The organism is Alkalimonas cellulosilytica (assembly GCF_036325985.1).
In the GTDB taxonomy this organism is placed as follows: domain Bacteria; phylum Pseudomonadota; class Gammaproteobacteria; order Enterobacterales; family Alteromonadaceae; genus Alkalimonas; species Alkalimonas cellulosilytica.
In genome coordinates, this window is record NZ_JAUHLI010000011.1 from 57,232 (window position 1) to 165,978 (window position 108,747).

Below are 108,747 nucleotides of genomic sequence, written 5' to 3' on the forward strand. Positions count from 1 at the left end.
GATGACGGTGGTGCTGAGCCAATGCACACCATCGAGCGAGCGCAGGATACGAAACTGGCCGTCAGGGGAGATATGGGCACTGCCTTCTCTGAACACGCACCAGAAGGTACGGTTAAAATGGATCAGATCGGTAAAGGCATTGTGTGCTGCCTGCTGCCAGATGCACTGAAGCTGGATGGCCATGATGTGCTCCGAAATAACCTGGATTGTTCTATGCTAGCAGCTTTTGCGGGCAGCTTCATCGCTGTAACTGCAAACAGCTCGTGTCAGAAGTGCCACTTCATCAACAGATTGATATTGTTTTCGTGGCTGCGCAGTGCCGGGCTGTCGGCAACGCCGAACTTATTGCGCCAGAACACATATTCAATGCCAAGCCAGAGCTGACTTTCCATGCCAAGATGCGGGCTGGCCAGCCATTTCAGCTGGGGTGTCAGGTTCAGGTTGGCCCGTTGATCGTCACTGCTGCTGGCCCAGTCCATAAAGCCATCCAGTAAAAACTGCTGGTTGCCGAGCGTAAACGGGTAGGCCCAAACCAGCGTCAGTTGCCAGTTATTGGCGACTTTGTCGTTGTTACGCCGGTAGACATTGGCCTGAAAAAAACGAAAGCCTGGCACGGCTAAATCCATTCCGGCACCATACAGGTAGTTGGTGGCAAAGCTACTCATCTCAATATGACCGGCCAGCAGTACATCCTTGACCGGACCAAACTGGTAGTTGCCACTGGTATTCTTACCTAGGCTAAAACGTGGCTGCAGTTCGGCATAGTTGGTGCGGGTGCCGTCTTTAAACCGCATATGGTCGAGGAAAAAGAAGTTATCGCCCCAACTGGTATTGGCAGCGTGTTCAATGGTCAACACATGGCGGCTGGGATCGCCTAGCCGGTAGTTTTCGCCATAAAGGTACGTCAGCCGAAAATCCTGCCACAACACCTTGGCCTGGGCAGGAAATAGAAACAAACTAAGGCAGATCAGTACGATGCGCATAAAAAGAACCCACAGAACGCAGATAGGTTGAGTTAAGACCTGGATCGGCGTTCTGGCAAGTTATTTTATGGCCGGGTGTTAGTCCGTTTGCAGCGCCGTGATTGGGTCCAGCTCGGCAGCGCGCATCGCCGGATAGACACCGAAACTGAGCCCTATCAAAGCACAGATGCTAAAAGAGAGCACGATAGCTGGCAGCGACCAGCTGACCGCCCAGCCTGAATAAAAGGCAATCAGCTCGGATAACACGATGCCAAATACAATGCCAAGCACACCGCCAGCGACCGCAATGGCGAAGCTTTCAGCGATGAACTGCACCTTGATGTCTTTGCGGGTGGCGCCTACTGCCCTAAGCAAGCCTATCTCTTTGGTACGTTCCAGCACCGTTGCCAGCATAATGTTCATAATGCCAATACCACCAACCAGCAACGAGATGCCCGCCACGCAGGACATAACAATATTAAAAATCTGCTGGGTTTGTTTTTGCTGCGCCAGCAAAGCTGCGGGGACGATCAGGGTGTAATCATCAATGCCATTGTGGCGGTATTGCAGCAGATGCTGCAACGCCCGGGCTGTAGCAGCGGTATCAGTCCCATCGGCCAGCTGCAGGCGAAAAGCATCCAACTCGGCGGCCAAATGGCCACTGCTAAAACGGCTTTGCGCGGTATTAAGGGGCATAAACAACTGGTTCTGCTCACCACCAAGCTCAACGCCCTGGAAATCCTGGCTGCCCTGATAAGGCTCGTCCAGCACACCAATCACCTGCAACCAGACATGATTCACTTTGACATAATTGCCAAGCGCATTACCGGCAGGGAACAGTTGCCGTGCCATGGCAGAGCCAAGTACGGCAACCGGAGCCGCTATGCGGTCCTGCTGTTCGGTAAAAGGCTCACCTTCCGTAAACGGCAGGCTGCTGAGCTCAAAGTGACTGGGGCTTACTCCCGATGCCTCGCCGTCACTTTTGCCAAAGTGACTGATAATGGCGTAACGCTCAATGCTGCGCTCGGCGCTAAAGGCGGTCACTCCCGGCAGCGTGGCCATGGCGGCGTGCACATCGCCCAGGGTTAACCCTAGTGAGTGTTTGCGGTGTTCCAGCAGGGTGGTTTCATCAAAGCTGCGGCCCTCGACAATCAGGTTACGCAGGCCCATGGTCTCGATGGTTTTCAGCGCTTCACGCTCGGCACCTTCGCCGATATTCAGCATGGCGATGACGGCACCAACGCCAAAAATCATGCCCAGTAGAGTTAAAAAGGTGCGTAATTTGTGCTGAGCCAGCTCGGCCAGAGTATCTCGAATCAAGATAGTGCCATTCATGGTGCTGCCTCCGGCTCAGTGAGTGCTATTTGATCACCTGCTTTCACACCTGAAACAATTTCTGCATGGGTCAGGCTTTTCTGGCCTATTTCCACGGGTTGTCGTACAAAGCGGTTGCCCTGACGTTGCCAGACATAGAGTTGATTCTCTTCACTAAACAGCGATTGCAGCGGTACCAGCAAAAGTGCATCGGCACTGGCCAGCTGAATCTGCCCCATGACACGACTGCCTGGCATAAACAGCGGAGATTGCTCGGTCGGGGCGACTTCGACTTCGATATAGCGCCTTGGATCGCGCCGTTGTCTGGATTGAGCTACCTGACCAACACGCACCACCTCACCGGAAAATTGTGTGGCAGGGTGAGCCGCCAGCGCAAACTGAACCGGTTGGCCAACGGCCAGGCCGGCGGCCTCGTGCTCGATCACATAGAGTTTCAGATGCTGCAAACTTAGATCCGGTAGGCTGCCAATGCGCCGGCCAGGAAACACCATGCTGCCAACTTCCGCTTTTTGACCACGCCAGTCACTATCCAATTGCAAAATACCGGCATGGGGTGCCCTTACTTCTAAGGCATTTAAACCGGTTTGTGCCGTTTCCAGTAAGGTCTGCTGTTGATTGAGCCGTAATTGTAGTAACTCCTGTTCGCCGGATGATTTAATGGTAAAACTGTCTTGCTGCCAGGTTAAAAACTGCTTTTTCTCTTCCAGGTAATCGCGATTCTGTAAGGAGTCCAGGATCTCCAGCCGGGAGCGAATTTGCACATCATCAATGCTGAAACGATCGGCAAAACCAAACTCCTGGCCAACTAACGCCTGGCTCAGTGCCAGGCTGGTCAGCTCGGACGCTTGTTGACTTTGTTGCTGGGTACGCTCGGTATCGATGGTAGCGATGCCATGCTGAGCATTACGCTCTTCGCGTTGCAGCTGGCGGGCATCGAAGCGCACAATCAGATCGCCCGGTTGCAGCTCGGTAAATTCGGCCTGAATTTCAGCAATCAGCCGCGGCCCCTGGGCCTGCGGTGCATTAATACTGGTGGAGTTGACGGCAAACAGTTCCCCTTCGGCCTGCACCTGATGGATAAAAGGCTGCGGTTTCAGCTGCAATGCCGGGGTGGGGTCAGTCTCGGTCTGGCAGGCGGTCAGGCCGAGCAGTACTGCGAGCAAGCCGATGGTTCTTGCTGTCATGATGCCTCCCTGCGACTGAGCTGAATGGTCAGGCGCGCTGTCATGCCTGGTCGCATAATGCTGGTATCCAGATCATCGAAGCTGATGGTGGCATCGACCACCCGGTTCAGTTGTTGATTGGACTTGTTGCGCACAGACGGTGACAGCTCTTCGACCAGGCCGGAGAAGCTGCGCTCCGGGTAGGCATCCAGCGTGATCTGTACCCGTAAGCCCGGACGAACAAAGCGGATATCGACCTCATCGAGTTCGGCACGTATTTTTAAGGTATCCAGTTGGCTGACTGCTGCCACCGGGTGCCCGAATTGCACGGTGTCACCGACGGCTGATTTTTCGCCCTGAAAATTGGGCAGGTAAATCACCATGCCATCAAAAGGCGCTTTCACCTGCATGCTGGCCAGCTCTTGCTGCAATTGGTTAATCTCCGATTGCAGTCGGCTGACACGGGATTGTAGTAACTGGGCTTCCACCTGGCGTTGTTGTTGATGAAACTCCAGCCGGGATTGGGCCAGAGTATGCTGATTAGCGGCGATGGTGTAATCAATACGCGCTTTTTCGCGCTCATTGGCTGAGCGGGAGTGATCAACAATTTCAGCCCGGCGCTGGAAACGCTGATAATCCATCAGGCGCTCGGCCAGCTCTAACTTCAGTTCTTCATGCCGCTCTTCATCTTGCTGCAACTGATTGCTTTGCTCCTGACGCAGGCTGCTCAGCTCCATTTGCTTGTTGCGCAACTGCTCCATCAATGTTTGGCCATCAAAAGCAACCACCATATCACCTGCCGAGACCAGGCTGGACTCCGGCGCCATCTGTTGAATGTTGTACTGCCACATCCGGCTGACACTTGGCGGGGAAATTTGCTGACTACCTGCGGCAAACAGCTGACCGGTGGCACGGATCGATTGGCGTTGTGTATCCGCATTGGCTGGTGCTTCGGACTGACAGGCTGGCAGCAGCAGGCAGATGGCTGCACTTACTAGGAAAACAAAAAGCTGTTTCATGGCATCACCTTAATAAGGAGGCCAAGACCCAGGCGGGCATCGGCGATTGGCAGCTGTTCGGCGTAAAACTCAGCACGAAAATAAAGGCCCTGTCCCAGCTGACGCCGACGTTCACCTTGCTGCGCCAGTGCTTGCAGTTTCACGTTAAATTCGGTATCGGGTGCGCTATCGAACAAAGCGGTGAATTGTCGGGCTTGCTGCAAGGCTTGCATGTCCGTTTCGTGTACCCAGGCTTCAATCAGCAATTGGTTTTCGGCATGTACCTGGGCAATTAGCCAGCCGGGTTGCGCCGTCATGCCGGAAAACACCGGGGTCCCATACCAAGGGTGCAGGCCGTAGCTGATTGCTCCATCCACCTCGGCGGTAACACTCATGTCGGATAACTGATGCTCTGCATCCTGCAACTCATCCAGTTGTTGTTCAATTTGCAATTTTTGTTTGGTCAGCTCGGTGTCACGGGCCACTTCTGCCAGTTGCAGCGCCTTCAAGGCTTGTTCCGTGGCTGTTTCTGCCCGGCGATAATCCAGCTGATAGAGTTCATAATCGTACTCACTCAGATTGGTGCGCGGCACTGCGGCATCAATACCGGCTTTTTGCTGCAGCAAGCTGCGACGTTGCCACTCGTAGCGTGCTTCCATCACGGTGAGATCGTGTTGTAACTGCAGTTTTTTTAATTGATCGCGGGCGGTATCGACCTGGGTTTTCAGTCGTTCAATGGTGCTTTGCAGGCTACCGGCATCGAACACTGCCACCAGATCACCAGCACGCACCGGTTCTTCTTCCGGCTTTAACCATTGCACCTGTACCCGCCAGTTCTCGCTCATTGGCGAGACCACATTTTGCCGCTCCGACGATTGCAGGGTGCCGGTCAGCAACACCGGTGCCGGTTGGCTGGTGGCGAGCAGTGACCAGAGCAGCAGGCTCATTGCTGACATGAACTATCCTCCAAAATAACGCCGTCCCGCATGCGAATGACACGTTTGGCCCAGGCTGCGATTTCATCTTCGTGCGTCACCATGACGATGGTATTGCCTTGCAGGTGCAGCTCTTTTAGCAGCTGCATAATTTCAATCGAGGTTTTGCTGTCCAGGTTGCCCGTGGGCTCATCGGCAAAAATGACTTTAGGATCATTGATCAGGGCTCGGGCGATAGCTACCCGTTGACGTTGCCCCCCAGACATTTCATGCGGTTTGTGGCTGACTCGATGGCCCAGACCAACGCGCTGCAAAAGCTTTGCTGCTTTGGCAAGGGCTTCATCTTCCGGGATAGCGCTATAGCGTAATGGCAGGGCAACATTTTGCTGAGCCGTTAAGCGTGGCAGCAAGTGAAAAGACTGGAAGATAAAGCCAATGGATTGATTGCGAATGGCGGATAGCGCTTCATCGGTTAGCTCGGCTACATTTTGGCCAGCCAACTGATAGCGGCCACCGCTTGGCGTATCCAGGCAACCAAGGATATTCATCAGGGTCGACTTGCCCGAACCAGAGGTGCCCATAACGGCAACGAATTCATTTTCTTCAATGCGCAAATCTATGTTTTGCAGAGCCACAACTTGATTATCGCCCTGGCCAAACACTTTTTGCAGCTGTTGTACTTCAATCATCCATGATGACTCGCCTAAAAACAGGAACCCAGATTCTGCCACAAAAAAGCCAGTACAGCTGCTGAGGGTTGCACTGGCGGGTTGTTAAATTGTAACAAAATATTGGTAGCTGACTCAGGCCGGTAGTGGCAGGTGCTGTACCAGAGTGTTCAACTGCTGGATAGTTGTCAACTCGTGGCGTTGTAAGATCAACTGCCGGCCCAGCGCCAGCGCAAAGCGCTCGCAACGGGCTTGTTGTGGCTCATTGCGGATTTGTTCTAAATCAGCCACATGGGCCAGACCTACCGTACGGCGAATGAGCTCACAGCCAGCATAGCCAATGCTGTCGGCCAGCACTTGTTGCAAGAAAAAGCTTTGATAACTGCTGCTGGCAAAGCTACTTTCTTTGGTCTGGGTTTGCATCAGCTGGCTAAATTCACTGGCAAATCCTTGCCAGAGCGTTGCAATTTGCTCAAGCAGATACGCTTGTTGCTGCTCACGGACAGAGGTGTCTTCCTGCAAACCAAACTGACCGGCATAACTGAGTAATAAATTACCCAGCAGGCTGCCAACATCAAAACCAATAGGGCCGTAAAAGCCAAACTCAGCATCGATCACTTTGCACTGTGTCGCACTGACAAAAATACTGCCGCTATGCACATCACCATGCAGCAATGCCTGTGGTTTGGATAAAAAGTCTGCTTTTAGTCGTGCAACCTCTGCCTGCAAGGCGTCATCGTGCCACAGCTCGCGTGCCTGCGGCAAAATGGCCTGATGAATGTTATTGCGCTCATGGTTGCAGTAGGGATCGGTAAAGAACAGATCTTCGGTGATCAGGCAAAGCTCCGGGTTTAAAAAACGGGCGACTTCAGCCTTTTTTTGCAAGCCATTTAAAACAAAGTCGCTGGTATGAAATAAGGTGTGGGCCAGGTACTGGGCCATCTGGCTGGCCAGTAAGGGGAACTGTTTGCCTGCAACCAAAGCACTACGTAGTATTTCCAGCTGGCCCAGGTCTTCCATCAGGATGGCAGCCAGAGCAGGATCGTAATGCAGCACCTGCACGGTATGCTCGGGGCAAAGCCGGCCATGGCGCAGCAGTACTTCCGCTTCTATCCGTGCCCGATCAATGGTTAATGGCCAGCTTTCGCCGACACAGCGGGCATAGGGCAGGGCTTGTTTCACAATCAGGCTGCGGCCATGCTGGTTTTTGACCCTGAATACCAAATTCAGATTGCCGTCACCAAATTCTTTTGCTTCCAGCTGATCGCTGTCACGAAAGGCATCAGCATGGCTGAGGGCAAAGTGTCTGGCACCGTCTGCGGTAAAGATGTGATAGTCGCTCATAATGGATCCGGACTTGTCAGGCCAATAGAAGAGCTGCATAATCGCAAACATTCTAGACGTCTGCAAGGCTAAATAAGGCATAACGCATGAAAAACATGATGGGTCTTAGCATTAAAACCGAACAAGGCCAGTTGTCTATTCTGGATCAGACGCTGTTGCCGCATCAGCAACGCTGGCTGCATTGCCAGCAGGTTGAGCAGATGGTGACGATGATTCAGCAATTGCAGGTACGCGGCGCTCCGGCGATTGGTATTGCAGCCTCCTTGTTGCTGGCTTACCGGGCTGAACAGGGTGATAGCCGTGCGCAGCTGCTGCACAGTGCTGAAGTACTCAGAGCGTCCCGGCCTACCGCGGTCAATCTGATGAATAATCTGGATGCGATGGTAGCCGCCTTACAGCAGTCCGATTATGTCAGCGCGGCGGTGGCCTGCGCCGAGCAGCTGTTTGCCGAAGACGTGCAGCTGTGCCTGCAGATGGCTGAACATGGCGCAGCTCTGGTGCAGCCGGGCGAGCGTTTGCTGACGCATTGCAATACCGGTGGTTTGGCAACGGCCGGGGTTGGCACTGCGCTTGGCGTAGTGCGGCTGGCGCATCAGCAGGGCAAGCAGATCCAGCTCTGGGTGGATGAAACCAGGCCCCTGCTGCAAGGCGGGCGGTTAACTGCCTGGGAGTGTCAGCAACTTGGCATTCCGTACCAGCTGATTTGCGACAATATGGCCGCTATGCTGATGGCTCGGGGCGAGGTCGACCGCATCTTTGTCGGCTCGGATCGGATTGCCGCCAATGGCGACTTCGCCAACAAAGTCGGTACTTACAATCTGGCCGTATTAGCGCATTATCATCAGATCCCGTTTTATGTGGTGGCCCCGCATACCACGGTCGATCCCAGCTGCAGCGACGGCAGCCAGATCCCGATTGAGCAGCGCCCAGCGGCGGAAGTGCGCGGCGTGAGGGGTAGTTTTGGCCAGGTTTGCTGGGCGCCGGAGCAAGCACCGGTGTTTAACCCGGCCTTTGATGTAACCCCGGCCAAGCTGGTCACTGGCTGGGTACTGGATAGTGGCGTGTTCGATCAGGTGGCTGTGGCAGCCGGTGCATTAACCCGGTTAGCCGTATCCGCATAAAAAATGCCCGGAGCAAGCTCCGGGCAAAAGACAAGGATAGACAGGGTGGAACCGCCTTTTCGGGGCGACAGGGATAGACTAAGTTGTTTCTGCTTTGCTGACAAAGGAGATAAATCCATGCGTCGGGTGAAAAAAACTCAGCTATGCACATACTTGCTCAATGCGTGCGTAGCAGTCCAAAAATTGGCTTTTTAAGCAACCCGATAATAGGTGCCAGAGCTGCCATCCATGCCATTAGCAGCAACAAGACCGCTGCAAAGACAAAAATCACCGGGTTAAATTGCAGTGCAAAAGCTGATAGCCAGCCGCTGGAGTGAAGCAGCCAGGCCAGCGCTGCCAGCGCCAGAGGCAGTGTGATCAGCAGTCCCAATAAGGGTTGGCTGGTCGCTCTGGCGAGTAATCGCCAGTCGTCTGCACCAAGGGCTAGTAGCACCCCGTATTCTTGCCGTTCTAACAAGATGCGGTTTCTTACTTGGTAGTACAGACTGAAAAAAACCGTGATCAGCACCAGCAAAATCATACCGCTGCTGAACTTTAGTAATTGACGACTCTCTCGATCTTGTTGCTGCAACAGTTCAGCAAGTGATTTTACTGGTAAAAACTGGGGGGTTGCCAGTTGTTGCTCAAGCCACCCCGTTAAAGCAGGCTTTAGTCGGGCCTGGTGCTCTGCAGGGAAATATAGCTCGAGGGTGCGGTTAAATTGCACCAACATGGCGGCAGACTGATGATGCAAGTAGGCTGCTGGTTGAGCACTCTGGCTAAAGCCCTGATGGGGAATATCTGCAACGATGGCGACTATCGGATGGCGTCCGGCAAAGCTGCCTAGATTCAGTTCACTTCCCAGTAGTGGGGTTTCACTGCCCGCCTGCAGCAAGCGAGCCAGTGTTTGATTGATCACCACTCCATGCTGCCAGTCGTTCTCTCCCTGCAGGATGGGTATCTGCAAGCGGGAAAAATAATTGCCACTTACGATGCGTTGTTGAATGGCGATGGGGGCCGCCAAGCGATCGTCTTTCAACTCATTGCTGCTTTGGCTGTCAAAGGAGCCAACTTCAAAGGCAACCTCTGCGGCCTGCACCTGAGGAACATTGTCTTGTACCAGAGCAGAAAAGTCGAACCCGGTGGCTTGTTGCTGCACCGGCAGAGCCATCAGCCCGGTATCCAGCGGATAACTGCGAAACTGCTGCCATTGCTGCCAGCTCAGGCCAAGCATAAAAGCCAGTGCCACCAGAGCAACCCATAGTTGGGCGGTTAAATTGAGTTGTGCCAGCCATTTCTGGCCGCGACTGCGACTTTGTCCGGTTTGCCGGCTGAAAAGCGCCTGCCGTGATAAACGCAGCACGGGCAAACAGGTGCAGCCAAGCAACAAGTTGGCGACCAAAGCCAGGGCGGCGAACCAACGCTGCCAGTCGAGCGACAGGCCGGCTTCGCCTACCACGCTCTGCAGCTGGTCGCTGTGCAGCAGTTGCAGCAAGCCAAGGCTTAGCAGTGCCGAGAACAGGGCTGTAGCAGCAATTAACATCGCCGCAACCAGCAAGGGACCGCGCAGCAGCTGCAGCATACTGGCGCCTAGTATTTGTTGAATGCGGTAATGTTCTTGCTGTTGGATCAGCCGGCTGGTAAAAACGGTGAAGGTATTGAAACTAAGCACCAGGCCAAAACCAAGCAGCAGTACCAGTCCCAGCTGCCATTGCTGCAGCAGTTTCAGCCGGGCTGGTGGGTCCAGGTTTAGGCCAGCATGCACAATCAGCTCCGAGCCATCGCCGCCCATGGTCATGCCCGGTACCGTTAAATCTTGCTGCTGCAAATGTTCAGTCAGCGCCTGGGGTGATAATGGTGTTGTAGCGGCTAAGATGCCGTAATAAAGAGGTGCGGCTTGCAGAAAACGATCCAGCATCAAGCCAGAATCGGCAGCAAAGGGGGTGAGGTAGCGGTACCAGTGGTCCGACAACCAAAGGTCAGGCTGAAAAGGGCCTATCCGGTTCAGGCTGGCCGGTAAGACGCCGGCAATGGGCAGAGCGATAGGAAACCGTGGATGACTAACCAGCTGGCCGATAGCATCTGGAGTGCTTTGCAACTGTTCGCGCCAAAAGCGCTCACTTAACCAGACCCCCGGGGTTTCGCTGGGCGATAGCTGCGAAATACCAAGCACCGTGGCAAAGCTATCGGAATAAAACAGGGCCTGCAGTGGCTGCTCTGGCTCTGCGGCCAATTGCAAGTGGGTGCTTTGCAGGCTAAACCAGGCTGCTGCCTGGACGCCTGGCGTTTCGGCAGCGGTATCAATGGCCTGGCGATGCAGCGGCGCCAGCCGGCCATCGGTATGCTGCCGGGCCAGAGTGTACAGGTAGTCTGTAGGTTTGCTCCAGGTTGGTGGTGCGACAAACAATTGATGGCCAAGTTGCAAAATCAATGTAAGCAAGGCACAAAGCAACGCAAAGCAAGCCATTATAAAAAGTAGCTTCAGGCGTTGCCCTTGCCAGTAACGCCACTCCATCGCCAGTTGAAAAGCCAGGTTACTAGTTTGCATGGCTAAGGCGTCCATCAACCAGGTGCACGGAGCGTTGACACTGGCTGGCTATGGTTGGATCATGGGTCACCATCACCAGGGCAGAGCCTTCGGTGGCCAGTTGCAGCAGCAAGTCCATAATGCTCTGGCCGGTGGCCGAGTCCAGGTTGCCGGTGGGCTCATCGGCTAATATGAGCCCGGGTTTGTTCACCAGGGCTCTGGCAATGGCTACCCGTTGCTGCTGGCCGCCAGAAAGCTTGGATGGCCTGGCGTGCAGTTTATCGGCCAGGCCCACCTGGGCCAACACCTCGGCGGCGCGTTGCCGGTAGGCACTGGTTGCCACCTCCGGGTTAAAGCGCAGCGGCAAGGCGACATTTTCCAGTGCCGTCATATCGGCAATCAGATTGAAGTTCTGGAAAATCCAGCCTATATGGCGGTTACGCACCTGGTTTTTTTGCTGCCGGCTTAGTTGGTTGACCGGCTGGTTACGCAGCAGGTACTGGCCTGCGGTTGCTGTATCCAATAAGCCAAGAATGGAGAGTAGCGTGGATTTGCCACTGCCTGAGGGGCCGGTAATGGCAACGCTTTCGCCATCTTGGATGCTCAGCGAAATGCCATGCAGCACTTGTTGCTTTAATTGGCCTTGGCCGAAGCTGTGTTGCAGTTCCTGCAGTTGTATCAGTTCAGCCACGCGTTAACTCCTTGGTTGAAATAATGGTTTGCTGTTGTAACCGGGCCGGTGGATCCAGCAGGATCTGGTCGCCGGGCTGCAAACCATCGACAATCTCCATGTAGTCCCGCCCTAAAATGCCCACATGCACCTGGCGCCGTACAAAATGATCGCCCTGGTGCACAAAAATACTGGTAGCGCTGTGGCCATCCCGCAGGCCAAGCACCGGCGGAACCCGAACAACGGCATCGGTTTGGGCGGTAATAATGCGGGCACTGATATCCAGGTTAGCGCGGGCGTTGTTGGGCAATTGGCCGGGCAGTGCTACCTCTACCCGGACCTGGTTGTGCTGCACGCTGGGATGCACCCGCAGCACGGTACCTTGCAGTTGATGCTGCCGCACCTGTACTTGAACACTCTGGCCAGGCAGCACCCTGCTGGCATCGGAGGCGGCAATTAAAATATCAGCATACAAAGAGCTTGGCTCGGTAATTTGCGCCACAATATCGCCGCGACGCATTGGCTTACCAACTTCAACATGCTCGCTTAGCTCGTTGAGCAGGCCATGGCTTTCGGCACGTATCACCAAATGCGCTAAATCTTGTTGGATCATCGCCAGATGCTCTTTTGCTTCCTGCAGGCGGTACTGGTGGGCTCGTTCATCGGCCTGGCGGGCCTGCTGAAACGCCTGCACATTGCGCTCACTTAAACTGTGGCGTAAACGCGATTGTTCCAGCTTGGTTTGGGCCCGCAAATAATCCAGCCGGGCTAGAATTTGTTGCTCCAGCAAGGTTTGTAAGGTGTCCATTTCCTGCTCGGCGAAGCGAATTTCTGCTTCCAGCATGGCCACTTCGTTTTCAAGCGCAATGCTTTCCCGCTCCAGCCGGGCGGTAGCGGCTTCTTGTGCGGCTTTGGCTTCCAAAACCGCGAGCCGGGCACGTTCTTCTTCCCGTTGCAGAAGTGGGTTGCGCATTCGTATCAGCACATCACCGGGCTGAACTTCGGTCCCCGGATACAGCTCAAGCGATTGGATCACCCCATCTACTTCGGCCATCACGCTATGGCTTTGGCGCGGTAATAACCGGCCCTGCCCCGTGACAACGGCCACCACTTCGCCGGTATCGACCTTGGCCAGGTTGAACGGCTGATCATTGCCCTGAGTCAACCGCTGCCACGATTGCAGCAGCAACCAGCCCAACAACAGAATAATCAGCACTAACAAGGCAGGCCAGCGCAAGCGCTGGCTTAACGTTGCTTTATCGGGGATATGCAAGGACACTTTATACTTCCAATACTGTTTTTGTGTTGTTAGTTGAGCCTGTATCCGGTCAAGAGGGTGGTCACTTTATACTGTGGAATATCCTCAAGCTGTTGCAGTAGTGCCATATGGTGCGAGTAGCGTTCAATATATCTATGGGAAAAAGTATCCGTTTCCATCATCCCTTGTAAGGGAGCGATATATAGCAATACGAGACCTTCTTGCTCTGGCAAGCTAATGTTAAAGGTTGCTGCCAGTTCTTCAGGTGAGCTTTGCACTGCGCAATCTTGGGTAAATAATTCGGCTATTTCAGGTAATGTCTGCCTAGCCTCACTAGAGCTGAGCCAATGTTCGGATTTGCTGTTGTAAAGATATCCTGTAAGAAAGATGAATTGACAGTCAGCTTGTACGAAAAAGTTTGCCACCGTTGGGAAGTCATGGGGAATGGCTTCTTGCTGTTGAGTCGGTGTTGCTGCATAAAGTGGTTGGCAGGTATCAAATACTGTAAACAGGGCTATACATGTTAACCACAACCTGGCGGCTATACTCATGGTTAGTACTCCTCAATTGTCATTTGAACTATGTTTTTGTTCACCTTCAATGCAGCGGCAATAATGCCGCTGCATTCGTGTTTATGTATAGCTGTATACTAATTGCAGTCCACGCTACAGGGGTTGCCAGGGAAACAGATTCTAGGACCTTCAGGTGTTTGTACGGCGCAAACAAGAGTTTCACCAACTAGAGCGCAGTCGCTAGACCCGCAAGAAGCCCAAACGCCAAAAGCAGTTGCTGTCAGTAAGATAGCAGCAGCGCTACCCGCAATTAGTTTATTCAATTTCATCCTAACCTTCCTTCCAAAAATAAACAAGTTATCGCCATGTCATTTGCATAGCGATGTCCTTTGTATCTTTTTTGATGCGGGGGGGGGGTAGATGAAAGCAATGATTTTCCTCTGATAATTTTATGATAAAAAAGCGATCTGGTGATGCATTGAGCAGATTGGTTGAATTTTGTGCGCTTCAATGGCTAGGTTGCTGTGATGACTTAGTTGTTGTGTTTTTCGGGGGAGGGTGTTTACTAGCCAAGCTAGGGTTGCGGATCTTCAGATTAGATTGGTTGTGCAGGCTTGGGCCACTTGGGGGAGCTGGCCCTATCGTCTGATTGCAGAGTTGTTACGCCAACAGTGGAAAACGCGAAGCAATATCGCTGCCGGTAAAGTTGGCGACCCAGCCTTCCGGGTTATTGAACAGCCGGATGGCGGTAAAATTGGGCTCGCTGCCCATATCAAACCAGTGCGGGGTATTCGCCGGTACACTGATTAAATCGTTTTGCTGGCACAGTACCTGGTAGATGTGTTCGCCCAAATGCAGGCAGAACAAGCCTTCACCTCGCACAAAGAAGCGCACTTCATCCTCGCTGTGGGTGTGTTCAGCCAGAAATTTTTGCCGCAGTGCCGCTTTGTCCGGGTGATCGCTGCTGAGCGAAATCACGTCCACCGTGACATAGCCGCCTTGTTGTTTTAAGCGGTCGATATCATCGCTGTAGGCTGCCAGGATGCTGGCGCTGTCGGTGCTGGCATCGATCGGCTGATTGGCCTGCCATTGTTCAAAGCGAATACCCAGCTGCTGCAGTTTGTCAGCAATGTCAGCTGCGCTCTGAGTCTGGTACAGCACTTTTTCAGGTGCTGAGCTGGAAAACACGGTTAATGCGGACATAGTGAAACCTCGAATAACTATAGGTTGACTTGGTAGAAGTCCTCTGCCGTTGGATGGCTGCCTGCCGGCTGGCCTTCACGGATCAACTGGCAGGTGGCAATACCTAACTGGTGGGCGGCATCCAGCTCGGCAACCACATCGGATAAAAATAACACCTGGCCAGGGGGGAGCTGCAAATGCTGCAGGATGGCCGCGTAGGAAGAGATTTCCTTTTTGGCACCGATGCGGGTATCGAAATAGCCACTGATCAGCGGGGTTAAGTCGCCAAAGTCACTGTGGCGAAACAACAGTTGCTGCGCCTCCACTGAGCCGGAGCTGTAAATAAACAACTGTACCCCTTTGGCCTGCCAGGCTTTCAGTTGTTCGGCAGCATCCGGATACAGGTGGCCGGTGAAATGGCCTTGCTGATAACCCAGTCGCCATACCATCCCCTGCAAAGCCTTCAACGGCGTGATTTTTTCATCAGCGGCAATCCAGGCCTGCAATTGCGTAATGATGGCATCCAGGCTGGCGTCTGGTTGTTTCATCAGCTGACGAATAGCTTTTAGTTGCAAGGCGACTTCGGCTTGCTCATGGCGCTGACGGATAAAATCCGGCAGCTGCTTAGCAGCATAGGGAAACAGCACTTCCGTAACGAAGCTGATGCGGGTGGTGGTGCCTTCAATATCGGTGACAAGGGCGCGGTAATTCATACAAGTCCTGTAAGTCGGATGCGTTCTAACTCACAGTGTATAAGAAATTCCCAGGCCTCTAAATGTCTTTTTGCTTCTTCCAGGCTCTGGCCCCACACATAAAGACCATGACCGCGCACCAATAAGGCCGAAGCCGTTTGCACCTGTTGCCAGCGTGTGGCGACCCCGGCAGCCAATGCCGGGATATCCTGGGTGTTGTCAAACACCGTCAGTGGGCAGTGGGTGTCATGGCTGAGCTGGCCGCGGATCGCCTTTTGCATTTCGTAGCCGTTGAACACGTGTTGTTCAGTCTGAATCAGCCGGGAAAAAACGGTGGCTTGCACCGAATGAGTATGCAGCACCGCTTTGATCGATTCATCCAGTTGGTAAAGACGAACATGCAGTGCGGTTTCAGCCGATGGTTTGCCTGGGCATAGCAGTTCTCCATCCGGCCAGCTTACCGGCAATAAGTCTTGCGGGCTCAGCTCGCCTTTGTCTTTGCCGGATGCGGTCACCAGGGCACTGTGCTGCCCGCTACGGATGGAGAAATTGCCACCTGTGGCCGGAACCCAGTGGCGGCTGGCAATCCAGCGGCCGGCGGCACACAAGGCAATGGCGTAGGGGTTGAGCTGATGCCCTTGCTGAGCAGCATGATTCATAAAATGGCACTCCTGAACGCCCTGACGTTTAGATGTCTATACATAAAAAGGTCTGAAATGATACCATGCCTGACCAATTTGGCAACTGCTCTGGCTTTCCATCTGACTATTGATGGTTGCAGAATGGTAGCAGCAGACGCTAAGGTAAAGATAGTTCATGTTCAGGGCCATTTATGCACAGCACTTTTCCATCCAAACTGCCTGAAATTGGCAGCTCGATTTTCAGCCAGATGTCGCAACTGGCCAGTGAGCAGCAGGCAATCAATTTGTCGCAAGGCTTTCCGGATTTTGGCTGCAATCCTTATTTGGTGCAGCAACTGGCGGCTTATAGTCAGCAAGGGCTGAACCAGTACGCGCCCATGGCTGGTGTATTGCCGCTGCGCCAGCAAATTGCTGCCTTGATTGCGCGTTGTTACCGCCAGACCGTGTGCCCGGAGCAGCAAATTACCGTCACCTCCGGTGCCACAGAAGCCTTATTTTGTGCCATTCAGGCCTTGGTTCGCCCCGGCGATGAGGTGATCGTATTTGATCCCGCTTATGACAGCTATGCCCCGGCGGTGCAATTGGCTGGTGGCACCGCGGTGCACCTGGCCCTGACGGCACCGGATTTTAACGTGGACTGGCAGCAGGTGGCGGACAGCATCAATTGCAACACCCGGCTGATTATTGTCAATAGCCCGCACAACCCGAGCAGTCAGATTTTTACGGCGGATGATTGGCAAGAGTTGCAACGCTTAGTGTGCCAGCATGGTTTGTACTGCCTGAGTGATGAAGTGTACGAGCACATGGTGTTTGATGAACGGCCGCAACTCAGTGCTTTGTGTTTTCCGGAGCTGGCAGCGCGCAGCCTGGTGGTGTCGTCTTTTGGCAAAACCTTTCATGTCACCGGCTGGAAGCTGGGCTATTGTGTGGCGCCTGCGGCACTGATGGCGGAGTTTCGTAAAGTACACCAGTACGTCACTTTCTCCAGCTTTACCCCGGCACAATTTGCCGTGGCCGCCATGCTGGAGCAGCATCCGGAGCAGGTCAGCGGATTAGCTGCTTTCTACCAGCAAAAGCGCGATTGCTTTGTGGCGGCGCTTGCAGCCAGTCGCTTTCAGTTATTGCCCTCACAGGGCACCTATTTTCAGCTGGCCGATTACAGTGCCATCAGCGATCAGCCGGATGTGGAGTTTTGCCGTTGGCTTACGATAGAGCACAAGGTCGCGGCCATTCCACTCAGTGTGTTTTACCGCCAACCGCCGGCGCAGCGGCTGATCCGGTTTTGTTTTGCCAAAGAAGAGTACACGTTGCAACAGGCTACGGAGGTGTTATGTCGGCTGTAAAGGTTGCTGTGGTCCAAACCGAACTGGACTGGCAGGCACCAGAGAAAAATCGCCAGCGCCTGGCGCAAACCATCGCGACTTTGCCGCAGCAGGACTTGATTGTGCTACCGGAAATGTTCACCACCGGCTTTTCGATGAACAGTGCCGCCGTTGCCGAGCCGGCCGGCGGTGAGAGCCTGGATTGGCTGAAGCAGCAGGCAGCGTTATCCGGCGCTGCGCTTTGTGGCTCGGTAGCCGTCAAAGAGCAAGGCCAGTACTACAACCGCTTGTACTTTGTGACCCCGGAGGGCGAGAGCTTTCAGTACGATAAGACGCACTTGTTCCGAATGGCCGGTGAACACCAGGCCTATCAGGCAGGCCGCGAGCGGGTCATCGTGCCCTGGCGCGGGCTGCGTTACTGCCTGCAAATTTGCTACGACCTGCGCTTTCCGGTGTTTAGCCGCAACCGCAATGATTACGATGTGCTGATTTACGTCGCCAACTGGCCGGCACCACGCCGCCTGGCCTGGCGCACCTTACTGGCTGCCAGAGCGATTGAAAATCAGGCCTATGTGATTGGCTGCAACCGTATTGGCCGCGACGGCAATGGCGTTGATTACAGTGGCGACAGTTTGGTGCTGGATTACCTGGGACAACCGCTGGCGGATGGTGCCGATCGGGCGGAGGTGCTGGTGGCGGAACTGGACGGAGCGGCTTTACAGCAGTTCAAAGATAAGTTCCCGGCCTATCTGGATGCCGATGATTTTACGCTGGGATCCTAACAACTTTTCAACCTTTCCCTTGATCTGAGTGCTGTTTGCCGTCATAACTGTCGATCCGGGCCTTTGTGGCCAGTTTGGATGAGAACAACCCATGACAGCACTTACTCCGGAGCTTGAGCCATTGTATCAGGCCGCCAAAGCGGCCGCTTCCCAGGCCTATGCGCCTTACAGCCAGTTCCCGGTCGGCGTCGCCGTGCGCGCCCTGGATGGCAGCATTTACACCGGCTGCAATGTGGAAAATGCATCTTATGGTGCCACTGTCTGCGCTGAGCGCAATGCCATTGCTGCTGGTGTGGTAGCAGGCAAACGTCAGTTTGATGCTTTAATGGTCTACACACCGCAAGCGCAGTTAACGCCGCCCTGCGGTTTATGCCGCCAGGTGATTGCTGAATTTTTCTTACCGGAAACCATCATTTATAGCAGCAATCATCAAGCGCAGTTGCAGGGTTGGACTGTACAGCAACTGCTACCAGATGCCTTCACCCCTTTGTATTTAGCCAATAGCACCAAAGTGTCAACGGAGTAAGCCATGCCTATCCCACAGGAAATCATCAAAATTAAGCGTAATGGCAACACCTTGAGCCAGGCCGATATTCAGCAATTCGCCAAAGGCTTAACCGATGGCAGTTTCAGTGACAGTCAGGCGGCTGCGCTGGCGATGGCGATTTATCTGAATGGCATGTCGGTGGATGAAAAAGTGGCGCTGACTCTGGCGATGCGTGACTCCGGCACCTGCCTGAACTGGCAGGGGCGGTTGAACGGGCCTGTGGTGGACAAACACAGCACCGGTGGCGTTGGCGACAAGGTGACCCTGATGCTGGCGCCGATGGTAGCCGCTTGCGGCGCCTTTATGCCCAGTATTGCTGGTCGTGGTTTAGGCCATACCGGCGGTACTGTCGATAAACTGGAAAGCATCCCGGGCTACAGCTGTAATCAGTCGCTGAGCCGAATTCGTCAATTGTTGCCGGAGCTGGGCTGCCTGATTGTCGGTCAGACCGATGAGCTGGCACCGGCCGATCGCCGTTTGTATGGTATCCGCGATGTGACGGCAACGGTGGAGTCCATTCCGCTGATTACCGCTTCTATTTTATCAAAAAAGCTATCCGAAGGACTGGATGCCCTGGTGATGGATGTCAAAGTGGGCAATGGTGCCATTATGGCCACCGCGGAAGATGCGCATGAACTGGCCTGCAGCATTGTCGATACTGCCTGTGGTGCTGGTGTGCCGACTGCAGCGCTGATTACCGATATGAATCAGATCCTGGGACTTACCGCCGGCAATGCGCTGGAAGTGCTGGAAACGCTGGATTATCTGACAGGTAAAAAGCGCGAACCACGTTTGCATCAGCTGACCCTGGCGCTGGGGGCTGAGATGCTGGTGCTATCCGGTGTCGCCAGGGATAAAGACAGCGCCATCAGCGCGCTGGAACATAGTCTGAGTAGCGGCAAAGCCGCCGAGTACTTTGCCAAAATGGTGGCTGCTCTGGGTGGGCCAACTGATTTGCTGGAAAAGCCGGCACAGTATTTAGCCCAGGCACCTGTGGTGCTGGATGTACCGGCACCGGCCAGTGGCTATCTGCAGATCGACGATACGGTAGCACTTGGCATGGCGGTAGTGCGCTTAGGTGGAGGCCGCTCGCATCCGGAGCAGAAGATCAATCCAGCGGTCGGTTTTAGTGGCATCTGCCCGGCGGGCAGTGCTATTAGTCAGAGCCAGCCGCTATTAACCGTGCATGCTGCCAATCAGCAAGATGCCGAGCATGCGGCGCAAGAAGTGCTGGCGGCCTGTGCGGTGGTGTCAGAGCCGGTTAGGCTTAGTCCTTTGGTGCATCAGCGTTTGACATAGCGGCAACAAAAAAGCCAGCCTGAACCGGCTGGCTTTATTAGAGCCCTTGGTGCAGATTTAACTGCGCTGACGCTTCATTGACTCGAAAAACTCATCATTGGTTTTGGTCATGCTGAGTTTGTCGATCAAAAACTCCATTGCATCGGACTCATCCATTGGATTGAGGATCTTACGTAAAATCCACATCTTCTGCAACTCTTCCTGCGATACCATCAGCTCTTCGCGGCGGGTACCGGAGCGGTTGAAATCAATGGCCGGGAAGATGCGTTTTTCGGCAATTTTGCGCGCCAAATGCAGCTCAAGGTTACCGGTGCCTTTAAATTCTTCGTAGATGACTTCGTCCATCTTCGAGCCGGTATCCACCAGGGCGGTAGCGATAATGGTTAAGCTGCCGCCTTCTTCCACATTCCGGGCTGCGCCAAAGAAACGCTTTGGTTTGTGCAACGCATTGGCATCGACACCACCGGTCAGTACCTTGCCGGAGCTTGGGATCACGGTGTTGTAAGCACGGGCTAAGCGGGTGATGGAGTCAAGCAGAATAATCACATCTTTTTTATGCTCCACCAGTCGTTTGGCTTTTTCAATCACCATTTCTGCCACCTGGACATGACGGCTGGCAGGCTCATCGAAGGTAGAGGCAATCACTTCGCCTTTGACCAGTCGCTGCATCTCGGTCACTTCTTCCGGCCGCTCGTCAATCAACAGCACCATCAGCACGCATTCCGGGTGGTTGGCCGCAATGGACTGAGCGATGTTTTGCAGCAACAGGGTTTTACCGGCTTTTGGTGGCGCCACAATCAAGCCGCGTTGGCCCCGGCCGATGGGGGAGGCCAAATCCAGTACCCGGGCAGTAATGTCTTCAGTACTGCCGTTGCCACGCTCCATCCGCAGGCGGTCATTGGCATGCAGCGGCGTTAAGTTTTCGAACAGGATCTTGTTGCGGGCGTGCTCTGGCTTGCCAAAGTTGACTTCGCTGACTTTCAGCAGCGCAAAGTAGCGCTCGCCTTCTTTTGGTGGCCGGATCAGACCATCGATGGTGTCACCGGTACGTAAGTTAAAACGACGGATCTGGCTGGGTGAGACGTAAATATCGTCCGGGCCGGCCAGGTAGGAGCTGTCGCCAGAGCGCAAGAAGCCGAAGCCATCCTGCAGAATCTCCAGTACGCCACCGCCATAAATCTCCTCACCTTTTTTGGCGTGAGACTTTAAAATGGCGAAGATGATGTCCTGCTTGCGCAGACGAGCCATGCTGTCTAAGCCCATGGACTCGGCTAATTCCACCAGTTCATTGATTGGCTTACTTTTTAATTCTGTTAAATGCATAATTGATGGGTTCTAGTTGATCAAAATAAGGGTTGTTAGCTTATCAGCGGGTTTGAAAAGGTTTGGAGTTGGTCTACTCGACAGACAAGCGTGGTCATGGGTGTTGTACTGCCAACAACAATAGCAGGTGATGGCGCAGTCGTCTATATGTGATCCATAAAAACTGTGTAAAAAGTCAGCAGCATGGCAGAGGCTGATGTCGTCTGCCATGCTGCTACTGTGATCAGATGTTGCTATCGAGGAACTCTTTCAGTTGTGTTTTGGACAAGGCACCTACTTTGGTAGCCGCAACCTGGCCATTTTTAAACAACAACAGGGTAGGAATACCACGAATGCCGTATTTAGGCGAGGTATTCGGGTTTTGATCGATATTCAGCTTGGCAATGGTGACTTTTCCTTGATATTCACCTGCTACATCGTCCAGAATGGGCGCGATCATTTTACAAGGGCCACACCATTCAGCCCAAAAATCGACTAAAACAGGTTGTTCAGCGTTCAGTACATCGGTTTCAAAACTATCGTCTGAAACATGTAAAATCAGGTCACTCATTGATTGTCTCCGTTATTGAACTGGGCAGATCGACTGCAAAAAATGTCATCAATTTAAACGCGGCTGTTTCCTAATGCAAGGCGAACAGTTATGCTAGGCTGGTATGAATAAAACACACTTAACATCGCACAAATTCGCTGATTTCGCATTGGCACCACAGATCCTGGACGCACTGAACAGTCTGGGTTTCAGTTATTGTACTCCAATCCAGGCGCAGTGTCTGCCCCTGGCGCTTAAGGGCAAAGACATTGCCGGCCAGGCACAGACCGGAACCGGTAAAACTCTGGCGTTTTTAACCGCGACCTTTCATTACTTATTGAACAACGAGCCCAGAGGCTCGGGCCAGCCGCGCGCTATCATTATGGCTCCTACGCGCGAACTGGCGGTTCAGATCCATCAGGATGCGGTGGCACTGGCAAAAAGCGCTGGTTTTCGCCTTGGCCTTATCTATGGGGGCGAAGGCTACGACTCTCAACGGCAGTTGCTGGAACAAGGCGTCGATATTTTGATCGGTACCACTGGCCGCTTGATTGATTATCAGAAGCAGGGCCTGTTTCAGCTGGATCAAATTCAGGTGGTGGTATTGGATGAAGCCGATCGGATGTTCGATTTGGGCTTTATCAAAGACATCCGCTTTTTATTCCGCCAGATGCCACCGGCCAATGAGCGCCTTAGTTTGTTATTCTCGGCGACCTTGTCATACAAGGTGCAGGAGCTGGCGTTTGAGCAAATGAACGAGCCGGTGCACATTCATATTGAACCAGATCAGATGACCGCCAGTCGTATCAGCGAAGAGCTGTTTTATCCGTCCGATCCGGACAAAATGAAACTGTTACTGACCTTGATGGAAGAAGAATGGCCGGATAAAGCCATTGTCTTTGCCAACACCAAGCACAGCTGTGAGAACGTCCATGCCTGGCTGGAGGCCGATGGTCACCGGGTAGGCTTGCTGACCGGCGATGTGGTGCAGAAAAAGCGCTTGAAAATTCTGGAAGATTTCACCAGTGGTAAACTGGATATTCTGGTGGCAACCGATGTAGCCGCCCGTGGCCTGCATATTCCGAAAGTGAGCCATGTGTTCAACTTTGACTTGCCAGACGATTGCGAAGATTATGTTCACCGCATAGGCCGTACCGGCCGGGCAGGTGAAAGCGGCAAAGCGATCAGTTTTGCCTGTGAGCGCTATGCCCTGAATCTGACGGCCATTGAAGACTACATCCGGCATCCGTTGCCTGTGACTCAGTACGATCCGGATGCGTTGTTAACTGACTTAACGACGCCAAAGCCACGAGCTCGTCGCCGTACTACCACAGCTCGCAGTGGCGGTGGTAACCGTGGTCGCAGCGGATCCAGTCCAAATGCCAGCCGACGTCCACGCAATCGCTGAGCCAGCTCGCTCAGAACAGCAGGATATTTACGCCGTCATTGACCTTGGCTCCAACAGCTTTCATATGCTGATGGTCAAGGTGGTTGGCGGCAGTGTGCAGGTGATAGGCCGGGTGAAGCGTAAAGTTCGGCTGGCCGCCGGTTTGAATGAAAACCTGGTGCTTAGTCGCCGCGCCATGAAACGGGGCTGGGAATGTCTGGCCCTTTTTGCCGAACGGCTACAGGATATCCCACCACAAAATGTGCGCATTGTCGGCACTGCTACCTTGCGTTTAGCGCGCAATGTTAAAACTTTTCTGCATGATGCCGAGCATATCTTAGGCCACCCCATCCGGGTGATCAGTGGCGAAGAAGAAGCGCGCATTATTTATCTGGGCGTGGCCCATACCTCCAATTGCGAACAAAACCGCCTGGTCATTGATATCGGCGGTGCCAGCACTGAAATTGTGATAGGCAAAGGGTTTGAACCTCTCAAACTAAGCAGCCTGCATATGGGCTGCGTGACCTTTTTGGATGCATATTTTGCCGATGGCCTGTTGACCGAAGACAACTTTAACGCTGCTATCGCTGCCGCAGAGCAGACCTTGGCACCCATTCTGCCAGCATATCAGGCTCTGGGCTGGCAGGTGGCTGTGGGGGCCTCCGGCACGGTGCAGGCGATGCAGGAAATCCTGATTGCTCAAGGCATGGATGAAACCATTACCCTGGAACGGCTGGAAGCCATTATGCAGCAGGCGATGGTTTGTGGCCGGCAGGATCAACTGACCCTGGTGGGCCTGGCACAAGAGCGTCGGCAGGTATTTCCATCCGGTTTGTCCATTCTGATTGCCTTGTTCCGGGCGCTGGGTATCAAAGGCATGACCTTATCGGGTGGGGCTTTGCGTGAAGGCGTGCTGTACAGCATGTTGCCTCAGCTGCAGGAAAGCGATGTGCGTCACCGCACCATTGCCAGCCTGATGGTGCGTTATCATATCGATCAGCAGCATGCTAACCGGGTGGCGGATATGGCTCAGTCGTTGGCACAGCAACTCAGCCCGCGCTGGTCACTCACCGCCTTCGATGGTCTCGGCTTATTGCACGGTGCGGCGCTGCTGCATGAGCTGGGCTTACTGATCGAATACAAAAACCACCATCACCATGGTGCTTACATCATCAGCCACTCCGATTTGCCCGGTTTTACCCGGGCCCAGCAGCAGCTGTTGATGGCACTGGTGCATAACCACAGAGCCGATATCAACCGGGAGCTGATTGCCAAGCAAACCATGACTTCGGTGCTGCTGACAGTACGACTGACCCGTATTTTGCGATTGGCCGTGGTGCTGTCGATGCGCCGTCGCCACGAAGCCCTGCCCAATGTTACTCTAAGTGGTAAAGGTGAGCAGTTGGTGTTGCAACTGCCGGCTGGCTGGCTCGATCAGCACCCGCTGATGCGGGCCGAGCTGGAGCAGGAAGTGCAATACCAACAAGCCGCAGGTTGGGAATTGGAGCTGCAGTGAGCATGCGCTACGCCATTGAGCACCAACCCGAGCTGCAGCGTTTTCGCATTGTGCAACAAGGCGAAGAAGCGTTGCTGGAATACCAACTGCTTGGCGATAGTGTCGATTTCTGGCGCACTTATGTACCGGATGCACTGCGTGGCCAGGGCATGGCTGAGCAGTTGGTACGGCATGGTCTTGCTTGGGCAGAACAACAGCAACTAGCCGTACAGGCCAGCTGCTGGTATGTGCAGAAGTTTTTGTGATCAGGTGGTTGTTTCGTTCAACCAAATCGCAACTTTTTTAGCAAAGTAGGTCAGGATGCCATCGGCGCCGGCGCGTTTGAAGGCCAGTAGCGATTCCATAATCACTGGTTTTTCTGCCAGCCAGCCGTTTTGAATGGCGGCCATGTGCATGGCGTACTCGCCGCTGACCTGATAGGCAAAGGTCGGGACGCCAAACTCATCTTTGACCCGCCGCACTATGTCTAAGTAAGGCATGCCGGGTTTGACCATCACCATATCGGCGCCTTCGGTTAAATCCAGCGCCACTTCGCGCAGTGCTTCGTCGCTATTGGCCGGATCCATCTGATAGGTTTTTTTATCGCCACCTTTAAGGTTGGCGGCGGAGCCGACCGCATCGCGAAAAGGGCCGTAGTAGCTGGAAGCGTATTTGGCGGAATAAGCCAGAATGCGGGTATGGACGAAACCGGCTTCTTCCAGCGCCTCACGAATCGCGCCAATGCGGCCATCCATCATATCCGATGGCGCTACCACATCGGCGCCGGCTTCGGCATGCGACAGGGCCTGTTTCACTAAAGCGGCGGTGGTGACATCATTCACCACATAGCCGCTGTCATCAATGATGCCGTCCTGGCCATGAGTGGTAAATGGATCCAGTGCCACGTCGGTAATGACCCCAAGCTCTGGCACAGCAGTTTTCAGTGCCCGCACTGCCCGCTGCGCCAGCCCATCCGGGTTCCAGGCTTCTTCCGCCTGCAGCGATTTCTTTTCTGCTGGTGTAACAGGGAAGAGCGCGATGGCAGGAATGCCCAGCGCAGCCAGCTGTTTGGCTTCTTCGACCAGCAGATCCACGCTCAGGCGTTCAATGCCCGGCATCGAAGCAATGGCTTCGCGCTGCTGCTCACCTTCCAGCACAAAGACTGGATAAATCAGGTCGTCGATTGTGAGCTTGTGCTCGGCCATCAGCCGGCGGCTAAAATCGGCCTGACGCATCCGGCGCATGCGGGTCCAGGGAAAGTCGTTAGGGTGTGACATGCTTGGACTCCTTTGTGTCGTCGTTTGGAAGCTTGCTCTGGTGCAGCGGTGGTTGCGTGAGCACCTGATTGCGACCAGAGCTCTTAGCCTGATAAAGCGCTTTATCGGCATGATAGACATAGAATTCAATGCTGCTCTCGGCATTGGCAACCGCTGCGTAACAACCGGCACTGATGGTGATGCTTAATTGGTGCTGCTGCACAGGTAACAGCTTTTCTGCCAGCAAACAGCGAATACGCTCAGCCACTTGATAAGCACCCAGGGTATCGGTATTGGGCAGGATCAGGGCAAATTCTTCACCGCCGTAGCGGCAGACCAGATCACTGCAGCGTTTCAGCTGGCTTTGGATAAAACCTGCTACCTGACGAATCACTTGATCACCGGCCAGGTGGCCGAAGTCGTCGTTCACCTGTTTAAATAAATCGATATCCAGCAGTACCAGGGCCAGTGGTCGTTGCTCGCGGCGGCTGCGATTAATTTCGGCAAGCATTTTGCGATCAAAATAAGCACGGTTTTTTACCCCAGATAGCGCATCGGTAGTACTTTGTGTTTCCAGCAGTTCATTTTTCTCAGCCAGCTCCTGCAGGGCAATTTGCAGCTCCAGCGTACGCTCTGAAATGGTGTTTTCCAGCTCGGCTTCCAGTTGCTGCAAGTGTTTGCGGTGCAACCAAAGCAACCAGGGGGTGAGCAGCAGGCAGCCAAGCAGAAAACCAGCACCAAGCGCCAGCAGCAATTCCGTATGTTGCCAGAGAGCAGCCATTAGCTGCTCACTCCTGCACGGTTCAGCAGCTGTTGGCTGTTGAGCCAGCATTGCTGTTGCACCTGTTGCAACGAAAGGTCTTTCAGTGCTGCCAGTTGCTCGGCAATAGCCAGTAGATAAGCCGGCTCATTGCGCCGGCTTTTGGGTTTGTGCGTCAGGTTACGGGGTAACAAGTAAGGCGAGTCGGTTTCCAGGCAAATGCGGTCCAGTGGTAAATACTGCAGGGCGGCAATCAGCTGCTGATTGCGCCGTTCGTCACAGAGCCAGCCGGTAAGGCCAATGTAGAGCCCTAAATCGAGATAGGCTTTGAGCTGCTCGCTGTTGCCGGTAAAGCAGTGGGCAATGCCATGCTGGATTTGGTGCTCTTGCAGCAAGGCATATTGCTGCTCGAAGGCATCGCGTTCATGCAGATATACCGGCAACTGCAGCTCTTTTGCCAGTGCTAATTGTTCTGAAAAAACAGCAAGTTGACCCATTTCGGAAGAAAAGTTACGGTTAAAATCGAGACCACATTCACCGATAGCAACAACGGTGTGATCTTTCACCAGCTGTCGTAACTGACGTTGCCAGCCTTCACTGACCTGATCGGCCTGATGGGGATGAACGCCAGCTGTACTGTAGCAGGCAGGATGTTGATGACACCAAGCGATGTTCTGCTCTGCTTCCTTCAGATCCGAGGCGATCAGCAGCCAGTGCCCAACCCCTGCAGTCTGAGCGCGCTCAAGCAGTTCAATCCGATCGTGATCAAACTGCTGGCTAAACAGATTAACGCCCAGATCAAACCATGCCATCGGCTACTCTATCCTGCGGACACGGGTCGAGCGGTTGCTGTTATCATTGCTTAGCACAAAGGAGCCCAGCATTGCTCTGCGGATATAGTGAGTCTGGCCTACCTCGATCGGGTAATACTCAGCCGAGCTTTGCCGCCAAACCTGGCCATTATCGAAATGCACAATAAGGTGCTGGCGGGCATCTTTGTCAACTCTGGTTACGGTCGCGTAAATACGATCCAGTTGCTCGGCTGGTCGCTCAGCGGCTTTGCCAAAACCGGCTTCAGCCGCGGCTGCTGGTTCAGGTTGGCGCTCGATACGGCGTTCGGAAGCCGGGGCAGGTTGCCGTTCAGCTTGCTGTTCCGTACCCCGTTGTCTGGCGGCAGCTGCTGGTGTGTATGAGGTGGCTAGCTGGTCATAACAATGCAGCCGCTCGGTTGTGTTTTGCTGTTGCAGGCATTGCTGCAAAGCGGCACGAAGCTGTGCCTCTGATGCCTGCAGTGGCAGGGTGGCCAGCAAAGGCAGCGCCAGGACCAGCCAGTAAAGTGATTTAACTTTCATCCTTGACCTCCGGGTTCGATTCAGTATTCGGTTGATCTTTGGGTTGATAAAAACGTCCCAGCAGTAAACCACATTCAAACAAAATCCACATAGGAATGGCCAGCAAGGTTTGCGAGATGACATCCGGTGGCGTCAGCAACATACCGGCAATAAAGGCACCCACCACAATATAAGGGCGTTTTGCTGCCAGCGCTTGTGGCGTGGTGGTCCCTGACCAGATAAGCAGCAAGATCACCACCGGGATTTCAAAAGCGATGCCAAAAGCAAAAAACAGCTTAAGGACAAAATTCAGATAACTGCTGATATCGGTGGCGATGGTGATGCTGTCGGAAGCGTAGCTGCTAAAAAAAGCAAAGACGATAGGGAACACCACATAATACGCAAAGGCAATACCGGCATAAAATAATAGGGTACTGGAAATTACCAGGGGTGCCACCAGGCGCCGTTCGCGCTGATACAAGGCCGGCGCGATAAACCGCCAAATCTGAAATAAAATGTAAGGAATAGCCAAGGCGATGGCCACCATAAAGGTCAGTTTAAAAGGCGCGAAAAAAGGCGAGGCGACATCGGTCGCAATCATGCTGCTGCCTTCTGGCATGGTGGCAATCAATGGCATGGCCAGCAGTTCATACAAGTCGTTGGCAAAGTAAGCCAGGCAGGCAAAAACCACCAAAACAGCAATAACGCAGCGTAGTAGCCGGTTACGCAGCTCGACCAGATGGCCTAACAAGCTGTCAGGTTCCGCTTGAATCGTCATGATGCTTGGTTGTGTTCTTCGTTGGGGCAGTACCGGCTTTATTGACATCTTCGGCGGCTTTTTTGAGTTCAGCCACAGCCGCTTTTTCCTCATCGGTCAAATCAAGAAAGCCTTTTTGTTCTGCTTGTTTTAGTTTTTGATGCAGTTCATGCACCCGCAGGTTGTCACTTAGTTCGGCCTGCATCTGCTGGCCAAACTGTTTGACCGAGTTGACGGTACGCATGACGGAACGAATAGCACCGGGCAGCCGCTCGGGGCCCAGTACCAGCAAACCAACCACTGCGATCACCAACAGTTCCCAGAAGCCCATTTACTGTTTTTCGCGCTCTTTACTGTGTTCAGTGTCTGTCTTTTCACGCTCAGACGGCTTACCTAGCTGTTCCTGCTCTTCTTTGCTACTTTCTTCGTCTTTTACCGAGTTACGAAAGCCTTTGATAGCCGAGCCTAAATCAGAACCTAAACCACGTAATTTTTTGGTACCAAACAGCAGTACGATGATTGCCAGTACAATCAATAATTGCCAGATACTAATGCCACCAAATCCCATATCAACGCCCTTTTACAGCAAGAATCAATTCAGGTTACGACCATACTGCTTTCGCAGCAAAAAATAAAGCGCCAGTTGCTGCCATTGCGGTAGTGAGCAGACCTCCGGTGCTTAGCAGTATACAGGTGGCTATTAGCAGTGAGCCAGCGGCTATGGTCGCCAGCAATCGGCTTTGTTGTTGCTGGCGTTGTTGCAGTTGCTGAACCAGTAATTCGGATATCGCCTGCTGCTGTTTAGGCAGTTGTTCCAAAGCGCGATGCAGCAGCGTTGGCATCTGGGGAAGCTTTTCGGCCCAGAAAGGGGCGTTCTCTTTCAGTTGCCGCCAAAGTGCAGGCAAGCCCATTTGCTGTTGTAGCCAGTTTTCCAGGAAAGGCTTGGCGGTTTTCCACAGATCAAGTTGCGGATAAAGCTGCCGGCCAAGCCCCTCGATGTACAGCAAGGTTTTTTGCAGCAGCACCAATTGCGGCTGCACCTGCATATTAAAGCGTCGGGCCGTGTTAAAAAGGTTCAGCAGCACATGCCCGAAAGAGATATCGGCCAATGGCTTTTGAAATATGGGTTCACAGACGGTGCGGATGGCACTCTCGAACTCTTCCACATTGGTATCTGCTGGCACCCAACCCGAGTCCAGGTGTAACTGGGCCACTTTACGGTAATCGCGGTTGAAGAAAGCGACGAAGTTTTCCGCCAGATAGCGCTTGTCTTCACTGTTGAGTGTGCCCACGATACCGCAGTCGATACCAATGTACTTGGGGTTTTGTGGATGCTCGCGCGAGACAAAAATATTGCCTGGGTGCATATCGGCATGAAAAAAGCTGTCACGAAATACCTGGGTAAAAAATACCTCAACACCCCGTTTGGCCAGTAGCTCCATATCGGTGCCCTGAGCTTCCAGGGCGGCAATATCGGAAACCGGAATGCCATAAATACGCTCCATCACCATCACGTTGTTGCGGCAATCGTCGCTGTAGACATAAGGAATATACAGTGAGTCGGAGTCCATAAAGTTACGGCGTAACTGAATGGCGTTGGCAGCTTCGCGCTGTAAGTCTAGCTCATCGAGAATGGTTTTGCGGTACTCGGCTACTACCTCGCGCGGTCGCAGGCGTTTACCATCCGGTAAAAAGCGGGCAGCGGCTTCAGCAGCAGTTTCCATCAGCGATAAATCGGCCAGAATTTGCTTGCGGATGCCCGGGCGGATCACTTTGACCACCACATCGGCATCCGGGCCATCGGTTTGCTTCATTTTTGCGGCATGCACCTGGGCAATGGAGGCGGAGGCGAGCGGTTGCAAGGAAAAATCACTGAACTTATCGTGAATGTGTTGCAATCCCATCGCCTGCTCAATCAGGGCCTGGGCTTGCTCACCGGGGAAGGGCGCGACTTTGTCCTGCAGTTTTGCCAGTTCATCGGCCCACTCTGCTGGCAACAGATCACGTCGGGTAGAGAGCATTTGACCAAGTTTAATCCACACCGGCCCCAGGCTTTGCAGTGCTAAGCGCAATCGTACCCCTTGTGGGGCGTGTGGATGTTGGTTGCGCAGCCAGAAAGCACTTTTGCGCAGCAGCCGCATGTACCAGGGGCGGTGCTTGATGGGGACCAGTTCATCCAGGCCGTATTGCAATAATGTTTTTTGGATCTGATAAAACCGACCGATACGCATCGGTTACTCCTGCCATGGTTTCAGTTGATGTTGCAGCCGTTCCAGCCGGGCATGCAACTGGCTCACTTCTGCACTGAATTGTTCAATTTCAAGCCGGTGCGGCGTCAGCTGTAGCTCATCTTGTGCCAGCTCCAGGCTCATCTGCTGGAGGGCTTGTTGTTTTGCACTGATCAGGGCGCTGAGCTGCTGCAGCACCCGGTTTAGCTTATGGGTCAGGCCATCACCAAGATACAAGGCAGCTTTGGCTTGCCAGTCGGGTTGCAGCTGCTGAAAAAAGCTGCTGAATTGTTGGGCTACCTGAATATCACCATCAATCTGCACCGCATCGCTTTTGATCAGGTGAGTCAGTTGGTTGGGATCGCGTAACTGTTTCAGGCTGGTCAGATCAGCCCGAATGGCACAATCCACTGCTTCCTGATGCAGATTCAACAGCAGGCTGTTTGTGGTCGCAGTCAGCACCAAGCGCCAGTCGAACTCAGTCAATTGAAACGCCAACTGCCGGCCAGCCAAACGTTGCAACCTGGCTGCAGCCGCCGGATCCATGGCAATAACCTCTGCCAATGCTTTTTCGGCCAGACCACAGAGCAATTGGGGAGCCAGCTGCAGCATCAGAATTTGTAACCCCGATGCAAAGCGACAATGCCGCCGGTCAGATTGTGATAACTCACCTCGGCAAAGCCTGCCTGCTCCATCATGTGTTGCAGGGTAGCCTGGTCCGGATGCATACGAATGGACTCGGCCAGATACTGGTAGCTTTCGGCATCACCAGCGACCAACTGGCCCATTTTGGGCAGTAGATTGAACGAATAAAAGTCGTAGGCTTTGGTCAGCAACTCGGATTGTGGTTTGGAAAACTCCAACACCAGCAAGCGGCCACCAGGTTTTAGCACCCGGAACATCGATGCAAGGGCTGCATCTTTGTTGGTAACATTGCGCAGGCCAAAGGCGATGGTAATAATGTCAAAGCTGTTATCAGCAAAGGGCAGTGCTTCGGCATTGGCCTGTACATACTCGATGTTATCCACCAGCCCCTGATCGCGCAATTTATCACGGCCTACTGCCAGCATGGAGGCATTGATATCCGCCAGTACTACCTTGCCAGAGGGGCCAACCCGCTTTGAAAATAAGGCGGTCAAATCACCGGTGCCGCCGGCCAGATCCAATACCTTTTGCCCAGGCCGGACCGCACTGCAGTCGATAGTAAAGCGTTTCCACAGCCGGTGGATACCGAACGACATCACATCGTTCATCACATCGTACTTGGCGGCTACTGAGTGAAATACATTGGCGACCAGCGAGACCTTGTCGTCTTCTGCCACGGTTTTGTAGCCAAAGTGGGTGGTTTTTTGGTTGCTGTCGGACATGTCAGAGCCTTGCAGATAAATTCAGTCGCTAGTGTAAAAGATCTGGCAGCAAGACGCCAACGGAACTGTATTTCTCAGCGGCCGCTACTGTATTACAGCATGGTTTCTGTTGCGACCTGGTTGCGGCCGCGGTGTTTGGCGATTTGCAGAATTTGACTGGTTCTGGCTAAAAATTGTTGCCAGTTTTCTTTCGCCTGATACAAGGAGACACCAAGCGAGATGGTCACTTTGGGCAGGGTCTTTTTACTGCGTGATGACACAAAGCGCAGTTTTTCTACTCCTTTCCGCACTTGCTCGGCAATTTCACCGGCAGTTCGCAAGTCAACATCCGGTAGCAGGATCAGAAACTCTTCGCCACCGGCCCGCACCGGCAGGCCACTGTCTTGCACATAGCTACGTACTTTACGGGCTACCTTGCTTAAAATAACGTCACCAATGGTATCGCCATAGTCTTGATTGAATTGGCGGAAGTGATCTAAATCTACCGCAATAGCTGCAATTTGTCGTTCTGGTTGCTCGGTAAGCCAGAGCTCCAGGTGCTCCTGCATCGCCAGCCGGTTATACAGGCCGGTCAGCGGATCCAACAGCCTTAGCTGCTTCACTTCCTTCAGCTCAGTACGCAGCTGGTGGCTTTGCTGATTGGCCAGCTCCAGTTGTTGATTCAGCTGTAAATGGCAGCGCCGGACTTTCTCAGTCGCTTCTATCAGCTGCATCATATTCAATTTTAATGCCGGGTCGCTGCTGCTGAGTTCAGGTAATTGATGATCCAATAACTCAAGATAATCATTGGTGGCTTCATGAGCCAGATCGGTACAACCAGATAAACGGGTGACCATGGTGCTAACCCGTTGCACCAGCTGTTCATTTTGTTGATGGGATTTTTCGATCCAGTGGCTGTATAGCTCTGCCATGATAAAGTCATCAAAAGGCAGCCTGGCGGCAACGCGCTGCTCTATGGCTTGACACAAGCCTGCATTTTGGCCACTACTGTATTCATAGCTGACGGTATAATTGACCGGGTGAGGCGCTAAATTGTGCCTTAACAGGAAAGCCGCCGCCTGAGACGATTTTTCTCGTGCCAGGGCAACCGGGTCATTATACATCATGACAAGGTAAACTCCGTTTGGATACTACATTAAACCTAGCGCAGTAATGATACATCGATGACTACGCGACTTGTTGTTTTGCTTGGCAAAGCAAACGTATCGCTTGTAATTTTCTATAACATAGCGACTTCCAGAGCGTTAGCCAAGTGTTTTTTAACATTTCGCCGCATTCTGACTGGCAAAGTGATTGTTGTACAGGAAAGCTCAGTGAAAATGCGTTTAACTGTCTGCTGTAAGCGTTGATAGAGACTGGATTTGAGTGGTGTTCACGGTAGAATTCATTTACAAACAAGAAACAGAGGGTACCCCATGCGAATAATGATTTTAGCTGCCTCCATGACCTTGCTGCTCGGTTGCGCCAGTCAGGCAACAGCTCCAGCGATGTCTGATCAGGCCTTTAGCAGCTTTGCAGCCGAGTTGTGGCAAGCCGAGCAAGAGCGAAGTCGCCCGCAGCCAGGCCAATTAGCGGATATATCAGCCGAGCGACTGGCTGAATTGGCTGCTGAGCGCCGCGACTGGTTGCAGCAGTTGGACGCTATGGATCTCTCTGGCCTCTCTAAGCAAAATCAGATCAACCATGCAATTTTGCGCTATCGCCTGGCGAACAGTTATGATCAGTACCGTTTTGGCGCACAGCGGATGCCGCTGACAGCAGAGTCTGGCTTTCACAACAGCCTGGCTTTTATGGCCCAACGGGGTGGCTTCAGACAAAAAAGTGATTTTGACAATTACCTCAGCCAGCTGGCTCAAATGCCCGCGTATTTCGAACAGCAGATGCAGTGGATGCGGCAGGGACTGGCCGATGGCATGACCCAGCCTCAGGCTGTGCTGACAGGCTTTGAAGAAAGCATCAGTGCTTATGTCACTGAGCAGCCGGAGCAGAATGTATTTTATACCCCCTTTCGAAGGCAGCCGGACAGCATCTCGGATGCCGACTGGCAGCAGTTGACGGCCCAGGCAAAGGCGCTGATTAACGAAGCGGTCAATCCGAGTTATCAGGCATTTTATGAGTTCTTTGTTGGCGAGTATTACCCCAATGCCCGTCAAAGCATTGGAGCCAGTGAGTTACCCGATGGCCGTGCTTACTACCAGAACCGGTTGGAGCACTACACCACGCTGCAGATGACACCGGCCGAAATTCATCAGATCGGCTTGGACGAAGTTGCCCGCATCCGGGCTGAAATGCAGCAGGTGATAGATTCATTGGGTTTTGAAGGCAGTTTTGCTGATTTTGTCGATTACTTACGAACCGATCCGAAGTTTTACGCCGAAACGCCGCAACAACTCATGCATTACGCGGCTTATCTGTCGAAAAAAGCTGACGCAGCCTTGCCTCGCTTTTTTCTGCGTGAAACGCTGCCAAGGACGCCTTATGGGGTAGCACCGGTACCGGATGAAATTGCCCCTAAATACACCACTGGTCGTTATTTAAGCGCCAATACGGATCGGGATGCCGGTTACTATTGGGTCAATACCTATGCGCTGAATCGCCGGCCTCTGTATGAAATGGAAGCTCTGACACTGCATGAAGCCGTGCCTGGTCATCATTTGCAAATTGCACTGTCGCAGGAGATGGAACAGCTGCCGGATTATCGCCGTAGCTTTTATACCTCGGCTTTTGGTGAAGGCTGGGGCTTGTATGCCGAGTACCTGGGCCTGGAGATGGGCTTTTACCAAAATCCATACGACAACTTCGGACGTCTGTCTTTTGAAATGTGGCGGGCGGTGCGTTTAGTGGTGGATACCGGACTGCATGCCAAAGGCTGGAGCCGGCAAGAGGCCATCGATTTCTTGGCCAGCAACAGCGCTTTGTCGATGCACAATGTGGTGACTGAAATCGATCGTTACATCAGCTGGCCCGGGCAGGCGCTCTCCTACAAGCTGGGTGAGTTAACGATACGTAGGCTGCGCCAGGAAGCCGAGCAAGCCCTGGGAGATGACTTTGATGTACGTGAGTTCCACCACCAGGTACTGAAGAACGGTAGTGTGCCTCTGCAGGTATTGGAACAACAGATCCGCCAGTACATTGCGGAAAAGAATACGCGCTGAGTATTGTTATTGATTTTACCAAAGCAAAACAGCAGCCTTGGCTGCTGTTTTTTAACTTGATTCAACGTTTAATGTCGAACGGTGATTTTAGGCTCTGTATCGATTTCACCATCTTGATCGATGGCTGCGACCCGATTCCCAGCCAGTAATACGGCCAGGTTGCCAGTGGTGGAATGTCTTACAAAAGCGAGTTCGTAGCCATAACGCTGTAATTCAGCTACCGAGAATTTTTGTGCCAGATTGAGCTCATCCCAGATTTGTTGCATCTCCCTGTTCGACTGGCGCCTTTCAATAAGTGCTGCTTGCATGTGTACACACCCTATTTTCAGTTGCGTCGAAAAAGATTCAGTCCTGATTGGACAATGCTGTCAGGCTGAGAATAGTACGCCATTCTTGCTCTGTCACGGGCATGACCGATAAGCGGTTGCCTTTCCTGACCAATGGCATCTGATCCAGTGTACCGATTTTTTTTAACTTGTCTAGCGTTAGAAACTGAGCAAATTTTTGTTCAAATTTAACATCGACTGCTACCCAGCGTGGTGTTTGTGGATTGGATTTGGCATCAAAGTACGGGCTATCGGGTTTGAACTGACTGGGATCCGGGTAGGCTGCCCGGCTGATGCTGGCAATGCCGGCAATACCCGGTGGTTTACAGCTGGAATGGTAGATAAATACTTGATCGCCCAGTTGGACCAGATCCCGTAAAAAGTTCCGTGCCTGATAGTTGCGCACGCCATCCCACAGAAAGCTGCGTTCAGGTTCTGCTGCCAGATCATCAATGCTGAGTTCATCCGGTTCGGTTTTAAACAACCAATAAGCCATGGTGTAGGTGCTACCCTGAATGGATTTGTTGTTATACTAGCGCTACCGTCGCAGTAGATAAAGTAAAAGCAGGGTGTATGAGTCAGGTATTGGATAAGTTGTTGTCGTTACTGAAACTGGAGCCAATAGAGCTTGGACTGTATCGTGGGCAAAGTCAGGACCTGGGCTTTAAAGCGGTGTTTGGCGGCCAGGTGATGGGGCAGGCGTTATCCGCCGCCAAAGCCACCATCGATGAAGATCGCAAGGTGCACTCGTTTCACTCCTATTTTTTACGGCCAGGCGATGCCAGTAAGCCCATAGTGTATGAGGTCGAAAGTATCCGTGATGGCAAAAGCTTCAGCACGCGCCGGGTTAGGGCCATTCAGTTTGGTAAGGCCATTTTTTACATGACGGCTTCGTTTCAGCGCGAAGAGGAAGGCTTTGAGCACCAGGATGCAATGCCAGAGGTGCCAGGGCCGGATGAACTGGTGTCGGATTTAGATTTTTACCAGCAGCATGCCGATAAGATCCCGGAAGCATTGCGCAGTAAGTTTATCTGCGAAAAACCGATTGAGATGCGGCCGGTTGATTTTCAGAACCCATTCGAGCCCAAGCAAAGCGCGCCCAAACGTTATGTCTGGTTTAAAGCCAATGGCACCATGCCGGATGATTTGCGGGTGCATAAATACTTGCTGGCGTATGCCTCGGATTTTAACTTTCTGCCTACTGCCTTGCAGCCGCATGGCCGTTCATTTTTAGCGCCTAATATGCAGGTGGCTACCATCGATCATGCCATGTGGTTTCATCAGGATTTCCGTTTTGATGACTGGCTGCTTTATGCCGTCGACAGCCCAAGTGCCTCCGGTGGCCGTGGTCTGGTTCGCGGTCAGTTTTATGATCGTGCCGGCCGTTTGGTAGCCTCCACCATGCAGGAAGGGGTAATCCGGCAATATCCGGTGGTGGCAAAGCCGGTTTAACCGGCTTGCTGACACTGGTCACAACTGAGTACCAAGCGTTGAATGCTTTGCAGCACATCGGAGTGCAGCATGGCATTCACGGTCTGCGTCAGTATACTTAACCTGGCGGTTGCATGCAGGCTGCCATCTTCGGCCACTTGCAGTTGCTGTTGCTGACGCAGTGCTTTGATTAAAGTGGCAAACAGCTGCTTATCCAGATACTCGGGTGCGGTAATGCCGTGCAGCGTCAGCAGCCGGCCAGCCAAAGCCTGGCTTTGTTGTTCCAGCTGCGCGCGCTGCCAGCCAGAGCCTTGTTGTAACAGGTTGAGCACGATGGCATAGCGCTGCAAGGTATCGGTAGCGATGCCCGCCAAAAGGCCCAACTGCCGATAACCGACATCTTGTTGCGGCACCGGCCGGGGGCCATGCTCTGCCTGTTCAATTAAGCCGGTTTCAGCCATAAAATCCAGCACCTGGCCGGATAAAGTACGGTGCTCCGTTTTCAGGTAAAGCTCGGTCGCCAGCAAGGGATAAAGCAGAGCTATGGTATCAGCCAGTTGTTGTCCACTTAGATCCCGTTGGCGTAACAACGCCGATGCCAGGATGGCCGGCAAAATAAACAAATGAATAATGTTGTTGCGAAAGTAACTGAGCAGAATGGCCTGCTCCGGCTCCAATGTGATGATGTGGCCAAAATGATCGCTGCTTTGCTGAATTTTGCCAAGGGCCAGGGCATGCTCAATCATCTCGGCCGGGCTTTGCTCCGGTAAGCTGATGCGGCTGTGGTACGGCAGGCATTGCTGCAAGCGGATATAGAGCTCTAACTGTTGTTCGAGCTCTGAGCGCGCTAATGCTTTATGCCGGGTGGCCAGCAACACCAAGGCAATCAGATTGACGGCATTCAAAGCCGCGGATTGGTTGATATGCACCATAATATCGCTTGCCAGCTCATCGACAACGCCCCCTAACCAGGCTGGTTTAGGCACCGTGCTGTATTCACGCAGGCGTTTCCAGTCTGGTACCCGTTCGGTCAGATAGCTATTGAGCGAAATTGGCTCAGCAAAGTTGATGTAACCAAAGCCGTAATTACGTAATTTACGAATGGCTTTAAAGACACCAAATACCGACTCTTTTTGTTTGGCTGAGCCTTTTAGTTCGCTCAGGTAGGTATTTACCTCCATCACATGCTCGTAACCCAGATACACCGGCACCAGCGTGATAGGCCGATCGGTACCCTGCAGCAGGGTTTGCACCGTCATCGCCAGCATGCCGGTTTTTGGGGTCAGTAGCCGCCCGGTTCTGCTGCGCCCACCCTCCGGGTAAAACTTCACGGCGTACCCTTTGTTAAATAGCTGGCTCAGGTACTCACGAAATACGGTGGAGTAGAGCTTATCGCCGCTAAAACTGCGGCGGATAAAAAAGGCGCCGCCGCGGCGAAAGATAGGACCGGCTGGCCAAAAGTTCAGATTTACGCCAGCCGCAATGTGTGGCGGCACCAAACCCTGATGATAAATGACATAGCTGAGCAGCAGGTAATCCATATGGCTGCGATGGCAAGGCACATACACAATTTCATGACCTTTTTGCGCCAGCTGCTGCAGCTGCTTGCCATGATTAATGTGCAGGCCATGGTAGAGCTTGTGCCATAACCAGCTCAGCACCCGATCGCCAACCCGAAGGGTCGACTCGCGATAATCGGCAGCAATTTCCTGCAGCAATTTGCGGGCCCTTTGCCGGATTTTATCAACGGAGACATGCTGGGATTTGGCTTCATCGGCAATCACCTTTTTAACGGCTGGCCGTGCCAGGATCGCATGCTGCAACTGGTTACGGCTCATCAGGCGTGGGCCGGTGGCGGCCAGTCGCTGCCGGTAAAAATGAATGCGTGACATTCGAAGCAGCTTACGGGCAACCACAGGGTTGGCACCAAATTGTGCCGCCATCTGCTGCAACTGCACTGCTGGACTAAAACGGATCAAGGTATGGCGACCGGATACCAGCACGATCAGCAGTTTTGCTAACCAGTTTGGCGAATGGGCTTCACCCAGCAGCCATTTAATACTGTTTTCCTTGCCGGGGGTGCGGCCCCATAAAATGGCTGCCGGGATCAACTGTGCCTGCAGTTCAGGCTGTTGTTGGTGGGCCTGCAGCAGAGCCAGACCTTGTTGCAGTGCTTTGGTTTTAGGCCGGCCCCCGATCAGGCGGTGTGGCTTTTCCAAAAACAAAATCCGATCGTGTTGCTCCTGGCCTAATCGCACTTTACTAAGCGGGTCGGGCAAACCCAGCTGCAGACAGACTCTACGTAAGCAGGCCAGATCACTGGCCGACTCAGTATGGCAGATATACAAAATCGGCCGATCAGTATCCAGTTGCAAATCAGCAACTGGATCGGCGGGCAGTAACTTAAAGCGCACCAGAGGGCGCAGGGGCCATTTTAACAAGGATGCGAACCACTTGAGTCGCAGCAACATAGCGCATATCCGTTAAAGCAAAACCGTAATTCTAGCATGGGCAGATGGATGGCGGCAGTCTCAGGCTGATTCGACTTGGCATTTTACCAAAGGCTGTATATACTGACAGTATTCACTGTATAGGTAACCAGCACTATGAGACCACTTACTGCACGTCAGGCCGAAATTTTACAGTTGCTGCGTGATTATCAGGCCGAAACCGGCATGCCACCGACCCGGGCGGAAATTGCCCGTCAACTTGGTTTTAAATCGGCCAATGCCGCCGAAGAGCATTTAAAAGCCCTGGCACGCAAAGGGGTGATTGAGATGTTGCCCGGTACCTCCCGCGGCCTGCGTATTATTGATGATGAAGAGGCGGCGCCAGAGCAACTGGGCTTGCCGTTAGTTGGCAAGGTTGCTGCGGGCCAGCCCATATTGGCGGCAGAAAATATTCAGGATCATTATCAACTGGATGCGCATTTGTTTAAGCCTCATGCTGATTTTTTGTTGCGGGTACAGGGCATGAGCATGCAGGATATCGGCATTCTGGATGGTGACTTGCTGGCGGTGCACAAGACCAATCGGGCGGAGCAGCGCCAGGTGGTGGTAGCTCGTGTTGGCGAGGAGGTCACTGTTAAGCGTTTCGAACGGCAGGGCAATACGGTGCTGCTGCATCCGGAGAATCAGGATTTCGACGTGATTCAGGTGGATCTCAGTCAGCAGGAGTTTCAGATTGAAGGCTTGGCAGTTGGCGTGATCCGAAATGGCAGTTGGCTGTAGGGAGTTGTGACAGCAACTTGCTAAGCTACTGACAGAAAAAATAGAAAGAGCGCTGGTACGACCACTTGGTTTTGCCGGCGCTTTTGCTATTTAGGGGTTTACACTGAGCGCGATTTGGATAATTCTTAGGCGAGAACTGGTGAAAAAATAAGTACCAAAAAAGGTATGGCTTCGGTTCCGTAAAACTTTGATAGTTGTCAAACCCAAGTTGGTTGTGTCAAAGCGTTGCGATAAATAATTACAATAAATTCAAATCAGCAATTGCGAAATGTCGGCATGGATTAGGGTAGTACCGTGTGCTTCGTTTCGGCAGTTTGCTTTTTGCAAAATGTCAGAGGAGAAGTAAACGTGGCGAAAACGAGAAGTTGGCGTTGGTCGCTACCGGCCTTGTTGTTGGCAGGCCAGGCTCATGCAACTGGATCTCAGTTTAACATGACCCCTGGAGTAACCGATATCAGTCAGCAGGTGTATGACCTGCATATGACGATTTTTTGGATCTGCTGCGCTATTGGTCTGGTGGTATTCACCGCGATGTTTGTGTCCATTATCCTGCATCGAAAATCCCGTGGCGTAACACCTGCCACTTTCCATGAAAGCACCAAAGTCGAGATCATCTGGACGGCGATTCCGGTGCTGATCCTGATTGTGATGGCGATTCCGGCAACCCGGGTGCTGATAGCGATGGAGGATACCAGTGACTCAGATGTAACTGTATTGATTACCGGCTCTCAGTGGCGCTGGCATTACGAGTATCTGGATTACGACATCGATTACTTCTCCATTTTGGCTACACCACGCGGTCAGATAGAAGGCCGTTTGCCAAAAGGGGAAAACTACCTGCTGGAAGTCGACCGTCCCTTGGTGATCCCAACCGGCAAGAAAATCCGTTTCCTGATGACCTCTGATGATGTGATTCACTCCTGGTGGGTGCCTGCTTTTGCCATCAAAAAAGATACCAACCCAGGCTTTATTAACGAAGCATGGACTCAGGTCAATGAGCCCGGTATTTACCGTGGTCAGTGTGCCGAGCTGTGTGGTATGGATCATGGCTTTATGCCGATTGTGGTGATTGCCAAAGAGCCAGACGACTTTGCCAAATGGGTCGAGCAGGAAGAAGCCCGTATTGCCGCCATTCGTGAAGAAGAGCAGCGCTTATTGGCGCTACGGATGAATATCGATGAGCAAATGGCGCTGGGTGAGCGGGTCTATCTGGCGCACTGCGCTGCCTGTCACCAACCAAATGGTACGGGTTTACCACCGATGTTCCCGGCATTAAAAGACAACCATGTTACCACGAAGGATCGTGCCGAGCACATCAAGGTGATGGTCGATGGCCGGCCTGGGACTTCGATGGCATCTTTTGCCCGTCAGCTTAGCTTGCGTGAGCTGACCTCAGTGATCACCTACACCCGTAACGCCTGGGGTAATGATACCGGCGATGTGGTGCAGGCGGTTGAAGTCTATGAGTACATGCAGGGCAAGGGGGAATAAGGCATGAGCACAGTAACCACTGCAGATCATCATGATGAGCATCATGATCACAAGCCAACCGGCATCAAACGATGGCTGTTTACCACCAATCACAAAGACATTGGCAGCCTGTATCTGATTTTTGCGCTGGCGATGTTTTTCTTAGGCGGTGCCATGGCCATGGTGATCCGGCTGGAGTTGTTCCAGCCCGGCTTGCAATTTGTCGACCCGCAATTCTTTAATCAAATGACCACCATGCATGGTTTGATCATGGTGTTCGGCGCTGTGATGCCAGCCTTTACCGGCCTGGCGAACTGGATGATCCCGATGATGATTGGGGCACCGGATATGGCGCTGCCACGGATGAACAATTGGAGTTTCTGGATCCTGCCATTTGCGTTTTTGATCCTGATTATCTCGATGTTTTTGCCGGGCGGCGGTCCTGATTTTGGCTGGACTTTCTATGCCCCGCTATCCACCACTTACAGCAATGACAGCACTGCATTGTTTGTGTTTGCGGTGCACATTATGGGGATTTCCTCCATCATGGGCGCCATCAACGTCATTGTGACCATCGTCAATATGCGGGCACCAGGCATGACCTGGATGAAGCTGCCACTCTTTGTCTGGACCTGGTTGATCACCGCTTTCCTGCTGATTATGGTGATGCCGGTACTGGCTGGTGTGGTGACCATGGTGTTGACTGATAAATACTTTGCCACCAGTTTCTTTGATGCGGCTGGTGGTGGTGATCCTGTGTTGTTCCAGCATATTTTCTGGTTCTTCGGTCACCCGGAAGTGTACATCATGATTTTGCCGGCCTTTGGTATTGTTTCAGCCATTGTCCCTACCTTTGCCCGCAAGAAACTGTTTGGTTATGCCTCCATGGTGTATGCAACTGCCAGTATCGCCATCTTGTCGTTTTTGGTCTGGGCGCACCATATGTTTACCACGGGTATGCCGGTGTTCGCGACGCTGTTCTTTATGTACACCACAATGTTGATAGCCGTGCCCACCGGGGTGAAGGTGTTCAACTGGGTGGCAACCATGTGGCGCGGTGCCATGACCTTTGAAGTGCCGATGATGTTTGCGCTGGCCTTTATCGTGCTCTTTACCATTGGTGGCTTGTCGGGCGTGATGCTGGCGATTACCCCGGCCGACTTCCAGTACCATGACACCTACTTTGTGGTGGCGCACTTCCATTACGTGCTGGTATCCGGTGCAGTCTTCTCCATCGTCGCAGCGGTCTATTACTGGCTGCCTAAATGGACTGGCCATATGTACGATGAGAAGCTTGGCCAACTGCATTTCTGGTGCTCGTTGATTTCGGTCAACCTGCTGTTCTTCCCGATGCACTTTGTCGGCCTGGCGGGTATGCCGCGCCGTATTCCGGACTATGCACTGCAATTTGCTGACTTCAATGCTTTTGTCAGCGTCGGTGGTTTCCTGTTTGGCTTGTCGCAATTGATCTTCCTTTGGGTGGTGATCAAGTGCGCGCGCGGTGGTGAGAAAGCCCCGGCTAAGCCATGGGAAGGGGCCGAAGGTCTGGAGTGGGAAGTACCGTCACCGGCACCTTACCATACCTTTGATACCCCACCTCAGGTGAAGTAGGAGACCGTTATGAATGCGAAGCACAGCACCCTGATTGGCAAGCTTAGCTTGTTGGTGGTCGCCATGTTTGCGTTCGGCTATGCCTTGGTGCCGTTGTACGACGTCTTTTGTGACATCACCGGCATCAATGGCAAAACGGCGTCCGAGCCGGTATCGGCTGAAGCGGCCATTATTGACACCAGCCGGGAGATCACCATTGAGTTTATCGCCCGGCCCAATCAACAGATGCCGTGGATCTTCAAGCCTGAAGTGCGCCGCATGCGAGTGCATCCGGGCGAGATCCACATTATGAACTATCTGGCAGAAAACCCGACCGGCCGTGCCATTGTTGGCCAGGCCGTTCCGTCAGTATCGCCGGGACAGGCAGCACTGTTCTTTCATAAAATTGAGTGCTTTTGCTTTACCCAGCAGTACCTGGCCGGTGGCAACGATATGCTGATGCCATTGCAGTTTTATGTCGATCCGGCACTGCCAGCACAGTTTAGTACCATTACGTTGTCTTATACCCTGTACGATGTCACCAACCAATGGCAGGACAGCGGTCAGGACACTGCAACAGAATTTGGGGAATAACAATGAATAACGAAGGCTACCAAAAGTATTATGTGCCCGATCAAAGCCCCTGGCCACTGGTGGGTGCCATTGCTTTGTTCTTTATTGCCTTAGGCGCTGGTTTCTTTGTCATTGATATGAGCAAAGATCAGAGCGGTTGGGGCGGTTATATGTTCCTGCTGGGTGTCGCGATTTTATTTGTGATGCTGTACGGCTGGTTTAAAAATGTGGTGGATGAGTCGATGGCTGGCTTGTACAGCCCACAGATGGATCGCTCCTTCAAGCAAGGCATGAGCTGGTTTATCGTGTCTGAGATCATGTTTTTTGCAGCGCTAATCGGGGCTTTGTTTTACGCCCGCTTTATCGCAGTACCCTGGTTGGGTGGCGCCAGCAATAACGAAATGACCGGTGCAATTTTGTGGCCGAATTTCGAAGCGGTCTGGCCCTTGCTTACTACGCCAGGCGGCACTGAAACTCAGGCGATGGGCTGGGGCTTACCACTGGTGAACACCATCATTCTGGTCACCTCATCGGTAACACTGCATTTTGCCCATACTGGTCTCGAGCAGAATAAACGCAAGCAACTGACCGGCATGCTGCTGCTTACCTTGATACTGGGGGTTATTTTCCTTGGCTTACAAGGTTATGAATACGTGCTTGCTTACCGGGATTTAGGGCTGCGTCTGGACTCAGGCATTTATGGCAATACCTTCTTTATCCTGACTGGTTTTCACGGCATGCACGTGTTCCTTGGTGCATTGATTCTGTTCTTTGTGCTGCTGCGTGTACTGAAAGGACACTTCACTCCAGAAAAGCATTTTGCTTTTCAGGCTGGCGCCTGGTACTGGCACTTTGTTGATGTGGTGTGGATCATCGTGTTTTGTTTGGTCTACGTGTTTTAACGGACCGGGGCAGCAGCCCCGGTGTACCCCTTACTTGTGAACGGAGTTTGGTGTTAATAAGGGCGGGGATTGGGTGTCAGGACACCTGTGGCGAGAGCCACCAGTATCAGCAGTAAAGCCAGTGCGGAAAACAACACCCGCTTTCCCAGAAACTGGCTCATGCGGACAGTGCCCTGTTCGCTACGTAACATGGTAAAGAGCGCACGGAACAAATTAAATACAATAAAGAGCAGTAGTGCGATGATGACAAGCTTTAACCACATAGTGTCTGATCTCCTGGATTGGTGCGATGCAATTTAGAGTAGCGGGTACATCCGTATCGGTGCATCCGGTCTGGTTCCTGATCACTTTGACGGTATTTGCCGTTTTAATCAAGCTTGGCTGGTGGCAACTGAGCCGCGCTAGCGAGAAAGCCAGTCAATTGCAACAATTGGCCAGCTGGCAGGCAGAAGGCCCACTCAACTGGCAACAATTGCGGCAGCTGCCATTGCCGGATGTCGATTTGGTGCAATTTGCCGACGAAGGCCGCTGGCTTGCCCCCATGGTCTGGCTGCAAGACAACAAGATGGTACAGGGACGCATCGGTTACGATGTGATTATTCCGGTGCAATTTAACCGTTTTGAGCCGCCGGTGCTGGTGAATCTGGGCTGGGTGGAAGCACCGCCAAACCGTACTGAGTTGCCTGAACTGACTATCCCAGAGCACTTGCCGATCCGTGGTGTGGTCAGAACCTCGTTTGGTAGTTTTCGTCTGGGGCAAAATCTGGAGGAAGGCGATAACTGGCCCATGCGTATTCAGCAAGTGGAACTGGATAGTGTCAACCCATACCTGCCAGAGCCGGCACTGGCTGCTGTGATTTACCAAATGGAAGCAAGCCCTTTTCTGCCCCATTATCAGCCGGTGGTGATGCCACCGGAAAAGCACCGGGGTTATGCCATCCAATGGTTCTTGCTGGCAGTTGCTGTGCTTGGCGTAGCCCTGGCTGCCAGTTTGCGTAAAGAGGACACCAATGAATAAAACGAAATTCCTGAGTATTTTCCTGCCACTCTGCTTGTTGCCTTTGCTACTGGCTAAGTTGGCACTGCATTTTGGTTGGTTTGAAGGCGGTACCGTCAGTAAAGGTGAGTGGATGCCGCAAGAGGTATTTGCACTGCCTGCTTTAGCAGCACACGAAAAGGTCTGGCGTTTAGCCGTAGTGCCGGCCGGTGAATGCGGGCAGCGCTGCGAGCTGGGGTTGCATACGGTGCAGCAACTCTTTATTGGGCTAGGTCGCAAGCAGGTGCAGGTACAGCCGGTGTTGCTGGCGGCGCTAGAAGACGAGGCAGTGTTGCAGCAGTACCCGGTATTCCAGCAACAAAACCCAATTCAGTCTGACACAGCTACCATTGAAAATTACATTGTAATTGTCGATGTGCAGGGGCTGGTGCTGCTGCGTTACCCACTGCCTGATGCGGAGCATGTACCGGCGGACATTGCCCGCGACATTCGCACCGATTTACTGAAACTGATGAACTACGATCGGATCCGGGTATGAACAAGACATTGCTGCAAAAACTGTCCACATGGACCATCCTGCTCACCATGGTGGTGATTATTCTGGGTGCTTATACCCGGCTAACCGATGCTGGCCTTGGCTGCCCGGACTGGCCCGGCTGTTATGGCTTTATCAAGGTACCAATGACAGAAAGCCGTATTGCTCAGGCTGAAATGGCCTTTCCTGAGCGGCCACTGGAGCCTTTTAAAGCCTGGAATGAGATGATTCACCGGTATTTTGCCGGTACTTTGGGCTTGATGATTGCTGCCATTTTCTTTATCAGCTGGTTTGGCAAACTCCGTGCTCCCCGGTTATTGCCCAGTGTGTTGGCGGTGTTGGTTATTTTTCAGGCTGCGCTGGGGGCCTGGACCGTTACGCTCAGCTTGCTGCCGATCGTGGTGATGGCGCATTTGATGGGGGGCTTCACGTTACTTTGTTTACTTGGTCTTTATTGGTTGCAGCTGCGCCCGGAGTTGTTGCAGGGCATGGAGCCGCAACTACAAAAATTAAAGCCGCTGGCAATACTGACGACCATAGTCGTGGCGCTGCAAATTGCTTTAGGCGGCTGGACCGCAGCCAACTATGCAGCGCTGGCCTGCCTGGAACTGCCGGTCTGCGAGCCGGGCTGGGCCAGCCGCTTGGCGCTGGGGGAGGCATTCAGCCTGCATCTTGGTTATGACGATTACGAATTTGGCGTGATGTCGCAGGACGCCAGACAAACCATTCATGCATTTCACCGCATTGGTGCTGGTATTACCTTGTTGATCACAGGGTTGTTCAGCTGGTTATTGTGGCAACAGGCGAAAACAGCCTTGATGAAAAAACTGGCGCTGGCGCTGGCGGCAATTTTACTGCTACAGTTTGTCTTGGGTGTATTGAACATTGTGCTGCACCTGCCCCTGCTGAATGCCGTGGCGCATAATTTTGTCGGAGCCAACTTATTGCTCTGTATGGTGGTGATTCTGTATCAACTCAGACACCGCACCAGGGAACAGGAGACTTGATCATGGCCATCGCCAAACAACTGAACCGGTATGCGCTTGGCAGCTGGCGTGATTATCTGGAGCTGACCAAGCCCAAGGTGGTGGCTTTACTGGTGCTGACGGCCTGGGTCGGCATGATGCTGGCAGTGCCTGGTCTGCCTGATTTGACCGTGATGCTGCTGGCAACACTGGGCATTGGGTTGCTGTCGGCTGCCGCTGCAGCCTTAAATCATGTTGTTGATCAGAAAATTGATGCCAAGATGGCGCGTACTCATAGCAGGCCGGTGGCCAAAGGCCGGATCAGCTCCAGTCAGGCCATTGCCTTTGCGCTGCTCTTGGCCAGCAGTGGCTTTGCCATGTTGTATCTGGGGGTTAATGCACTGACTGCCTGGTTGACCTTGCTTAGCCTGTTTGGTTATGCCGTGGTGTACACCATGTTTTTAAAGCGCGCCACACCACAGAATATCGTGATTGGAGGCCTGGCCGGTGCTATGCCGCCGCTGCTGGGCTGGACGGCAGTGACCGGGGAGTTGCATGGCTATGCACTCTTGCTGGTGATGATTATTTTCACCTGGACGCCGCCTCATTTCTGGGCGCTGGCGATTCACCGCCGCGATGATTACGCCAAGGTCAACATGCCGATGCTGCCGGTCACCCATGGCATCGAGTTCACCAAGAGCGCTATTTTACTGTACACCATCATGCTGTTTATTGTCTGCCTCCTGCCTTATGTGGTGGGCATGACCGGGCTGATTTATCTGGTTGGGGCCTGTTTGCTGAATCTTCGTTTTATGCAGCACGCCTGGCGCTTAAAGTTTGCTGATAGCACCGGCCAGGCGATGGCGATGTTCCGCTTTTCCATTGTTCATTTGATGGTACTTTTTCTGGTACTCTTACTGGACCACTATCTGAAAATAGCACCAATTTATGGCCAATAAAATCCTCTTTCCACTGATTGCAGTGCTGGCATTGGTTGCCGGCTTTGTCGGCTATCATTTCTTGCAGCCCAGTCATACACCGGAGCATACTTTGTTGTACCCGCAGCCTAGGGTGTTGGCTGATTTTCAGCTGACCAGCCATACCGGCTCTGCTGTCACCCGGGAGCAGCTCTATGGTCAGTGGACCCTGGCTTTTGTCGGCTATACCTATTGCCCGGATATCTGCCCGCTAACACTGGCGCAACTGGCTGGTTTGCATGATGAGCTGCAACAGCATGTACCGGAACCGCTGAACATCTGGTTTGTGTCGGTGGATCCTAATCGCGACACGCCACAGCAAATGGCCAGCTATGTGCAGTATTTTCAGCAAGCGGCCATTACCGGGGTAACGGCCGGCCATGATCAACTGTTTCCTTTTGTACGTCAGTTAGGGCTGATGTATGCCATGTCCAGCACCACGGATGAGCACTACCTGGTCGATCACAGTGCTTCCATTGTGCTGATCAATCCCAAAGGTCAGCTGGTGGCGATGTTCAAGCCAGAACTGGTGGAAGGGCGGGTACCGACAGTGCGCAGCGAGGACTTGCTGGCCGATTTCCCCTGGGTGATCCGCCAGCTGGCCCGCAGCTAATCGGATTGCTTTGCCGGGGCTCTAGGCTGTTCGGCTTCGCTGGCAAATAACACCAAATCAACCAAACGGGTGACTGGCCAGCGTGAGTCGATGCCACCCTTGATTTGTAAATGCAAAAGTACGGCAGCAAGTTCAGCGGGCTCCTCGCCGAATAGGTCAATAGCGACATAAGAATGCGCTTGCAAGCGCTCTGGTCTTTCTTCAGGGTAATGCACCCGAATAACTCCCTGCTCTGCAGCTGTCTGCTCAGGCAGCGCTATGCTAACCCAATTCAAGCGTGTAAGCCTGCGTAGCAACAAATCGATGAAACTTGCCTGCTGCTCAAGCGATTCCAGTTTGGTCAGTGCTTCCTGAAAGCGCACTGCTATGCCTTCAATGGCAAGTGGGCGCAGAAATAAAGCTTCAGCTGTTGGGGTATCATCCAGCATTAGACAGTAGTTTGGCGAAAACAAGGCTGGCGGCAGGGCGGGGTGCCCAGAGCGCGCAGACAAAGATTCCGCGCGTGTGCAGTGGAAGTAGGTTCGTTCAGCCTCCGCCGCTTTGGGCCCTGCTAAATCGGCATACAAGATGTGCTCGGCGCTTCGGATAATGTCTGGTTGGTAGCTGGGGCCAAAATCTCCTTGTTGCAGATAATTCCACCAGTCATCGTAAAGGGCCAGCTCCTGGTTCATAAAGAACCGAAGCCCATGAAAGGACAGTTGATTGTCTTGTCGTAAGCCGGGCGTGATAGAAGTCCATGCATTGTTTGCCGCAGGTGAAAGCCAAAAGCGACGGCTGGCACGATACAATACCGCATCGGCTAAAGCGACTTTGTCTGCATCAGGTGTGCGCTGCATGGTTCGCACTAATTGCCGCATCACACGAGCGCTTTGCTGGCTGTGCAGGATTAAACTGCCGGCATCAGGCTCGCGGTTTGCCATCAGACAATAGCGGGGATGGTAACGGACATCGTTCCCGGCGTCTTTAGCATGTACGGAAAACGCAGCGCGTTCAGTGCGCTGGCAATAAGGTGAGCTAGCATCCAAGGTGGGCGAGCTGAGTACAAGTAACAGCAGGTAGAGTGTCATTCACACGTCCTTGTGTGCGGCCATTAATCGCTGGAGCGACCAAATAACCAGGGCTGGGAATACCAGTAGAAATAACCGCGTTTGCTGATGGAAGGTACGGTGCAGTTGTAACGACTACGGCCGCGGTTCACCGGTTTACTGGCGGTGGCAATAAAGGTTTGGCCATCGTCCAGCCAATCCGGCTCGATCACTTCCATACCGGCATAACAGCGCAGCTGCGAGGGCCGGAAATCTTCTACCTGCAGGCGCAGCGACAGGGTCGGTGGGTTGTGTTCGCTGCTTACCATTGGATCGGCTTGCACATGCTCCAGGATGGTAAAGGGCAAGGTACGCAGTTTCTGCGCTAAATCCGACATTTCAGCAAAACGCCCGGCGGCTGGAAAACGCGGTACCCGGGTGAGTTTGGTGGTTGGGCCGACCGCGCCTGATTGCTGGCCAATGCCGATAAAACCCAGTTCTTTCACCAAAGCTTCCAGTTTCGGGCTGAATTCACCATAGGGATAGGCCAGAAACCGGTGGCTTTGGCCGGTTTCTTCTTTAATGCGCTGCTCCGCATCCAGAATGGTTTGCCGCATCCGCTTAAGCCAGTCGGCTTCGGACTCCCCCGGCTCTGGCTGGGCCATTTTCTCATGGTGCATCGCATGGTTGGCCACCAGCACACCATCGTCGCTCATGCGGCGGATTTGCTCCCAGCTCATTACCGGGCCAGTGCGGTTATCAATATCACCAGGGCTGATAAAGATGGTGTACGGCATGCCAAACTCCATCAAAATCGGGTGCGCTGCAGTGTAGTTGTTGGCATAACCATCATCAAAGGTAATGGCTACTGCATTGTGCGGCACAGGCTCACCGGACTGCAGTTTGCTGAGCAGCACATCGAGCCCTACCACGTCAAAACCATGCTCTTGCAAATGGGTCAGGTGCTGGCGCAGTTCGTCTTCGGTGGTACTACTGACTCTGGGGGTATCTTCAGCAATATGATGATAGATCAAAATCACCGCAGCCCTGGCAGGCAGCAGTACCGTCAGCCCAAGCAGCAAAAGGGCAAACAGAGTAGATCTCATGGCTACACCTCTGAAGCAAAGTTAGTAATAAGAATGCTCACCGCGTTGATGCTCAGTAATGTCTTTGACGCCGGTTAACTCGCCGGCAAATCGATTCAGCAGTTCCTTTTCGATGCCTTCTTTTAAGGTTAAGTCAACCTGAGCACAGCCATTGCAGCCACCGCCAAATTGCAACACAACAACACCTTCATCACTCAGCTCTACTACGCGGACGTTGCCGCCGTGATTGGCCAGTTGCGGGTTGATCTCGGCATCAATCATGTACTGCACCCGCTCACGCAGCGGCGCATTGTCATTCACCTTACGAACTTTGGCATTCGGCGCTTTTAGTGTCAGCTGTGAGCCCATCTGATCGGTAACAAAATCGATTTCAGCATCCACCAAAAAGGGCTGGCTTTCGGCATCTATCACAGCGGCAAAACCATTGAAAGGCAACTGCTGATCGCTTTCTTCCACTGAATCGGGTGGACAGTAAGACACACCGCATTCCGCGCTGGGCGTGCCCGGGTTGACCACGAAGACGCGAATATGAGTACCCGCTGGTTGCTTCTCCAGCAGTTTAACAAAGTGGCTTTGTGCACTTTCAGAAATGGAAATCATCGGTAGTACCTGACTAATTTACTAGGTTATAACCTATCATACTCTTCCTTGGCAGTGGTTTCCAGCCCGGCTTGAGTTTGCCGTGGCTTTATTGGACACTATAGACAGCCACTTTAGAGAGTTTGCCATGAAAAAAATTCTGCTTGTTCTGCTGCTTACCTGTAGTTTACCTGCACTTGCTGTCTGGCCGGATACTTCTTTTGATGCTGAGGTACCAAAGCCTGATCAGACAGCAGGCTTTGCGATGGGCGAGTGGCACTGGCGGCATGATCAGATCCAGCACTATTTTGAGCGTTTAGCGGCCCATTCACCGCTGGCTACTTTGCAGGTGATAGGCTACAGCCATGAACGCCGGCCTTTGCTGCAGTTGGTGGTTTCATCCGAACAAAACCTGGCTCGGTTGGATAGCATTCGCCAGCAAAATCTGGCGCAAAGTCAGGGTCAAACGCTGGCAGAAGATGCGCCCGTAGTCGTCTGGCTAGGCTATGGGGTACACGGTAATGAACCCAGTGCGGCCCATGCGGCTGTGGCGCTGGCGTATTACCTGACGGCGGCACAAAGCACTGAGGTGCAGCAGTGGCTGGATGAAGCGGTGATCATTATTCAGCCCAGTCTGAACCCGGACGGGCATGATCGCTTTTCGCATTGGGTCAATATGCATCGGGGTAAGACACCGGTAGCCGATCCGCAGCACCGCGAGCATGTCGAGCCCTGGCCCAATGGTCGCCCCAACCATTACTGGTTTGATTTAAACCGGGACTGGTTGCTGCTGCAACATCCGGAAAGTCAGGCCCGGATCAGCGAGTACCATCGCTGGTTACCACAGGTCTTGGGGGATTTTCATGAAATGGGCACCAACAGCACCTATTTTTTCCAGCCGGGGATCCCCAGTCGCAATTACCCGCTGACACCCGAGCGCAATTTTGAACTGACCCGCACCTTGGCAGAGTTCCATGCCGCAACTCTGGATCAGGCGAAAGAGCTGTATTACACCGAAGAAAGTTTTGATGACTTTTACATTGGCAAAGGCTCCACCTACCCGGATGTGACCGGTGGTATTGGTATTTTGTATGAGCAGGCCAGCAGCCGCGGCCATGTGCAGGAGTCCATCCATGGGCTCTTGACCTTTGAACGGACCATTCGTAATCAGTTGCTGACGTCGTTATCAACCATCCGCGGCGCGGTGGAATACCGGGTTGAGTTGCAGCGCTATCAGCAGGATTTTTTCCGCCTCGGTCAAACTGAAGCTCGGCAGGAAAATTTTCGTGGTTACATGCTAACCGAGGCGGAGGATAAAAGCCGGCTGCATGCACTGCTTCGGCTGTTGCGCCAGCATCAGATTGAGGTCTATCCACTGCAACGCGACTGGCAGGATGGTCAGTACAGCTACAAGGCGGGGGAAAGTTATTTTGTCCCCTTGCAACAAGCCCAGTATCGGCTGCTAAAAGGCGCTTTTAGTACCCGCAAAAATTTCCCGGACAATACCTTTTACGATGTATCCAGCTGGACTTTACCTTACGCCTACAACATCGAGTATCGTCAGGTACAGCGTGATCCGGCCAGAGCCCTGGCCAATGAGCCTTGGGTTGAAGTCGTTCAGTCTGTGCCGGCACCAGAGGCTGGTGCTTATGCCTATGCGTTTGGCTGGCAAGATCAGCAGGCCCCTTTATTGCTGCAGGCGCTGCTGGCTGAAGGCGTGGTGGCCAGAATGGCTCAGGCTGATTTTACAGCCATCAGCAGTGACGGTCCTCAGTCGTTTGTTGCTGGCTCAGTGCTGATCCCGGCGGGTTTACAGCAAGAGCCTGATTGGTTTGCCCGTTTGCAAGCAGCTCAGCAGCGCTTTGCGTTGCCGGTCTTTGCCATTCAAACGGGTTTAACGCCAGCAGGCAGTGATCTTGGTAGTTTCCGTTTTGTGCCGGTGCAGTTGCCTCAGGTGCTGCTGATTGCCGGGCCTGGTATTAATTCGACCGAAGCGGGTGAGCTTTGGTACAACCTGGAACGTTTGGCAGGGATCTCACCGAGTATGGTAGAACCTGAGCGTTTTAGTCGCATTGATTTAAGCCGTTACAGCCACATCATCTTGCCAGATGGCAGCTACCAACAATGGAACAGTGCTGAGCAAGAAGCACTCCGGCGCTGGTTGAATGACGGGGGGATTCTTTGGGGGCAAAAACGCGCGGTGAGCTGGCTGGTGCAGCATGAGTTGCTGCAGGCTCAGGTTTGGCAACCGGCGGAAATGAACCGGATGATTTCCCACCAGCAGCTCAGATACAGTGATCAGGAAGCGCTGGCTGCCCGACAACGCATTGCCGGAGCTATTTTTGAAGCAGAGCTGGATCGCAGCCATCCGCTTACCTTTGGCTTGCCGCGTGATCGCCTGCCCTTGTTTAAAAATAGCACCTTGCTGCTGCAACCCTCGCACGCTCCTTTTGTAAATGTCGCGCTGTACAGTGAGCAGCCACATCTGGCTGGCTATACAGCACCGGAGCTGGTACCGCGCATTGGCCAGGCCGCGGCCTTACTGGCACACAACCATGGCCGGGGGCGGGTGATTGCGATGACGGATAACCCGGTTTTCCGGGGCTACTTTAAAGGCTCCAGCCGATTGTTGGTCAATGCTATTTACCTGGGGCACAGCTTCAATACCCGGTTGCAAGCGGAAGAGGACGAATAAAGCAGGTGTGCCGTCAAAAGCGACAAGGATGGCGTTACAAGACGGCGACTAATGTTGTCGCCTGTCTTTGGCGGTAATGGCTAAGGTCCAGAGCTGAACCGGCGCGGCTCCCCCTTGCTGCAGGCAACGGCACGCCTGTTGCAAAGTACTGCCTGTGGTGATGACATCATCGACCAGCGCGATCTGGCCAAGTTGTGTCAGCTGTGTGCGAAAGGCCGGGTTTAATTGAAACAGTCGTTTGGTGTTGTGCTGGCGTTGCCAGCGTTTTAATTGCCGCTGATGCAGCCCACTGCGCTGACGTTGCAGCAGCGGCAACACCGGGATCTGCCAGGCTTTTGCTAACACCTCAGCTAACAGTTTTGCCTGATTGAAACCCCGGGCCAGATAACGCCGGGTTGGCATCGGGATGTAGCACAGGCAATCCGGTAGCGGAAAACCTGCTGCCTGATACTGCGTTGCCAACTGATGAAATTGCTGCTGCAGCCAGTGGCCGGCAGCCAGCTGCTGTTGGAGCTTCCATTGGCTGATGGCATAATCGTAAGGCGGTTGGTACCAGCTTAAGCTAAGCAAGCGCTCAGCATGCAGTTTAGGTAAGCCTTGTTGCACAGCGGGTAGCCACAGCAAATTACCTTGATAAAAGACGATATCAAAGCCAGGCAAGGCGTGTTGGCAGCAACTGCACATTTGTTGTCCGGCCTGATGCACCGGCAAGTCGCACCACAGACAGCGGTTCGGCATCAGCTGGTGCAGGATTTTTTGTAACATAAATGTTTATCTGGCGTTTATTTTGGAGTATGGAACAGGTGAGCGAGCAGAGCAAGCCGGACTTGGTATTACTGCATGGCTGGGGAATGAATCAGGCGGTTTGGCTGCAATGGTTAGCGCTTTTGCAGCGCGACTGGCAGGTAAATACGCTGGATTTGCCCGGTTTCGGGCTGAGCAAAAACTGCCCTGAACCCTATGCTTTGGCGGCACTGGCTGAGCAGTTGCAGCCACAACTGCCGGCCAAAGCTGTGCTGTGTGGCTGGTCATTGGGAGGCCTGGTTGCGATTGAGTTAGCCAAACGCTACCCGCAGCAGGTGCAGGCATTGGTATTGTTGGCCTCCACGCCTTGTTTTATGGCACAAGCCGACTGGCCCGGCATGTCGGCGCGCATCTTCAGCCAGTTTCAGCAGCAGCTCAGCCACAACATCCCGTTGACTATTCAGCGCTTTCTGGCGATTCAGGCGATGGGCAGCCCTAGTGCCAAAGACGATATCAAGCAGCTGCGACAGGCCATTTTGCAGCTGCCCGAACCGCAGCAAGTAGCTGTGGTGGGTGGCCTGGAACTGCTGCAATCCTGTGATCTGCGTGCGGAACTGGCACGGCTCCAGGTGCCGGTATTTGCTGGTTTTGGCCGGTTGGATACATTGGTCCCAATTGCAGTGCAGCCTGCCTTGCAACAGCTGATGCCCGCTGTTCAGACGCATTGTTTTCCCCATGCTTCGCACGCGCCTTTTATTTCGCACCCTGTCGAAAGTGCCGCCTGGTTACGGCAGATCCAGCAGCAATTACCGGCTTAATTGGCCCCACACACTTTATTTTTTACCCGAAATGGTTAATAATTAACCATTGCAGTCCGATAAAATGAGGTGCCTATGAACATCCAATCGGCTTTTGCTTCCGGCATGCAAGGCTTGCAGTCGGCCAGCGATGGTGTGACCCAGAGCACACTCAATATCAACCGGCAAACCCAGCGCCAGGCTGATCCTGCAGCCAATACTGAGGCCGCGCAAAATGCTCAGCAACCAGTTCAAGCGGCCTCAACTTCGTTGCCAAGCCTGGAAGCCAGCCTGGTGGATCTTACTGTGCAGCAACGATTGGCAGAAGCCAATGTCCGTTCCATTGAAACAGCCAGCAGTGTGCTCGGCACCTTGATTGATACCAAGGCTTAGTCGTTATGCTGATCACCTCGCACTATCCCAATGTTAGCCTGAATACCGCCAATCCAGCGACGGAAATGGCGCGTCGGGATAATCAGCGACGGGATCTGTTTGAACCGGTACAGGAAGCCGCCAAGAACTCGGCAGAAAAGCCGATTGCCAGCGACGACAAAGCGAAGCAACAGCAGCCTCCTGCTAGTAATAATTTGCAGCGTAACGAGCAAGCGGATACTGAAACTGGTGCTGCGGTTCGTGGTCGGGAGCAGGATGCAGAGCGGGATCAAGAAAGTCGTTCTAAGGATGAACAACAGCGTCAGCAAGAGCGTGCTGAGCAGCAGGAGCTGCGTGAGCTGCAGGCGCGCGATCGTGAAGTCCGTGCCCACGAACAAGCACATGCAGCGGTGGGCGGCCAATACGCCAGTGCGCCTACTTACACTTATGAGCGCGGCCCGGACGGCAATCAATACGCTGTAGGCGGTGAAGTACAAATTGATCTGTCTGAGATCCCCGGCGACCCGCAGGCTACCGTGCAAAAAATGCAGCAAGTACGCGCTGCGGCTTTGGCCCCAGTGGAGCCTTCAGCTGCCGATCGGCGTATTGCCGCAGACGCCAGCCGACGTATGCTGGCAGCCAGAGCCGAGATGGCCAAAGAAGCGATAAGCCGCAGTAATGAGCCCTCAACACCGCGCCGGGCGATGGCCGATACGTCTGCCGAAGAGCAGATCCGGGTGCCAGCAGCCAATACGGCTGCAGCGTCTGACAAAGAAACGCTGCAACGGCGTAATGACGTCATTGCCGGGTTTTACCAGCAAGCCACCAGGCCCTCGCTGACTAGTCTGCGTCAACAAGTCTAATCGACTGCTTTACCGGGCATTAGCCACTGCCCGGTTTTTATCGTTGTTACTTTTTCAGTTTCGCCAGTGCGTCGGCAAAGGCATTGCCCATGGCGGCGTTGGCTGGGGCTGCAGCCTTGGCCGGCTTGGCGGCACGGGGCTGCTGGTTTTTGCCTTTGCTGGCGGGGGCTTTCGCTGTTGAGGCCTGGCCTGGCTGCTCGTCCATCCGCATGGTGAGTGCAATGCGCTTGCGCTCTTTATCCACATCCAGCACTTTCACCTTAACGATATCCCCGGCTTTCACCACCTTGTGCGGATCACTGACAAAGGTATCGGACAAGGAGGAGATATGCACCAGGCCATCCTGATGCACGCCGATATCGACAAAGGCACCAAAGTTGGTGACGTTGGTGACCACGCCTTCCAGCAGCATGGCAGGTTTTAAGTCGTCGATGGTAGTGACGCCTTCTTTGAAGCTGGCCATTTTAAACTCTGGCCGGGGATCCCGGCCGGGTTTTTCCAGCTCAGCTAAAATGTCGCTGATGGTCGGAATGCCAAAGTGAGCATCGGCAAAGTCGTCCGGCTTCAGTTTGCTGATAAAGTCGCTGTTGCCGAGAATGTCCTGCACCGATTTTTGGTGCTGGGCCAGAATCTTTTCAACCACCGGGTAGGCTTCCGGGTGCACGCCGGAGGCATCCAGCGGATTATCACCGGCACTAATGCGCATAAAGCCGGCGGCTTGTTCAAAGGCTTTGGGCCCGAGCCGGGCTACTTTGAGCAACTCTTTGCGGTTGCTAAAACGGCCATGTTGCTCACGGTGCAGCACGATGTTTTGTGCCAGGGTTTTATTCAAGCCTGCCACCTTGCTCAGTAAAGGAACCGAGGCGGTATTCAAATCAACACCGACCGCGTTCACACAGTCTTCGACCACGGCCTCCAGCGATTTGCTGAGCAGGCTCTGGTTGACATCGTGCTGATACTGGCCCACCCCGATGGCTTTGGGTTCAATTTTCACCAGCTCTGCCAGCGGGTCTTGTAAGCGCCGGCCGATGGAAACCGCACCGCGGTAGGAGACATCCAGATCCGGAAATTCCTGGGCAGCAAACTCAGAGGCTGAATAGACCGAAGCGCCGGCTTCCGATACCATGATTTTGGTGAGTTTGAGTTCCGGATGTTTTTTCATCAGCTCGGCTACTAACTGGTCGGTTTCACGCGACGCGGTGCCATTACCAATCGCCACCAGCTCTGGTTTGAATTGCTGACACAGATTTTGCAATGTGCGCAGGGACTTGTCCCAGTGATTTTGCGGCGCGTGTGGGAAAATGGTCTGGCTGCTCAGCAGCTTGCCGGTTTCATCCAGCATCACCACTTTCACGCCGGTACGCAGGCCCGGATCCAGCGCCATGGTCGGGCGCAGGCCGGCCGGTGCGGCCATCAGCAAGTCTTTCATATTGCGGGCAAATACCTGAATGGCTTCAGCTTCAGCGCGCTCACGTAGCTCGCTCAGCAGATCATTTTCCAGGTGCAGGTGCAGTTTGACTTTCCAGGTCCATTGCGCGACGGTCTGCAAAAAAGCATCCGCTGGGCGACCTTCATTGCTCAGGTTAAAATGGCTGGCGACCAGTGCAATGCAGCGCTGGTGCGCTTCGGTTTCATCGCTGTCCGGCAGCAGTTGCAACTGCAGGAAACCTTCGTTGCGGCCGCGGAACATCGCCAGCGCCCGGTGTGAGGGCAGTTGCCGCCATAACTCACTGTGCTCAAAATAATCGCGGAATTTGGCACCTTCTTTTTCTTTACCGGCCACCACGCTGCTTTTGAGGACGCCATGCTGGCTGAGCTGCTGACGTAACCGGGCCAACAGGTTGGCATCTTCGGCAAAGCGTTCCATCAAAATGTACTTCACGCCATCCAGCACGGCTTTGCTGTCGCTGTAACCGGCTTCAGGGTTCAAAAAGCGGTCTGCTTCCTGCTCCGGATTCAGGTTCGGGTTGGCCAGCAACGCATCGGCCAAAGGTTCAAGGCCTGCTTCAATTGCCATCTGGCCTTTGGTGCGGCGCTTCGGCTTAAAGGGCAGGTACAAATCTTCCAGCCGGGTTTTGTTATCGGCCGCAAGAATATCTTGTTGCAGTTCAGGGGACAGTTTGCCCTGTTCGGCGATGGTTTTTAAAATCAGCTGACGCCGCTCTTCCAGTTCGCGCAAGTACGACAGCCGCTGTTCCAGCGTACGTAACTGGGTGTCATCCAGGCCACCAGTGACTTCTTTGCGGTAACGAGCGATAAAAGGCACGGTGGCGCCGTCGTCCAGCAATTGAATGGTGGCATGCACCTGTTCGGGGCGAGCGGCGATTTCAGCAGCGATTTGTTGTTCAAGCTTGATGGTCATGCATGTTTCCTATGGCCAGCTTTCAGAATCAAAACTGGCGGTCACAAAATAATTGGGATGAATTGTCCCTGTTCTTCAGAAAAAAATCCAATGGCAATTGCTCAGCTGCCGTCTTCTGCATCAACCCGGTACTCGATGCGATTGATAATCCAGTTTTTCCGGCCGGTCGGTGTCGGCACCTGCACCTCATCATCGATTTGCTTGCCGAGCAAGGCGCGGGCCATCGGTGCATCGATGGAGATGTAATCCCGCCGGCCATAGATTTCATCCGGGCCTACGATGCGAAAACAGCGTACTTCGCCGTCGTCGTTCTCCACCTCGACCCAGGCACCAAAAAACACCTTGCCCTCTTGCTCAGGTGCGTAATCCACCGCCTTGAGTACTTCCAACCGCTTCCGAATAAAACGGACCCGGCGGTCAATGTCACGCAGTTGCTTTTTGTTGTACTGGTAATCTGCATTCTCGCTACGATCACCAAGACTGGCCGCCCAACTGACTTTTTGTGTTACTTCGGGGCGTTTTACCCGCCACAGCTGGTCCAGCTCTTGTTGCAGCTTCAGGTAACCTTGCCGGCTGATTAAGTTGGTTCTCATGCGAAGCCCGGTTGTTGCCAATGAACAGATCCTGCTTCATGGGGGCATTACCACTCAATTTAAAGCCTTCGCTGGCGGTAAACCGGCATCTGGTCACAAAGTTTACTCCACAACATGGATTGTACAAAAAATAAACTATAATTAGAGTGAGATTGGGAGGTACCTGCAGATGAAAAAGACGATACTATCGATATGCTCTATAGCGTTGTTGAGTGCAAGTGGCTGTTCGTCAGTGACTCAGCCAGATTATGTCTGGGTGATGGATTACGAGCAAATGCGCCTGGTAGAAGCGGCCAATCGCAACAGCTCTTTGCCGAACCAGATGCACTGGGTGAATCCACCGATGAAGCGAATCCCCCGGGCTGAATACGAGCGAATGCGGCAGCAGTAAAGACGGACAGAAAAACTTTGTAACACTGTTTTCAAACCCGGGGCTCTTCCCCGGGTTTGTTTTGGTTTATAGTGGAAAAAAAGTGACAGGGTGCCTGGGCATGACCACGGAAACGACAAAAATTCTGGTAGTGGATGACGACGTGCGCTTGCGTGCATTGCTGGAGCGCTATTTGGTGGAGCAGGGCTTCCAGGTGCGGGCGGTGGCTGATTATGACCAGATGCAGCGGGTGATGGAGCGTGAACACTTTCATCTGATGGTGCTGGATCTGATGCTGCCTGGCGAAGATGGCTTAAGTATTTGCCGCAAGTTGCGCCAGCAGGAAAACCAAATCCCGATTATTATGTTAACGGCCAAAGGCGATGAAGTAGACCGTATTATTGGCCTCGAGATGGGGGCCGATGACTACCTGCCCAAACCCTTTAACCCACGCGAGTTACTGGCACGGATCCGGGCGGTTCTCAGGCGCAAAAGCAAAGAGCTGCCGGGTGCGCCATCGCAAGAGGAGACCATCGTCGCTTTTGGTCCCTTCCGCTTTAATCTGGCAACCCGTGAAATGCGTAAAAACGATGAGGTGCTGCCACTGACCAGTGGGGAGTTTGCCGTGCTCAAAGTGCTTGTCAGCCATCCGCGTGAGCCCTTGTCACGCGATAAATTGATGAATCAGGCGCGTGGCCGCGACTATTCCGCAATGGAACGGAGCATTGATGTGCAGGTGTCCCGGTTGCGGCGCATGCTGGAAGATGATCCGGCGCATCCGCGCTATATCCAGACGGTCTGGGGGTTGGGCTATGTGTTTGTACCGGATGGTGCGGTCAGTAAATGAGATTACTGCCCCGTAGCGCCTTTGGTCAGACCGTCTTACTGATTGGCCTCTTGTTGTTGATTAACCAACTGGTGTCCTATGTCACCGTGGCTTTTCATGTGATTAAACCCACGGCGCAGCAAATCAACCACCTGATTGCCAAGCAAATCAAAGTAGTTTTTATTGACCACGATCAAGCGGAACCGCTGCTGACAGAAGCCATGGCCAGACGCTTTCAGGATGCGACTGATATTGAGGTCTACCCCGATGCATTAGCACTGGAGCATGGCTTACAACAAGCCCGCTTTTATCAGTTTATGTCGACTGCGATGTCGGAAGAGCTGGGCGGGCCAGCGGAGGTCAGAATCGAGCAGGGCCAGCAGCTGGCCTTTTGGGTGCGGGCGCCACAGGCACCGGACTTTTGGATCCGCATTCCATTGTCCGGGCTGGATGAAAGCAGCTTTTCCTTACTGACGTTTTATTTGCTGATGATAGGGGTGCTCAGTGTGGCTGGCGGTTGGTGGTTTGCCCGCACTCTGAACCGGCCACTGAAAAGTCTGCAGCAGGCAGCGTTGCGTGTTGGCCGGGGGGAAATCCCCGAACCGCTGGCAGAAAAGGGCTCCAGTGAAATTCGCGCAGTGACCCGCGCTTTTAATCAAATGGCCACCGGCATTAAGCATCTGGAGCAGGACAGAGCCTTGCTGATGGCCGGGGTGTCGCACGACTTACGCACACCGCTGACCCGAATTCGGTTGGCCAGCGAAATGCTGCCAGAGCAGGATGCCTGGATCCGAGATGGCATTATCAATGATATCGAGGATATGAATGCCATCATCGATCAGTTTATGGACTACATTCGGCATCACAAGGATGAAGCTTTGCAATCCCTGTGTCTGAATGACTTGATTGATGAGCTGCTGGAGTCCGAACATTTGCAGCAGCGGCAGTTGTTGCATGAATTGGCAGCGGATTTACCAAAGGTCCCGCTCAGGCGCATTGCCATGAAGCGGGTATTGAACAATCTGCTGGAAAATGCCTTGCGTTACAGTACCGGTGATATTGAAATCAGCACCGGCTTTGAGCGGGGCCGGCGCATGGTTTACCTGCAGGTACGCGACCATGGCCCTGGTATTCCTGAAGCCAGTATGAAGGCTATGCTTGAACCCTTTACTCAGGGCGATATAGCCCGGGGCTCAGGTGGCTCCGGGCTTGGACTTGCCATCATCAAAAAGATTATCGACATGCACCATGGTGAGATCACCCTGCACAACCACGCTCATGGCGGCCTGGTGGTGCGGGTGTATTTGCCACTCAAAGCCAAAGCGGTGAACTAGTTCACCCTGACAGGCTCAGGATTCAATGGATTGCAACAAGTCCTGTAAATCGGCTGCATCAAACCGGTAGTTGGTCAGGCAATATTCGCATTGAATATTCAGCTGGCCCTCTGCCTGGTGTTCCCGGATGGCATCGGCGCCCAGATTGACAATAGCCGATGCACACTTTGCGCGGGAGCAGCCACACTCAAAGCGGACGGGTTGCAGCGGGAAAGCTTCTACCTGTTCCTGATGAAACAAGCGATGCACCACTTCAGCCGCTGGCAAATTCAGCAGCTCATCGGCGGTGATGGTATCGGCCAGGATCACCAGCTCGTCGAAGTCCTGGCGCGACTTTTCCTGCTCAACCGGTAACACCTGCAACAACATACCCGCCGCTTTGACTTGTTCGGATTGCACATCGGTAAATAAATACACCCGGGTTGGTAATTGCTCGGACTGGATAAAATAGGCTTCCAGCGTCTCTTTTAAGCTGTCGCCAGTCAGCGGAATAATGCCCTGATAGCGCTCCCCCTGCTTCGGGGTGATGGTGACCAGCAAATAGCCATCGCCAACCAGAGCTTTTAAGCCTTCGCCCTGAACTTCCGACTGCATTCGTACCACACCACGGAATACCTGTTGATCGCTGCCATTGACGGTGGCATAGCGGACAGGGCCATCGCCTTGCAATTGTACCGAAATATCCCCTTCAAACTTCAGGGTGGCGGTCAGCAGACTGGTAGCTGCCACCATTTCGGCCAACAGCTGTTTGACCGGGTAAGGGTAATCGTGGTTTTGCAGCATTTGCTGCAAGCTGGCAGCTAAATCGACGATTTCACCGCGCACATTGCGTTCTTGAAACAAAAAACGGAATAAAGTATCTGAACTCATCATCTTTCTCATTGCTGGGATTTAATCAGCAGCAATTGCCGCCGCATTTTCTTGTCGGGCTTGGTGTCCGGGTGCGGCGCAAATAAGCTGTTGGTTTTGCGCAGCTCAGCCCGCTCTTGCCGGATGGCCAGACTGTCGCTGGTTTCTTCGTACAGCGCCTGGGCCAAGGGGGCCGACAGTCGCTTTTCAGCCAGGCCTTTGACCAGCACGGTTTTCTCATCATAGCCCTGGGCCAGTTTAATGGTAGCACCAATCTCAACCAGCTTACTGGCTTTGCAGCGCTGGCCATTGTAATGCACTTTGCCGCCATCGATCATGTTTTTGGCCAGGGTTCGGGTTTTGTAAAAGCGGCAGGCCCACAGCCACTTGTCCAGCCGGACAGTTGGCAACTCCTGGCTTACTGGCTTGTTCATCATAATCCTCTGGTCGCTTGCGCTCATCTGTTATACAGTAGGCCAATCACGACAATTTCACAGTTAACAAGCTGTGAAACTTTGTCGAGCCCCTTGTTGTCTGAGTGACAACTCAGTAAGATGAGCCGTCACCTATTATAAGAATATGACCGATGAATTGGCAGTCCCTTTCCCAACAACTGAATCATTTCTCCCAGCGCCTGCCGCAAAAGCAGCTGAGCCGCTTGCTGGCGGTGTTGCTGATTCTGTTGCTGGGCTGGCTACTGGCCCGGTTAACCTGGCAATTGCTGCCGCAGCCAGCTGCTGACACCTGGCAGCCTGGCAGTGAACGCAGCGCTGTGTCCAGCCGCAGTGGCACCGATCTACAGCGGTTACTCAGTTTTTCTTTGTTTGGTAAAGCCAGCCAGCAAGCCGAAGTAAGGCCAGAGCCGGTCGTGACCGAAGCCCCGAAAACTCGTTTGAATGTGAAGCTGACCGGCCTGGTATCAGGCCAGGACCCGAATGTAGGCAGTGCCGTGATTGAAAGTCGTGGCTCGGAGCTCGCTTACAAAGTGGGCGAGCAAATTGAAGGTACCAATGCCAGCCTGTATCAGGTATTTAATGATCGGGTATTGCTGCAGGTAGCAGGCCGTTTTGAAACTCTGATGTTGGATGGTATTGAGTTTACCCGCATCGCTGAAGCCAATGTAGGCTTGGGCCGTGCCGATCAGGACGATGAGCCCCAGATGACCAGCCCGCAAGCTGAGGCGCCAAGCCTCGACCAAGCTGAATTTGCCGCCCAGCGGGAAGCCATTCTGGCTGAGCCGACCCGCTTTTTCGATTTTATCCGGGTTACACCCCATCAGCCTGACGGTCAGCTGCGAGGTTTTCGGCTGATGCCTGGCCGGGATCCTGGGTTATTTCAGCGGCTTGGCTTTCGGCCAAATGATCTGGCCGTAGAAATCAATGGTATTCCATTGACCGACCTGCAACAGGCCAATCAGGTACTTGGACAACTGCGCGAAGCAAGCGATGCTTCTGTGCGTATAGAACGGGATGGTGAGCTGATCGACATTCAGTTTAACCTGTCCCAATAACAACGATTCAGCAGATGGTGATAGTCAACATGCAGTCAGGGTCTTTTCTCACACGGCTTTGCCGTAAGTTTGCCGTTCTCAGCCTGGCGGCAGGACTGAGCTTTTCAGTGGTTAGCAATGAAGAAGTGATGTACTCGCCCAACTTCCGTGGCACCGACATCAATGAGTTTATCAACATTGTTGGCATGAATTTAGAGCGCACCATTATTGTGGAGCCGCAGGTGCGTGGCCGGGTCAATGTGCGCAGCCATGAGATGCTCAATGCCGAGCAGTACTACCAGTTCTTTTTAAATGTGCTGGAAGTCTATGGTTTTGCTGTGGTGGAAATGGAAAGCGGCATTTTAAAAGTGGTGCGGGCCAAAGACGCCAAAACCTCCAATATTCCAGTGGTCGGTGATGAGAACCCTGGCGTGGGCGATGAGATGGTGACCCGGGTGGTACAGGTGCGCAATGTCTCGGTGCGCGAGCTGGCGCCTTTGCTGCGCCAGTTCAGTAATCAGGCCGGCAGTGGTCATGTGGTCAATTACGATCCGTCCAATGTCATTATGATGACCGGGCCTGCCGCCGTGGTAAATCGCCTGGTGGACATTATTCAGCGGGTCGACCGGGCTGGTGATCAGGAAGTCGAGATCATCCGGCTGAATTATGGCTCGGCCAGTGAAATGGTGCGGGTGCTGGAAAGCATTTACCGCTCTCAGGGACGTGGTGAGCAACCGGATTTCCTGATCCCGCGCATTGTCGCCGATGAACGCACCAACAGTGTGGTGGTCAGCGGTGAGCCGCAGGCGCGGCAGCGGGTGGTGGAGCTGGTGCGCCGGCTCGATGCCGAGCTGGAAACCAGTGGCAATACCCGGGTGTTTTACCTGAAGTACGCCAAGGCCGAAGAACTGGTGCCGGTGCTGAAAAGTGTGGGTGAAAGCATTGCCAGCGAAGCCAGTGGCACTCAGCAGCAACAAGGTCAGCCTCGCCGTAGTACGCAGGGCCGCGGCGTTAGCATTGAATCCCATGCCGACAGCAATGCGGTGATTATCACCGCGCAACCGGATTTACTGCGTTCGCTGGAAGAAGTGATTCGACAGCTGGATATCCGCCGCGCTCAGGTGCTGGTCGAGGCCATTATTGTCGAAGTGTTTGATGGCTCCGGTACCGATTTGGGCGTGCAATGGATCAACGAGCATGGTGGCGGTACCAATTTCCGTTCGGGCAATGTGGTGCCGATTGTCGATGTGGCTGCAGGCGCGGCCGTCGCTTCGCAGATTACCCGGGGCACCATTACCAGAACACGCGATCCTGCTACCGGGGCAGTTATTGAAACAGAGACTCAAGACTCACCAAGGGATTACTCGGTGCTGGCTCAGGCGCTGCAGGGTCTAAACGGCGCCATGCTGGGTGTGTACCAAGGCAACTGGGCGGCCCTGTTGCAGGCGGTACGTACCAGCACCAACTCCAATATTCTGGCCACGCCCCATATTACCACCATGGACAATCAGGAAGCCTTTTTCCTGGTGGGGCAGGAGGTGCCGGTGATTACCGGTTCCACCGTTGGCTCCAACAACACCAACCCCTTCCAGCAAGTGAACCGGCAAGAAGTGGGTATCAAACTGAAAGTCACACCGCAAATCAACGAAGGCAATGCGGTGCAGCTGATGATTGAGCAGGAAGTCTCCAGCATAGGCGGCGCTACCGCAGTGGATATCACCATCAACAAACGGGAAATCCGTACCTCGGTGATGGCTGATGATGGCGCTGTGGTGGTGCTCGGTGGTTTGATTGATGAGGATGTGCAGGAAAGTGTGTCCAAGGTGCCATTGCTGGGTGATATTCCGGTGCTGGGGCACCTGTTTAAATCCACCAGTGTCAGCAAGCGCAAGCGCAATCTGATGGTGTTTATCCGGGCCTCCATCGTACGGGATGGTGCGACTATGTCGGAAATCAGCCAGCGCAAATACAACTACATTCGTGCCGAGCAAATGATCCGCGATGAGCGCGGTATTCCACTGATGCCACGCACACCGCAGGCGGTGTTGCCGGAGTGGGACGACAGCCTGATTTTGCCTCCGAGCTTTAACGAGTACCTGCAACAGCAGGAAGGGAAGCGCGACTGATGAGCGATCTGCTATCTACAGATGCAGAAGCCTTGCTGGATGACGAGCTGCTGGCGGAAGTACAGCCGGTCAGTACCCGCATTCGGCTGCCTTTTGCCTTTGCCAAGCGTCACTCGGTGTTATTGCAGCAACAGCCGGATGGTTTTGTGCTGTCGGTCCAGCCTGCCACCAAGCCCGAAGCGGTGCTGGAGGTACGGCGCATGCTCAGCGAGCCTTTTCGCATTCAGAAGCTGGGCGCCATTGAATTCGAAAGTCTGCTCGAGGCCAGCTACCAGCGCGACTCCTCGGAAGCGCAGCAAATTATGCAGGACATCGGCAACGAGGTGAACCTGGCGTCGCTGGCCGAAGATATTCCGGAAACGGAAGATCTGCTGGATAACGAAGACGATGCACCCATTATCAAGCTGATCAATGCCATGCTGGGCGAAGCCATTAAGCTGGGAGCTTCCGATATCCATGTCGAAACCTTTGAAAAAGCCCTGGTGGTGCGGTTTCGGGTCGATGGCATTTTGCGTGAAGTACTGCGGCCCAACCGCAAGCTGTCCAGTTTGTTGGTCTCGCGGATCAAAGTCATGGCCAAGCTGGATATCGCCGAAAAACGGGTACCGCAGGATGGCCGTATCAGTTTGAAAATTGCCGGCCGTGCGGTGGATGTGCGGGTTTCGACCATGCCCTCCAGTCATGGTGAGCGGGTGGTGCTGCGTTTGCTGGATAAAAACACCTCCCACCTGAATCTGGCCGATTTGGGCATGACGCCCGCCATACAGCAGCAATTTTCCAAACTGATTTTAAAGCCGCATGGTATTTTGCTGGTGACCGGCCCTACCGGCTCGGGGAAAAGTACCACCCTCTATGCCGGCCTGACCGAGATCAATACCAAGGACCGCAATATTTTGACGGTGGAAGATCCGATTGAATATGAGCTGGAAGGCATTGGCCAGACCCAGGTCAACCCAAAAGTGAATATGACCTTTGCCCGTGGACTGCGCGCTATATTGCGGCAAGACCCGGATGTGGTGATGGTGGGGGAGATTCGCGATCTGGAAACCGCGCAAATTGCGGTGCAGGCCAGTTTAACCGGCCATTTGGTGATGTCGACCCTGCATACCAATACTGCGGCCGGTGCCATTACCCGGCTGGAAGATATGGGCATCGAGCCGTTCTTGCTGTCGTCCAGTTTGCTTGGGGTCTTGGCGCAGCGGCTGGTGCGTACCCTGTGTCCTCACTGCAAAGAAGCACACAGCCCGGACAAAGAAGAGCGTAAGCTGCTTGGGGTTGAGAAAAAAGATGAGGCCATTATCTACCGGGCCAAAGGCTGTGAGCACTGCAACTTTACCGGTTACCGCGGCCGGACCGGCATTCATGAGCTGTTGGTGATTGACGATCACAGCCGGGAAATGATCCATAACCGTGAAGGTGAGCAAAGCATTGAAAAGTATGTGCGGCCCAACTGCCCCAGCATTCGCCGCGATGGTTTTGACAAGGTACTGGCCGGTCAAACCACGCTGGAGGAAGTGCTGCGCGTGACCCGTGAGGATATTTAGTGGCGGCTTTTACCTATCAGGCGCTGGATAGTCGCGGCAAAAAAAGCAAAGGCGTGCTGGAGGCCGATAATGCCCGCCAGGCCAGGCAATTGCTGCGCGAACGTAAACTGACCCCGCTCAGTGTCGAGCTGGCCGCCAAACAGGAAAAAAGCGCCGCTGGCAGCAAAGGTTTTTTCAAACGCTCTATTCCGACCGCCGATCTGGCCCTGATTACCCGTCAGTTGGCCACCCTGGTCGCGGCAGCGCTACCGATTGAAAATGCCTTGCTGGCGGTGGCTGAGCAGTGTGAAAAGCCGCGGCTGAAAAACATGCTGATGGGCGTACGCTCCAAAGTGGTGGAAGGCTACAGCCTGGCAGAAGGCCTGGCCGAGTTTCCGCATGTGTTCGATCATTTGTACCGCTCCATGGTTGCCGCCGGTGAAAAGTCCGGTCATTTGGATCAGGTACTGAACCGGCTGGCCGATTACACCGAACAGCGCCAGCATATGCGCAATCAGATTTTGATGGCGTCTATTTATCCGGTAGTGATGGTGGTGGTGGCGCTGGCGGTGATTGCCATTTTGCTGTCGGCGGTGGTGCCGCAGATCACAGAGCAGTTTGAGCATATGGGGCAGCAGCTGCCTTTGCTAACCCGGTTTATGATCGGTGCCAGTGATGTGGTGCGGCAATACGGAATTTGGTTTTTTCTTGGGATATTATTGCTGGCTGTGATGGTCGAACGGTTATTAAGGCGGCCAGAGATCCGTTACCGCTACGATCAGATGATCTTGCACAGCGCTTTGTTTGGTAAGGTGATCCGCAGTATCAATACCGCACGCTTTGCTCGCACCCTGAGCATTTTGAATGCCAGCTCAGTTCCGTTACTGGAAGCGATGCGCATCAGTGGCGATGTGCTCGGCAACAGCTACATGAAGCAGGCGGTAGCCGATGCGACCTTGCGAGTGCGGGAAGGCAGTTCACTGCGCAATGCATTGGAGCAAACCAAGCTGTTTCCGCCGATGATGCTGCATATGATCGCCAGTGGCGAAAAAAGTGGTCAGCTCGATACCATGTTGATCCGTACGGCGGATACGCTGGATCGGGAGTTTGAAATGACCATGACGGTGACACTGGAAATTTTCAAACCTGTGGTGGTGATCACGCTAGCGATCCTGGTTTTTTTAATTGTATTGGCAATTTTACTGCCAATTTTAGAACTTAATCATATGGTAGGTGGGTAACATGAACAAACAACGGGGCTTTAGTTTGCTGGAACTGATGGTGGTGATCGTGATCCTGGGGATCATCGCCAGTCTGGTAGTGCCCAATGTGCTGGGCAACAAAGAAGAAGCCGATCGGCAAAAAGTGGTGGTCGATATTCAGCAGTTGGAAAACGCACTGGATATGTACCGGCTGCGCAATGGTTTTTACCCAACCAGCGAGCAGGGGTTGCGGGCGCTGGTGGAGCCAGCCACGACAGAACCGGTGCCGCGCTCTTTTCCGGAAGGTGGCTTTATTCGCCGTTTACCACGGGATCCCTGGAACAATGAATATCAGTTAGCCAGTCCGGGCCAGTTTGGCCGTATTGATATCTTCAGCATGGGACCAGACGGTATTCCGGGCACCGATGACGATATCGGCAACTGGGATATTGATAAGTAAGCAGCAGGCATCCAATGAAACAGCCGCAGCGAGCAGCGCTGGGATTTACCTTACTGGAAGTCATCCTGGTCATTCTGATGCTGGGGCTTTTGGTCAGCGCTGTGGTGGTGAATTTCTCCTGGGATAGCCGCGATGATCAGCTGGAGCAGGAAGCCAAACGCTTTCAGCAACTGTTTCACTTTGCCGCCGAGACCGCGCTGATGCGTCAGCAGGAGTGGGGGGTACAAATCAAACCCAATGGCTATCAGTTTCTGGTGTATGTGCCGGAGGACGACAGCTGGCAACCGGTTGAGTCGCCGGCCAGCCTGGGCTGGCACGATCTGGCCGGTCAGCAGCAACTTAAACTGGAACTGGAAGGCCTGCCCTGGCAGGAGGACAGTATGCTGGGCGCGCTGAACTGGCAGAACGAGCGACTTGAACACCTGCAAACGGACGAGGAAGAAGAGGCGGTGCTGCCGCATATTTTTATTTTATCGTCCGGTGAAATTACCCCCTTCGAATTACTGCTGCAGGATGAAAGCCAGCGACCTTTTTGGTATGTGCAGCTGCGGGGGGAGTTTAGTATTCCTCTGAAGCGCAGTTCGGTGGAGAGTTCACCGCCATGATGCGCCGTGGTTTTACCCTGATTGAAGTCTTGTTTGCACTGGCGATTTTTGCGACCGCTGGCCTGGCGGTAATGCGTACCGTCACCGAGCATATCCGGGCGGTCGCTATGCTGGAAGATATCACGGTTGCCAGTTATGTCGCGGCCAACCAGTTGGTGCTGCTGCAACTGGAGACCGACTGGCCGCCGGCTGAGCAAAGTCAGGGGGAGGTCGAGATGGCGAACCGACACTGGCAATGGCAGCAACGGGTAAGCCGGGTCGAGGACGATGATTTACGGCAGGTCGAATTAAGGGTGGTGTTGGCGGAGCAGCCGGATGATGTGCTGTATCGCCTGATTACCTTTGTGGGGCGGCCACATGGCGGCTAACACCATGGCCTGTAACCAGGTCCGCTGCCGGGTTGGCGGCTTTACCTTTATTGAAATGTTATTGGCGGTCGCCATTTTTGCCATGGTGGGGCTGGCGTCGGTGGCCGTACTCAGCAGTGTCACTACCGGCGATCGCTTATCGCAGCAAGCAGCGGAGCGGTTGCAGCAGCTGCAGTTTGCCCTGATGCTGCTGGAGCGTGATTTGATGCAAATCAGCAGCCGTCATATCCGGGTGCAGGGCGAGGCACCGCGCAAAGAACGCTTAGTAGGGGGCCGCTTTTTGCTGGAAAGCGAAGCCGATGCCATTGCCTTCACCCAGCACGGTTGGCGCAACCCCGGTATGATTTTACTGCGCAGTGAATTGCAGGCACTTGGTTACCGGCTGCAGGAAGAGCAGTTGCAGCGCTTGTACACCCTGTATCCGGATGCGGTCACAGGCACTGAACCCAGAGTGCAGGTGCTGTTGGAGGGGATTACTGAGCTTGAGATCCGCTACCTGGTCGGTGAGCGCTGGGAAGAGCGCTGGGCCGATGCCTTATGGCCGGCAGCGGTGCGGGTGCGGATTGGGCATGCAGAGCTCGGTGAGATCGAGCGGGTGATCCTGTTGCCCGATGGCAATGTGCAACCCGCAGAGAGCAACCGATGACGACGCTAAAACGCCAGCAAGGTGTGGCTCTGGTACTGGTGCTGATGATTGTTGCCATTGTGGTGGTGATTGCAGTGTCGATGAGCGGCCGCCTGCAGCTGACCTTGCAGCGCCAGCAGAACCTGCAGCAACAGCAACAGGCATTCTGGTATGCGATGGGAGCGGAAGCCTTTGCCCGCCAAATTCTGCGCCGTTCGTTGCAGGGCCAGGAAACCAGTCACCTGGGACAGGACTGGGCGCAGCAAGGGGCGCAATTTCCGGTACCGGATGGTACCATCAGTGGGGTGATTACCGATCTGCGTGGCTGCTTTAATCTGAACGCTCTCTATCAGGCACCTGCCCCGGCAGGCCAGGCTCAGCAGGAAGCTACGGTGGAGCAGCAAAGCTTTCAGCGTTTGCTGGAGCTGGTGGCATTGGATTTATCCATGCCTGCCGAGTACCTGATGGCACGCATTGCCGACTGGCTGGATGAAGACAGTTTGCTACGAACCGCCGGCAGCGCGGAAGATGATGACTATGCAGCCTTGCCATTTCCGTACTACACCGGCAATACCCTGATGGGAACGGTGACTGAGCTTCGGGCTATTTTGGATGTGACGCCGGATGATTACAAATTGCTGCAACCTTATGTGTGCGTGATCCCGGACAATCAGCAGCTGCGCATCAATGCCAATACCCTGACCGAAGAAACGGCGGTGTTACTCAGCGCCATCGTTGCAGAGCTGGATCAGTCGGCTGCCTTGGAAGTGATCGCCAGCCGGCCAGACAATGGCTTTAGCAGTACGGAAGAGTTTTGGGGCACAGGCCCGTTGGCAGGCATTCAGGTGGAAGAAAGCCTGAAGGAATTGGTGACGGTATCGTCGGAATATTATCAATTAACAGCCCGTATTGGCTATCAGGAGACAGGCATGCAAATGCAATCCATCCTCAAAGTGCAGGAAGGTGAACGTGTCACTGTGTTGGCCAGACGTTTTGGAGGTGCTGGGTGAGTGAACAATTGCTGATCCGCCTGGGCAGCCGGGCCGATCAAGTCGTGAGCTGGCTGGTCTGGTCGACTGCTGCACAGGAAATCATTGCTTCCGGCGATTTGCCATCGGCGTCAGCGCTTGAGCAATTGGGCGAGCGTTTGGGGCCACGGCCTGTACTGGTGCTGGTCCCAGCCGCAGATGTGGTGTTAAAAGAGGTGGCACTGCCGGCGAAGCCCAGCCGGCAAATTCTGCAGGCTTTGCCTTATATGCTGGAAGAGGATGTCACTGAAGACATCGAGCAGCTCTGGCTGGCACTTGGCTCGGTACGAAAAGAGCAGGACCAGTATCTGCAGCAACTGGCGCTGTGCAAAAAAGCCCAGCTTGAGCAGTGGCTCAGCTGGTTAACCGAGGCTGGTTTTCAGCCGCGGCAGTTGGTACCTGATGCGCTGCTGCTGCCCACTGAGTCGTTACCGGCTGCGATTGAATTTAATGGCAGTTGGTTGCTGCGTCAGGGCGACTGGCAGGCGACCAGTGTAGAGCATGAATGGTGGCCGGATTATCTGGAACTGGCGGCCTTGCCTGAGCTTACCAGCTACAGCCCCTGGCCCGGCTACATTGAACAAGTCCACCAACTGGCAGAACCAGAGCTGCCACTGGCATTGCTGGCGCGACAGGCGCAGCAACCGGCCATTAATTTACTGCAGGGGGATTACGCACCCAAGCGGGCGGTGAATAAAAGCTGGCAGCTGTGGCAGCCTGCAGCCGTGCTGGCTGGAGTTTGCCTGACGCTGTATCTGACCCTGACGGCTGTCGAAGGCTGGCGCTATGGTCAGCAGGCCAGGGCGTTGCAGCAGCAAGCGGTGCAGACCTATCAGGCAGCTTTTCCAGGTGAGTCGGTGGTGAACTTACGGGCTCTGGTGCAGCGTAAACTGCAGCAGGCAGGCTTGTCGCAGCATGAGCAACACTTTTTGGCGCTGCTGCTTGATTTGCAAAATAACCTGGCCTCGGTCAACGATATGCAGCTGGACAATCTGCGCTTTGATGCCAGGCGTACCGAGCTGCGCTTTCAGGCCAAGGCGGATGGTTTCCAAAGCTTTGAGCGGCTGAAAAATCAGTTGGAACAAGCCGGCTATCAGGTAGACCAGGGTGCACTCAGCAATGATGGCAGCAAGGTGCAGGGCACCGTCAGTATGAGAAAGGCAGCATGAGGAAAGCAGCATGAAGCAGCAACTGCAACAGCAATTTCAGCAGTGGTGGGGTGGGCTGCAACAACGTGAACAACACCTGGTGTTGGTCTGCGCCATCGCCATCGGGGTCTTTCTGTTTTATTACCTGATCTGGCAGCCGGTGCATCAAAGCAAGGTGCGCAATCAGCAGGCGTTGCACCAGGCCGAGCAACAACTGGACTGGCTGAATTCGGTGTTACCCCAGCTGCAACAAAGCGGTGGCTCGGTGGAGCGCAGCTCTGGCAGCTTGTCGCAGGTACTCACTACCAGTGCCCGCCAGCATGGCATTCGTGTCAGCCGGATGCAGCCGCAAAACCAGCAGATGCAGTTGGTGCTGGATGATGTTGCCTTCGAGCAACTGGTGCGTTGGCTGCATGCGCTGCATTACCAGCATGGTTTGTCGCTGGTGAATCTGGATGTAAGCGTCGCCAATCAGCCAGGCATGGTGCAGGTCCGTCGGATTTTGGTTGAATAAGGTTATGTCGATAAAAAAACTCGTGGTCGTGGGTGTAGTCAGTTATCTGTTGTTTTTGTTGGTGCTGATGCCGGCCAGCTGGTGGCTGAAGCTGGCACCGCTGCCAGCCGAGCTTCGGCTGGGGCAGGTGCAGGGTACTTTGTGGCAGGGCCGTATTCAGGCGTTGTCGTATCAAAGCCTGGAGCTACGCCAGCTGCAGTGGCAGCTCAGCCCCTGGCGGTTACTGACCGGCCAGCTCGCCGTGCAGCTGCAGGCTGGTGAGCTGGCGGAGATGGAGCAGGCGTATTTAAAAGGTCAGCTGCGCTATGGTTTTAGTGGCTTGCAGTTGCAGGATACCTTGCTGCGCTACCCGGTACGCGAGCTGGCACCCTTATTGCGCCTGCCATTGCCGGTCGGCGCCGATGGCACCCTGATGCTGGATATTGATGCCTACCAGCAGGGTGCTCCCTGGTGCAAAAGCCTGAGCGGCCAGGCCAGTTGGCAAGAAGCGCGGCTGCAACCACCGACTGGCTGGATTGATTTGCAGCATATTTTTGCCAGCCTGGCCTGCGATGATGGTGAGCTGGTGCTGATCACCGATGGTCAGAATCCACTCGGGTTGGACGTGACTGCCAGGTTGCAGGCGGCTGGGCGTTTCTCGGTCGATGGCACCTTAAAACCCGATGCCTCAATGCCGGAAGAAGTGCACCAGGCGATGCAGTTTGTTGGCAGCCCTGATGCTGAAGGGCGCTTTCGTATCCGGTTTTAGTGTTTCTGGGTATTTCAGCAATGAATGCCCGCTATCAAGCGCAATCAGCAGCGAAATGCAGCGGGCTTTGCTAGGCTAGGGGTTTTCCGCTTTTGTTGCAGGAGACCCTGATGATCCCAGCCCCTGAATTTGCTTCTTTTACCCCACCGCGCCGAATCCTGATGGGGCCCGGCCCGTCCGATGTCTATCCCGAGGTGTTGGCGGCCCAGGCAAGGCCGACGGTTGGCCATTTGGATCCGCTCTTTATTGGTATGATGGATGAGCTGCGCAGCCTGCTGCAGTATGCCTTTCAAACCGAAAATCCGATGACGCTGGCCGTCTCTGCACCGGGCTCGGCCGGCATGGAAACCTGTTTCGTCAATCTGCTGGAGCCGGGCGATACCGTGCTGGTATGCCGCAACGGCGTGTTCGGCGAGCGCATGCGGCAAAATGTCGAGCGCTGCGGTGCCACTGCCATTGTGCTGGACTTTCCCTGGGGCGAGCCGGTCGACCCAGCCAAGGTCGAAGCCGCGCTGCAACAGCACCCACAGGTGCACTTTCTGGCCTTTGTCCACGCCGAAACCTCAACCGGTGCCCTGTCGGATGCGCAGGCGCTTTGTGCTCTGGCGCAGCGCTTTGATTGTTTGTCCATTGTCGATGCGGTGACCTCTTTAGGCGGGGTGGAACTTAGAGTAGACGCCTGGGGCATCGATGCGATTTATTCCGGCAGCCAGAAGTGTTTGTCCTGCGTACCGGGCTTATCGCCGGTGTCTTTCTCACCCCGGGCAGTAGCGCGGATGCAGAACCGCACGCGGCCGGTGCAAAGCTGGTTCTTGGATCAAAGCCTGGTGATGGGCTACTGGAGCGGCAGCGCCAAACGCAGCTACCACCATACCGCCCCGGTCAATGCACTTTATGCCTTGCACGAAAGCCTGCGCCTGCTGGCCAGCGAGGGGTTGGAGCAGGCATGGCAGCGCCATGCGGCCATGCATCAGGAGCTTAAAGCCGGCCTCGAAGCGCTGGGGCTTAGCTTTGTGGTCGATGAAGCTCATCGCTTGCCCCAACTGAACTCGGTTTGGATCCCGCAAGGGGTAGATGATGCCGCAGTACGCAGCCGCTTGCTGCAGGATTACAATCTGGAAATTGGCGCAGGCCTGGGTGATTTAGCCGGCAAAGCCTGGCGTATTGGCCTGATGGGCTTTGGTGCCCGGCGGGAGAATATCGCGCTGTGTTTAAAAGCCCTTTCGGATGTGTTCAAAACATAGTTTTCAAGTTGATTTAACCAATATTTAAACATAAAATCCAATGCTATTATAGAGAAGGAGCTTTGTATGGCATTGGAGATTTGCATTACCACGGATCCCGTTACGCGCGAGTGGATTACTTGCTCGGAAGGTTATCAATTTTCGACTAAGAACGAGACTGTGCCACAGGTGCTGGCTACAGGCACTCCCTACCTGATAGAGAGTCCTGAAAATCATGCGCAGGATCACAAGGTGCTGCAGCAATTTCAACAGTTTCAGCGTTTAGCTCCCTCCATTCGTCGCGACTATGTGACCTTGCACCAGCAGTACGGTGAGCCACAATTAAATGCGTTGTCAGCCTTTTATGCGCAGCAGATGGTGCCAACCGCCAGAGCACTGCGCACGCAATCTGCAAAGCTCAGTAAAGAAATGCCAACCTTGACCGGTGCAGTGATGGCATCGGTTGAACGTCGGTTGGATTTGTTTGGCAAATACACCTTGCGCTATCAGCAAGCGCTGGAAAACTATCGGGTAGCTTTCCAGTCCAAGGTACGTGGGGCGCCACTACGCCAGCTTGCAAAGAATGTGCATCAGGCCCATCAGCAATTAAATGCCAAGTTTCGCAGTGAAATTCAGCGGCTGGTGATGCAGCAGCAGACCAGCAATGCCAAAGCCAATGCCTGGACGGATCCAAACCGGGCACTGAATCAGGCCCGCTCTGGCCGCAGCGATCAGGCCATCCGTTTGCAAGAGCACACCAATCTGCAGCGCATGCACCAGTTTCTGCGAACGGCTAATCAGGTGGGGCGAGGCATGCTGGTGCTGGATGCCGGTATTCGGGTCAGTGATGTACGGCAGGTGCAGCAGGATGGTGGTGACTGGCATCGCAGCTTGGCGCAGCAAATGACTGGTTTTGGTGCGGGGGCGGCTACTGCAATGAGCTTCGGTGGTTTGGCTGTAAAAGCATTATCCGTGATGTTGATGGCAACCCCTTATGGCTGGGTCTATGTGATCATTGGCGGGATTGTTGCTGGCTTGGTGGCTGGTTATGCAATGGATGCTATTGGTCAGTGGATGGCTGGTTTATTGTATGATCACAGCCAGAATTTATCTGGTGCAGGAGGCTAAAAATGCAGTTGGATTTGGAAAGCATAGTTGCCTTATTCATAGGGATAGCTTTCCTAAACTGGGCAATTGCAATGATTTGCTTCGGCCGTATCACAGTGCGTTATCTGGATAGAGAGTTGATAGCACAGGGGTTCGATATGCATGAATCGGATGGTTTAGGCATGCGCTTTCCTTGGTATGCTTCAGCTATTCTGTCAAACCGGCCGGAGCGTCAGCCATTTGTGCCTGGTGAAGCGATTATGCGTATAAGGCGGCGCAAAGATATTTTTCTTGCCCGTTGGATATCATGGTCATTTTGGCTTTTTTTCATACCAAGTGTTGTCTGCTTTTTATGGCTAAAGGGATGGTTATGGTTCTAGTCAGCTTGGTTACAACTGAAGATCACAGGCTGAGCAGTGAGTGAAGACATGCCTTGGTTTGTGGTAATTCCATTGTTGGCAAAAAGCGCACAAGGGGTAACTTGTGCGCTTGTGTTTCGCCAGAGTAGAGCGATTAGAAGCTTAAACTAACGGTAAAGCTGGCGGTTCGGCCGGCGCCAATCAGGTAAGCGCCTTCACTACCGCCGGTGATGTAGCTTTTGTCGGTCAGGTTGTTTAGCACAAAGGCCAGATCAACGCTTTGGAACAAACCGCCATTGCCAAGCGACTTTTCGTAACCAAGGTAAGCATTGTAAATGGTGTGGCCGGAAATACGGTCGCGGTTCCAGATCTCGCTGCCATCGCTGGCAAAGCTGTGTTTGGCTGCGCCATAGTAGCTGCCGGTGTACTTGCCGCTAAAGCCTGCCCGGTAGTTGCCATCGTGATAGTTCAGTGCCAATGACAGCATCCGCTCAGGAATACCGGCAATCTTGTCGCCTTTGCGGTAATCCTGCACCAGCACCGGCTCACCGGCAGGATTGACTTTGCTGGTGAGCACATCTTCCGAGTACTCGGCTGTGTTTAATGTCAGCGAGCTGGTCAGGCTCAGGTTCTGGCTGAAACGCCAGCTCAGGCTGCTTTCCAGACCACGGGCACGGACACCACCGACGTTGTCAAAATTACCATCCCCGGCTGCCAGGTAGTTCGGCGTGCCATCCTCTGCGGTGGCGTAGCGAAGCAGCACCACCCGATCGTTAAAGCGCACATTGTACAGGGCAGTAGAAAGGCTGATGCGATCCCCAAAGTAACGCAGACCCACATCCATGTTGGTCGCGGTTTCCGGGCGCAAATCCTGCAAATCCGACGCTTTCTGGCTTTCAAGAATGCTGTCGGCAATGGCTTTAAAGTTTTCCGAGTAGCCGGCGAATACTTCCAGCCGATCTGTCAGGCCATAGACCAGACCAGCACTTGGCAGCCAGGACGAGTTGCTGCTGATGCTGTCTTTGCCCAAGCCATTCAGATTGTCGGTGCGACTGATGTCCACCAGGTATTTTTGCAGGCCTACTGTGAGCTGCAAATCGCCAAAGGTCATGTGATCCTGCAGGTAAAACTTGGCGACCTTATGACGGTAATCGTCATCAAAATGCACCCAGTAAGGACGCTCATCAAAGTGGTGGTAGACCTGTGGGTCGATCACTTCATGCCAGTCGCGGGTTTGATTACGCTGCTGCGACTCCAGCCAGAGGCCGCTGCGCAGACGATGGGTGCCTAGCTCCCAGCTCAGGTTGGCAGTGGCACCATAACGGGTTTTGTCGTAGTGGGTATGACGGTACGACGACACCCGCTTGGCGCCTGGCTGGTCGTTGTTGCCATCCAGGATCGGGTTGCCGGCACTGTCAACATGGGTGTAGGTGGTGCGGCTGGCACCACTGCCGCGTGCAATACGATTGCCATCGGCATCGGCGGCAAACACCTGATAGGGCGGCAGCCAGTCGCCACGGCCATTTTGCAGGTGTAGATAAGGCGTGATATCGAGCTCCAGTGCATCGGTCAGATAAAACTCACCTTTGACATAAAACAGCGTATTTTCCCGTAGCGTCGACCAGGCTTCAGCAAAGTTCTGGTCAATATCCGGATCACCGGTCCAGACATTGGTCAGGCCATCCCAGCGTGGGGTTTGTTTAAAGTGTGCCAGCGATACCGGTTGGTAATTGTCTTCGTGGGCATCGTTGTAAGACAAGCGTGCAGTAAAGCGGCTGTCGGCCAGCTCGGTGACACTTTTAAACTCAACATGCAGTCGGTCGGCATGGCCGTTGCTGCCAGTTAACATCCAGCGGTTGTTGAAGCTGTCGGACACGCTGAAATAAGCGCTGGTGTGGCCAAACAGCTCGCCGGTATCAAAACGCGCAAAGTAACGGCGGGCATTGTGGCTGCCACTGGTGTAAGCGAAGCGGGCGCCGCGCTCCAGCTCCGGGTTGTCGGAAACAAAGTTGATGGTGCCACCCAGTGCATCCAGTGAGGCGGAGGCAATATCGGCACTGCCCTGGCCTACCTCGACAAAACGGGTATTTTCAATATCCAGAAAACGATTGGCCTTGCTGCCACCGGCATAGGCTGAGCCACCATTCGGGATGCCATCGATGGTGATGCCCAGCTGCTGATCGGCGCGGTCAATCACAAAGCCCCGCATGCTGATGGTGGTGGTGTAGTCATCGCTGCCAAAAGCATCACCCTGACCGACGTTAATGCCCGGCAGGTTGTCAATTAAATCCATCACATTGCCGATGGGGGCCTGTTGCTGCTTCATGCTGTCATCGGTGCTGTTGTTGGCATAGCTGACCCGCTTGCCGAGCACCGAAATCACTTCGACGCTTTCAGCGTGTTCGGTTTGGTCCAGTTCGCCGGCATAGACACCAGTGGACAAGGCGGCAATGATTGCCAGACTCAAATGGTTGCTTTTAAAAGACTGCACAGGGCTCTCCGTCTGATCAAAAATGTGGTGGTACGTTATGGTTGTTTTGTGGTCGGATCAGATCCCGACGGCGGGCAAGTATGGCGGGTAAAAATGACGGTTTTGTGAATTTAAAACTTAAATTTTACTTTAGATTATCTTAACTTGTTATATTGTAACGCTTGTCATCTTGTTGTCATCTTTGTCCATCAGACTGCGCGGTTTGTTGTCGCAGGCCGGTTGGCTTATAGTTTTTGAGTGAAATAGAGAGTGATTAAAATGAGCAAAGCTTTGCTGTTCGCACTGGGGGTGTCGTTGATGGGACTGGCTGGCTGCCATCAAGCCGGCGAGCCGGTGTCAGCTGAGGTCAGTTCTGGCTTGCAAGTGGTGGAGCTTGGGCCCAGGCCTGCATTTTTAGTGGCGAAATTGCCGCAAGGGCCGCTCAAAGAACAGCTCACTGCTTGTGAAGGTCCTTTTACGCCACACGACTTTTCCATTGGCCACCGTGGTGCCCCCTTGATGTTTCCGGAGCATACCGAAGCTTCCTACCGGGCTGCAGCCTTGATGGGGGCAGGTATTTTAGAATGCGACGTCACTTTTACCCGCGATCGTCAGCTGGTGTGCCGCCATGCGCAGTGCGATTTGCACCAGACCACCGATATTTTACTCCGCCCGGAGCTGGCAGCCCGTTGCAGCGAGCCTTTTAGCCCGGCCGATCCGCTCTCGGGTCAGCCTGCCAGTGCCCGCTGCTGTACCAGCGACATTGACTTGGCGGAGTATTTAACGCTGTGTGGCAAAATGGATGGGGTAAACCCAGCTGCGAGCACGGTACAGCAGTATCTGCGAGGCACTGCGGATTGGCGTACCGATCTTTACGCTGGCTCCTGCCCGACGGTATTGTCGCACCAGCAAAGCATTGAGCTGTTTCAGCAACTGGGCCGGAAAATGACGCCTGAGCTAAAAGCTGCCGAAGTGCCGATGCCGTTTCAGGGGCAGTACAGCCAGCACCAGTATGCCCAGCAGTTGGTGGATGAGTACAAAGCCGCCGGGGTGCCGCCTGAGCAGGTATTTTTGCAGTCATTCGACTGGCAGGACATTCTGTACTGGCTGGAAGCAGAGCCGGAGTTCGCCAAACAAGCAGTCTGGCTGGATGGGCGCTACGAAGACCCGGCCTTTGATCCGATGCAGCCTGACAGCTGGCAACCCGCTATGGCAGAGCTTAAAGCCGCTGGCCTGAACATCATTGCACCACCACTTTGGGTGCTGGTGACCAGCGAGGATAGACAGATCCGGCCCTCGGCCTACGCCAAGGCAGCCCGCGCTGCTGGATTGGAGATCATCAGCTGGACGCTGGAGCGCTCCGGCCGATTGGATGAAGGCGGCGGCTGGTACTATCAGAGTATTGCTGATCTCACCACCGATGACAGCGTCGCCTTGCAACTGCTGCATGTGTTGGCGCAGGATGTCGGTGTCATCGGCGTGTTCTCCGACTGGCCGGCTACCACCACCTTGTATGCCAATTGCATGCTGTAGGGCTGTAGATAGCAGAGATAAATAGATGTCTGGATGTCTTTTTTGCGGCTAAGCCATTGCCAGTTTGGTCCGGATCCGTTATCGTATCAGCCCTGAAAACCACTGCCAGTCTGTGTTGGCGGTGGGGCAACACCAAGAGGCAAGCGTATGCGGCATGAGATCTGGCAACAGTTAAAACAGGAAGCTTTCGAGCTGGTGACCAAAGAGCCTTTGCTCGCCAGTCATGTTTATTCCAGTGTGCTGAACCACGATTGCCTGGGCTCGGCGCTTAGCTTTATCGTCGCCAATAAACTATCCGATGCTGTGGTCTCTGCCTTTACCATTCGTGAGCTGTTTGATCAGGCCTTTGTTAATTGCGACGAGATGCTGACCCATGTTGCCCATGACATCAAAGCGGTGCTGGATCGCGATCCGGCAGCCGATACTTACCTCAATGTATTGCTGCACTTAAAAGGTTTCCATGCCATTCAAACACACCGGCTGGCGCATTGCCTGTGGCGGCAAAACCGCAAAGAGCTGGCGCGCTTTCTACAAAGTCGCTGCTCGGAAGTGTTCGGCGTCGATATCCACCCGGCCTGTCGCATCGGCCATGGCCTGATGTTCGACCATGCCACCGGCATAGTGGTCGGCGAGACGGCTGAAATTGGCAACAATGTGTCAATTTTGCAGGGCGTTACCCTGGGTGGTACCGGCAATCAGCAAGGCGATCGCCATCCGAAAATCCGTTCTGGCGTGATGATAGGGGCGGGCGCCAAGATCCTGGGTAATATCGAAATTGGCGAAGATGCCCGCATTGGGGCCGGCTCGGTGGTACTGAATTCCGTCCCAGCTCGTTGCACAGCCGTTGGGGTTCCCGCCAAGATCACCGGCAGCAGCTGCGAATGCCCGGCCGAATCGATGGATCAAAACTTTCTGCAAAATACCGCGGCTGCGAAGTAACCGCAAAGACCACTGCTGTGGATTTTTTGGCAAACTTTGCCATAATAAGTGCAATGAGTTTCAGCATTGGGTGAAGCAGATGGCTACCATGAATGTTTCCTTACCAGATCAAATGAAAGACTGGGTTGAGCAGCAATCTGCTGCTGGTCGTTACAGCAATGCCAGCGATTATGTGCGCGATTTGATTCGCCGTGATCAACAGCAGGTGGCCAAAATAGCGCATATGCAGCGTCTGGTGGATGAAGGCATTGCCAGTGGCCCGGGCCAGCGCTCTATGGCAGAGATTGAGCAGGCAGCACTGGCAACGTTGGCGGATTAAGCATGCCTTATCGGCTGAGTCAGCAGGCTGAGCAGGATCTGATAGAGCTCTTTTTGTATGGTGCTAAACACTTTGGTATTCAAGCGGCCCGCCGCTACCATCAGCAGTTCAGCCGCACTTTCGAGTTTTTAGCAGAGCACCCCAAAGCAGCTCCCCTTCGAAAAGAGATTGACCAGCTGGTTCATATACACCCCGTCGGCCAGCATCTGGTGATTTATCAGCAGATGGCAGATGGCAGCATTTTTATTATCCGCATTCGGCATGGTCATGAGGACTGGTTAAATCAGGAGTTCTGAGTTGTTGTACCAGCCGACGTTTTTAGGCAGCTGCTCGCCGAAGTTCTGATCTGTGTCATGGCCTAAGTACTTTCGAAATGCTAGGCTTATCAACAAGACTGTGCCATAGCAGCGTAAAGCTGGTATGGCTAATTTCCCCAATCTGAAGGAGTACCTCATGACACAAATGGATATCGGTATTACCAAGGCTGATCGCGAAACCATTGCCGAAAGCCTGAAACATCTGCTGGCGGATACCTACACGCTTTATTTGCAAACCCACAACTTCCATTGGAACGTCACTGGCCCGCAGTTTCGCGAATTGCACTTGATGTTTGAAGAGCATTACACCGAACTGGCGGTGGCGGTGGATGATATTGCCGAGCGTATTCGTACGCTGGATGTGGCGGCACCGGGGACTTACAAAGAGTTTGTTCGTCTAAGCAATATCAAAGAAGTGGATGGCGTACCAGCGGCGAAAGAGATGGTTGATCTGCTGACACAGGGCCATGAGACCATCGTACGTACCTGCCGCGAGGTGCTCAAGCATGCTCAAGCCGGTGATGATGAATCCACCGCAGCACTGGCGTCCGACCGCATGCGGGTGCATGAAAAAACCGCCTGGATGCTGCGGGTATTGAATAAGTAAGACTCACTACAACAATAGCCCGGCGCATTATGCCGGGCTTGTTGTTAAAGACTCACCGACTCCCCTTCATTAAGAATATGCAGTGGCACCGTGCTTTGCATCTGTTGCTGCATATGCAGCAAGCGCAGAAGTGGTGAATGTGAGCTGTGATCGCCCATCTGCCAGCTGGCATTGCCGTAACCCCAGGGGATCATCACTTTGCAGCCGAGCTCTTCGGCAGCGACCAGCGCATCTTCTGGGGTGGTGTGGACATAGCGGTACCAGGCACTGTGCTCGTCATGATGGTAAGACGCCACCGGCAGCAAGCAAATATCGATATCGCCGTACCTTTGTTGAATATCGCGAAAATGCGGCGAATAGCCGGTATCACCGGCGAAAAACAAGGTATTTCCCTGGTGCTCTATCAGCCAGCCGCCCCATTTGGCACGGTTGTCATCGTTGAACAGTTTTCGACTGTTAAAATGATGCGCCGGAACCAGATGCACCGTTAGTTCACCCAGTTCACTGCTGCTGTACCAGGCTTTTTCCAGTACCTGATAACCGCCTTTGGGCATGTAATCAGCCATGCCGATTGGCACATAGTAGCGTGCCTCGGTGCCAATCTGACGAATGGTGGCATGGCTGAAGTGATCGTAATGCAGGTGTGAGTAAAGCACCGCATCGCTGGTTGCCAGCTGCTCGCTGGGTAAACCTGCAGGCAAGGGACGGCGCAGGCCAATCAGGTGCGCAGCCCAATTGACGGGTCGGTCAAACTGGCCCATCACAGGATCAAACAACAGCTGCTGGCCATCTGGCGTTTTGATTAAGAAACTGGCATGGCCGACCCAATGCACCAGAAAGCCGCTGTTAAGTTCTGGTGCGCTTTGCTCACCAATAAACTTGCAATCCTGGCCATGGCTCTTGCAGGCCACCGTCGGGTGAGCGGGGTAACAGTCACCCTCGCAAGTGATCGGGTAGTCCTGCTGACCACGATACAGATTGCGGTACATGCCCTGGTGCTTGCCATCCGGGACCTGTTCGATAACCCCTTGTTCGGTAATCAGTTGTTGCACCGTGTTCGGGGTGCTGCAGGCATTTAGAAGCAGGGTGCTGCCAAGCAGCAACCCCAGTGAGCCCAGTGTCAGTTTCATCCATCGTCCTTTGACGTTCATGAGTATATGCTCCGTTTAGTATTGTCTTAATACCATGGAGGGCTTGCGGCTGGCAACCTGCCAGGCCAAAGCCGCCACTGTGCACCAACAAATGGCGAAGGTAATGGCTGCTGCCAGCAGGTAAAGCCAGGGGCTTTGGGTTACCCGGACACTAAAACCGGCCAACCAGGCATCGAGCGCCAGATAGGTGGCCGGGATGGCCAGCATAGCGCTGATGGCCATTAGCTTCAGGTATTCATTAGCCAGCAGATTGACCAGGTTGAAGGGGCCTGCACCCAGCACTTTGCGCATGGCCACTTCACGTGAGCGCTGCTCAGCGCTAAAGGCAGCCAGACCAAACAAGCCAACGCAGGTCAGTGCTATGGCCAAGGCTGCGAAGATAGCGATGACGGTGCCTTGGCGCTGCTGGTTTTGGTATAACGCCGTGTAATCATCATCCAGCCAGCTTAAGCGGATATCCTGGCGCTGCAAGCGCTCGGTCAGCAGCTGCTCAATCTGCAGCCGGCTTTGCATGGCCTGCAGTGGGTCCAGTTGCAATAGAATATGACCGAAGTGCATCGGCGAACGGCCACATATCAGCAGCAAGGGTTCGGGCTGACGGGTGGCTGCACCCACCTGAACATCGGCAATGACGCCGACGACTGTAACGGTGAGTGCCAGATGGTTCTGCAACAGCCACTGCTGGCCAATGGCATCGGCAGGGTTGTCAAAGCCGGCCCGGCGGGCCAGGGCCTCGGTAATGATACCGGCAGCGGTGGCCTGGTCGTCGTGTTGCTGGTACCAATCGCTTTGGTAATCGCTGCTAAAATCCCGTCCTGCCAGCAGCGTAAAGCCGGCAGTTTGCACGATATTAAAACCGGTGCCCAGCTGGGGAATGGGCGGCAAACTGGTATCCGCGGTCTGGCCCGGTAACTGAATTGACATCGCTTGCGAAATGGTGTCGGTCAGCTGCATATCCAGCAGGCTGGCACTTTGCACCCCTTCAATACGTTGCAGAGCGCTCAGCAGGCCTTGCTGCTCGGCCCAAAACAACTGCTCGTTGGCAATGCTGTGCACCAGCAAGCGGGCGTCGCGTTGATAGCCGGTATCTTGTTGCTGCAGCAGTTGCAGCTGTTGCTGCAACACCGCGGTAGCCACCAGCAGGCCAATGGCAATAGCGCCTTGCAGCACCAGCAGCCCTTTGCGCAGCCAGATGGCGGTGCTACCCCGTTGGAAATCGCCACTCAGCACTTTTTTGGCATCAAAGGCCGAGATAAAAAGCGCCGGGTAAACACCGGCCAGCAGGCCTGTGGTCAGCACGGTCGTAAAAGCCAGACCACCAAAAGCACCCAGATAGCTCAGTGCCAGCGGGCGATTGACCAGGGCACTAAACCAGGGCAGCAGCAGTTCGACCAGGACCAGTGCCAGCAGGCCGGCAGCGGCTGCAATCAGCAGGGATTCCAGCATAAACTGGGCAAACAGCTGCCAGCGACTGGCGCCCAGGGTTTTGCGTACCCCAACCTCTTTGGCGCGCTGACCGGCGCGGGCGGTGCTCATATTGATGAAGTTAATGCCAGCCACCAGCAGCAATAAAGCCGCTAGCAGCAAACCAATATCCACAGTGCTGGCCGAGCCATTGACTTTCATCTCAAAGCTCAAGTTCGAGTGTAGGTGGATAGAGGTTAACGGCTGCAGTTCCAGCGCCATCATGGCCTGGCCTTGATAGGCCTGAGCATTCACCAGCTCGGTAAAATGCGCCAAAAAGGCATCAAGATCCAGCCCATCGGGCAGCTTGACGTAATTGTACACAGTGTTCATTGGCAGAGGCTGCGCATTGACTTCATCACTCAGGCGGCGCAGCGAATTCAGCTGCAGATGGCTCTGGGCCGGCAGCCGGTAAACGGCGGTTATTTGATGGTTGCTGCCATCAAGCTGCAGCTGCTTGCCCAGCACCTCGCTGTGGCCAAACAAGCGAATCGCCTCGTGCTCGGCCAGTGCCAGTCGATTGGGTTGGCTGAGTGCAGCCTGCAGATCGCCGCTTAGCACTTCCAACTGGAAGAAGTCGGTCAGGTTGGCATCTGCCTGGAAAGCATGCGTCATGGCAATTTGCAGCGGCGAGCCTTCCAGTTGGATCAACACCTCTTCGCCAACCCCAGCCAGCCGGGTGACCTCGATGCGGGCATCGAAATCCTGCAGCAAAGCTTTCATGGCTGGGCTGGTCACCGGGAAACGTTGCTCCAGCGGAATAAAGGTTTGCTCCAATCGAAAGGTGTTGCCGGCATCGGGGTGCATCCGGTCAAAGCCTTGCTCGTGTTGTACATAGAGCAAAATCAGCAAGGCGGCGGCCAGGCCAATGGCCAGACCGCCTAAATTCAGTGCCAGGTGGGTTTTATGCCGCAGCACGGCTCGGACGCCGGTGGTCAGGTAATTACCTAGCATGGAAAGGACGTTACGCATAATTCACCTCTGGTGCCGGGGTCAGAGCCCGCTCGCTGACAATCTGGCCATCCAGCATTTGCACCATGCGGCTGGCGTAACGGGCTTCGTGCTCTGAGTGCGTCACCATCACTATGGTGGTGCCTTCCTGATTCAGCTGGCGCAGCATCTGCATCACTTCTTCGCTGTTTTTTGAGTCCAGATTGCCGGTGGGCTCATCGGCCAGGATCAGCGCCGGATTGATCACCAAAGCCCGGGCCACTGCCACCCGCTGTTGCTGGCCCCCGGACAGCTGTAAGGGCAGATGATCGGCACGGTGATCCAGCTGCATCCGCTTTAAAATGGCTTCGACCCGTTGTTTGCGCTCGCCGGCGGCGATGCCCTGATACTGCAGCGGCAGCTCAACGTTTTGAAAAACCGTTAGCTCATCAATCAGGTTAAAGCTTTGAAAGACAAAACCTAGCTGGTTTTTGCGCAGCTCCGCCAGTTGCTTTTCACGGAAGCGGGCAATGTCCTGGCCTTTAAAGTTGTACACGCCGTCGCTTGGGCTGTCCAGCATGCCCAGAATGCTTAGTAGGGTAGACTTGCCACAGCCAGATGGCCCCATAATGGCAACAAACTCGCCGGCTTCAATGGTCAGGTTGATATTGTTCAGGGCTGTGGTTTCCAGCTCTGCGGTGCGAAATACCCGTTGGATTTTTTGTAACTGAATCATCGGATGGTCCTTAGCGTTGTAATTGAATGATATCGGCTTGTTGAAATTCGCGATAGCCGGAAGTAATAACTATGTCGCCTTCACGCAGCCCCTGGCGTACTTCCACCAGTTGGGCACTTTGCCGGCCCAGTTGCACGGCTTGTTTGCGGGCTGTGGCCGTGGTTGGGTCCAGCACATAGACAAAGTGACCACCGCCATCGCTTAAAAAAGGGCCCCGGGCAAGGGCCAGCACCGGGCTTTGCTGATCGTCCAGCTGCAGCGTCAGGTTGACCGACTGGCCGCGTTTGGCCTGCAACTGCTCGGGCAGGACAAACTCAAACTGGAACTGGTTGTTCACCACCCGGCTGTCAATGCGGCTTACCTGAAGCTCCAGTGGTTGCTGCTGCAAGGTAACCCGGGCGGTCATGCCCAGCTGAATGCGGCCCAGATAAAACTCATCGACACTGGCCACCAGCTTGTACTGATCGGGTTGGTCGATTTGGCCCAGTCGGCTGCCTGGCGATCGGGACTCGCCCACTTCGACATTAAATTCGCTCAGATAGCCGCTGATCGGCGCCCGTACCAGCAGGTTCTGCACATTTTGCCGGGCAAAATCCAGATTGCGGCTCAGCATCTCGACGCTTTCCGACAACTGCTGCAACTGCAACTGACGAATGGTTTCTTCCTGCTGCTGGCGCTCGTGCGTCAGCTGCAAGCGGTTTTGTTGATAATGCAGCTCTTCGGTCAGGTTGTTCAGATGCTCCTGAGCCAGCACGCCCGTTGCAACCAACGGCTCACTTTGCTGCAAATGCCGTGTTAGGGTGGCAATGCGAAACTCAATATCCAGCACATCGCGCTGCAGGTTGAGGCGGTTGGTTTCAATGGTCATCTGGGTATTGCGCAGAAAGTTCATCTGCTCGGTGACCTGCGCTTCGCGGCTGATTAGATCAAGCTGCAGCTGGGTATTGGTCAGCTGCACCAGCGGCTGGCCTTTTTCAACATAGCTGCCTTGCTCCACCAGGCGCTGCTCGACCCGGCCGCCTTCGATCACATCCAAAAACACGCTGTGCTGTGGCAGCACGGTCGCGCGTAGCGCAATGCTTTCCTGCAGAGGCTGCGGCTGTACCACAGCGGTACTGACAGAACTCATTGGCAGCTGCAGCTGCACCGAGGCATTGGCCTGGCTCTTGCTAAACCACCATAAGCCAGCGCTAAGCACTACAGCGACAGCCAGCAACCAGTAAGGGCGTTTCGAGCGGCGGCTAATTTTTTTATCCATGGTCACACTCCGTTCAATAGCATTGGCTGGATAAATACAAAGGCCATGCCAAATTAAATGCTTAATAAAAACAAATGCTTAATATTTATTGTCACGGAAAAGTGTCCGCTACTGGTACAGCCGACTGTCCGAAAATGAACACTTTCGTGTTGCGGGGTTCTGCTGTGACCCGGTTGGACGTTATCCGCCTCTTGCACGGGCCAGCCGTTTTGTTTAGGGTGACGCTTACGTTTTGCTAACACCCGATGCGATTCAAAGACGATGAACAATGCAGCCACAGTGCTCGTGCTGGACGACAATACCGACTTACTGACGGCGGCCAGGCTTTGCCTGAAACCTTATTTTGCCAAGGTGCTGATACTGCAGGATCCCAGCCAACTGCAATCCTGCCTGCAACAGCAGCCGGTGCAGTTGTTGCTGCTGGATATGAACTTTCAGCGGGATGTCAGCAGTGGCGAAGAGGGCATTTACTACTTGCAGATAGCGCTCAAATGCCAGCCGGATCTGAAGGTGGTGATGATGACCGCCTACGCTGAGTTGCCGCTGGCGGTGCGGGCCATGCAGTTGGGTGCCTGCGATTTTATTGCCAAGCCCTGGAGCAACGAGCAGTTGCTGCGTACCTTGCAAAAGCACAGTGGCGCGCAATCAAGCAACGACAAGCAGGGTGCAGCCCCGGCACAAGCGGTTTTAGCACAGCCCACCGTGCCGATGCTGGGCCAAAGTGCTGCCATGCAGCAGGTGCAGCGGCTGATTGAAAAAGCCGCTGCCACCGAGGCCAATATCCTGCTGCTAGGGGAAAGCGGGACCGGCAAGGCGCTGGCGGCTGAAGCCATTCACCAGGCATCTCCCCGCCGGCAGGGGCCTTTAGTCACAGTGGATCTTGGCGCGGTGCACAGCAATTTGTTTGAAAGTGAGCTGTTTGGCCATAAAAAAGGCGCCTTTACCGATGCCAAAAGCGATTACAGCGGCCGTTTGCGCCAGGCCAGTGGCGGCACCTTGCTGCTGGATGAGCTGGGCAATGTACCGCTGTCGCTGCAGGCTAAATTGCTGACGGCGCTGCAAAGCCGGGTGGTGGTGCCGGTTGGCAGCAGTCAGGGCCAGCCGTTTGATGCCCGGCTGATCGCCGCGACCAACGAGGATTTGCTGGCAAAAGTAGGGCGGGGTGAGTTTCGGCAGGATTTGTTGTACCGCATCAATACGGTGGAAATTTGTTTGCCACCACTGCGCGAGCGCGAGGGGGATATCCCGCTGTTGCTGGACTGGTATCTGACGTTTTACAGCGACAAATACCAGCAAAGCGGCCTGCGCATTCGGCCAAGCGATCAACGTCAGCTCTGCCGTTACCGCTGGCCTGGCAATGTGCGTCAGTTGGCGCATGCGGTTGAGCGGGCTGTGGTGCTGGCCGAGCAGGGCGAGCTGGATTTTAGTCAACTGGAAAGCTCCGCCGGCTCCGCACCTGCCGCTGCTGCTCAAAGTCCGGAGGGTGAAGATTTTATGCTGGGCTCTACGCTCGATTACGTTGAGCAAAAAACCATTGCCCAGGCGCTACAGTATTATCAGGGCAACATCAGCCAGGCGGCAAAGGCGCTGGGTCTGACCCGGGCAGCCTTGTACCGGCGCATGGAAAAATACCAGTTATGACGCGCCTGTTGCTGCCGCTGAGTTTGCTGTTGGGCAGCGCCTTGCTGCTTGGCTGGTTGGGGCTGGCGTTCAATGCGGTCACCCTACTGTTGCTGTTGTTGCTGGGACTGGCTTGCTGGTTGTTGCTGCAACATAGCCGGCACCTGCAGCGGCAAACTTCGTTTTTGTTAAAGGCGCTGGCCAACCAGGATGTCAGTTTCCGCTTGCCGCAGCAGCCCGAATTGCAGGCGTTGTGGCAGCAGGTGCAGCAGCAACTGATGCAGAGCCGCCAGCAAGCCGAGGCCAGGGCGCAGTACCTCAATGCCTTGCTAACCCAGCTGGAAGTAGCGGTGCTGGAGTTCGATCAGCACAATGTGTTGCAGCAGGCCAACCCGGCTGCCGAACGCTTGCTGGGCAGTCCGCTGCTGGAGCAAGCCCGGCAGGGGCTTAGTGAAGATAGCCCTGGCTCCTTGCCGCTGTTGTGGCAAAAGTTGCAGCAACCACAAGCGCTGCAACAAGGCGAGCTGCTGTGGCAGAGCGAAGGGGGCCAGGACAGGCTGGCCTTTAGTCTGGTGCAAAGCCAGCTGCTGGGCCAGCCGCGCAAACTCATGACCCTGCAAAGCATTCAGCAGCAATTGCTGGCGCAGGAAGTGCGCGCTTACCAGCAACTGACCCGTATTTTGACCCATGAAATCGCCAACTCCATCAATCCGATGGTGTCGCTGGCGCAAAGCAGCCTGGCGCTGTTGCCAGCGCCGGATAGCGTGCTGGATGCCGAGCGCCATGCCGACTTGCAACTGGCCAGCAGCACCATTGCCCGGCGTGGTGAGCACTTAAGCCAGTTTATTGCTGCCTTTAAAACCTTGAGTACCCCTGTGCAGGCGGAGTTGAGTGCTGTTAGCCTGGCCGACAGCCTGGCGCGGGTGCAGCGTTTGCTGCAGCAGCAGCTTGCCGGTATCGAGCTTTGCACTGTGCTGCCGGCGGAGCTGCCGCCACTTTGGCTGGACCCGGCGCTGCTGGAGCAGGTGCTGATTAATCTGCTGAAAAATGCCGCCGAAGCGCTGCAGGACATTTCGAAGCCGCCTATGAAGCCGCGGATTGAATGCCGGGCGCATTACCAGCATCCCCACTGGTTGCTGGATATCATTGATAATGGCCCTGGCATTACCGCGACTGCCGCCGAGCAGTTGTTTGTGCCCTTTTTTACCACCAAGGCCAGCGGCTCCGGCATCGGCCTGAGCCTGGCCCGGGCCCTGATGCAGGCGCAGGGCGGCGAATTGCGCTATCTGCCCAGACCAGAGGGGGCTTGCTTTCGGTTGCGGTTAAGTTGAGCTGATGGTTTCCGCCGGGATTATCGGGCACAATTGGTAGCTATCTGCGGCAATGCGGCAGATCTGATCCAATCGCCAGGCCCCGTTTTCGTATAAAAACACGATGTGATCGATACCATTCGAGAGCCAGAGTTGATCGCCGACACGGGAAAACGCATCCATGTATTCAAAGCGTAGGCGTGCCGTGCCGGTGCCGTCGCTACCTCTGAGTCTTGGATAAACAGCAATCAAAGTGTTTATGTTATAGAGGGTCGACGCATTCGCTTCTGGCTGCTCGGCAATTTTCGACTTCAGGTTGGTCGAAAATAGCTGGTTGTAGTCTTCAAATTGCGGAGCATGTTGATGAGCGTAGCGGATCCAGTGGCTGATAACCATGTCACCGGTCAGGTCCCTATTGGTCAATGCGGCAAAGGGTTGGCGCTGATTTTGGCGAAAGCTCTGATGGTAGCTATCGACCAAAGCAATCCCTTCGTCAATTTTGTTCCAGACTGGTGCAAGCCTGGGTTCCACTTCACGTTGGGATTTTATGTAAGCGACCAATTGCTGCCGATACTCAGGCCAGGGTAGCCTGGCTCTGAATTGCGCCATAAATGCATCCCGTTGTTGGCTGAATAGCTCCGACAGTTCCGGGTTATTATTAAAAATGTCCCCCATGTTTTCCTGGATCATTCGCTGCGCTGTAGGCGACACATTGCGGTCTAACAGAGGTGACAGATAACGATCGCTACGGCCACTAAAATAATGATATTCCGTCAGGGTATCATTCTGGTAGGCAGGTAGAGGCTCTGGCAGTGCTTGCTGGTGGATGCCTCGTTGCTGCATTGCGCTCCAGTCCAAGGTGCTTAATTTGTTGCGGTCCAGAATGGCACTCCGATCCTGTGCCACCAATTTGCTCAGCTGCTCCTCTATCCGTGCTGCAATCTTATGGACTTCAGGGTGTTGCATTAGATAACGGTACTCCTGATAGCCGCAGTGAGCCGGGCAAAGTGCAGCCGCTACGGTACTGACAAGGCCAAGCTCCAGCTTCTCAGCTTGCAGATGGCTGAGGCCATACAGCAGATGATCCATTCGCGCGTCTCCATCGGCAATGTACAAGCCAATTCTTGAATTACTGAATGGGTGTATGAAGGTGCCTAATGCTTTCCGGGATAGACATAAGTAAGGGCTGTCACTGCTCACTGCATGCACTTGCCGTCCTGCATAAACAGAGAGTTGGTAGGTTTTGAGAAAATCAGGAATGATGACTTCGATTTTATGTTCGCATGGCTCATCAGCTATCACCGTGGTGCTAAATAGCAGACTAAAAAAAAGCAGGCAAGGAAATTCCATAAAGCAACTCTGGATGTTGAATTCGAGGTTTTTAGTAATTGTAAAGTAACAAATCTTTATTACCGAAACTAGAGAAAAGTTATCTTTTGTTAAATATCAATTGAGCAGATGATATGGGATGTATCTTGGTAGGCCGAAAGCTTTGGCAAAGCTAACGGCCTGAAGTCGATGGCTATTGCCTCAGGATTGAGGCAACAAATAACGCCCATGAAAACGTAGATGGTCTTCAATAAAGCTGGCGATAAAGTAGTAGCTGTGATCGTAGCCTGGCTGAATGCGCAGCTCGAGTTCGGAGCCGCTGATGGTGCTGGCGGCCAGCAGGGCTTCGGGCTTGAGCTGCTCGGCCAGAAACTGATCGGCATCGCCCTGATCAACCAGAATGGGCAGTGTCGCTTGCTTCTCTGCCAGCAGTACAGACGCATCGAAGTGCTGCCAGTGGCTTTCATCCTTGCCAAGATAACCCGTCAGCGCCTTTTGGCCCCAGGGGCAATGGATGGGGTTGCTGATTGGTGCAAAAGCCGAGACCGAGCAATACCGGCCGCTTTCCCGCAGTGCAATCACCAAAGCACCATGGCCCCCCATCGAGTGGCCGGAAATGGAGCGTTGGGTACTGAGTGGCAATTCGGCCTCAACCAGCGCCGGCAGCTCTTTGGCGATGTAATCGTACATCTGGTAGTGGCTGGCAAAAGGCGCTTCGGTGGCATTGACGTAAAAGCCTGCGCCCAGGCCAAAATCATAAGCTCCTTCCGGGTCATCCGGTACCTGGTCGCCACGGGGGCTGGTATCCGGGATCACCAGGGCAATGCCAAGCTCAGCGGCAACCCGCTGAGCACCGGCTTTGGCGGAGAAGTTTTCATCGTTGCAGGTAAGCCCTGATAGCCAGTACAGCGCTGGTACGTCCTTTTGTCCGGCCTGTGGTGGCAAATAGACGGAAAACTGCATCCGGCAATTCAGCACTTTGGAGTCGTGGGCAAAGCGCATCTGGCGGCCGCCAAACAGCCGCTGATCGCTGATTTTTTCTAAAGCTGGCATGCGCAGCTCCTTAAAAGTGGATCACGGTGCGAATCGACTTGCCTTCATGCATCAAATCAAAGGCTTCGTTGATCCGCTCCAGTGGCAGCGTATGGGTGATAAAGGTATCCAGCTCGAACTCACCGGCCAGATAGCGCTCCACGTAATCCGGCAACTCAGAGCGGCCTTTCACCCCGCCAAAGGCAGTGCCACGCCAGACCCGGCCGGTCACCAACTGAAACGGCCGGGTGGATATTTCCTGGCCGGCACCTGCCACGCCAATAATCACCGATTCACCCCAGCCTTTGTGGCAGCACTCCAGCGCCGAGCGCATCACCTGCACATTGCCGATGCACTCAAAGGAGAAATCCACACCGCCATCGGTCATCTCTACGATCACCTCCTGAATCGGCTTATCGTAATCCTTCGGGTTAACCACATCGGTCGCGCCCAGCTGCTTAGCGATAGCAAACTTGCTTTCATTGATATCGATGGCGATGATGCGGCCGGCTTTGGCCATCACAGCACCGATAATAGCTGATAGCCCAATGCCACCCAAACCAAACACCGCCACGGTATCGCCCGGCTGTACCTTGGCGGTATTCATCACAGCGCCCATACCGGTGGTAACGCCACAGCCCAGCAGACAGACTTTTTCCAGCGGTGCGGTTTTGTTGATTTTGGCCAGCGAGATCTCCGGCAGCACGGTGTACTCGGAAAAGGTCGAGGTGCCCATGTAATGGTAAATCGGCTTGCCGTCTTTGGAGAAGCGGCTGGTGCCATCCGGCATCAGGCCTTTGCCCTGAGTCGCCCTGATGGCCTGGCACAAGTTGGTTTTGCCGGATAAACAGAACTTGCATTTGCCACATTCCGGGGTGTAGAGCGGAATCACATGGTCACCGACCGCCACCGAGGTTACGCCTTCACCGACGGCTTCGACAATACCGCCACCTTCGTGACCCAAAATTGCCGGGAAGACGCCTTCCGGATCGTCGCCAGACAAGGTGTAGGCATCGGTATGGCAGACGCCGGTTGCGACAATGCGTACCAGCACTTCACCTGCCTGGGGTGGCATTAAATCAACTTCTTCGATGGAAAGTGGCTGGCCCGGGCCCCAGGCCACCGCCGCACGGGTTTTAATCGGTTGCATACTCTGTTCCTGTAATCATTGCTTTATTGTTGTGCTCTAAGTCTAGTGCATTGTAATTTTTTCTGATTGCAGGATAATCTGGCTATTTATCAAATTAGTTTTGCATATATGCAATAAAGAGGGGCAATGAGTGACTGGCAGGGCATCAGTGAGTTTGTCGCCGTGGCGGAGCGGCACAGTTTTACTGCAGCGGCCAGGCAGCTGGGCTGTTCGGTGGCGCAAGTCAGCCGCAATGTGGCGGCGCTGGAACAGCGACTGGGTTTAAAGTTGCTGTTTCGCTCGACCCGCAGCGTCACCCTGACCAAAGAAGGCGAGTTGTATTTGCAGCATTGCCGGCACCTGGTCAGCGGTTTGCAGGAAGCCAATCAGCTGCTGGCTGATTTTAATCAGACCCCGCGGGGCCGGTTGCGCATTACCGCTCCAGTGTATTACGGTGAGTACCGGATTGCGCCTTTGTTGCATCAGTTTTTAGGGCATTACCCGGAGCTGGAGCTGCAATTGCAGCTTAGCAATGAGCGGCTGGATCTGATCCAGGGCAGTTACGATTTGGCGATACGATTGGGGCAGCTGGAGGACTCCAGCCTGATGGCCCGGCGCTTAACTTCCCGGCAGTTGCACCTAGTGGCTGCACCCTCCTATCTTGCCGAGGCGGGAACGCCAAAAAGTTTGACCGAGTTGCAACATCATTCTTGTTTACCAGGTACTTTGGATCACTGGCGGTTTCAGGAAGCAGGCAAAGCGGTCAGCTTCCGCCCGCGGGGCCGGGTGCAGTGCAACAGTGGTCTGGCTTTGTTGGATGCTGCCCGCTGCGGCCTTGGTCTGGTGCAATTGCCGGATTATTACCTTGGCACAGCGCTTGAGCGTGGGCAATTGATTGAAGTCTTGTCAGCGTTCAGGCCCAAACCTGAAGGGATCTGGGCCTTGTATCCGCAAAACCGTCATTTGACGGCGAGAGTGCAGCTGCTGATTGATTTTCTGTATCAGCAGCTGGCGATTGATGTGAACTAGTTGGCCGCTTCCAGCACTGCTTGCTGGGTATGGGGCTGTCCAATCACATCATGGAAGTAGCTTTCTTGCAGCCAGAAAGGCCGCTGTGGATCATTGGCCAAATCCAGCGCAATGTTAAAGTTGATTTGGGTGAAAATGGCGCCGAAATCGTAGCGGATAGGGCCATACTCCCGGGTTAAATCGGCAATCGAATCGGTCGGCTTATGGTAATGCTTGGCAAAGAAGCTGCCCCAGATGGCGGCGGCATCTTGTTCTGGGTCCTGCGATTCAAAACCAGTCATTAAAAACACCGCCGGAATGCCCTGACGCACTAGCGTGTAGTGATCAGAGCGGGTGAAAATGGCTTGCTCCGGCATTGGATCCGGACTTAAGCGAATGCCTTCACGGGCAGCGGCACGCTCCACCACTGGGCCAAGTGAGGAATGGTTGGCACCAAAGGCAATCAAGTCAGCAAACGGATACAACAGCACCGGCATGTCCATATTGACGTTGGCAATCAGGTTCTCAATCGGTCGGGTTGGGTTGTGCGCATAGTAATCCGCACCCAGCAGGCCTTTTTCTTCTCCGGTCACTACCAAAAACAGGATAGAGCGTTTCGGTGCTTGCTCCAGCTCGGTAAACATGCGGGCAGTTTCCAGCAAAATAGCCACACCGGCGGCATTGTCCATGGCGCCATTATTCACCCGATTGTCGCTGCGGACATCCTGGATCATGCCGATGTGATCCGAGTGCGCCGTCAGTACCACGTATTCATGACGCAGAGTTGGGTCTGATCCTGGTAGCACAGCGACCACATTAGGGCTGGTGATGTCTTCATGGGTCGACTGGCGGCTTAAAGTCGCGCTGATATTCAGTGCAAAGCCTGCCGGCATTTCTTTGGCTTCAAGTTGTTCGAAGATGGCGCTAAGCGGTGTTTCTGCCTGGGCAAACAGGGCCTCGGCGGCTTCATGATGCACATAAGCACCACCACGCAGTTGGCGTTGGACACCCCCTGGCTGCCCATCGCTGTCCAGCCAACGCATCGATGGGGTGTTCAGATACAAGATGCTGTTGGCGTATGGCCTAACCGCTTCGCGTTGAGGCGTGTGAATGGTAATGATACCCACAGCGCCTTGCTCGGCGGCAAATCGGCTACGCTCACGGCCCAAATGCGCCGCTTCTTCGCTGGGAATATGCTCTGGCAGGCCTGGCAGCATCACGGCGATTTTACCGTCCAGATCCAGTCCCTGGTAATCGTTGATGCCAAACTCTTCGGATATCAGGCCATAGCCAACAAACACCAAAGGGGCGCTAACGCTGGACTCGGTGGCCACCGGGTCGGCACCGCTGAAAAAGGCTTTCGGGTAGGGCAATGCCTGATCGCCATCGGCCGTATGCAGCACCATGCGGGCACTGTTGGGTACTAAGCGGCTGCTACGCAGTGGTACCCGTTGAAAAAAAGTGCCGTTATCGCCGGCCGGTTGCAGGCCAAGCGCCTGCAATTGCGTGGCAATGTACAAAGAGGCGATTTCATGACCGCGGCTGCCGGTATCACGGCCTTCCAGTTCATCGGATGCCAGAAACAGCATATGGCCTTCAATGGCCGCAGCACTGGCCAGTGGCTCGGTGCGATCCATGGTGGATACCGCACTGCAGCCAAGTAACAATAAGCTGGCGGCAACAACAACGCTTAGATAATTCATAACAACAAACCTGGTTGAATAGTCGGGGTTTTTATACGCAGAAAGGCGGCGAAAGACCAGCCAAAATCGGTCAATCGCCAGACAGTTACGCCTGATAACGCGGTGTGGCTGCAATAGCCGCCAGCAGTTGGTGGTAATCGCTGATGGCCGGGTATTGCTCAATCTGGCGCAGCGCCTGCTGGCTGTCCGGGTTAGCTACCGCCAGCAAGTGGCGGATGCCAAACTCCTCAGCGGCCTGCAGAATGGGTAGGCTATCATCCACAAACAAGGTGCGCTCAGGGTCAAAGCCTAAGCGGTCCTGCAGCTTCTGCCACAAGGCCCAGCTTTCCTTGGCGACACCAAATTCATGGGTAGAGATCAACTGCTCAATGTATTTGGCCAAATCGGTGCGTTCAATCTTCAGCGACAGGCTATCCGGGTGGGCGTTGGTCACCAGCACAATATGACGACCGCTGTCTTTTAACGCCGACAGAAATGCCGGTACGTCGTCGCGCATGCGGATTTTATCCATCACTTCACGCTTCAGCTCGGTGATCGGTAGTTGCAGTCGTTTGCCCCAGTAATCCAAACAATACCATTCCAGCTTACCGGTCAATTGGGCGTACTCGGCCTGCAGCTCGGCTTTGGCTTGTTCCGGCGTGCGGTTGGTCAGCTGAGCCCAGCGCCTTGGCAAATGTTCCAGCCAGAAATGATTGTCAAAGTGCAAATCCAGCAGGGTGCCATCCATATCCAGCAGGACGGTATCAATTTGATCCCAGTTCAGCATCGTTTTTTCCTGTCATTCGTTTTATCATGGGGCAAAGCAGAGTGTTGCACAGGCAACAGCCGCCTGGCGGCGCTATTGTAGCAGAGGGAAGCGAATGGCTGAATCGAAGCAGACAAAACAACCACCAGAGATCCTTAATCAAGAAGTGGTGGCGCAAAGCCGGCTGTTTAAAATTGAGCAACTGCAACTGCGCTTCAGCAATGGCGAAGAGCGGCTCTATGAACGGATGCGCGGCAGTGGTCGTGGTGCTGTGATGGTAGTAGCCATGCCTGATGCAGAGCACTTTTATCTGGTCCGGGAGTACTGCGCCGGAACCCACGACTATCAACTGGGCTTTCCCAAAGGCCTGATCGATCCGGGAGAAGATCCTCTGGCGGCCGCCAACCGCGAATTAAAGGAAGAGATTGGATTTGGTGCCAGGCGTTTGATCCCATTAAAATCTGTGGCACTGGCTCCAGGCTATTTTAATGCTACAATGCATATAGTGCTGGCGCTGGATTTGTACCCGGAGCAACTGGCCGGTGATGAACCTGAACCATTGCAGCGGGTAAGCTGGCCCCGGCACCATCTGGATGAGTTGCTGCAGCAGGTTGATTTTACCGAAGCCCGCAGTGTAGCCGCTCTTTTTCTGGCAGACGCTTACCTGGCAAGGAATCCCGATGTTTTTGAGCTCACTGCTTGAACCGATTAAAACGGCGGCCAAACAGGCCGGCGACCGGCTCTGGCAGCTGTACCAAAGCGGTGACTACCAGCAAGCCACCAAAGACGATCAAAGTCCGGTGACCACGGCCGATCTGGCTGCGAATGACATCATCATGCAGCACCTGCAGGCGCTGACACCCGATATTCCCATTATCTCTGAAGAAGTGCAGTTGTTGCCATTGGCAAAGCGCCAGCACTGGCCGCGCTATTGGCTGATTGATCCGATGGATGGTACCCAGGAGTTTGTTGCCCGCAGCGGTGATTTTGCCGTCAGTATTGCATTGGTCGAGCATGGCTGGCCGGCGCTTGGGGTGATTTACTGGCCGAAAGAGCAGGTATTGTATTACGCCACCCGGGGCCATGGTGCTTTTAAGCAAAAAGGCTCTAAAATCCGCCGTATTCAGGTGCATCAGCACCAACAACCCGAACCGCTCAGGGTGGCGGTCAGTCGTCGTCAGGCGCGTGAACCCATCGAGCAATTGCTGCCCGATGGCCAGCAGGTGGAGTACATTCCACTCGGTAGTTGCTCCCTCAAAAGCTGCCTGGTCGCCGAAGGCGGTGCCGATTGTTATGTCCGGCTTGGCCCGACCGGGGAATGGGATACCGGCGCCGTGCATATTATTGTGGAAGAGGCGGGTGGTAAGATCCTCGATAGCAGCTTTGCGCCGCTCAGTTACAATCAACGCGAAAGTCTCGCCAATCCCAACTTTGTGGTGATGGGCCAGGCAGCTTTGCCCTGGCCAGAATTGATACAGCCGCAGTAAACTTTCACCGCTTGCAACAAAAAAACAAGCATGCTTATGCAGCAAAACCGCATAGGCCGCGGCCTGCCTTGGTTGGCGCTGATTTGGCTGCGATCAAAACCTATCTTTTTAACAGCAAAAACGGTATTATGCACGAGTGTTTTTTAGGCAGCTGAGCTGCCGGCACACTGAAAGATGAACGTTGAAGTCCGCCTAGAGACTGCACCCTACACCTACAGTACCCTTAGGAGCCTACATCATGTCCGATTTGGATCTGAGCCAATACGGCATCACCGATGTCACGGAAGTCGTATATAACCCCAGTTACGACCAGTTGTTTGCGGAAGAGACGCGTGCGGATCTCGAAGGTTATGAGCAGGGGAAAGTGACCACCCTGGGCGCCGTAGCCGTGGATACCGGTATTTTTACCGGCCGTTCCCCAAAAGATAAATACATTGTCCGTGACGACACCACCCGCGATACGTTGTGGTGGGCAGATCAGGGCAAAAACGACAACAAGCCGATTTCGCCGGAGGTCTGGGCCGATTTAAAGGGCTTGGTCACTAAGCAGTTGTCTGGCAAGCGTTTGTTCGTGGTGGATACTTTTTGTGGTGCCAACCCGGATACCCGTTTATCGGTACGTTTTATCACCGAAGTGGCCTGGCAGGCGCATTTTGTCAAAAACATGTTTATTCGCCCAAGCGATGATGAACTGAAAAATTACACACCGGATTTCGTGGTAATGAATGGTGCCAAATGCACCAACCCGAACTGGCAGCAGCATGGCCTGAATTCTGAGAACTTCATTGCCTTTAACCTGACCGAGCGTATCCAGCTGATTGGCGGTACCTGGTACGGCGGCGAAATGAAAAAGGGCATGTTCTCGCTGATGAACTACTACCTGCCGCTGCAAGGCATAGCTTCGATGCATTGCTCTGCCAACGTCTGTGAAGATGGCAACGTGGCGGTGTTCTTTGGCCTGTCCGGCACCGGCAAAACCACGCTGTCGACTGATCCAAAGCGCAAGCTGATCGGCGATGACGAGCACGGCTGGGACGACGACGGTATCTTCAACTTTGAAGGCGGCTGCTACGCCAAAACCATCAATCTGTCACAAGAAAACGAGCCGGATATCTACCAGGCTATCCGCCGTGATGCCTTGTTGGAAAACGTCACTGTGCGCGCCGATGGTACTGTCGATTTTGACGATGGCTCCAAAACCGAGAACACCCGGGTCTCTTACCCGATTTACCATATCGACAACATCGTTAAGCCAGTCTCTAAAGCAGGCCATGCCAAAAAGGTGATCTTCCTGACCGCCGATGCCTTTGGTGTATTACCGCCGGTGGCCAAGCTGACCAAAGAGCAAACCAAGTACCACTTCCTGTCTGGCTTTACCGCCAAACTGGCCGGTACCGAGCGGGGCATCACCGAGCCAACCCCAACTTTCTCCAGCTGTTTTGGCGCGGCTTTCTTAAGCCTGCACCCCACCAAGTACGCTGAAGTGCTGGTGAAGCGGATGGAAGCAGCTGGTGCTGAAGCCTACCTGGTGAATACCGGTTGGAACGGTACTGGCAAGCGCATTTCCATCAAAGCCACCCGTGCCATCATTGATGCCATTCTGGATGGCAGCATTGAGAATGCCGAGTTTATGCAGCTGCCGTACTTTAATCTGGCGGTGCCGACGCATCTGCACGATGTGGAAGACGGTATTCTGGATCCGCGTAACACCTATGCTGATGCAGCTGAGTGGGATGCCAAGGCGAAAGATTTGGCGCAGCGCTTTATCAACAACTTCGAGAAGTTCACCGACAACGACGAAGGCAAAGCCCTGGTTGCGGCCGGCCCGCAGTTGTAAGCGGTTCGCTTTGATGAAAAAACGCAGCCTGGAGGCTGCGTTTTTTATTGGTTTTTTTCGAGAAAAAGCGATGCCCGTAAGCACCGCTTTTGTTATTGCAGCAATTAATCCAGCTGGGTTTTCAAACCACGGCGAATTAACAATGCCTCTGTGGTTGGCTCCTGGCCACGGAACTTGATGTAGGACTCCATTGGCGGCCGAGAATTACCCACTTCCAGAATGTGCTTACGGTAGTGATCACCGTTCTCACGGGTTAACCCCCCCTGGCTTTGCACATAGGCAAAGGCGTCGGCTGCCAGAATTTCACTCCAGATGTAGGCATAGTAGCTGGCAGAATAACCGCCGCCGATGGAGTGGTTAAAGTAGGTCGACTTGTAGCGTGGTGGTACCGCCGGCATGTCTACACCGTACTTGCTAAGGGCAGCAGCTTCCAGTTGCTCAACATCCTGCAGTGGTGCATCGGCACCCAGCATATGCCATTTCATATCAATGAAAGAGGCTGCAATGTACTCCAACGTATCAAAACCCTGGTTGAAGCTGCGGGAAGTCATCACTTTTTCCAGCAGTTCAGCCGGGATCGGCTCACCGGTTTCATGATGTTTGGCGTAATTGGCCAGCACTTCCGGGTGAGCAGCCCAATCTTCCTCAAAGGTAGACGGGAATTCGACGAAATCACGGGATACAGCGGTGCCTGCCAGGCTTGGGTACTTCACGTTGGAGAACATGCCGTGAATGCCATGGCCCAACTCGTGGAAAATGGTGGTGGTGTGATCGTAACTGATCAAGGTTGGTTCGCCTTCCGGTGCTTTTGGAATGTTCATCACATTCACTACCACCGGCTTGGTGCCTAGCAGGTTCGATTGCGTCACAAAAGCACTCATCCAGGCACCGCCACGCTTGCCTTCACGAGCAAAGTAGTCGGCGTAGAAAATCGCCAGGCTGGTGCCGTCGTGATCAAACACCTCGTAGGCTTCCACATCCGGATGGTACACCGGCAGATCTGGCCGTGGCTCGAAACGAATACCGTACAGGCGGTTCATGGTGTAGAACGCGCCGTCGTGTAGTACACGGTTGAATTCGAAGTACTGTTTCACTTCGTTTTCATCCAAATCGTACTTTTCCTGGCGTACCAGCTCGGCGTAGTATTCCCAATCCCATGGCTGCACTTCAAAATCACCGCCATGACGACGGATCATTTCCTGAATATCAGCCTGCTCCTGCTTGGTATTGGCAACCACGGCTGGCACCATGCTGGTGAGCATATCCAGCACATTCTGAGGGTTCTGCGCCATGGTGTTTTCCAGCTGGTACTCGGCCCAGTTGGCGTAACCCAGCAGCTGGGCACGCTCAGCACGGATTTGCGCCAGGCGTGATACGATAGGTCGTACATCATGGTCACCGGCAGTGCCGCGGAACGCGGAAGCTTCCCATACCCGCTGACGCAGTTCGCGGTTATTCAACGACGTCAGAACAGGCTGGCGGGTGGTATTGGTGATGCTGAGCAGATACTTGCCTTCATGGCCTGCTGCGGTGGCAGCATTGGCTGCGCTACGAATTTGGCTATCGGATAAACCATCCAGTTCTTCGGCGCTATCAACAATCACAGCGATTTCGCGGGTGATTTGCAACTGCTTCTGTGAGAACTCGGTGGTCAGGCGTGAGTGCTCTTCGTTCAAAGCACGGATTTTTACCTGTTGCTCTTCGGTTAAGGTAGCACCGGAGCGTACAAAGCGATCGTAGTAGATGTCGAGTAAACGGGCCGACTCTGCATCCAGACCCAGTGATTCGCGCTGATTGTAAATCGCCTCAATCCGGGCGAATAAAGCCGGGTTTAGATTGATGTTGTCGGAGTGAGCGGCAAATTTAGGGGATAATTCACGGGCAATCTCACGACGCTTTTCATTGCTGTCAGTACCAGACAGGTTGGAGAACACCCGGGATACCCGACCCAACATCTCACCACTGCGCTCCATGGCAACAATGGTATTTTCAAAAGTAGCGGCTGCTGGATTGTTGGCAATGGCCTCAATCTCCGCCATGTGCTGTTTCATGCCAGCTTCAAAGGCGGGCAGGAAATGACTGTCGTCAATCAGGCGAAAATCCGGTGCGCCATACTGCAGTGCAAAAGGCTGGAAGAATGGATTGTCGTTGGTTGCATCCACCATGGCCTCCACAGCGGTATCGGCAGATAAGTCGGCTGGGGTGCTTGGTTGTTCAGAGCAGGCACTGAGCGTCAGTGCTGCACCAATTGCAGTAGCAATCAGGGTCTTGCGCATAATGGGTCTCCTTCGGGGCGAAGTATAGAGTGCATCGTTCTAGTTTTTAGTACCTGCCCAAGCATACCTATGCAAAAGGCGAGCAGGTGATCTGCCTGAGTATGCCAAAAAAAAAGGCAGAAATCATGTTTTACCGCTCATCAGCAGGCGTTGTGAGCTTAACTGCGGGTTTTGCATAACCACTTAACGGCAAGGTGAGATAAAAACAGCTGCCATGTGGCTGTATCGGCTGGTAGCCAATATCACCATCCATCGCCTGTATCAGTGAGCGGGCGATGGCAAGGCCAAGACCAGAGCCTTGCTTTGCCTTATTATCAGCACTGTCGGCTTGGGCGAATTTTTGAAACAGGGAAGGCTGAAAATGTTCCGGCACACCAGGGCCCTGATCCCGCACCTCTAACCGCACTTTGTTACCATCCAGACTAAGTCGCAGCAGCACCGTGCTATCACGTGGTGCATACTTGATGGCATTGGAGAGCAAGTTGGTGATGACTTGCTGCAACCGCAATGGATCTGCCCGCACCTGCAAGTGATGATCACGTGTTTGCAGTTTTAGTTGCAGTCGGCTCTCTGTTGCCAACGGTTGGTTTTGTTGCAAACACTGTTCAACCAGTTCAGCCAGTGCGATAGGTTGCAGCTGAAATCGCATTTTGCCCGCTTCGAGCTTTTCTATATCCAGCAAATCATTAATCAGTTGGGTGAGATGATCACAATTATCGTAGGCTGTTTGTAGCAATTGTTTGGTCTGAGGACTCACGGATCCCATCACCCCACCCAGTACCAGACCAATACTACCGTTAATGGCTGTTAGCGGGGTACGCAGCTCATGGCTAACGGTGGAAACAAATTCGTTTTTCAGCCGATCGACCTTATGCTGCTCGGTCATATCCCGCAGCAAAATGACATTTTTAGTCAGCTGGTTGAACTCGATTTCAGAGCGTGACAGCTCCAGTGGGAATGGTTGATCAAAGCGGTTACGCCCCCGGGTTTTCACCACTTTGCCTGGAGTAGTTGTCGCCAGCAACAGTTGCTGTTGTTGCTGTGGATCATCCAGCAAGGATGACCAATGCACCCCTTCCAGTTGCTGCATGCTCAGGCCAAAAATATCGGCTGCTGCCTGATTGATACGCTCTATATGGCCATTGGCATCGGTAGTGATAATGGCATCGGCCACGTTGTCCATCACCGTACTCAGGTATTGTTGCTGTACCTGCAGCTCGCGGCTGGAGTGTTGCAATTGATGACGCGAGAAGGTCAGCCAACTGATCAGGGCCAGTAACAACAAGGTCACTGAATAACCAACCAAGCGGATTTCCAGGGTGCGGCCTTTCAGCGGATCGGTGGAGCGAATGGCCAGCTGCCAATGGGCCCCACGAATGGTGAGATCCAGCAGTAAACTGTCGTCATAAAACAAGGCATTGTTACCGAAAAAGCTATCACTGTAGCTGGCAGCATCCAAGCGGGCGCGCAGAGCTGCTTCAATGCCATAACGGTCCATGATCAGTTGCAGTTCCTGCCACAGCTCGGTTGGGTCCACCACGATACTGATAATGCCCCAGTACTGGTCATCAATAAAAACCGGCAAACGGTGAATAAAACCGATACCACCCTGCAGCAGTTGCACCGGGCCAACCAGCAGTGCCTGCCTGCTTTCAATGATGGCTTGCACTGCAGGCCATTGCTCGGGAATATCCGGGTAGTACAAACCTATAGCGGCTTCATTGCCCTCAATAGGGTACACATACGTCAGTCGGTTATCGGGGGCGACACCAATATTGCGGATGTACTGACCCAGTTCAACCAACTCTGGCAGCAGCACATCAAACTCAGTAGCCGAGACCTGACCTTTATTGGCCTGGACATAGGCAGACAAACCAAAAGTTAAATACAAAGCGCGGTTTAACTCGGTTTCTAAAAATGAGCGTAGATGACCAGCATTAGCGACCTGCTGCTCCAACTGCTGGCCTTTAGCATAAGCAGCATCCTGCCTTACCAAATTCTCGGTAATCAGCACACAAGCCACTAAACATAGCAGTAGTAACAGCCACTGCCAGTAAGACAGCAGTTTTCCGGATGTATCCATGCAGGCTCCGATAAGATACTGTTTTATAGCATAACGGTTTGCCGCTACTTCGCAAAGCAAAGCCCTTATTTTACCGCATAAATCCTTTTGGAAGCACACCGGGAACTGATCGCCTGAAAAATGCGCAGCCCAGCAATAGACTTCGCTCCAAAGGCTGTCTATAATGCACAGCTTGTAACCCAGCGTTGCAAAGCACCCGTAGCTCAGCTGGATAGAGCGCTGCCCTCCGGAGGCAGAGGTCTCAGGTTCGAATCCTGACGGGTGCGCCATAAAAATCAACCACTTACGCGAAAGCTAAGTGGTTTTTTTGTTTTATGTGCCACGATTGTGCCACGATTGTGCCACGGTCAAAAAACATCCCATCAAAATCTCAGATTTTTGACCTCTGCTCGAAATACTGACCGTATAGCTCTATAAAAATGCATTCTTGCGAGCAATTAAAACACATACCGCTTAACTTCTGCTAAATTCGCATAAACTGGTTTTCCTCTGGTATCTTCAGCTGTTGCTTACACCGCACATTGGTAATGTAATGCCATCCGGCAGCAGCATGTGCTTTATGCGATTTAAAAACTGTATGTGCATCCATGGGCTATTGAAGTCATCAGCTGCACCATGTGCAGTAAGGTTAAAGACCACCCTCTAAAGCCATGCTGGATTTTTGAATGATGCTTTTTTTGCGTATCTGCGTTGTTCATGTACACAAGCACTACTAGATGCTTGCTTTGAGCTAAAACTGCGCGGGGCATCAAGGTATAAATAACAGGCATTTCAGCAGTTAGGGTGGTATTACTCAGCAAGCTATCAGACCGTTTGATGCTTAGTTTTTCGCTGGTTGTGCTGTCAATACCTCGGCCAATAGCAGTCACAGAACAATGATTATGTTTAACCGAGCTTTGTGTTACCGAAAGCAGAGCTGAACATCTGGTTTTATGCTTCGTAGTAGGAGTGACAAATGAGAGAAAATCGGCGAGCATTGTTTTTACATTCATGGCTGGGTCTTGTTAGGTTGAGTTTTGGCGAACGATCAGATCGGGAACTGTAGTGATGTTCCCTTCCCACTTAATTTTATGTCTTAACTCACCCATTTGTGGGGATACCTTAGGTACAGAAACGCACAAGTTTGTTTGTTATGGTAAGTGAGTCATAAGTTTTTATGACTTGTAAATTTTTATAGAATATCAGAAGGCTCTTTATGTCTCTAATTACACAAATCGGTCAACTCGAAGAGCTTAATATCCTCGATAAAAAATGTCTCAATCAGATACTTCGTCAGGATAAACATCAGAT

Annotated in this window: 106 protein-coding genes and 1 tRNA gene (1 of these 107 only partly in view); 54 read left to right on the top strand and 53 right to left on the bottom strand. The window is 53.8% G+C overall.

All coding sequences use genetic code 11. The features are described from left to right. The 8 genes from QWY20_RS11950 to mtnK all read right to left on the bottom strand — a co-directional run. On the bottom strand, positions 1-183 hold the 5' portion of the coding sequence (locus QWY20_RS11950) for an exo-alpha-sialidase (RefSeq protein WP_330129240.1). It extends 714 nt beyond the left edge of the window; only the first 183 of its 897 coding nucleotides appear in the window; its start codon is at positions 181-183; its stop codon lies off the left edge, out of view. 83 nt (positions 184-266) lie between these two features. Continuing rightward, positions 267-983: a DUF5020 family protein gene (locus tag QWY20_RS11955; protein ID WP_330129241.1), complete on the bottom strand. Its 717-nt coding sequence runs from the start codon at positions 981-983 to the stop codon at positions 267-269. Positions 984-1,061: 78 nt separating this feature from the next. After that, positions 1,062-2,297 carry an ABC transporter permease gene (locus QWY20_RS11960; protein ID WP_330129242.1) on the bottom strand — a complete coding sequence of 412 codons (1,236 nt, stop codon included), beginning with the start codon at positions 2,295-2,297 and terminating at the stop codon, positions 1,062-1,064. After that, positions 2,294-3,481: an efflux RND transporter periplasmic adaptor subunit gene (locus QWY20_RS11965; protein WP_330129243.1), complete on the bottom strand. Its 1,188-nt coding sequence runs from the start codon at positions 3,479-3,481 to the stop codon at positions 2,294-2,296. Before QWY20_RS11965 ends, QWY20_RS11960 begins: the two co-directional genes overlap by 4 nt. Then, positions 3,478-4,479: an HlyD family secretion protein gene (locus QWY20_RS11970; RefSeq protein ID WP_330129244.1), complete on the bottom strand. Its 1,002-nt coding sequence runs from the start codon at positions 4,477-4,479 to the stop codon at positions 3,478-3,480. Before QWY20_RS11970 ends, QWY20_RS11965 begins: the two co-directional genes overlap by 4 nt. Next, positions 4,476-5,414: an HlyD family efflux transporter periplasmic adaptor subunit gene (locus QWY20_RS11975; protein ID WP_330129245.1), complete on the bottom strand. Its 939-nt coding sequence runs from the start codon at positions 5,412-5,414 to the stop codon at positions 4,476-4,478. The genes QWY20_RS11970 and QWY20_RS11975 overlap by 4 nt, the downstream gene beginning before the upstream one ends. Next, positions 5,402-6,082, bottom strand: a complete 681-nt coding sequence (locus QWY20_RS11980; protein WP_330129246.1) for an ABC transporter ATP-binding protein — start codon at positions 6,080-6,082, stop codon at positions 5,402-5,404. The genes QWY20_RS11975 and QWY20_RS11980 overlap by 13 nt, the downstream gene beginning before the upstream one ends. A gap of 114 nt (positions 6,083-6,196) precedes the next feature. Further along, positions 6,197-7,405, bottom strand: a complete 1,209-nt coding sequence (gene mtnK, locus QWY20_RS11985; protein WP_330129247.1) for an S-methyl-5-thioribose kinase — start codon at positions 7,403-7,405, stop codon at positions 6,197-6,199. 86 nt (positions 7,406-7,491) lie between these two features. Here mtnK and mtnA point away from each other — a divergent pair, with 86 nt between their 5' ends. Further along, a complete protein-coding gene (mtnA, locus tag QWY20_RS11990) occupies positions 7,492-8,526 on the top strand; it encodes an S-methyl-5-thioribose-1-phosphate isomerase (RefSeq protein WP_330129248.1) in 1,035 nt (344 codons plus the stop codon). A 157-nt stretch (positions 8,527-8,683) separates the two neighbouring features. Here the strand turns inward: mtnA and QWY20_RS11995 are convergent, their stop codons facing one another. From QWY20_RS11995 to QWY20_RS12025, 7 genes are all read right to left on the bottom strand, one after another. After that, positions 8,684-11,053: an FtsX-like permease family protein gene (locus tag QWY20_RS11995; RefSeq protein ID WP_330129249.1), complete on the bottom strand. Its 2,370-nt coding sequence runs from the start codon at positions 11,051-11,053 to the stop codon at positions 8,684-8,686. Then, positions 11,043-11,723 (bottom strand): ABC transporter ATP-binding protein, encoded by a 681-nt coding sequence (locus tag QWY20_RS12000; protein WP_330129250.1) that lies wholly within the window; start codon positions 11,721-11,723, stop codon positions 11,043-11,045. Before QWY20_RS12000 ends, QWY20_RS11995 begins: the two co-directional genes overlap by 11 nt. Beyond that, positions 11,716-12,981, bottom strand: coding sequence for an efflux RND transporter periplasmic adaptor subunit (locus QWY20_RS12005; protein WP_330129251.1), 1,266 nt, complete (start codon positions 12,979-12,981; stop codon positions 11,716-11,718). Before QWY20_RS12005 ends, QWY20_RS12000 begins: the two co-directional genes overlap by 8 nt. A 29-nt stretch (positions 12,982-13,010) precedes the next feature. Further along, positions 13,011-13,511, bottom strand: a complete 501-nt coding sequence (locus QWY20_RS12010; RefSeq protein WP_330129252.1) for a hypothetical protein — start codon at positions 13,509-13,511, stop codon at positions 13,011-13,013. A gap of 621 nt (positions 13,512-14,132) precedes the next feature. After that, a complete protein-coding gene (locus tag QWY20_RS12015; RefSeq protein WP_330129253.1) occupies positions 14,133-14,675 on the bottom strand; it encodes a 1,2-dihydroxy-3-keto-5-methylthiopentene dioxygenase in 543 nt (180 codons plus the stop codon). Between the two features lie 17 nt (positions 14,676-14,692). Then, positions 14,693-15,367: an acireductone synthase gene (mtnC, locus tag QWY20_RS12020; protein WP_330129254.1), complete on the bottom strand. Its 675-nt coding sequence runs from the start codon at positions 15,365-15,367 to the stop codon at positions 14,693-14,695. Continuing rightward, positions 15,364-16,005 carry a methylthioribulose 1-phosphate dehydratase gene (locus QWY20_RS12025; protein WP_330129255.1) on the bottom strand — a complete coding sequence of 214 codons (642 nt, stop codon included), beginning with the start codon at positions 16,003-16,005 and terminating at the stop codon, positions 15,364-15,366. The genes mtnC and QWY20_RS12025 overlap by 4 nt, the downstream gene beginning before the upstream one ends. 173 nt (positions 16,006-16,178) lie before the next feature. Between QWY20_RS12025 and QWY20_RS12030 the strand changes: the two genes are divergently transcribed. The 4 genes from QWY20_RS12030 (at position 16,179) to deoA (ending at position 19,937) form a co-directional block, all read left to right on the top strand. Next, the gene (locus QWY20_RS12030) at positions 16,179-17,330 is read left to right on the top strand and encodes a pyridoxal phosphate-dependent aminotransferase (protein WP_330129256.1); all 1,152 of its coding nucleotides are present in this window, start codon (positions 16,179-16,181) and stop codon (positions 17,328-17,330) included. Then, a complete protein-coding gene (locus QWY20_RS12035; protein ID WP_330129257.1) occupies positions 17,318-18,091 on the top strand; it encodes an amidohydrolase in 774 nt (257 codons plus the stop codon). The genes QWY20_RS12030 and QWY20_RS12035 overlap by 13 nt, the downstream gene beginning before the upstream one ends. 91 nt (positions 18,092-18,182) lie before the next feature. Further along, positions 18,183-18,617: a cytidine deaminase gene (locus QWY20_RS12040; protein WP_330129258.1), complete on the top strand. Its 435-nt coding sequence runs from the start codon at positions 18,183-18,185 to the stop codon at positions 18,615-18,617. A 3-nt stretch (positions 18,618-18,620) separates the two neighbouring features. Beyond that, complete coding sequence (deoA, locus tag QWY20_RS12045) at positions 18,621-19,937, top strand: thymidine phosphorylase (protein ID WP_330129259.1); 1,317 nt, start codon at positions 18,621-18,623, stop codon at positions 19,935-19,937. A gap of 57 nt (positions 19,938-19,994) precedes the next feature. Here deoA and rho read toward each other — a convergent pair whose 3' ends face one another. Both rho and trxA read right to left on the bottom strand, forming a co-directional pair. Next, positions 19,995-21,260 carry a transcription termination factor Rho gene (rho, locus tag QWY20_RS12050; protein ID WP_330129260.1) on the bottom strand — a complete coding sequence of 422 codons (1,266 nt, stop codon included), beginning with the start codon at positions 21,258-21,260 and terminating at the stop codon, positions 19,995-19,997. 223 nt (positions 21,261-21,483) lie between these two features. Next, entirely contained in the window at positions 21,484-21,810 is a 327-nt protein-coding gene (trxA, locus tag QWY20_RS12055) for a thioredoxin TrxA (RefSeq protein WP_091343963.1), read from the bottom strand. A gap of 103 nt (positions 21,811-21,913) precedes the next feature. Here trxA and rhlB point away from each other — a divergent pair, with 103 nt between their 5' ends. From rhlB to QWY20_RS12070, 3 genes are read left to right on the top strand one after another with little or no spacing between them, the layout of a single operon-like run. After that, the gene (gene rhlB / locus QWY20_RS12060; protein ID WP_330129261.1) at positions 21,914-23,197 is read left to right on the top strand and encodes an ATP-dependent RNA helicase RhlB; all 1,284 of its coding nucleotides are present in this window, start codon (positions 21,914-21,916) and stop codon (positions 23,195-23,197) included. After that, positions 23,169-24,692: a guanosine-5'-triphosphate,3'-diphosphate diphosphatase gene (gene gppA / locus QWY20_RS12065; RefSeq protein ID WP_330129262.1), complete on the top strand. Its 1,524-nt coding sequence runs from the start codon at positions 23,169-23,171 to the stop codon at positions 24,690-24,692. Before rhlB ends, gppA begins: the two co-directional genes overlap by 29 nt. A gap of 2 nt (positions 24,693-24,694) precedes the next feature. Then, on the top strand, positions 24,695-24,937 hold the full coding sequence (locus tag QWY20_RS12070; protein ID WP_330129263.1) for a GNAT family N-acetyltransferase: 243 nt from the start codon (positions 24,695-24,697) through the stop codon (positions 24,935-24,937). Here the strand turns inward: QWY20_RS12070 and hemB are convergent, their stop codons facing one another. The 11 genes from hemB to QWY20_RS12125 all read right to left on the bottom strand — a co-directional run bounded on the left by hemB (position 24,938) and on the right by QWY20_RS12125 (position 33,476). After that, positions 24,938-25,948, bottom strand: coding sequence for a porphobilinogen synthase (hemB, locus tag QWY20_RS12075; protein ID WP_330129264.1), 1,011 nt, complete (start codon positions 25,946-25,948; stop codon positions 24,938-24,940). Further along, positions 25,935-26,708, bottom strand: a complete 774-nt coding sequence (locus tag QWY20_RS12080; protein WP_330129265.1) for a GGDEF domain-containing protein — start codon at positions 26,706-26,708, stop codon at positions 25,935-25,937. Before QWY20_RS12080 ends, hemB begins: the two co-directional genes overlap by 14 nt. Beyond that, positions 26,708-27,499, bottom strand: coding sequence for a TatD family hydrolase (locus QWY20_RS12085; RefSeq protein ID WP_330129266.1), 792 nt, complete (start codon positions 27,497-27,499; stop codon positions 26,708-26,710). Before QWY20_RS12085 ends, QWY20_RS12080 begins: the two co-directional genes overlap by 1 nt. A 3-nt stretch (positions 27,500-27,502) precedes the next feature. Further along, a complete protein-coding gene (locus QWY20_RS12090; RefSeq protein ID WP_330129267.1) occupies positions 27,503-28,039 on the bottom strand; it encodes a hypothetical protein in 537 nt (178 codons plus the stop codon). After that, positions 28,029-28,796, bottom strand: a complete 768-nt coding sequence (tatC, locus tag QWY20_RS12095) for a twin-arginine translocase subunit TatC (RefSeq protein ID WP_330129268.1) — start codon at positions 28,794-28,796, stop codon at positions 28,029-28,031. The genes QWY20_RS12090 and tatC overlap by 11 nt, the downstream gene beginning before the upstream one ends. Further along, positions 28,774-29,106, bottom strand: a complete 333-nt coding sequence (gene tatB / locus QWY20_RS12100; protein WP_330129269.1) for a Sec-independent protein translocase protein TatB — start codon at positions 29,104-29,106, stop codon at positions 28,774-28,776. Before tatB ends, tatC begins: the two co-directional genes overlap by 23 nt. Continuing rightward, on the bottom strand, positions 29,107-29,343 hold the full coding sequence (gene tatA, locus QWY20_RS12105) for a Sec-independent protein translocase subunit TatA (RefSeq protein ID WP_330129270.1): 237 nt from the start codon (positions 29,341-29,343) through the stop codon (positions 29,107-29,109). A 34-nt stretch (positions 29,344-29,377) separates the two neighbouring features. Then, entirely contained in the window at positions 29,378-31,006 is a 1,629-nt protein-coding gene (gene ubiB, locus QWY20_RS12110; RefSeq protein WP_330129271.1) for a ubiquinone biosynthesis regulatory protein kinase UbiB, read from the bottom strand. A 3-nt stretch (positions 31,007-31,009) separates the two neighbouring features. Continuing rightward, positions 31,010-31,615 (bottom strand): ubiquinone biosynthesis accessory factor UbiJ, encoded by a 606-nt coding sequence (locus tag QWY20_RS12115; RefSeq protein WP_330129272.1) that lies wholly within the window; start codon positions 31,613-31,615, stop codon positions 31,010-31,012. Further along, on the bottom strand, positions 31,615-32,370 hold the full coding sequence (gene ubiE, locus QWY20_RS12120; RefSeq protein ID WP_330129273.1) for a bifunctional demethylmenaquinone methyltransferase/2-methoxy-6-polyprenyl-1,4-benzoquinol methylase UbiE: 756 nt from the start codon (positions 32,368-32,370) through the stop codon (positions 31,615-31,617). The genes QWY20_RS12115 and ubiE overlap by 1 nt, the downstream gene beginning before the upstream one ends. A gap of 92 nt (positions 32,371-32,462) precedes the next feature. Further along, the gene (locus tag QWY20_RS12125; RefSeq protein WP_330129274.1) at positions 32,463-33,476 is read right to left on the bottom strand and encodes a GGDEF domain-containing protein; all 1,014 of its coding nucleotides are present in this window, start codon (positions 33,474-33,476) and stop codon (positions 32,463-32,465) included. Between the two features lie 309 nt (positions 33,477-33,785). Between QWY20_RS12125 and QWY20_RS12130 the strand changes: the two genes are divergently transcribed. Beyond that, positions 33,786-35,525, top strand: a complete 1,740-nt coding sequence (locus QWY20_RS12130) for a DUF885 domain-containing protein (RefSeq protein ID WP_330129275.1) — start codon at positions 33,786-33,788, stop codon at positions 35,523-35,525. 68 nt (positions 35,526-35,593) lie between these two features. Here the strand turns inward: QWY20_RS12130 and QWY20_RS12135 are convergent, their stop codons facing one another. Both QWY20_RS12135 and QWY20_RS12140 read right to left on the bottom strand, forming a co-directional pair. Continuing rightward, the gene (locus tag QWY20_RS12135; RefSeq protein ID WP_330129276.1) at positions 35,594-35,833 is read right to left on the bottom strand and encodes a hypothetical protein; all 240 of its coding nucleotides are present in this window, start codon (positions 35,831-35,833) and stop codon (positions 35,594-35,596) included. A 37-nt stretch (positions 35,834-35,870) separates the two neighbouring features. Then, the gene (locus QWY20_RS12140; protein ID WP_330129277.1) at positions 35,871-36,347 is read right to left on the bottom strand and encodes an EVE domain-containing protein; all 477 of its coding nucleotides are present in this window, start codon (positions 36,345-36,347) and stop codon (positions 35,871-35,873) included. 77 nt (positions 36,348-36,424) lie between these two features. On the opposite strand from QWY20_RS12140, the gene tesB reads away from it, so the two are divergent. Continuing rightward, positions 36,425-37,303 (top strand): acyl-CoA thioesterase II, encoded by an 879-nt coding sequence (gene tesB / locus QWY20_RS12145; RefSeq protein WP_330129278.1) that lies wholly within the window; start codon positions 36,425-36,427, stop codon positions 37,301-37,303. On the opposite strand, the gene plsB is transcribed toward tesB, so the two are convergent. Next, a complete protein-coding gene (gene plsB / locus QWY20_RS12150) occupies positions 37,300-39,753 on the bottom strand; it encodes a glycerol-3-phosphate 1-O-acyltransferase PlsB (RefSeq protein ID WP_330129279.1) in 2,454 nt (817 codons plus the stop codon). The two genes, tesB and plsB, sit on opposite strands and share 4 nt — an antisense overlap. 135 nt (positions 39,754-39,888) lie before the next feature. Between plsB and lexA the strand changes: the two genes are divergently transcribed. The 5 genes from lexA (at position 39,889) to QWY20_RS12175 (ending at position 45,047) form a co-directional block, all read left to right on the top strand. Beyond that, a complete protein-coding gene (gene lexA, locus QWY20_RS12155; RefSeq protein ID WP_330129280.1) occupies positions 39,889-40,512 on the top strand; it encodes a transcriptional repressor LexA in 624 nt (207 codons plus the stop codon). A gap of 348 nt (positions 40,513-40,860) precedes the next feature. Further along, positions 40,861-42,003, top strand: a complete 1,143-nt coding sequence (gene coxB / locus QWY20_RS12160) for a cytochrome c oxidase subunit II (protein WP_456237683.1) — start codon at positions 40,861-40,863, stop codon at positions 42,001-42,003. A 3-nt stretch (positions 42,004-42,006) separates the two neighbouring features. Further along, positions 42,007-43,593 (top strand): cytochrome c oxidase subunit I, encoded by a 1,587-nt coding sequence (ctaD, locus tag QWY20_RS12165; protein ID WP_091344006.1) that lies wholly within the window; start codon positions 42,007-42,009, stop codon positions 43,591-43,593. A gap of 9 nt (positions 43,594-43,602) precedes the next feature. After that, on the top strand, positions 43,603-44,166 hold the full coding sequence (locus QWY20_RS12170) for a cytochrome c oxidase assembly protein (RefSeq protein WP_330129281.1): 564 nt from the start codon (positions 43,603-43,605) through the stop codon (positions 44,164-44,166). Between the two features lie 2 nt (positions 44,167-44,168). Next, a complete protein-coding gene (locus QWY20_RS12175; protein WP_330129282.1) occupies positions 44,169-45,047 on the top strand; it encodes a cytochrome c oxidase subunit 3 in 879 nt (292 codons plus the stop codon). 53 nt (positions 45,048-45,100) lie between these two features. On the opposite strand, the gene QWY20_RS12180 is transcribed toward QWY20_RS12175, so the two are convergent. Beyond that, positions 45,101-45,310, bottom strand: coding sequence for a DUF2909 domain-containing protein (locus tag QWY20_RS12180; protein ID WP_091344010.1), 210 nt, complete (start codon positions 45,308-45,310; stop codon positions 45,101-45,103). Between the two features lie 26 nt (positions 45,311-45,336). Here QWY20_RS12180 and QWY20_RS12185 point away from each other — a divergent pair, with 26 nt between their 5' ends. The 5 genes from QWY20_RS12185 to QWY20_RS12205 are packed head-to-tail and all read left to right on the top strand — an operon-like array spanning position 45,337 to position 49,134. Further along, positions 45,337-46,065 carry an SURF1 family protein gene (locus QWY20_RS12185; protein WP_330129283.1) on the top strand — a complete coding sequence of 243 codons (729 nt, stop codon included), beginning with the start codon at positions 45,337-45,339 and terminating at the stop codon, positions 46,063-46,065. Continuing rightward, the gene (locus tag QWY20_RS12190) at positions 46,058-46,582 is read left to right on the top strand and encodes a hypothetical protein (protein ID WP_330129284.1); all 525 of its coding nucleotides are present in this window, start codon (positions 46,058-46,060) and stop codon (positions 46,580-46,582) included. Before QWY20_RS12185 ends, QWY20_RS12190 begins: the two co-directional genes overlap by 8 nt. Further along, positions 46,579-47,586 (top strand): COX15/CtaA family protein, encoded by a 1,008-nt coding sequence (locus QWY20_RS12195; RefSeq protein WP_330129285.1) that lies wholly within the window; start codon positions 46,579-46,581, stop codon positions 47,584-47,586. Before QWY20_RS12190 ends, QWY20_RS12195 begins: the two co-directional genes overlap by 4 nt. A 2-nt stretch (positions 47,587-47,588) precedes the next feature. Continuing rightward, on the top strand, positions 47,589-48,503 hold the full coding sequence (gene cyoE, locus QWY20_RS12200; RefSeq protein WP_330129286.1) for a heme o synthase: 915 nt from the start codon (positions 47,589-47,591) through the stop codon (positions 48,501-48,503). Beyond that, on the top strand, positions 48,493-49,134 hold the full coding sequence (locus QWY20_RS12205) for an SCO family protein (protein WP_330129287.1): 642 nt from the start codon (positions 48,493-48,495) through the stop codon (positions 49,132-49,134). Before cyoE ends, QWY20_RS12205 begins: the two co-directional genes overlap by 11 nt. Here the strand turns inward: QWY20_RS12205 and QWY20_RS12210 are convergent. Genes QWY20_RS12210 through nfuA form a run of 3 tightly spaced genes read right to left on the bottom strand, consistent with a single transcriptional unit; the run spans position 49,131 to position 51,865 of the window. After that, the gene (locus tag QWY20_RS12210; protein ID WP_330129288.1) at positions 49,131-50,201 is read right to left on the bottom strand and encodes a hypothetical protein; all 1,071 of its coding nucleotides are present in this window, start codon (positions 50,199-50,201) and stop codon (positions 49,131-49,133) included. The two genes, QWY20_RS12205 and QWY20_RS12210, sit on opposite strands and share 4 nt — an antisense overlap. Before the next feature lie 23 nt (positions 50,202-50,224). Next, complete coding sequence (locus tag QWY20_RS12215) at positions 50,225-51,265, bottom strand: polysaccharide deacetylase family protein (RefSeq protein WP_330129289.1); 1,041 nt, start codon at positions 51,263-51,265, stop codon at positions 50,225-50,227. A 21-nt stretch (positions 51,266-51,286) separates the two neighbouring features. Next, positions 51,287-51,865, bottom strand: a complete 579-nt coding sequence (gene nfuA, locus QWY20_RS12220) for a Fe-S biogenesis protein NfuA (RefSeq protein ID WP_330129290.1) — start codon at positions 51,863-51,865, stop codon at positions 51,287-51,289. A gap of 127 nt (positions 51,866-51,992) precedes the next feature. Between nfuA and QWY20_RS12225 the strand changes: the two genes are divergently transcribed. Further along, entirely contained in the window at positions 51,993-54,539 is a 2,547-nt protein-coding gene (locus QWY20_RS12225; protein WP_330129291.1) for a M14 family zinc carboxypeptidase, read from the top strand. A 48-nt stretch (positions 54,540-54,587) separates the two neighbouring features. Here the strand turns inward: QWY20_RS12225 and QWY20_RS12230 are convergent, their stop codons facing one another. After that, positions 54,588-55,304, bottom strand: coding sequence for a ComF family protein (locus QWY20_RS12230; RefSeq protein ID WP_330129292.1), 717 nt, complete (start codon positions 55,302-55,304; stop codon positions 54,588-54,590). Between the two features lie 2 nt (positions 55,305-55,306). On the opposite strand from QWY20_RS12230, the gene bioH reads away from it, so the two are divergent. The 3 genes from bioH (at position 55,307) to QWY20_RS12245 (ending at position 57,315) form a co-directional block, all read left to right on the top strand. After that, on the top strand, positions 55,307-56,101 hold the full coding sequence (bioH, locus tag QWY20_RS12235) for a pimeloyl-ACP methyl ester esterase BioH (protein WP_330129293.1): 795 nt from the start codon (positions 55,307-55,309) through the stop codon (positions 56,099-56,101). Positions 56,102-56,176: 75 nt separating this feature from the next. After that, the gene (locus QWY20_RS12240; protein WP_330129294.1) at positions 56,177-56,473 is read left to right on the top strand and encodes an excinuclease ATPase subunit; all 297 of its coding nucleotides are present in this window, start codon (positions 56,177-56,179) and stop codon (positions 56,471-56,473) included. Positions 56,474-56,478: 5 nt separating this feature from the next. Further along, positions 56,479-57,315, top strand: a complete 837-nt coding sequence (locus tag QWY20_RS12245; RefSeq protein WP_330129295.1) for a putative metalloprotease CJM1_0395 family protein — start codon at positions 56,479-56,481, stop codon at positions 57,313-57,315. Between the two features lie 46 nt (positions 57,316-57,361). On the opposite strand, the gene QWY20_RS12250 is transcribed toward QWY20_RS12245, so the two are convergent. Together QWY20_RS12250 and greB are read right to left on the bottom strand one after the other, a co-directional pair. Then, positions 57,362-59,677 (bottom strand): Tex family protein, encoded by a 2,316-nt coding sequence (locus QWY20_RS12250; protein ID WP_330129296.1) that lies wholly within the window; start codon positions 59,675-59,677, stop codon positions 57,362-57,364. 101 nt (positions 59,678-59,778) lie between these two features. Further along, positions 59,779-60,270, bottom strand: coding sequence for a transcription elongation factor GreB (greB, locus tag QWY20_RS12255; protein WP_330129297.1), 492 nt, complete (start codon positions 60,268-60,270; stop codon positions 59,779-59,781). A 232-nt stretch (positions 60,271-60,502) separates the two neighbouring features. Between greB and QWY20_RS12260 the strand changes: the two genes are divergently transcribed. The 3 genes from QWY20_RS12260 to envZ all read left to right on the top strand — a co-directional run bounded on the left by QWY20_RS12260 (position 60,503) and on the right by envZ (position 62,800). Further along, the gene (locus QWY20_RS12260; protein WP_330129298.1) at positions 60,503-60,661 is read left to right on the top strand and encodes a hypothetical protein; all 159 of its coding nucleotides are present in this window, start codon (positions 60,503-60,505) and stop codon (positions 60,659-60,661) included. A gap of 100 nt (positions 60,662-60,761) precedes the next feature. Further along, positions 60,762-61,487: an osmolarity response regulator transcription factor OmpR gene (ompR, locus tag QWY20_RS12265; protein ID WP_330129299.1), complete on the top strand. Its 726-nt coding sequence runs from the start codon at positions 60,762-60,764 to the stop codon at positions 61,485-61,487. Further along, complete coding sequence (envZ, locus tag QWY20_RS12270) at positions 61,484-62,800, top strand: two-component system sensor histidine kinase EnvZ (protein ID WP_330129300.1); 1,317 nt, start codon at positions 61,484-61,486, stop codon at positions 62,798-62,800. Before ompR ends, envZ begins: the two co-directional genes overlap by 4 nt. Before the next feature lie 15 nt (positions 62,801-62,815). On the opposite strand, the gene hslO is transcribed toward envZ, so the two are convergent. Both hslO and hslR read right to left on the bottom strand, forming a co-directional pair. After that, positions 62,816-63,670 (bottom strand): Hsp33 family molecular chaperone HslO, encoded by an 855-nt coding sequence (gene hslO, locus QWY20_RS12275; RefSeq protein WP_330129343.1) that lies wholly within the window; start codon positions 63,668-63,670, stop codon positions 62,816-62,818. An 8-nt stretch (positions 63,671-63,678) separates the two neighbouring features. Continuing rightward, complete coding sequence (gene hslR / locus QWY20_RS12280) at positions 63,679-64,083, bottom strand: ribosome-associated heat shock protein Hsp15 (protein WP_330129301.1); 405 nt, start codon at positions 64,081-64,083, stop codon at positions 63,679-63,681. A gap of 152 nt (positions 64,084-64,235) precedes the next feature. Here hslR and gspC point away from each other — a divergent pair, with 152 nt between their 5' ends. From gspC to QWY20_RS12355, 15 genes are all read left to right on the top strand, one after another. Next, positions 64,236-65,159: a type II secretion system protein GspC gene (gene gspC, locus QWY20_RS12285; protein WP_330129302.1), complete on the top strand. Its 924-nt coding sequence runs from the start codon at positions 64,236-64,238 to the stop codon at positions 65,157-65,159. 29 nt (positions 65,160-65,188) lie between these two features. Further along, positions 65,189-67,264, top strand: a complete 2,076-nt coding sequence (gene gspD, locus QWY20_RS12290; protein WP_330129303.1) for a type II secretion system secretin GspD — start codon at positions 65,189-65,191, stop codon at positions 67,262-67,264. Next, positions 67,264-68,808, top strand: coding sequence for a type II secretion system ATPase GspE (gspE, locus tag QWY20_RS12295; protein WP_330129304.1), 1,545 nt, complete (start codon positions 67,264-67,266; stop codon positions 68,806-68,808). Before gspD ends, gspE begins: the two co-directional genes overlap by 1 nt. After that, a complete protein-coding gene (gene gspF / locus QWY20_RS12300; RefSeq protein WP_330129305.1) occupies positions 68,808-70,028 on the top strand; it encodes a type II secretion system inner membrane protein GspF in 1,221 nt (406 codons plus the stop codon). The genes gspE and gspF overlap by 1 nt, the downstream gene beginning before the upstream one ends. Before the next feature lies 1 nt (position 70,029). After that, positions 70,030-70,449, top strand: a complete 420-nt coding sequence (gspG, locus tag QWY20_RS12305; RefSeq protein ID WP_330129306.1) for a type II secretion system major pseudopilin GspG — start codon at positions 70,030-70,032, stop codon at positions 70,447-70,449. A gap of 14 nt (positions 70,450-70,463) precedes the next feature. Further along, positions 70,464-71,054: a type II secretion system minor pseudopilin GspH gene (gene gspH, locus QWY20_RS12310; protein ID WP_330129307.1), complete on the top strand. Its 591-nt coding sequence runs from the start codon at positions 70,464-70,466 to the stop codon at positions 71,052-71,054. After that, the gene (gspI, locus tag QWY20_RS12315) at positions 71,051-71,422 is read left to right on the top strand and encodes a type II secretion system minor pseudopilin GspI (RefSeq protein ID WP_330129308.1); all 372 of its coding nucleotides are present in this window, start codon (positions 71,051-71,053) and stop codon (positions 71,420-71,422) included. The genes gspH and gspI overlap by 4 nt, the downstream gene beginning before the upstream one ends. Next, the gene (gene gspJ / locus QWY20_RS12320) at positions 71,412-72,068 is read left to right on the top strand and encodes a type II secretion system minor pseudopilin GspJ (protein ID WP_330129309.1); all 657 of its coding nucleotides are present in this window, start codon (positions 71,412-71,414) and stop codon (positions 72,066-72,068) included. Before gspI ends, gspJ begins: the two co-directional genes overlap by 11 nt. Next, entirely contained in the window at positions 72,065-73,057 is a 993-nt protein-coding gene (gene gspK, locus QWY20_RS12325; protein WP_330129310.1) for a type II secretion system minor pseudopilin GspK, read from the top strand. Before gspJ ends, gspK begins: the two co-directional genes overlap by 4 nt. Next, on the top strand, positions 73,054-74,244 hold the full coding sequence (gene gspL / locus QWY20_RS12330) for a type II secretion system protein GspL (RefSeq protein WP_330129311.1): 1,191 nt from the start codon (positions 73,054-73,056) through the stop codon (positions 74,242-74,244). Before gspK ends, gspL begins: the two co-directional genes overlap by 4 nt. 10 nt (positions 74,245-74,254) lie before the next feature. Continuing rightward, on the top strand, positions 74,255-74,737 hold the full coding sequence (locus tag QWY20_RS12335; RefSeq protein WP_330129312.1) for a type II secretion system protein M: 483 nt from the start codon (positions 74,255-74,257) through the stop codon (positions 74,735-74,737). A 4-nt stretch (positions 74,738-74,741) separates the two neighbouring features. Continuing rightward, positions 74,742-75,485 (top strand): type II secretion system protein N, encoded by a 744-nt coding sequence (locus tag QWY20_RS12340; RefSeq protein WP_330129313.1) that lies wholly within the window; start codon positions 74,742-74,744, stop codon positions 75,483-75,485. 110 nt (positions 75,486-75,595) lie between these two features. Then, positions 75,596-76,729, top strand: coding sequence for a pyridoxal-phosphate-dependent aminotransferase family protein (locus QWY20_RS12345; protein ID WP_330129314.1), 1,134 nt, complete (start codon positions 75,596-75,598; stop codon positions 76,727-76,729). A 66-nt stretch (positions 76,730-76,795) separates the two neighbouring features. Further along, positions 76,796-77,836 carry a hypothetical protein gene (locus tag QWY20_RS12350; RefSeq protein ID WP_330129315.1) on the top strand — a complete coding sequence of 347 codons (1,041 nt, stop codon included), beginning with the start codon at positions 76,796-76,798 and terminating at the stop codon, positions 77,834-77,836. 2 nt (positions 77,837-77,838) lie between these two features. Further along, positions 77,839-78,195: a hypothetical protein gene (locus tag QWY20_RS12355; RefSeq protein ID WP_330129316.1), complete on the top strand. Its 357-nt coding sequence runs from the start codon at positions 77,839-77,841 to the stop codon at positions 78,193-78,195. Positions 78,196-78,328: 133 nt separating this feature from the next. On the opposite strand, the gene QWY20_RS12360 is transcribed toward QWY20_RS12355, so the two are convergent. Next, on the bottom strand, positions 78,329-80,665 hold the full coding sequence (locus tag QWY20_RS12360) for a TonB-dependent receptor (RefSeq protein WP_330129317.1): 2,337 nt from the start codon (positions 80,663-80,665) through the stop codon (positions 78,329-78,331). 258 nt (positions 80,666-80,923) lie between these two features. Between QWY20_RS12360 and QWY20_RS12365 the strand changes: the two genes are divergently transcribed. From QWY20_RS12365 to QWY20_RS12385, 5 genes are all read left to right on the top strand, one after another. Further along, the gene (locus tag QWY20_RS12365) at positions 80,924-82,177 is read left to right on the top strand and encodes a glycerophosphodiester phosphodiesterase family protein (RefSeq protein WP_330129318.1); all 1,254 of its coding nucleotides are present in this window, start codon (positions 80,924-80,926) and stop codon (positions 82,175-82,177) included. A gap of 147 nt (positions 82,178-82,324) precedes the next feature. Continuing rightward, positions 82,325-83,116: a serine O-acetyltransferase gene (gene cysE / locus QWY20_RS12370; protein ID WP_330129319.1), complete on the top strand. Its 792-nt coding sequence runs from the start codon at positions 82,325-82,327 to the stop codon at positions 83,114-83,116. A gap of 79 nt (positions 83,117-83,195) precedes the next feature. Beyond that, a complete protein-coding gene (locus tag QWY20_RS12375; protein ID WP_330129320.1) occupies positions 83,196-83,435 on the top strand; it encodes a type II toxin-antitoxin system ParD family antitoxin in 240 nt (79 codons plus the stop codon). A 2-nt stretch (positions 83,436-83,437) separates the two neighbouring features. Next, positions 83,438-83,731, top strand: coding sequence for a type II toxin-antitoxin system RelE/ParE family toxin (locus tag QWY20_RS12380; RefSeq protein WP_330129321.1), 294 nt, complete (start codon positions 83,438-83,440; stop codon positions 83,729-83,731). Between the two features lie 157 nt (positions 83,732-83,888). Continuing rightward, entirely contained in the window at positions 83,889-84,359 is a 471-nt protein-coding gene (locus QWY20_RS12385; RefSeq protein ID WP_305946378.1) for a Dps family protein, read from the top strand. Positions 84,360-84,403: 44 nt separating this feature from the next. Here the strand turns inward: QWY20_RS12385 and QWY20_RS12390 are convergent, their stop codons facing one another. Genes QWY20_RS12390 through QWY20_RS12405 form a run of 4 tightly spaced genes read right to left on the bottom strand, consistent with a single transcriptional unit; the run spans position 84,404 to position 89,898 of the window. Beyond that, entirely contained in the window at positions 84,404-85,489 is a 1,086-nt protein-coding gene (locus QWY20_RS12390; RefSeq protein WP_330129322.1) for an MBL fold metallo-hydrolase, read from the bottom strand. Between the two features lie 36 nt (positions 85,490-85,525). Further along, a complete protein-coding gene (locus tag QWY20_RS12395; protein WP_330129323.1) occupies positions 85,526-87,946 on the bottom strand; it encodes an ABC transporter permease in 2,421 nt (806 codons plus the stop codon). Further along, entirely contained in the window at positions 87,939-88,640 is a 702-nt protein-coding gene (locus tag QWY20_RS12400; protein WP_330129324.1) for an ABC transporter ATP-binding protein, read from the bottom strand. The genes QWY20_RS12395 and QWY20_RS12400 overlap by 8 nt, the downstream gene beginning before the upstream one ends. Positions 88,641-88,650: 10 nt before the next feature. Continuing rightward, complete coding sequence (locus QWY20_RS12405; RefSeq protein ID WP_330129325.1) at positions 88,651-89,898, bottom strand: efflux RND transporter periplasmic adaptor subunit; 1,248 nt, start codon at positions 89,896-89,898, stop codon at positions 88,651-88,653. 261 nt (positions 89,899-90,159) lie between these two features. Here QWY20_RS12405 and QWY20_RS12410 point away from each other — a divergent pair, with 261 nt between their 5' ends. Both QWY20_RS12410 and QWY20_RS12415 read left to right on the top strand, forming a co-directional pair. After that, complete coding sequence (locus QWY20_RS12410) at positions 90,160-91,539, top strand: sigma-54-dependent transcriptional regulator (RefSeq protein ID WP_330129326.1); 1,380 nt, start codon at positions 90,160-90,162, stop codon at positions 91,537-91,539. Then, positions 91,536-92,849, top strand: coding sequence for a sensor histidine kinase (locus tag QWY20_RS12415; protein WP_330129327.1), 1,314 nt, complete (start codon positions 91,536-91,538; stop codon positions 92,847-92,849). The genes QWY20_RS12410 and QWY20_RS12415 overlap by 4 nt, the downstream gene beginning before the upstream one ends. Here QWY20_RS12415 and QWY20_RS12420 read toward each other — a convergent pair. The 3 genes from QWY20_RS12420 to QWY20_RS12430 all read right to left on the bottom strand — a co-directional run bounded on the left by QWY20_RS12420 (position 92,841) and on the right by QWY20_RS12430 (position 96,339). Then, positions 92,841-93,917: a hypothetical protein gene (locus QWY20_RS12420; protein ID WP_330129328.1), complete on the bottom strand. Its 1,077-nt coding sequence runs from the start codon at positions 93,915-93,917 to the stop codon at positions 92,841-92,843. The two genes, QWY20_RS12415 and QWY20_RS12420, sit on opposite strands and share 9 nt — an antisense overlap. 441 nt (positions 93,918-94,358) lie before the next feature. Further along, entirely contained in the window at positions 94,359-95,210 is an 852-nt protein-coding gene (gene fghA / locus QWY20_RS12425) for an S-formylglutathione hydrolase (protein ID WP_330129329.1), read from the bottom strand. A 10-nt stretch (positions 95,211-95,220) separates the two neighbouring features. Continuing rightward, a complete protein-coding gene (locus tag QWY20_RS12430; RefSeq protein WP_330129330.1) occupies positions 95,221-96,339 on the bottom strand; it encodes an S-(hydroxymethyl)glutathione dehydrogenase/class III alcohol dehydrogenase in 1,119 nt (372 codons plus the stop codon). A gap of 126 nt (positions 96,340-96,465) precedes the next feature. Between QWY20_RS12430 and QWY20_RS12435 the strand changes: the two genes are divergently transcribed. Continuing rightward, a complete protein-coding gene (locus QWY20_RS12435) occupies positions 96,466-97,347 on the top strand; it encodes a LysR family transcriptional regulator (RefSeq protein ID WP_330129331.1) in 882 nt (293 codons plus the stop codon). Here QWY20_RS12435 and QWY20_RS12440 read toward each other — a convergent pair. Both QWY20_RS12440 and yrfG read right to left on the bottom strand, forming a co-directional pair. Then, complete coding sequence (locus tag QWY20_RS12440) at positions 97,344-99,029, bottom strand: M28 family metallopeptidase (RefSeq protein WP_330129332.1); 1,686 nt, start codon at positions 99,027-99,029, stop codon at positions 97,344-97,346. The two genes, QWY20_RS12435 and QWY20_RS12440, sit on opposite strands and share 4 nt — an antisense overlap. Positions 99,030-99,114: 85 nt before the next feature. Further along, positions 99,115-99,795, bottom strand: coding sequence for a GMP/IMP nucleotidase (yrfG, locus tag QWY20_RS12445; protein WP_330129333.1), 681 nt, complete (start codon positions 99,793-99,795; stop codon positions 99,115-99,117). A 94-nt stretch (positions 99,796-99,889) separates the two neighbouring features. Between yrfG and nudE the strand changes: the two genes are divergently transcribed. The 3 genes from nudE to pckA all read left to right on the top strand — a co-directional run bounded on the left by nudE (position 99,890) and on the right by pckA (position 103,098). Then, positions 99,890-100,477: an ADP compounds hydrolase NudE gene (gene nudE, locus QWY20_RS12450; protein WP_330129334.1), complete on the top strand. Its 588-nt coding sequence runs from the start codon at positions 99,890-99,892 to the stop codon at positions 100,475-100,477. Further along, complete coding sequence (cysQ, locus tag QWY20_RS12455; protein WP_330129335.1) at positions 100,455-101,261, top strand: 3'(2'),5'-bisphosphate nucleotidase CysQ; 807 nt, start codon at positions 100,455-100,457, stop codon at positions 101,259-101,261. Before nudE ends, cysQ begins: the two co-directional genes overlap by 23 nt. A 238-nt stretch (positions 101,262-101,499) precedes the next feature. Then, positions 101,500-103,098 (top strand): phosphoenolpyruvate carboxykinase (ATP), encoded by a 1,599-nt coding sequence (pckA, locus tag QWY20_RS12460; protein WP_330129336.1) that lies wholly within the window; start codon positions 101,500-101,502, stop codon positions 103,096-103,098. Between the two features lie 104 nt (positions 103,099-103,202). Here pckA and QWY20_RS12465 read toward each other — a convergent pair whose 3' ends face one another. Together QWY20_RS12465 and QWY20_RS12470 are read right to left on the bottom strand one after the other, a co-directional pair. Continuing rightward, positions 103,203-105,374, bottom strand: a complete 2,172-nt coding sequence (locus QWY20_RS12465; protein WP_330129337.1) for a M3 family metallopeptidase — start codon at positions 105,372-105,374, stop codon at positions 103,203-103,205. Between the two features lie 130 nt (positions 105,375-105,504). Continuing rightward, complete coding sequence (locus tag QWY20_RS12470; protein WP_330129338.1) at positions 105,505-107,457, bottom strand: ATP-binding protein; 1,953 nt, start codon at positions 107,455-107,457, stop codon at positions 105,505-105,507. Between the two features lie 192 nt (positions 107,458-107,649). Here QWY20_RS12470 and QWY20_RS12475 point away from each other — a divergent pair. After that, positions 107,650-107,726 (top strand) — tRNA-Arg (locus tag QWY20_RS12475). Between the two features lie 297 nt (positions 107,727-108,023). Here QWY20_RS12475 and QWY20_RS12480 read toward each other — a convergent pair. After that, the gene (locus QWY20_RS12480) at positions 108,024-108,449 is read right to left on the bottom strand and encodes a hypothetical protein (protein WP_330129339.1); all 426 of its coding nucleotides are present in this window, start codon (positions 108,447-108,449) and stop codon (positions 108,024-108,026) included. Between the last annotated feature and the right edge of the window lie 298 nt (positions 108,450-108,747).

Excerpts from the sequence above, each read along its gene's own strand:
- QWY20_RS11955 (WP_330129241.1), bottom strand. The coding sequence starts at position 983 with ATGCGCATCGTACTGATCTGCCTTAGTTTGTTTCTATTTCCTGCCCAG.
- QWY20_RS11960 (WP_330129242.1), bottom strand. The coding sequence starts at position 2,297 with ATGAATGGCACTATCTTGATTCGAGATACTCTGGCCGAGCTGGCTCAG.
- QWY20_RS11965 (WP_330129243.1), bottom strand. The coding sequence starts at position 3,481 with ATGACAGCAAGAACCATCGGCTTGCTCGCAGTACTGCTCGGCCTGACC.
- QWY20_RS11970 (WP_330129244.1), bottom strand. The coding sequence starts at position 4,479 with ATGAAACAGCTTTTTGTTTTCCTAGTAAGTGCAGCCATCTGCCTGCTG.
- QWY20_RS11975 (WP_330129245.1), bottom strand. The coding sequence starts at position 5,414 with ATGTCAGCAATGAGCCTGCTGCTCTGGTCACTGCTCGCCACCAGCCAA.
- QWY20_RS11980 (WP_330129246.1), bottom strand. The coding sequence starts at position 6,082 with ATGATTGAAGTACAACAGCTGCAAAAAGTGTTTGGCCAGGGCGATAAT.
- mtnK (WP_330129247.1), bottom strand. The coding sequence starts at position 7,405 with ATGAGCGACTATCACATCTTTACCGCAGACGGTGCCAGACACTTTGCC.
- mtnA (WP_330129248.1), top strand. The coding sequence starts at position 7,492 with ATGAAAAACATGATGGGTCTTAGCATTAAAACCGAACAAGGCCAGTTG.
- QWY20_RS11995 (WP_330129249.1), bottom strand. The coding sequence starts at position 11,053 with ATGCAAACTAGTAACCTGGCTTTTCAACTGGCGATGGAGTGGCGTTAC.
- QWY20_RS12010 (WP_330129252.1), bottom strand. The coding sequence starts at position 13,511 with ATGAGTATAGCCGCCAGGTTGTGGTTAACATGTATAGCCCTGTTTACA.
- QWY20_RS12015 (WP_330129253.1), bottom strand. The coding sequence starts at position 14,675 with ATGTCCGCATTAACCGTGTTTTCCAGCTCAGCACCTGAAAAAGTGCTG.
- mtnC (WP_330129254.1), bottom strand. The coding sequence starts at position 15,367 with ATGAATTACCGCGCCCTTGTCACCGATATTGAAGGCACCACCACCCGC.
- QWY20_RS12025 (WP_330129255.1), bottom strand. The coding sequence starts at position 16,005 with ATGAATCATGCTGCTCAGCAAGGGCATCAGCTCAACCCCTACGCCATT.
- QWY20_RS12030 (WP_330129256.1), top strand. The coding sequence starts at position 16,179 with ATGCACAGCACTTTTCCATCCAAACTGCCTGAAATTGGCAGCTCGATT.
- QWY20_RS12035 (WP_330129257.1), top strand. The coding sequence starts at position 17,318 with ATGTCGGCTGTAAAGGTTGCTGTGGTCCAAACCGAACTGGACTGGCAG.
- QWY20_RS12040 (WP_330129258.1), top strand. The coding sequence starts at position 18,183 with ATGACAGCACTTACTCCGGAGCTTGAGCCATTGTATCAGGCCGCCAAA.
- deoA (WP_330129259.1), top strand. The coding sequence starts at position 18,621 with ATGCCTATCCCACAGGAAATCATCAAAATTAAGCGTAATGGCAACACC.
- rho (WP_330129260.1), bottom strand. The coding sequence starts at position 21,260 with ATGCATTTAACAGAATTAAAAAGTAAGCCAATCAATGAACTGGTGGAA.
- trxA (WP_091343963.1), bottom strand. The coding sequence starts at position 21,810 with ATGAGTGACCTGATTTTACATGTTTCAGACGATAGTTTTGAAACCGAT.
- rhlB (WP_330129261.1), top strand. The coding sequence starts at position 21,914 with ATGAATAAAACACACTTAACATCGCACAAATTCGCTGATTTCGCATTG.
- gppA (WP_330129262.1), top strand. The coding sequence starts at position 23,169 with ATGCCAGCCGACGTCCACGCAATCGCTGAGCCAGCTCGCTCAGAACAG.
- QWY20_RS12070 (WP_330129263.1), top strand. The coding sequence starts at position 24,695 with ATGCGCTACGCCATTGAGCACCAACCCGAGCTGCAGCGTTTTCGCATT.
- hemB (WP_330129264.1), bottom strand. The coding sequence starts at position 25,948 with ATGTCACACCCTAACGACTTTCCCTGGACCCGCATGCGCCGGATGCGT.
- QWY20_RS12080 (WP_330129265.1), bottom strand. The coding sequence starts at position 26,708 with ATGGCTGCTCTCTGGCAACATACGGAATTGCTGCTGGCGCTTGGTGCT.
- QWY20_RS12085 (WP_330129266.1), bottom strand. The coding sequence starts at position 27,499 with ATGGCATGGTTTGATCTGGGCGTTAATCTGTTTAGCCAGCAGTTTGAT.
- QWY20_RS12090 (WP_330129267.1), bottom strand. The coding sequence starts at position 28,039 with ATGAAAGTTAAATCACTTTACTGGCTGGTCCTGGCGCTGCCTTTGCTG.
- tatC (WP_330129268.1), bottom strand. The coding sequence starts at position 28,796 with ATGACGATTCAAGCGGAACCTGACAGCTTGTTAGGCCATCTGGTCGAG.
- tatB (WP_330129269.1), bottom strand. The coding sequence starts at position 29,106 with ATGGGCTTCTGGGAACTGTTGGTGATCGCAGTGGTTGGTTTGCTGGTA.
- tatA (WP_330129270.1), bottom strand. The coding sequence starts at position 29,343 with ATGGGATTTGGTGGCATTAGTATCTGGCAATTATTGATTGTACTGGCA.
- ubiB (WP_330129271.1), bottom strand. The coding sequence starts at position 31,006 with ATGCGTATCGGTCGGTTTTATCAGATCCAAAAAACATTATTGCAATAC.
- QWY20_RS12115 (WP_330129272.1), bottom strand. The coding sequence starts at position 31,615 with ATGCTGCAGCTGGCTCCCCAATTGCTCTGTGGTCTGGCCGAAAAAGCA.
- ubiE (WP_330129273.1), bottom strand. The coding sequence starts at position 32,370 with ATGTCCGACAGCAACCAAAAAACCACCCACTTTGGCTACAAAACCGTG.
- QWY20_RS12125 (WP_330129274.1), bottom strand. The coding sequence starts at position 33,476 with ATGATGTATAATGACCCGGTTGCCCTGGCACGAGAAAAATCGTCTCAG.
- QWY20_RS12130 (WP_330129275.1), top strand. The coding sequence starts at position 33,786 with ATGCGAATAATGATTTTAGCTGCCTCCATGACCTTGCTGCTCGGTTGC.
- QWY20_RS12135 (WP_330129276.1), bottom strand. The coding sequence starts at position 35,833 with ATGCAAGCAGCACTTATTGAAAGGCGCCAGTCGAACAGGGAGATGCAA.
- QWY20_RS12140 (WP_330129277.1), bottom strand. The coding sequence starts at position 36,347 with ATGGCTTATTGGTTGTTTAAAACCGAACCGGATGAACTCAGCATTGAT.
- tesB (WP_330129278.1), top strand. The coding sequence starts at position 36,425 with ATGAGTCAGGTATTGGATAAGTTGTTGTCGTTACTGAAACTGGAGCCA.
- plsB (WP_330129279.1), bottom strand. The coding sequence starts at position 39,753 with ATGTTGCTGCGACTCAAGTGGTTCGCATCCTTGTTAAAATGGCCCCTG.
- lexA (WP_330129280.1), top strand. The coding sequence starts at position 39,889 with ATGAGACCACTTACTGCACGTCAGGCCGAAATTTTACAGTTGCTGCGT.
- ctaD (WP_091344006.1), top strand. The coding sequence starts at position 42,007 with ATGAGCACAGTAACCACTGCAGATCATCATGATGAGCATCATGATCAC.
- QWY20_RS12170 (WP_330129281.1), top strand. The coding sequence starts at position 43,603 with ATGAATGCGAAGCACAGCACCCTGATTGGCAAGCTTAGCTTGTTGGTG.
- QWY20_RS12175 (WP_330129282.1), top strand. The coding sequence starts at position 44,169 with ATGAATAACGAAGGCTACCAAAAGTATTATGTGCCCGATCAAAGCCCC.
- QWY20_RS12180 (WP_091344010.1), bottom strand. The coding sequence starts at position 45,310 with ATGTGGTTAAAGCTTGTCATCATCGCACTACTGCTCTTTATTGTATTT.
- QWY20_RS12185 (WP_330129283.1), top strand. The coding sequence starts at position 45,337 with ATGCAATTTAGAGTAGCGGGTACATCCGTATCGGTGCATCCGGTCTGG.
- QWY20_RS12190 (WP_330129284.1), top strand. The coding sequence starts at position 46,058 with ATGAATAAAACGAAATTCCTGAGTATTTTCCTGCCACTCTGCTTGTTG.
- QWY20_RS12195 (WP_330129285.1), top strand. The coding sequence starts at position 46,579 with ATGAACAAGACATTGCTGCAAAAACTGTCCACATGGACCATCCTGCTC.
- cyoE (WP_330129286.1), top strand. The coding sequence starts at position 47,589 with ATGGCCATCGCCAAACAACTGAACCGGTATGCGCTTGGCAGCTGGCGT.
- QWY20_RS12205 (WP_330129287.1), top strand. The coding sequence starts at position 48,493 with ATGGCCAATAAAATCCTCTTTCCACTGATTGCAGTGCTGGCATTGGTT.
- QWY20_RS12210 (WP_330129288.1), bottom strand. The coding sequence starts at position 50,201 with ATGACACTCTACCTGCTGTTACTTGTACTCAGCTCGCCCACCTTGGAT.
- QWY20_RS12215 (WP_330129289.1), bottom strand. The coding sequence starts at position 51,265 with ATGAGATCTACTCTGTTTGCCCTTTTGCTGCTTGGGCTGACGGTACTG.
- nfuA (WP_330129290.1), bottom strand. The coding sequence starts at position 51,865 with ATGATTTCCATTTCTGAAAGTGCACAAAGCCACTTTGTTAAACTGCTG.
- QWY20_RS12225 (WP_330129291.1), top strand. The coding sequence starts at position 51,993 with ATGAAAAAAATTCTGCTTGTTCTGCTGCTTACCTGTAGTTTACCTGCA.
- QWY20_RS12230 (WP_330129292.1), bottom strand. The coding sequence starts at position 55,304 with ATGTTACAAAAAATCCTGCACCAGCTGATGCCGAACCGCTGTCTGTGG.
- bioH (WP_330129293.1), top strand. The coding sequence starts at position 55,307 with ATGTTTATCTGGCGTTTATTTTGGAGTATGGAACAGGTGAGCGAGCAG.
- QWY20_RS12240 (WP_330129294.1), top strand. The coding sequence starts at position 56,177 with ATGAACATCCAATCGGCTTTTGCTTCCGGCATGCAAGGCTTGCAGTCG.
- QWY20_RS12245 (WP_330129295.1), top strand. The coding sequence starts at position 56,479 with ATGCTGATCACCTCGCACTATCCCAATGTTAGCCTGAATACCGCCAAT.
- QWY20_RS12250 (WP_330129296.1), bottom strand. The coding sequence starts at position 59,677 with ATGACCATCAAGCTTGAACAACAAATCGCTGCTGAAATCGCCGCTCGC.
- greB (WP_330129297.1), bottom strand. The coding sequence starts at position 60,270 with ATGAGAACCAACTTAATCAGCCGGCAAGGTTACCTGAAGCTGCAACAA.
- ompR (WP_330129299.1), top strand. The coding sequence starts at position 60,762 with ATGACCACGGAAACGACAAAAATTCTGGTAGTGGATGACGACGTGCGC.
- envZ (WP_330129300.1), top strand. The coding sequence starts at position 61,484 with ATGAGATTACTGCCCCGTAGCGCCTTTGGTCAGACCGTCTTACTGATT.
- hslO (WP_330129343.1), bottom strand. The coding sequence starts at position 63,670 with ATGAGTTCAGATACTTTATTCCGTTTTTTGTTTCAAGAACGCAATGTG.
- hslR (WP_330129301.1), bottom strand. The coding sequence starts at position 64,083 with ATGAACAAGCCAGTAAGCCAGGAGTTGCCAACTGTCCGGCTGGACAAG.
- gspC (WP_330129302.1), top strand. The coding sequence starts at position 64,236 with ATGAATTGGCAGTCCCTTTCCCAACAACTGAATCATTTCTCCCAGCGC.
- gspD (WP_330129303.1), top strand. The coding sequence starts at position 65,189 with ATGCAGTCAGGGTCTTTTCTCACACGGCTTTGCCGTAAGTTTGCCGTT.
- gspE (WP_330129304.1), top strand. The coding sequence starts at position 67,264 with ATGAGCGATCTGCTATCTACAGATGCAGAAGCCTTGCTGGATGACGAG.
- gspG (WP_330129306.1), top strand. The coding sequence starts at position 70,030 with ATGAACAAACAACGGGGCTTTAGTTTGCTGGAACTGATGGTGGTGATC.
- gspH (WP_330129307.1), top strand. The coding sequence starts at position 70,464 with ATGAAACAGCCGCAGCGAGCAGCGCTGGGATTTACCTTACTGGAAGTC.
- gspI (WP_330129308.1), top strand. The coding sequence starts at position 71,051 with ATGATGCGCCGTGGTTTTACCCTGATTGAAGTCTTGTTTGCACTGGCG.
- gspJ (WP_330129309.1), top strand. The coding sequence starts at position 71,412 with ATGGCGGCTAACACCATGGCCTGTAACCAGGTCCGCTGCCGGGTTGGC.
- gspK (WP_330129310.1), top strand. The coding sequence starts at position 72,065 with ATGACGACGCTAAAACGCCAGCAAGGTGTGGCTCTGGTACTGGTGCTG.
- QWY20_RS12335 (WP_330129312.1), top strand. The coding sequence starts at position 74,255 with ATGAAGCAGCAACTGCAACAGCAATTTCAGCAGTGGTGGGGTGGGCTG.
- QWY20_RS12340 (WP_330129313.1), top strand. The coding sequence starts at position 74,742 with ATGTCGATAAAAAAACTCGTGGTCGTGGGTGTAGTCAGTTATCTGTTG.
- QWY20_RS12345 (WP_330129314.1), top strand. The coding sequence starts at position 75,596 with ATGATCCCAGCCCCTGAATTTGCTTCTTTTACCCCACCGCGCCGAATC.
- QWY20_RS12350 (WP_330129315.1), top strand. The coding sequence starts at position 76,796 with ATGGCATTGGAGATTTGCATTACCACGGATCCCGTTACGCGCGAGTGG.
- QWY20_RS12355 (WP_330129316.1), top strand. The coding sequence starts at position 77,839 with ATGCAGTTGGATTTGGAAAGCATAGTTGCCTTATTCATAGGGATAGCT.
- QWY20_RS12365 (WP_330129318.1), top strand. The coding sequence starts at position 80,924 with ATGAGCAAAGCTTTGCTGTTCGCACTGGGGGTGTCGTTGATGGGACTG.
- cysE (WP_330129319.1), top strand. The coding sequence starts at position 82,325 with ATGCGGCATGAGATCTGGCAACAGTTAAAACAGGAAGCTTTCGAGCTG.
- QWY20_RS12375 (WP_330129320.1), top strand. The coding sequence starts at position 83,196 with ATGGCTACCATGAATGTTTCCTTACCAGATCAAATGAAAGACTGGGTT.
- QWY20_RS12380 (WP_330129321.1), top strand. The coding sequence starts at position 83,438 with ATGCCTTATCGGCTGAGTCAGCAGGCTGAGCAGGATCTGATAGAGCTC.
- QWY20_RS12385 (WP_305946378.1), top strand. The coding sequence starts at position 83,889 with ATGACACAAATGGATATCGGTATTACCAAGGCTGATCGCGAAACCATT.
- QWY20_RS12390 (WP_330129322.1), bottom strand. The coding sequence starts at position 85,489 with ATGAAACTGACACTGGGCTCACTGGGGTTGCTGCTTGGCAGCACCCTG.
- QWY20_RS12395 (WP_330129323.1), bottom strand. The coding sequence starts at position 87,946 with ATGCGTAACGTCCTTTCCATGCTAGGTAATTACCTGACCACCGGCGTC.
- QWY20_RS12400 (WP_330129324.1), bottom strand. The coding sequence starts at position 88,640 with ATGATTCAGTTACAAAAAATCCAACGGGTATTTCGCACCGCAGAGCTG.
- QWY20_RS12405 (WP_330129325.1), bottom strand. The coding sequence starts at position 89,898 with ATGGATAAAAAAATTAGCCGCCGCTCGAAACGCCCTTACTGGTTGCTG.
- QWY20_RS12410 (WP_330129326.1), top strand. The coding sequence starts at position 90,160 with ATGAACAATGCAGCCACAGTGCTCGTGCTGGACGACAATACCGACTTA.
- QWY20_RS12415 (WP_330129327.1), top strand. The coding sequence starts at position 91,536 with ATGACGCGCCTGTTGCTGCCGCTGAGTTTGCTGTTGGGCAGCGCCTTG.
- QWY20_RS12420 (WP_330129328.1), bottom strand. The coding sequence starts at position 93,917 with ATGGATCATCTGCTGTATGGCCTCAGCCATCTGCAAGCTGAGAAGCTG.
- fghA (WP_330129329.1), bottom strand. The coding sequence starts at position 95,210 with ATGCCAGCTTTAGAAAAAATCAGCGATCAGCGGCTGTTTGGCGGCCGC.
- QWY20_RS12430 (WP_330129330.1), bottom strand. The coding sequence starts at position 96,339 with ATGCAACCGATTAAAACCCGTGCGGCGGTGGCCTGGGGCCCGGGCCAG.
- QWY20_RS12435 (WP_330129331.1), top strand. The coding sequence starts at position 96,466 with ATGAGTGACTGGCAGGGCATCAGTGAGTTTGTCGCCGTGGCGGAGCGG.
- QWY20_RS12440 (WP_330129332.1), bottom strand. The coding sequence starts at position 99,029 with ATGAATTATCTAAGCGTTGTTGTTGCCGCCAGCTTATTGTTACTTGGC.
- yrfG (WP_330129333.1), bottom strand. The coding sequence starts at position 99,795 with ATGCTGAACTGGGATCAAATTGATACCGTCCTGCTGGATATGGATGGC.
- nudE (WP_330129334.1), top strand. The coding sequence starts at position 99,890 with ATGGCTGAATCGAAGCAGACAAAACAACCACCAGAGATCCTTAATCAA.
- cysQ (WP_330129335.1), top strand. The coding sequence starts at position 100,455 with ATGTTTTTGAGCTCACTGCTTGAACCGATTAAAACGGCGGCCAAACAG.
- pckA (WP_330129336.1), top strand. The coding sequence starts at position 101,500 with ATGTCCGATTTGGATCTGAGCCAATACGGCATCACCGATGTCACGGAA.
- QWY20_RS12465 (WP_330129337.1), bottom strand. The coding sequence starts at position 105,374 with ATGCGCAAGACCCTGATTGCTACTGCAATTGGTGCAGCACTGACGCTC.
- QWY20_RS12470 (WP_330129338.1), bottom strand. The coding sequence starts at position 107,457 with ATGGATACATCCGGAAAACTGCTGTCTTACTGGCAGTGGCTGTTACTA.
- QWY20_RS12480 (WP_330129339.1), bottom strand. The coding sequence starts at position 108,449 with ATGAATGTAAAAACAATGCTCGCCGATTTTCTCTCATTTGTCACTCCT.